Here is a 113,163-nt window from a genome sequence, read left to right on the forward strand (position 1 = left end):
ACCCACACGATTGTTGTCGCCGACAACAGCAACATTGGTGCACACCCACCAGACCGCAATACAGAGTCAGAAACATTGCGTGCCTGACTATGCCACTGCATAGTTGGCGTACACCCATTAGTCCGCAATGCGGAGCACGGAGTCGATGCCAGCGGCGGCGCTCTTGTCAGCGCTCTTGGAAAAGTAGCCCAGCCGATACAAGGAAATAGTTGGTGTCTACCCACTTGTCCGCAATGCAGAGCGAAGCGACTTCACGCCACCGAAGACTCGACTAAAGCCACCAGCACACAGTCGTAAATGCAAAATGAAGCTTCACGGCCGCGGCGTTTTACACTCTGCCCAAGTCAGCGAAAGATATGACGTCGGGTTTTGCATACAGCACAGCTAGGAGAGGGACGTAACCGCAATGCGGAGAATGAATCCTTGATAGCCCATTACGGAGTCGAATGCTCGCCAAGTCCGCTCGGCTGAGGGGGATCAGCATAACTGTGTTGAGCATCCCTATAATGGCTTGGATACGAATTGGAGGGATTCCATGGCAGAGGCCGGCAACGGAGATAACCAGGGACGTCAACGTTCTTATGGTGGTGGCGGAGACCGTCGCGGTAGGAATAACCGCGGGCAGTCTCGTGGTCGTCGTGAATTTGGCGACGGAGAGCGCGGACGTCGCGAGGATCGCTACGGTGGAGCACGCGGCGACAATAAACGCGGCGGTCACGGTGGTGGCCGCGGCCGTGGCAAGCCCCACGGTAAGGGCGGCCACCCGGGCCACGGCGGGCAGGACAACCGTGTCCGCCACGATCGCTCGAACCCATATCGTGAGGGATACCGCGAGGAACGGATGGCGCAGAAGGAGCGCGAACCTGACTTGCCGTCGGGCCTGGATATTAACGACCTTGACCCGTCTGTGCTGCAGGACCTCAAGGTGCTTTCCAAGGACAATGCGGAACGCGTTGCACAGCACATGCTGATGGCTACTGATCTCCTGGAAGACGATCCGAAGCTCGCACTTGAGCACGCCCGCGCCGCGAAGAACCGTGCTGGTCGTGTCGGCGTTGTCCGTGAGACTGCTGGCGTAGTTGCATATCGCGCTGGTGAGTGGAAGGAAGCGCTTTCAGAACTTCGTGCGGCGCGGCGGATGTCTGGTGGCCCGGGGCTGCTAGCTGTGATGGCTGATGCGGAGCGTGGCTTGGGCCGACCTCAGAAGGCGCTTGAACTTGGTCGTAGCCCTGAAGCTAATGAATTGGACGAAGCGGGGAAGATCGAATTGGCGATTGTGCTTGCCGGCGCACGCCATGATCTCGGTCAGCACGATTCTGCACTTGCGACGCTGCAGCGCATGAATCCTTCTTTGGATTCGCAGGGATTTGAGCAAGTGCGTCTTTCCTACGCATATGCTGATGCCCTTCTTGCGACTGGCCAGCGTGGTGAGGCCAAGACGTGGTTTGAACACGCTGCGAAGATTGATACGGATGGTTTCACGGATGCGGCGGAGCGCGCCGCAGAATTGGACTAGACAATGGCGCTGAAGGATAACTACGACGCTCTCCTGCTTGACCTCGACGGCACTGTGTGGAATGGCGGAGTGGCGATTCCAAACGCTGTAGAGGCCATTACGGCGTCGGGGATTCCGGCTATGTATGTGACGAACAATGCGTCGCGTAGCGCAGCGGATGTGGCTGCGATGCTGGGCAAGATTGGCCTCGATACGAAGACCGAAGACGTGATCACTTCAGCACAGGCTGCGTTGTCGATGGCTGAGGCGCACCTCGTCCCCGGAGATCCTGTTCTTGTGGTTGGCGCGCCGTCGTTTAAGCAGCTTGTCGACGATGCGGGTTACGTCGTCGTCGATAGTGCAGATGCGAATCCGAAGGCGGTGCTGCACGGCCACAACCCGGGGACCGGTTGGGTGCAGTTGTCGGAAGCTGCGTTGGCAATTCAGCGGGGCGCAATCTATCTTGCGTCAAACCTGGATACGTCTTTGCCAATGGAACGTGGGTTGATGATCGGCAATGGTTCGATGGTTGCTGCGGTGACATCGGCGACAGGTGTGACTCCGGAAAGCGCGGGCAAGCCGGGGCCGGCGATGTTCATTCAGGCCGCTGAACGCATGAATGCGAAGCGTCCGCTTGCCGTGGGAGACAGGCTAGATACTGATATTGCAGGTGGCGTTGCGGCGGGGATTCCGTCGCTGCACGTGCTTACCGGTGTTTCTGGCCCGTTGGCGCTTATGGAGGCGCCCAAGGAGCAGCGACCGACGTTTATTGCGGAGGATATGCGCGGACTCAACGAGAACCCAGAGGTTTTGCTCCCGGGACCGCAGGGCGGTTTCGCTGCGCGAATCGACGGTAACGACATCATTTTGAGCTACGGCAAGGATGGTGCGACACCGATTCAGGCCTTGCGCACGGTTTTGGAGGTCGCGTGGCATATGGAGACTCCACCGGAGTTTGTGCGGCCCAACTCAGAGGCTGCTGAAGCTGCTACAGCTCAGTGGTGGTGACATGAAGCCACCCATGCCCAGGGATCCGCGGGCGCCGCATACGACGCCTGAGGAGGTCACGTCACAGTTTGAAGCGATTCTCGCGGAAGATACTGAATCGCTTGCCGATGAGGTTGACGCACTGACGCGCGCGCATGCGGTACTGGGGCATGCGTTGCAAGAAAGGAACAGCTAATGCCGCCCAAACGGAGGCGTTTGGATGCAGAGCTTGTGCGCCGCAAGATTGCACGTTCGCGCGAGCAGGCTCAAACGTGGATCAAGGAGGGCCGTGTCGAGGTCGGTGGGTTTGTGGCGTCGAAGCCGGCGACGGTGGTAGAGCCAGAGGCGTCGATACGCGTCAATGTCGAGGACATTGATGACTGGGCGTCGCGTGGCGCGCACAAGTTACTTGGCGCACTGGAGGCTTTCGGTGCGCGGGGCCTAAGCGTTGAGGGACGTAGGGCGCTGGATGCTGGCGCGTCGACAGGTGGGTTTACAGACGTGTTGCTCAGAAACGGCGCACGTGAGGTTGTTGCCGTGGACGTTGGCTACGGTCAGCTCGTGTGGCGCTTGCAGAACGATCCGCGGGTGCGGGTGCTCGATCGGACGAATATCCGAAACCTGACGCCGGACATGATGGGTGGACTCGCGGACCTGATGGTCGGCGACCTGTCTTTCATCTCGTTGAAGCTGGTGTTGCCGGCACTGATGGAATGTCTTGAGGATGGCGCTGACTTGTTGCCGATGGTCAAGCCTCAATTTGAGGTTGGCAAGGACCGTTTAGGCTCTGGTGGCGTTGTCCGTTCACAGGAGTTGCGCGAAGAAGTCACTGTGGATGTCGCCCAGTTCGCACAGGGGCTGGGGCTCAGCGTGCGTGGGGTGGCTGCGTCGCCTCTGCCAGGGCCGAGCGGTAACGTGGAGTACTTCCTGTGGCTTGTAAAGGATGGAGGCGAGGCAATGCTTGACGACGATTCCCTCGCCGCCGCAGTCCAAAAGGCCGTGAAGGAGGGGCCGCAATGACGGCTGAGCGTGAGATCTTGTTGGTTCCGCACTTGTTCCGCGAGTCGAATATCGCGTCCGCGGCGAGGGCTGCGGAGATGCTCCAGGAAGCCGGCATTACGGTGCGGTTGCTTGAACAGGAACAGATGGATGCGATTGAGACGCATCCGGTGCTCAGTGGGCTGACACGTGCCGCTGCTGACGACAATGCGGCGCTTGGCTGCGAGCTGGTGCTGGTGCTCGGCGGAGATGGAACATTTCTGCGCGCAGCAGAGCATGCCCGGGCGCAGGATATTCCGGTGTTGGGAGTCAACCTCGGACATGTCGGGTTCCTCGCAGAAGGTGACGCGGAGAGTCTTGAGGAGTCGGTGAGGCAGGTCGTCGATAAGACGTACCGCGTTGTCGACAGAATGACCATCGACGTGGCAGTCATCGACCAAGAAGGACAGGTCGTCGGGACGGATTGGGCGCTGAATGAATGCAGCGTGGAGAATCTGGACCGTACCCGGGTGCTTGATGCCACGTTGGAGGTTGATTTTCGGCCTGTGTCGTCGTTTGGCTGCGATGGCGTACTGGTGGCCACGCCGACCGGATCCACAGCCTATGCGTTTTCTGCTGGCGGTCCGGTGATGTGGCCAGAACTCGATGCGTTGCTGGTGGTGCCGAATAACGCACATGCGTTATTTGCAAAGCCACTTGTTGTCTCGCCGCGCTCGACGGTTGCTGTGGAGTCAGAACACACGACGTCGAGTGCCATGGCGGTAATGGATGGGTTCCGTCGCATCCCGGTGCCTCCTGGTTCGAGGGTTGAAGTAAGTAGGGGGTCGCGTCCGGTGCGGTGGGTACGCTTGGACGACAAACCGTTCACCGACAGGCTGGTGGATAAGTTCCGGCTGCCGGTGTCCGGCTGGCGCGGCCCGCGGACGGGTCGTGGTGTACGCGGCGTTGATGCGTAGGGAGGCAGAGTGCTCGCAGAGATCGCGATTTCGAACCTGGGCGTGATCCGTCATGCCTCAGCGGAGCTTGCTCCTGGGTTGACGGTGCTCACCGGTGAAACCGGTGCAGGTAAGACCATGGTTGTCACCGGCTTGCGGCTGCTGACAGGAGGCCGCGCTGATGCCTCCCGAGTGCGAACCGGGGCGCAGGAAGCTGTGGTGGAAGGCGCGCTCAGCATCGCAGATCTGCCGGAATCGACATTGTCCGCCGTGCATGCGATTGCAGAGGGCGCTGGTGCAGGGCCTGATGAAAACGGCGAATACGTCGTCTCACGTGCTGTGAAAGCGACGGGGCGATCGAGCGCTCACTTGGGCGGACGGAAGGTTCCGGCTGCCACATTGGGCGATCTTGCTGGTCATTTGCTCACGATCCATGGTCAGAACGACCAGTTGAGGCTTCTTGCGCCGGAGCAGCAGTTGGCGGCGCTGGACCGTTACGATCCGGCGATCGCGCCGAAGCTGTCGGCCTATCGCGATGTTTATGTCCAGTGGCGCGAGGCATCGAAAGATCTGAAGGACCGCACAGAGAAACGCCTTGAGTTGGCACAGGAGATGGACCGGCTGCGGTTTGCAATTGAGGAAATCGACGCAGTTGCACCCGTAGACGGCGAAGATGCCGATCTCGTTGCAACCATTAACCGTCTTCAGGATGTTGATGCGCTGCGTGAGGCCGCCCAGACCGCGCTGGTGGCAATTGATGGTGCTGAAGCCGTCGGCGGCTACAGCGCAGAGGCGGAAGAAGCTGCATCAGACCTTGTTGGCAGGGCGCAGGCGGCGTTGGTAGGAGCTAGTGACGAGGAGTTACGGGAGCTTGGTGTGCGCCTCGGGGAGGTCGCCGGTGTGCTTGCGGATGTGTCTGCGGAACTCGGTAGTTTCACCGCAGATCTTCCGACCGACCCGGATGAGCTAGAGCGCCTTCTGCAGCGCCAACAGGAACTCAAGGGGCTCACACGAAAATATGCTCCGGACATCGCGGGTGTGTTGGCGTGGCGAGAGAAGGCCGGGAAACGGCTGAGCAAGATTGATACGTCAGAAGAAGCTATCGACGAGCTGAAGCGCCGCGTTGCTGATCTTGAAGCCGAACTAAAAAAGCGAGCGGCAGCGTTGACCAAGGCACGCAACAAGGCTGCCAAAAACCTCGGGGAGGCGGTGACGGAAGAGCTTCACGGGCTTGCCATGCCGAAGGCGCAGCTGCGCGTCGAGCTGGCGGAGGCCAAGTTTGGCCGCGATGGTGCGGACGCTGTGGAGATCACGCTCGCACCGAACAGCGCGTTGGAGCCAAAGCCGTTGGCCACGAGCGCATCTGGTGGTGAGCTCTCACGCGTCATGCTGGCACTTGAGGTGATCCTTTCGGAGTCGTCGGCGGGCGGCACGCTGGTCTTTGATGAGGTGGACGCTGGTGTCGGTGGACGTGCTGCGGTGGAGATTGGGCGCCGTTTGGCGAGGTTGGCGTTGAGGCATCAGGTCATCGTCGTTACGCACTTGCCCCAGGTTGCGGCGTATGCGAACACGCACCTGCATGTGTCAAAGGACGTGGGCGACGAGGCGGTGACGTCGGGTGTGGGCAATCTGACTGACGAGCAGCGGATTGAGGAGCTCGCGCGCATGATGGCGGGCCTTGATGATTCGGATACAGGGCGTGCCCACGCGGCAGAATTGTTCAAGCGTGCGCAGCGCGAAGTGGAGGAAATGCGGACGTAGCCCGCGCGCCTCCACAGTTCTGGCAGGTCAACGTTGCACAATGGTCGCTATGACTGTTGGAACTGGGGAAGCGCCCGCGCAGGAATTGCGCGGTACGCTGCGCGACTGCACACCGCAGGGCAAAGGCCTTGCTCGCCTGCATGAGGGCGATATTGCGATTGTGGATGCGCCGGACATGCAGCGTCGTTTAGCAGAGCAGCTCATTGCCCGCCGTCCTGCTGCGGTGATCAATCTTGCGCCGTACAGCACTGGATCCTTACCGACGTTCGGTCCGCATTTGCTTCTCGACGCCAACGTTCCGATCTTCGAAGTGGCCGACGCAGCAGTTCGCGAGAAGATCCGCGACGGCAAGAAGGCCACGGTCACGCCAGAGGGGACGATCACCGTCGGAAGGAAAGACGTCGGTGTTGCACAGCGTGTCACACGTGAGCAGGTGGACAACTCCTTCGCTGAGGCACAGCAAGGTCTCGTGGAGAACATGGAAGCCTATTTCGGCAACACCATCGAGTTCATCCACTCGGAAGCGCCGTTGCTTATCGACGGTGTCGGCGCACCCGAACTTGGCGACGCGATGGCGGACCGCAAGGTCGTTGTTGTCTCTCCAGGAGATGACACGCGGCGCCGTCTGACAGGCATCCGCAACTTTATGCGGGAGTACACCCCGGTCATCATTGGTGTGGGAAGCGCCGCGAACACGCTGGCAGAGATGGGTTATGCCGCTGATTTCATTGTCGGTGACCCCGCGGATGTCGCGTCGGAGAACTTGCGTTCTGAAGCACGGGTGATTCTGCCGGCTGACCCAGACGGTTATGCGCCTGGCTTGGAGCGTATCCAAGACTTGGGTGTGGGTGCGATGACGTTCCCAACAGCGACTGATTCGCCGACAGACCTCGCGATCTTGCTTGCTGCGTTCCATGATGCGGAGACGATTGTCACCGTAGGCGAGCCGGTGGAGTTGGACGGGATGCTCACGGACCCGGCGAATGCCGATCCGGCTGCGTTGCTTGCTCGCTTGAAGGCCGGCCGCAAGGTTGTTGATTCTACGGTTATTGAGAATCTTTACGCAGTCGAATCCACCAGCGGTGTCGCATGGGCCTGGGCGTTACTCGGCCTGCTGGTCGCTGCTGCCGCCGTCATTCTCGTCGTTGGGCTTGGCGGAAATGGGACGTTCGCCGACAACCTGGTCAATACCTGGGACACAGTTGCCAACACGGTGCGCGGCTGGATTCCGGCAGGGGAAGGGGAGTAAACCGTGGGAAAGCAAAAAGGGACGGGTGGGCTTGTCACTGCTGGTCTGTGTTGGGGGTTAGCTCTCGGCGTGGTGTTGGGGGCCTCGGTACTCGCGCCGGCTATTCCTGGCGGCCCGGATCTGTTCAATGGTGCGTTTCTCAGCGACATCGACCGGAACGCGAATGGTGATGGAGCCGAGGAGCCGACAAAGGAAAGCAGCGAAGCGCAGCAGCGGCTTGATGCTGCCGATGCTCTTCTGGGCAGTGAGTCGGTGTCCATCGTCTCTGGAGCGCTCAAAGAGGTGCCGGTCGCTATCGTGCGTACGCATACGGCCGCCGATATCGATGTTGATTCCGTGCGGTGGCTGCTCAACGCGGCGGGCGCTTCCGATGCTGGTGAGTTGAAACTGACAGAGAAGTTTACGTCGCAAAACTCTGCCGACGAGTTGTCCACGGTGATTGCGTCGACGTTGCCGTCCGGTGCGCAGTTGAGCGTGGAGAACCGTTCACCGGGCACCCATGCGGGTGAGTCGTTGGCGTCGATTATGTTGATCGACCCTGAGACGAAGGAAGCGCCAGCACAGGCTTCGGATCGCAAAATCGTAATTGACACGCTGCAACAATCCGGTTTCGTCGAGACGAAAGGTGAGATCGTGCCCGCGGAGGCTGTCGTGATTGTGGATGGCGCCTCCGGTGACGCCGGCGGAGACTTTGGTGCGAAGCTGGTGCAGGACCTTGCGGAAGCACTTGGCCATGCAGGCAAAACCGTGCTGACTAGTCAAGACATCGCGCCAAAGGAACTGCGCGGCGTGACAACGGTAGGCAACGTGAGCTACGAGTCCGGCAGGATTTCTTCAGTGCTGGCGGTGGCAGAGTGAGCCACGAATTTACCGTCGAGTCCTCCGAGGTACTGATCGACGCCCCAATCATCGCTGTGCGCCGCGACAGTGTGGTCATGCCGGGTGGCAAGCCAGCTAACCGTGAGATCGTCGAGCATTTCGGCGCAGTGGCAGTAGTTGCACTTGACGACGACGGGCGCGTCGCGCTCGTCGAGCAGTACCGGCACAGCGTAGGCAAGCGGCTGCTTGAACTGCCTGCGGGGCTTCTGGACATGTACGAAGAAGACGAGTTGGTATGTGCGAAGCGCGAACTGGTTGAGGAAGCCGGTCTCGAGGCTGAGCAGTGGGGCGTGCTGGTGGATTTGGTGACGTCTCCGGGATTTGCGGAAGAGGCGGTGCGGGTATTCGTCGCAAAGCAACTGCGCGAGGTGGAACGCCCGGACGCCGAGGACGAAGAAGCCGACATGGACTTTCGGTGGGTGCCACTGAGCGAGGCCACACAAATGGTGCTTCGAGGCGAGATTGTGAACTCAATCGCCGTGGGCGGCATTTTGGCTGCTTGCCGCGTCGCAGAGGGTAAAGCGCAGTCACGTGATGTGTCGGAGCCATTCGAGTTGCGCCCGCAATCGCTGCCGAAGCGGCGAGCCGAGCGTGGCATCGTGCCGGATATGAAGCGCATCTAGATGGCGGTAAAAGCCGACGAACTAGCTGCGCGCTGGTTGCAGCATCTCGCTGTTGAGCGGGGAGTCTCCCCTCACACGTTGAGTAACTACACCCGCGACGTCAACCGGTACACACGATGGTTGGCAGCCGCTGGGAAAAGCGACTTGGCAACAGTCAGTGCCACCGATGTAGAGGCGTACGTTGCTGACTTGCGCCGCGGGGTGGACGGCGCACGCCCCCTCGCGGCATCTTCGGCTGCGCGTGCGCTGACTGTCGCCCGAGGCTTGCACCGCTTTGGCGTAGAAGAAGGCGTATTGCCGGCAGATACCGCTGCCGAAGTTTCCCCACCGTCAGCTGGCGAGAAGCTACCCGACACTTTGAGCATTGGGGAGGTGGCGACGCTTCTCGATGCCTGCCCGACCGAACAGCCCCTCGGCCTACGCGACAAGGCGCTGTTGGAAACGCTATACGCCACAGGTGCGCGAGTTTCTGAGGTGCTTGATCTGAGCGTCGATGATGCGACAGCCGCAATAGATACTGAAGGCATTCTGACCGTGACTGGCAAGGGAAGTAAGCAGCGCCTCGTCCCGCTCGGCCGGCATGCACAAGATGCGATCGAGGCGTACCTCGTGCGAGGCAGACCCGTATTCGCCACCGGGAAGTCACACGCGTTGTTCTTGAATAGGCGCGGTGGAGCCTTAACTCGCCAGAGCGCCTGGACTGTAATCAAGCAGGCTGCGGAGCGTGCGGGGATAGACAAAGAGATCTCCCCGCACACGCTCCGGCACTCGTTTGCCACGCATCTGCTGGAAGGTGGCGCAGATGTGCGCTCCGTGCAGGAATTGTTGGGGCACGCTTCAGTGACGACTACGCAGATTTACACACATGTCACAGCAGATAGCCTGCGCGAGGTTTGGCGTAGTTCGCATCCACGTGCGTAAGCTTTTGCGCTTATGAGTGAGTACACATTTGCACGAGCACGTCGCGCAACACTTGCGGTGCCGGCAGCCCTGCTGCTTGCCGTGGGGCTTGGCGGAGGTGTGGGAGCACACCCTGCCTCGGCGCAGATCCCGGGCGGGCTAAGCCCGGATGCAATGGCGAACATGATTCCCTCGGAGATCACCGTGCCTGCGGGGCAGACGACGACGGTTGATGTGGGCGTGCCGGTGGATGTGAATTACTCCGCAGGCGGCTGGGTGGTCACATCCAATGGCACGTCGGTGTCGGTGACCGCTCCAGCGGAAGAGGGCGCGACCGCAGCAGTACCTGCGAGCGCCGGCGGTTACACGGCGACAGTTAACCTCGTCGCTGTGGGCGGCGGACAGGCAACTGATGCAGACGAAATTGCGGGCGGTGGCGCTGGAGAAAACACCGAGCACCACGGTGGTGGAGGCCACGCCGAAGACAACGGTGGCGGTGGCGCAAACGGCGGTGGCGACGCAAACGGTGAAGCCTCGAACGGCGGATCCGGTGCGGGTGCAGGCAGTGGCAGCGGCGCCGTCAATCGCCCTGAGCGTAAGCCAGCGGAAAAGGCGGACACCGCGGATGCGAAGCGGCTCGATTTCGAGGGAGAGATCCACGGCAACGAGATCGTGGTCAAGGTGCCGTTGAGTAAGGCGCGCGATTTGATGAAGTATGCCAACTACGACTCGTCGAATGCGAAGCTGCGTTACCTCGATGTCAACGGCAACATCATCGAAGGGGTCAAGCGTGACGTGAACGTCGCAGGGCGCACGTTGACGCTGACGTACCCGGAAGGCGAGACGCCTGACAACCCGTTCATTATGGAGGTCGTGGAGAACGGCGCGGCGACGTTTGTCGCGGTGGTTACGTCGACGAATGCTCCGGTTGAGCAGGCTGCCGAAACGGATGAAGAAAACCCGTATGCGGGAGCAGACAACAAAGGTCAAGGCGATAGCGTTGACTCGGGTTCGTCGGTAGGTGATCTTGTCCCGCTCATCATTGGTGGTGGTGCGCTTATCGCGGCACTTGCGCTGCTGATTATCTTCCTTCGGAAGCGAAGCCGTGGGCAGGTCTAATCACAGCGTTGTAAGATGACTGCAGTCAAGGGTTTAGACGTGATCGAGGGAAGGATCGGCCATGGCGGACGAGGCGCTGTTTGACGCGGCTGACCAGAAGACGTTTTTGACGGGTCGGCCGTGGCGTGAGTTTGCCAAGCCGAAGGAGCTTGAGCGGCACGGTCCCGCAACCATCATCTCGATGGTGAACCAAAAGGGCGGCGTGGGTAAGACCACGTCCACTATCAATCTCGGTGCATGCTTGGCAGAGCAAGGGCGCAAGGTGCTACTGGTAGACCTCGACCCGCAGGGTGCACTCTCCGCTGGCCTTGGTGTGTCCTATGAGGAGGATCAGGTCACGGTCTACGACTTGCTGTTTGACAACACTGCCAGCATTCACGCGGCGATCAAGCGCTCAAACGTGTCCGGGCTTGATCTGGTACCCGCGAATATTGACCTGTCTGCGGCTGAAATCCAACTGGTCAACGAAGTCGGCCGCGAGCACACGCTAGCTCGTGCGCTGCGCCCGGTGCGCGGGGAGTACGACTTCATCATCCTGGACTGTGGCCCGTCGCTCGGTTTGCTCACTGTGAATGCGTTGGCGTGCTCGCAGGGCGTGATCATCCCCATGGAGTGTGAGTACTTCTCGCTCCGAGGTCTCGCGCTGCTCACCGATACCGTGGAAAAGGTGCGCGACCGCATCAACTTCGACCTGGACATCGTGGGCATCCTTGTCACTATGTTTGATCGTCGCACGACCCACGCCCGTGAGGTCATGGATCGTGTAGTTGAGGTGTTCGGCGACCGCGTCTTCGACACCGTGATTACCCGTACCGTGCGTTTCCCGGAGACATCGGTCGCGGGTGAGCCGATTATTACGTGGGCTCCCAACTCGCAAGGTGCGGAACAGTACCGCAATCTGGCCCTTGAGGTGTTGGAGCGCACTAGCTAGTGGCCCAGGCACCTGAGCAGTACCCCCAGCCGGAGATCACGGGCTTTACCCTCGCGCTGAATAACTTCGAGGGGCCGTTTGATCTGCTGCTCAGCTTGATTCAGGCGAAGAAACTCGACGTGACCGAGGTTGCGCTCGCCGAGGTGACCGACGAGTTCATTGCGTATACCCGTGCGTTGGGGCAGACGGAGTCGCTTGACGAGGTCACTGAGTTCCTCGTGGTCGCGGCCACCTTGTTGGACATGAAGACTGCGCGGCTGTTGCCACGTGGTGATCATGACCTGGAGGAAGACTACGACCTTCTGGAGGCCCGGGACCTCCTGTTCGCACGTCTTCTGCAGTACCGCGCATATCAGCAGGTTGCTGACCAGTTTGCTACGTGGCAAGCATCTGCTAATCGACGACACCCGCGTGCCGTATCCATGGAGCCCCGGTTCGTGGACCTTTTGCCTCCGGTGGAACTCGGCCATACAGCGGCGAGTTTCGCGGAACTTGCGGCCAGTGTTTTCCGGCCTAAGCCGCCGGAGGAAGTACGCACTGACCACCTGCACGCCGTTGCTGTGTCCGTGCCTGAGCAGGCGGGCAAGATCCTGGATACGCTCAAGCTCGCCGGCTCAGGTACCTGGATGACGTTCGCCGCACTGACACGCGATTGCACGAGGTCCATGGAGGTGGTCGGCCGGTTCCTCGCCCTGCTGGAGTTGTACAAGGCCCGCGCGGTGGAAACAGAGCAGCCCGAAGCGCTTGGCCAACTTGATGTGTCATGGACCGGCCTTGAGGTCGATCCGGCGGTCGTTGCGGCATCGAACTGGAACTAGTCACTGAACAAGTACGGGCAGCTAGACTCCTGCGGTATGGAAGACATGCCGATGGTTGCGCAGTTGCGTTCGCGGATTGAGTCGGTGCTGTTGGTCGTCGATACGCCGGTGTCCGTGGAGGACCTCGCGGGTGCGCTCGGAGCAACGACTGCGGAAGTGTCGGATCACCTTCGCGCGTGGTCGCGAGAACTCGACACCCGTGGCAGTGGCATTGATTTGCGTGAGACCGCAGAGGGCTGGCGGCTGTATACCCGGCCCGAAAATGCCGATGCGGTCGAGGCGTTCTTGCTCGACGGCACGCAGAAGAAACTCTCGCGCGCGGCAATGGAGACGCTCGCAGTGGTTGCTTACCGCCAGCCGGTGACGCGCTCGCAGGTTGCCGGAGTGCGCGGGGTCAATGTTGATGGCGTCATGCGCACCCTTGCGCTGCGCGGCTTGATTGCGGAGGTTGATCCTGAGCAAGAATCTGGCGCACACCGCTATGTGACGACGGAGCTGTTCCTCGAACTTCTGGGCATTGACTCGCTTGAGCGCCTTCCTGACCTTGCGCCACTGCTTCCGGACATCGATGCAATCGAAGATGCCTGGTAGGATCGGCCCAAAAACCGCATACGACTGAAAAGGAATTGAGGAAACATGACTCCTCCCGCTCGCCGAGACGGCACACCGGACAAGCCCGAGAAGGACGAAACGTTCTACATCTCGTACGCGAAGCCGGCAAAGAAGCAGAATGTCCGTTTGGACAAGCGACGCGCAAATGCCGCGAAGAATGAGCCCCACCCGCTGGATGACAACTGGTGGGACGACAACCCGCAGGATAAGACCCGCAAAACTGAGGGGATCCGCCTGCAGAAGGTGTTGGCGCAGGCAGGTGTGGCGTCTCGTCGTCACGCAGAGGCCATGATCGACCAGGGCCGCATTGAGGTCAACGGCAAGATCGTCAACGTGCAAGGCATGCGTGTTAACCCGAACGTGGACATCATCCGCGTGGACGGGGAGCGCATCAACGTCAACGAGGAGCACGAATACTTCGTGTTTAACAAGCCGCGTGGCGTGCACTCGACGATGAAGGATGAGCTTGACCGCACCTCGGTCGGCTCCTACCTTTCGGAGCGCACCGCCGCGGGTCAGCGTCTGTTCCACGTGGGACGCCTCGACGCCAACACGGAGGGCCTGTTGCTGTTGACCAACGACGGTGAACTGGCGAATCGTCTGATGCACCCGAAGTACGAGGTGTCGAAGACCTACATGGCCACTGTCCTGGGTGAGGCGAACAATGCGCTGGTCAAGCAGCTCAAGGAGGGCATTGAGCTTGACGACGGCCCCGCGAAGGCCGACTACGCTCAGATCGTGGATGTCCACAATGGGCAGTCGATCATCCGAGTGGAGCTCCACGAAGGCCGTAAGCACATTGTGCGCCGCATGCTGAAGGAAGCTGGCTTCCCGGTGCAACGACTGGTTCGCACCAAGTTCCACACGGTCCAGCTCGGCGAGATGAAGCCAGGCATGATGCGTGCGCTCAATTCCTCCGAGCTTGCGTCGCTGTACAAGGCGGTGGGGATGTAATGGCAGACCAGAAGATTTCCAACTTGGCTGACGGCGGGCTGATTCTCGCAGTGGACGGCCCGTCCGGCACCGGTAAATCTACGATGTGTCGCGCGTTAGCGAAGAAGCTCGACGCGAAGTATGTGGATACGGGTGCGATGTACCGCGTTGCCACCCTGGCCGTCTTGCGCGCTGGTGTCGACCCGGTTGATACGGATGCGGTGATCGAAGCGACCGCTGATCTGCCGCTTGAGGTATCCGACGATCCGGATTCCACCGCAGTGTTGTTTGCAGGTGAGGATGTTGCCCGCGAGATCCGAGGACCGGAAGTCACCCAGCACGTTTCTGCGGTCTCTGCGATCCCGCAGGTCCGCGTGAACCTTGTGGAACTGCAGCGCAAGTTGGCCCGCGAGGCCGGCCGCGCGATCGTGGAGGGCCGCGATATCGGCACTGTCGTGTTGCCGGATGCTCCGGCAAAGGTCTACATGACGGCAAGCGCTGAAGTACGTGCGAAGCGTCGCTTCGATCAGGATGTAGCCGCTGGCCGTGACGTGGACTTTGATGCAGTGTTGGCGGATGTGAAGCGGCGCGACGAGGCGGACTCGTCACGCAAGACCAGCCCGCTGCGTCCCGCTGACGACGCCGAGATCGTGGATACGTCTGAAATGACCCCGGATGAGGTGCTCGCTGCGCTGACTGCCGTGGTGGAAAGGAGCGCACGATGAGCGACAAGAAGAACATTGAAGACGGTCTCGAGCCGGAGACTCAATTCATCCAACCCGGCATCGATGCCTCTGGCTACGACGACCTTGAAGCCTATGAGGTCGATGCGGACGACGCTGAGTACTACGACGACCTCGAGGACTTCGATGAGTCGGAGTTCAGCGAGGCCGACTTCGGCGACGATACCGATGCTGGCGACGAGACCGACGACTACACCGACGAAGAATGGGCCGAAATCGAAGCCGAATACGGCATCATCCGCCCGGACGTGGTCAAGGAAGCGTTGCCGACGGTGTCTATCGTGGGCCGCCCGAATGTGGGTAAGTCTTCGCTGGTAAACCGGTTCTTGGGTCGTCGTGAAGCAGTTGTGGAGGACCATCCCGGCGTGACCCGCGACCGTGTGAGCTACATGGCGGAGTGGAACGGACGTCGTTTCTGGGTGCAGGACACCGGTGGCTGGGACCCGGACGCAAAGGGCATCCACGCCTCGATCGCGCGCCAGTCCGAGGCAGCCATGGAGACCTCGGACGTCATCGTCATGGTTGTCGACGCAAAGACCACCGTGACCGAGACAGACATGGTGATGGCCCGCAACCTGCAGCGCGCTGAGGTGCCTGTCATCCTCGTTGCAAACAAGTTTGAGTCCGACAGTCAGTGGGGCGAGGTCGCCGAGTTCTATTCGCTGGGTCTTGGCGATCCGTGGCCGGTCTCTGCGCTGCACGGCCGCGGCGGTGCCGACGTGCTCGATGAGATCCTGCGCAACTTCCCCGAGGTTCCGCGTGCTGCCGCGTCGGTCACTCAGGGCCCGCGACGTGTTGCACTTGTGGGCCGCCCGAACGTGGGCAAGTCCAGCCTGCTGAACAAGCTGACCAAGTCCAATCGCTCTGTCGTGGACAACGTCGCCGGCACCACCGTCGACCCGGTCGACGAGTTGGTGCAGTTGGACGAGGACCTTTGGACGTTCATCGATACCGCCGGCCTGCGGAAGAAAGTTAAGAACGCCCAGGGCCACGAGTACTACGCATCACTGCGCACTCGCGGCACGATCGAGGCCGCTGAAGTGTGTGTGGTGCTCATCGACGCCTCCCAGGAGATCTCCGAGCAGGACCAGCGCGTGATCTCGATGGTGCTCGAAGCCGGTAAGGCCATGGTGATCTGCTTTAACAAGTGGGATCTGATGGACGAGGATCGTCGTTACGAGTTCGACCGCGAATTCGACCTGACCATGGGCCAGTTGAAGTGGGTAACCAAGCTCAACATTTCCGCGGACACCGGTCGTGGTCTGCACCGCCTGGAGCCAGCGATGAAGGAAGCGCTGGAGAACTGGGACAAGCGCATCTCTACCGGCCAGCTCAACAACTGGCTGCGTGAGGCGATTGCCGCGAACCCGCCTCCGATGAAGAACAACCGTCTGCCCAAGCTGCTCTTTGCCACCATGGCGACGACGCGCCCGCCGACAATCATTCTGTTCACCACGGGCTTCCTCGATGGCGGTTACCGCCGCTACCTTGAGCGCAAGTTCCGCGAGCAGTTCGGCTACCACGGCACTCCGGTGCGCATCGCGGTGCGTGTGCGTGAGCGTCGCGGAAAGAAGTAGGCAGGACTATGGACTCGACGGTCTATTCCGCGCCCTCAGATCCGAAGGGGCCGTTGCCCCTGATTGTTGCGCTGCACGGTCGTGGCGATAATGGGCGGAACTTCCTCGGCGGTACCGGCCTCGTGCAGGCCAACGCAGTGGTCGTTGCGCCGACGGGTGCCGGTCTGGCGTGGGCTCCTGCGCCGTATGCGCTGAACACGATTGAGCAGGACAAGGCGCGTATCGACGACATCATCGCCCAAACCAGCGAACACTTCGACATCGACCCCGAACGCATTTATGCTGTCGGTTTCTCCAATGGTGGCGGTCTCGCGGTCTACTTGTCGACGCTCAGCGATACCTTCGCGGGTGTTGCCTCTGTGTCTGCGGCTGTGCGCTGCACCGAGGCGCAGATCGAGGCAGCCGAGCCGGTGGACTACCTCAACATCCACGGCACCCACGACGACGTAGTGCCATATAACGGCGAGGTCCGGCCGGGATACGGCAGCCCCGCTGAGGACGGCATTCTCGGCGCTCCCGAAGTGGTTGCCGCGTTTGAGCGTCGCAATGGCGACAAGGCTCGTACCCTGCACCACCGAGTGGAGGGCATGGGCCACGAGTGGCCTACCGGACCGTGGGCTGCGCATCGTGGCATCGACGTGACCGAGGAGATCTTCCACTTCTTCGGGATTGAGAAGCGGACCGACTTGTTTTAGCAGCCCGCCCTATCGCCGGTACACAAACGCGTCCGTGCGGTAGGGCAGCGGGATGATTTGTCCCTCATCGAACCCGAGGCGCTCGTAGAGGTACCACGTCAGATTCGCCTCCATCTTTGCCCGGGTGCGCTCGGAGGCTTTCAGCCAGTACGAGCGTGTGGCCATGAGCTCGAAGCAGTGTTCGACTGGGATCTGATCGACCCACTCCGTGCGGACCTCCCGTTCGAGTTTCCACGGGGCGTGCACGGTGGGGTAGAAGCCTTCGCGCTGCACATCACCCGAGTGCATGATGCGGCTGAGCCGCAGCACCCAAGGGTGATGTACCGCGAGCGTATTCCAACACAAAACGAGAGATCCGCCATCGCGAATGACGCGGTCTGCCTCAGCACTGGCCTCTGCCGGGTCCACCCAGTGCCAGGTCTGTGCGCACGCGATCGCATCGACGGCATTGTCCGCGAGCCCCGTCGCTTCCGCCGTCGCCCGCCACACAGGCACCTCCGGCAACTGGTGATGGAGTACCCGCGTCATGTCGGGGGAGGGGTCGCATGCATAGACGGTGCGGTGGTCGTCGATAAGCAACTGCGTTAATTTCCCAGTGCCGGCGCCGACGTCGCACACGACATCGGCGCCGTCGAACAACTCGGCAACCTCACGAGGATACGACGGACGCGCATCGTGGTAGCGATCCGCATCGCGCACAAACGCACTCGCCGCGGTGTGTTGGTGAGCGCGGTCACGAAAGGTCGGCTGCGACTTCTTGCTCGGACCTGGCTGTGTTCCGCTTATTGGCATGATGCACTAATCTACCTGTCGTGTTTTATCCGGAGCAGCAGACGTAATGGGCAAAGTTTCAACCGTCACCGCGGCGGCGTTGTCCACAGTCCTGCTCGTACTCACCGGCTGCTCCGGAGGGGACGGAAGCGTCAAGGAACCCGGGGTAACAACCAAAGCACTGCCCGCTGCGGACGACGTGCGCGAGGTCGAACCATGGGGGCCACCAGGCAGCGAACATCGCAGCATCACCGCAGGCGGGCTAAAGCGCGACTACATTGTTTCCATGCCCGCGGGTGCCCGTCAGCGCGACCGACTGCCCGTCATCTTCGTGTTCCACGGCTATAAGGAAGACGCCGAAAAGATCCGAAAAAACTCCGGGCTCGATGCCGCAGACGCCATTGTGGCGTACCTCGACGGCAAAGACTCCGCCTGGGCGCCCGCACCATACGCCTCAACCTCCGGGCAGCAAGACCTGGCGTTCGTCGACGCCGTCCTGGCTGAGATTGAAGGCGAGTTTTCGGTCGACCACTCCCGTATTTTTGCGGCGGGGTTCTCAAACGGTGGGGGCTTCGCCGCGTTTGTGGGTTGCCAACGACCACAGGCATTCACAGGCATTGCCACGGTTGCAGGCGCCTATTATCAACGCGTTTCTGCAGGCTGTTCCCAGATACCGATGATGCACGTCGATTTCCACAGCACGGGCGACAATGTCATTGCCTACAACGGCGGGCAACGCCACGCCACGGCATACAACTCGGTGGAGGAAATGCTCAACGAGTCCGCGTCGCGCAACCACTGCGACGCCCGCCACGAAGACATTGAGGTAGCCCCTGGCGTTATCCGCGAGGCGTGGACAGGTTGCGACGCCGAACTTGCCCACTACCGCATCGAAAATGGCCCTCACGTGTGGCCAGGCGGCGCCGGCGACTCATCTGGGACGGTGCCGAAAGGCTTCGCCACCGACGCCATGCTGAAGTTCTTCCGGCTCGGCCGGGCGACGCAGCAGTAGCGCACTGCTTGACGACGACCACCCGAACAGGCGCGGTTACGCACGTTTCAGCGCCACGCGTTGGGCAATTCCGGCACACTGTAACGCATGATTTATAGCTTCGAAGGCAAAACCCCCAAGATTCATCCATCGGCGTACATCTCTGATGAGGCGACGATTATCGGCGATGTTGAGATAGGCGAGGACGCCAACATCTGGCCCGGCGTGGTCATCCGTGGCGATGTGGGCGCAATCCGTATCGGTGCACGTGTGAACGTGCAAGACGGCTCAGTCCTGCACGTGGATACGGATGGGGAGACAGTGCTCGAAGAGGACGTGACGATTGGCCACCTTGCGATGATCCACGGTTGCCATATCGAGCCAGGTTGCCTGATCGGGATGAATGCGACGGTGCTGTCGCGGTCGCGCATCGGCAAGGGCAGCATCATCGCCGGCGGGGCAGTGGTACTGGAGGGGCAGCAGTTGCCGGAGTTCTCTCTTGCAGCAGGTGTGCCGGCAAAGGTCAAGCGCACACTCGAGCCGGACACCTTTGAGGCGCGGTTGAGGCACGCGGCGTACTACGCGGGGCTGGGCCGGCGGGCAGCGACAGGTCTCATGGCGGTGGACCGGGCGTCGCTTGCGTAGAACTTCACACTAGAAATGCTGTGAAAGTCACATAAAAAGGAGTAACGTGACTGGCATGACATTCAATAACGTAACAGTACTTGGTGCAGGTGTCCTGGGCGCGCAGATCGCTTTTTGCTCTGCGTTCGCGGGCAAGAAGGTAGTGTCCTACGACATTAACGAGGAGGCCCTCGCGGCCGGCAAACAGCGTTTCGACGCCATCGGTGAGCAAATGAAGGCGGAGCTCGAGTCCGCTAACGACGAAACCATCGCGGCGGCGCACGAAAACCTCACCCAGACCTCGGATCTTAAGGAAGCGCTAGCGAACGCGGACCTGGTCATCGAGGCGATCCCGGAGAACCTCGAGCTCAAGCGCAAGGTGTGGGCCGAAGTGGGGCAGTACGCCCCGGCGACCACCGTCTTTGCCACCAACACGTCGACGCTCATGCCGAGCAAGTTCGCGGACGCGACGGGTGCGCCGGAGCGCTTCTTGGCACTGCACTTTGCCAACCACATCTGGATTCAGAACACCGCTGAGATCATGCCTCACGAGGGCACTGACCCGAAGTATGTGGACCAACTCGTGGAGTTTGCGGAGCAGATCAACATGGTACCGGTCCCGCTCAAGCGCGAGCAGCCCGGCTACGTGCTGAACACCCTGCTGGTGCCGCTGCTCAGTGCCGGCATGTACCTGCTGCACCACGACATCGCTGACCCCGTCGACATCGACCGTGACTGGCGCAACTCCACCGGCTCCCCGCGCGGGCCGATTGAGATCATGGACCTCGTCGGCGTGCGCACCTTGGTCGCCGTGATCGAGTCCAACGAGAACGCCCCGCAGTGGCAGAAGGACTTCGTTGAGACGACGCTGAAGCCGATGGTCGCAGAGGGTAGGACCGGCCTGGAAGCTGGGCAGGGCTTCTACACTTACGACGCGAACGGCAAGATCGTGTCTTAACCTAAAGTCGCAAATACCCCTGGGGCCTAGCGTTTATCGCCGCAGCCCCAGGGGTGTTTTGTCGGACTGACAGGATTTGAACCTGCGACCCCCACACCCCCAGTGTGGTGCGCTACCAAACTGCGCCACAGCCCGATCCGTTACCGTTTGCATTGCTGCAATTGTGGCAACTTGTCGCATATTACAGCACTGTCATGCTGCCCCAAAACTGCCAGGTCAGTTGACGGTGCCGTCGACGTAAACCCAGGCGCCGTCGCGCCGTTCGAAAGTGGAGCGCTCCCGAAGGGAACCGCCGGGGTAGTGGGCTTCAAAGACCACGACACCATCGGTGTCGAAGGGGCCGCCGCCTTTGGTTTCCAGGACGATCAGGCGGGTAAACGGCTCGCCTTCAGGATTCACGTCGAGGCCGGCGGGCAACTTTTCCGGCGCCCAGGTGCGGGCGATGTAGTCACCGTCGCCGATGACGAAGGCGGTGTAGCGCGACCGCATGAGGGTCTCAGCGGTGGGAGCTTTCGCAGTACCGGAGATGTAGCGGCCGCAGCAGGCTTCATATGGCATGCCAAGCCCACATCGGCAAAGCCCGCGTACTTCGCTCCACAAGTCACCGGAGCCAGCAGCGCCCCCAGAGCCCTTAACGTCAGCCATTACTTGCCCAACCGTTCTGCGCGGTGCAGTTGGTTCTGGCGACGACGGCGCTCAAGCGAGGCAGTCTCCGCAGTTGTTTCGATCTCGCCCTTGGCCACGTAGCCGTCCACGGTGGATGAGGCACCGGCTGCGCGCAGGGTTTCCACCTGGTCGTCGGTCAGGTCGCCGTAGAGGGTAATCAGGCGGGTGAAGGTGCCGTCGCCGTTGTGGTTAACTTCCACGCGGACGTCGTCAAGCGACATGCCCTTGGCTGCCTCGCGCACTGCCTGGGAACAGGACACGGCGAGTGCGGACATGTACAGGCCAGTGGAGGTGACACCCTGGCCCTTGCCTCCGGTGTTCTTCGAGCGGTCCGTGGTGATGGCGCGGTTAGAGGTGCGCACCACGTCGCCGTACTTCGTGCCGCGGGCAGAGTAGGACACCGCGTTGTCGTCGGTGGTCTTTGCCGGTACGAATAGTGGCTGGAGGTACTGCACGGCCCAGGACCCGATGATGTCTGCAGCGCGTTGTGCAGTGCCTTCGCGGGTGAGTAGGTGGTCTGCCTTGTCCAGCGTCATAAGTGACTTGGGGTAGCGTGCCTTGGTGAAAATATTCTGCGCGTTGTCGATACCGACGGTGACGTCGATAGGCGAGTGCACGATGAGCAACGGCTTGCGCAACTTCGGCAGATATTCCTCTGGGTTGGTCTCTGCGAGGTCCTCGAGGAATTCGCGCGAGATGATCAGTTCGCGCCCGCCAAGGGTGACAGGGACGGAGCCGTGCATGTCGGCGTCGCCGATGGAATGTGCGTAGTGCAGCACCGAGTGGGCGGGGTCGAACGGCGCGCCCACAGTGGCCACCGCCTTGAGCATCTTCTTCAGCTCAGGGCGGGTTGCTGCCTTCAATGCAGCCGCGCCGCCGAGGGAGTGGCCCATGAGCAGTTGCGGGGCCTTGTAGTTTTCCTCCAGCCATTGCGCTGCGGCGACGATGTCGTCGACATTCTCCGAAAACGAGGTGTCTTTGAACTCGCCTTCAGATTGGCCGAGGCCTGGAAAGTCGAACCGAAGCGTGGCAATGCCGTGCTCAGTCAGGCGTTTGGAAATGCGCGACGCACCTGGCGTGTGGCGGGAACCAGCGAAGCAGTGGGCGAAGATCGCGTATGCCTGCGCCGGTCCGTCTGGTCGGTCGATGGTGCCGGCCATCATGTGCCCCTTCGATGAGGGGACTTTCACGTTCATAGACAGCATGGTTTGGCTTCCCTCCTTAATTTTGACCATCAGCGTAATCGTGTCACCATCAATTTCGCACGTTGGCGCACCCCTTCAGCGGAACGTTGCGTCAAACCGCATTATCCTTAAGCCTTATGGGCAAATTCGACTGGTTCTGGAAAGCCATGGGCTCCACGGCGGAGCGCAACAACAAGAAGTCCAAGGCTGTCGTCGCTGACGCACATGGGCTCATTGAGGAGCTTTCGCTTCTCGACGACACCGCGCTCGCCGAAACCGTCCGCGCCGCCGTCACAGATGGGGAGGTCAAGGACAAGTCTCGTTTCCTCGCCGGGTTGTCCGTTGCGTCGCAACGCACGCTCGGCATGACCCCGTTTAACGTGCAGAACCAGGCGGTGCTTCGCCTGCTGGAGGGCGACGTGATCCAGATGGCTACCGGCGAGGGCAAGACCCTGGTCGGTGCGATGGCTGCCACGGGTTTCGCACTGCAGGGCAAGCGCGTCCACCTGATTACCGTGAACAACTACCTTGCGGCCCGTGACGCGGAGTGGATGCGTCCGTTGGTGGAGTTTTTCGGGTTGTCGGTGGCTGCGGTGACGGAGTCGTCGACACGCGAGGAGCGCATCGCTGCCTACCGCTGCGACGTCATTTACGCCCCAGTGACCGAGATCGGCTTCGACCACCTGCGCGACAACCAGATCACTTCCCGCGACCAGACGGTGCAGGCGCCGGCGGATGTTGCACTCGTCGACGAGGCGGACAGTGTGCTTGTCGACGAAGCCCTGGTTCCACTCGTCCTCGCCGGCTCCGAAGGAGCCCAGCAGGCCACCGGGCAGATCACCGAAGCTGTCTCGCACCTGGTGGAGGACAAGGACTACACCATCGATTCGGATGGGCGCAACGCGTTTCTTACCGACGAAGGTGCACAGAAGATCGAGCAGTTGCTGGGCATCGACTCGCTGTATTCCGACGAGAACATCGGCACCACACTGGTCCGCGTGAACTTGGCACTCCACGCTAAGGCGCTGCTGATCCGCGACGTCCACTACATCGTCGAGGATGGCAAGGTCGCACTTGTCGACGCCTCACGTGGCCGAGTCGCAGAACTCCAGCGCTGGCCAGATGGGCTGCAGGCTGCGGTTGAGGCAAAGGAAGGCCTCGACGTGTCCGAGGGCGGGCGCATCCTGGACTCGATCACCCTGCAGGCGCTCATGCGCCGCTACCCGCTCGTGTGCGGCATGACCGGCACCGCCGTCGAGGCGACCGACCAGCTGCGAAGTTTCTACGGCCTGCACGTCTCCGTTATCGACCGAGCCAACGAGCTCAAGCGTTTCGACGAGGCAGACCGCATCTACGCCACCATGGCGGATAAAAACGCGGCCATCGTCGACGAGATTGAGCACATCCACCACACTGGCCAGCCGGTGCTCGTGGGTACGCATGATGTGGCCGAATCTGAAGCGCTCGCGGAAGCACTCGAGGCGCGTGGCATTGACGTCAACGTGCTCAACGCGAAAAACGACGCAGAAGAGGCACGCATTATCGCAGAAGCTGGCGACATCGGGCGTGTCACCGTCTCGACCCAGATGGCCGGTCGCGGTACCGACATCCGTCTCGGCGGCGCGAACGAGAACGATCATGCCGAAGTCGCCGCCCTCGGCGGTCTTGCGGTCATTGGCACCGCGCGGCACCGCACCGCGCGTTTGGACAACCAGCTTCGCGGCCGTGCAGGGCGCCAGGGCGATCCAGGCTTGAGCTTGTTCTTCGTCTCCCTTGACGACGACATCATCACCACCGGAGGGGCCGACGAATCCTTCTCCGCGCAGCCTGAACCGGATGGGCGCCTCACCGGCAATCGAGCCCAGCAGTTCGTTGAGCACTGCCAGCGCGTCACCGAAGGCCAACTGTTGGAGATCCACTCCCAGACGTGGAAGTACAACAAGCTTCTCGCAGACCACCGCGACATTCTCGACGAGCGTCGCGCCACCATTTTGGATACTGACACAGCGTGGCGAGAACTCTCTGAGCGCTCCCCGCAGCGCGCCGCCGAATTGTCGCACCTACCGCAGCCGGTTCTCGACCAAGCAGCGCGCGAAATCATGCTGTTCCATCTCGACGCAGAGTGGTCCGAACACCTCGCGCTGATGGACGATGTCCGTGAATCTATTCACCTTCGAGCTATCGCACGCGAGACCCCGATCGATGAGTACCACCGCATTGCTGTGCGCGAGTTCAAAGACCTCGCCAACCGTGCGGTTGACCAAGCGGTAGAAACCTTTAACACCGTGGATATCGATGAATCCGGGGCGCATCTTGCTGATGCAGGATGGAAGCGACCAAGCGCCACATGGACCTACATGGTTTCGGATAATCCGCTTGCCGGGTCAGGCAATTCGGTCATTAGTGGCATCGGCAATATTTTCCGTTAAGTCACTAAACACCACCCAATCCCGACTTGGGCGGTACTATTGCAGAAGTTCTCAATCTCGACTCGATAGTCAAGGAGTTAGTCATGAGCGACAACACGCCGCAGAACCAGGTCGAAACCACCTCGGTATTCCGAGCAGACCTGCTCAAGGAGATGGAATCTGGTGCCGCGGCATCTGTGGATTCCGCAGCAGGAACCGAAAACCTCCCCGAAGGTGCGGCGCTGCTCGTCGTCAAGCGTGGCCCGAACGCTGGTGCACGCTTCCTGCTCGACCAGGAGTCGACCACGGCAGGCCGCCACCCAGAGGCGGATATCTTCCTCGATGACGTGACCGTGTCTCGTCGTCACGCCGAGTTCCGCGCCAACGAGGATGGCTACGAGGTTGTCGACGTCGGATCGCTCAACGGCACCTACGTCAACCGCGAGCCGCGAAACACGCAGCAGCTGACCAATGGCGATGAAATCCAGATCGGCAAGTTCCGACTCGTATTCATCACCGCGGAAGCCTAAACTTCCGTTCATCCTTAGACCGACGTCCCACGAGAAGAAGAGCACGATCACGTGAGCGCAATCCGCAAAACCGCACCGCAGCAGACGGCCGCGAAGCAAGCCAAGCCCAACAAACCGGCAAAGACCATGTCGATTGGTGTTGTGCTTGAGCGTTTGCGGACTGAGTTTCCGGACGTGACCGTCTCCAAGATCCGTTTCCTCGAATCCGAGGGACTGATCACACCGCAGCGCACGGCGTCGGGCTACCGCCGTTTTACTGATCAGGACGTGGAGCGCCTGCGCTACATTCTGGTCACCCAACGTGACAACTACCTCCCGCTGAAGGTGATCCGCGAACAGCTCGAGGCCATGGATTCCGGCCAGGTCACCGCGATCCTGACTGCAAACGATGCTGAGCCGATGATCTCTCCAGAGAACTTCCGGGCCCCAGCACCGACGCGCCTGACCGACGTGGATGTTGCGGAACAGGCTCAGGCTTCGCAGTCCACGGTTGAGGAATACATCAAGGTAGGCCTCATCACCCCAGACGCGGCAGGGCTGTTCAATGTCGACGATGTCCGCACTGTCACTACCGCAATGTCCCTGGCTGAGTTCGGCTTGGACTCGCGTCATCTGAAGACGCTGCGTACCGCTGCTGCTCGTCAGGCTGACATGATCGGTCAGGTCACCGAACCGGTTGCAAAGTCCGGCAAGGTCAATGCGCAGCAGCAAGCAGAAGAGATTGGCCAGCAGATGTCCGCGCTGGTGGTCTCGCTGCACGCTTCGCTGGTGAAGAACGAACTGCGCAAGCAGTCCGGCAACTAGTCGTTATGGAAGCAGTCGAGCTGGTCGGGGTGTACCCCGTCGGTCCCGAGCAATACCTTTGCGCATTGCTGCAGCGATCCTCTAACGGCCGGTGCATTCCTGTCTGGGTACCAACGCATGAGGGTGGGGAATTGGCTGCCCGGCTTTCAGGTTGGTCGCCAATCCGCCCCCGCACCATAGATGCCGTTGTGGATCTGATTCGCAACACCGGAAAAACAGTAGAAACCATTGAGCTGTCTTCGTACTTAGAGGGCATGTTTATGGCAACCGTGTCGTTTGCGGACGGCTCTGAACTGGACCTGCGGGCGAGTGACGCGCTTCTGCTTGCGCTTGAATTAGACCACGAACTCAGCGTTGATGACCTCGTAGCAAGCCAGGCATCGATCTACCTTTCGCCGGAAGACGCGCAGCGTTTTCTTGGTGCTGAACTCAAGGTCATTGATCCTCAGGAATCTGTTTCAGCAAGCGGCGACGCCCAGGCTGACGCTGATTTTGAAGAGCTCATGCGCAATCTTGGTGTGGATGACCTCGACACCGGTGATACTCCTGATACTGATGGGGACGATGGGGCAGACGAGGCGAAATAAAGTCTCAGTGTAAAGTTGAGGTTGAGAGTTCGGCGTGTTGCGCGTGAAACTCTTGACCCAGGTCCTATGCTTGGCATTTAATAGTCAGCAGGCCCTCATATAACTTTCATGGGAGTAATTACGTGAGTATCAACGATCTCAACCAGGTAGGCGAGCAGGAGACCACCTCGGCTGCGGTGCAGGAATCGCTTTTCGACGTCGGCCCGTCCGACGAAGTGGGCTACCGCGTACCGATCGCATGCCAGGTCGCAGGCATCACCTACCGTCAGCTGGATTACTGGGCACGCACTGGGCTCGTTCGCCCGTCGATCCGTGGCGCAAAGGGTTCTGGTTCCCAGCGTCTGTACTCCTTCAAGGACATCTTGGTGCTCAAGATCGTCAAGGGTCTTTTGGACACCGGCATTTCCCTGCAGAACATTCGCCTCGCGGTGGATAAGCTGCGTGACCGCGGTGTCTCCGACATTGCGGAAATCACCCTGGTCTCCGACGGTGTAACCGTCTACGAGTGCCGCTCCAACGAAGAGATCATCGACCTCCTTGGCGGCGGCCAGGGCGTGTTCGGCATCGCGGTGCCGCAGATTATGAAGGAACTCACCGGCACCATCTCTGCGTTCCCGTCCGAGCGTGTCGAAGAAGAGATCGACGCTCCAAACGTCATTGGTTTCGACGAGCTGGCTGATCGCCGTCGTCGCAAGACTTCCTAAACAGGCCACACAACAACGGCCCGGGCTGGGTACTCCCTCCAGTCCGGGCCTTTGTTGCTTGCCGATGTTAGCCGTCAGAACCCTGCGGCCTGCTTCACCGCATCCGCGATGTTCTCTGCAGTCTTGGCATCGACCTGTTTTTTGGCGATCTGCTCGAGTGCCGCATCCGGATCGCCTTCTCCGACACGTACCACAGTCAGGTCCAGGTTGGTGCCCGCTGCCTGCCGGAAGCCGTCAATAAATGCTGCGTCATCTCCGGCATCAGCGGTGCCGGTGGTAACGAGCACAATTCGCATTGGCGCATTTGCGTTGCCGTATGCAGCAGCCGCAGCCTGGAGTGCTTCGCGGGTCTGGGGGACTCCGCCGACAAGGAAGCGACGCACCGCCACGTTGACCGACTCCGCATCAGGGGAGACGGAGATGTTTTGGCGGAAACCATTCACCACACCAGGGGTCAGCGGTGAGGAGTAGTTCCACAGACCTACTTCCTTCCCTGCACCGGCAAGTTCAAGCGCGGTGTTGCCAATCGCATCCTTGGCTGGCTCGATAAACGGCGCCATTGCCTCAGAGGTGTCAAGTAGGAACAACGTGTTGACCGGCTCGATCACCTTTGCAGCCTCAGCTTGATCGCCGAGCTTCTCTCCACCAGAAGGCAGGGCAGCAGCCCAGACCAGATCCGAAATCACCGGCTGATCTTTCTCGGAGCCATCGAACTTCTCGGCTGCGGCACGTGCGAAGTCCTGGCCAGCGCGCGCTTGATCCTCGTTTACTGCGTCGTTCTGGTTCAACGGGATCGCCGCGTAAACAATGTCTGCGCCGACTGAGGTAAATGAAAGACCTTCCGGAACACTGTCCTCCGCAGTCGCCACAAGCTTGCCGTCTGCTCCTGCGAAGTCCGCCAGCCTACCCAGACGCTGATCGGTGAGGGCCTTCACAGCATCATTGTCGTTGCCGGCGACCTTTGCCGCCACCAACGCGGAAGCCTCAGGCTCTTCCTCAACAGGGAACAGCACAGACTCGGTCTTCACGTCCTCCAACTTCACCTGTTCGGTGCCAGCGACACCTACAGGTTCACTATGGACAGCTTGGGGGTCAGCAACCGCTGCAGTGCGCTCAGCCGACTTCAACGCAGTATGCGTAATCGAGGTATTCGGAGCGATATAGACTGCTGCTTCCTTGATCGAGTCAACATACTGCGGCTTGATGCAGTAGTCCCGGACAACGGGGTTGGCGGCTGCGTAGTCGTCGATAAGTGCACGGCCCACTTTCTCATCGGAAGCGGCGACCGGCAGAACCAGCTCACCGGATACGCAATCAGGAGCTGCAGCGCTCGAGTCGGCGCCGTCGCGCTGCCACAAAACCACTGCAAGCACTGCAGCCACAGCGAGAGCGACAAGCAGGGCGATAAGCCAACCCGCTAGCCTGAAATTGTTTTTACCGCTTGCGTGCCTAGCCATTGTGGTCGTAGCCCCTTCAACGTCGAACGATTGAGAAAACCTGCTCCGAGCTTAGCTGTCCAACGCAGCTTCTACGGTCGCGACAAGCCTGGCGCGCAGCGGAGCGGCGGCTTGAGACAATGCCCGTTGACGCGCAACGTATTCCGCTTTACCTTCAGCGGTTTCTACCGCGACAACATCAAAGCCCAACTCTCGGCAGTCGTATGGCGACGCTTCCATATCCAAGCGCCGAGCCCGTGCCGCAAGTTCAAAGCAATCCAGGAAAAGTTCGCCTGGTACCAGCGGTCCTAACTTCAACGCCCACTTGTACAGATCCATGCTGACATGTACACAGCCAGCCTGGTCGTGATCAGGCTGAGACTCGCGAGTAAGAACAGTCAGATTCAGCGGGCGCGCTGCAGGGGTGAAGAAACGAAACGCGTCATAATGTGAGCACTTGATGTGGTGAGACTCAACCACGTCGTTGGTGCCCTCTGCTCCAAGGCGAAGTGGTAAATCGTGACGTGGGTGGTCGGTCTTATACACCATCGCCCACTCGTGCATGCCGAAGCAATCAAAGTGAGCAGGACGCGTATCGACGGCACGCAGCAGCCGGCCAACCATCTCCACATCATTGCGTCGATGCTGGAGGAAAAGGCCTAGATTCAAGGACACGGTTCCGTCAGGTGTGGCGACGTAGTCGCGCCAAGACGCTTGCGGTGTATCCGCAGCCTGAGCGAGAGTAACCCCAACCCCGGGATGCCAGCGCTTCAAATGCGATGGGCGAACGGGGTAGTACTCAAAGAGGAAGTCCCATACTGGGTGGTACTCGCCATGCGCACGCCGAGCCGCGCGGGCGTCCGCCCAAGGAGCCGCACGCTGCTCGTGCTCGCGTATACGTACGAGATATTCCTCAGGTTGCAGGGTTGTGGTCATACGCACGCGAACTATTCGTTTTCGTGCGTCCAGTCTGAGACAGTACCCACGTATTCCTCAATGAGGTCTTCGAGGGCGACGATCCCGACGAGGCGGCCGTTCTCATGCACTGCCGCCATGTGCGCTGAACGTCGGTGCAGCAAAGTAAGAGCGTCGTCCATTGACTCGTGGCCGTCGACTGTGATGAGCGGTCGAATGCGTGAAAGCGGCACGCGTGGATCCTTCTCATCTGTCTCCATCAAGTCCAGAATGTCCTTCACATGGAGGTAGCCCGCCAGGGATCCAGTGCTGATCAGTACCGGGAAGCGTGAAAAACCGGTGTCTTGCACTGCCTGCTCGATGATCGAAAGACGGATGCCGCGCGGGTCGTAGGGGATCGTCTTTACCTCTACAAGCGGGATGAGCACCTCGTTGAGGCTGCGGGAATCCTGACGCAACGCCTTTGCCAAACGGACAGTTTCCTCGGCATCCAGGAGCCCCTCTTTGCGAGACTCCTGAATCATTGTGGCTAACTGCTCCTGGTCGACAGTGGAATCCAACTCGTCGCGCTGTTGGATACCGAACGCAGCTAATGTCTGACGAGCCACCCAGTTAAGTGCTTCCAGCACGGGGCGGGTTAGCTTCATCCAAACCGTCATCGGTCTGGTGAGCCACATTGCCGATTGCTCAGGCCCCGCGATGGCAATATTCTTCGGCACCATCTCGCCGAACAAAATGTGCAGGAAAGAAATGAATGCAAGCGCAATAACGAACGAAATTGGATGCAGAATATCTGCCGGTACACCCAGCGCGAGGAACGGCTCCTCCAGATATTTTGCAATCGCCGGCTCGGCAACCTTGCCCAATATCAGCGAGGCCACAGTAATGCCGAACTGCGCACCAGCCAAGTAGATGGAAAGGTGCTCGGTTGCGTACATCACGTCCTGGGCTTTGGTTTTGCCTTGGGCCTGGAGTGACTCGAGACGGTCGCGGCGCGAGGATACGAGAGCGAACTCGGCTCCAACAAAGAATGCGTTAGCAGCGAGGAGGGCGACAATCAGGACAACAGCGAGCCAGATACTCATCGGTCGGCCTCCTCAGGGGTAATCGGGCGCAGCATCGCTTTATCCACACGGCGGCCGTCCATTGCGGTGACCTGGGCAAGCCATGATCCGGCGCCTGCCGATTGGAACTCCTCCTGCAGCGAACCGAACGTTTCGCGCAGGACGACCTCGTCGCCAACCTTCGGGATGCGACCGAGTGTTGCCATGATCAGACCGCCCAACGTCTCGTAGGGGCCGTCGGGTGCTGTGTAGGCGAGGCGCTCTTCGAGCTCGTCGAGACGCACGAGCCCGGAAACCTCCCATGAGGTGCCGTAACGGACAAAGTCCTTTTCGCTTTCGCGGTCATCGTATTCGTCGTACACCTCGCCAAGAATCTCCTCAACGAGGTCTTCGATGGTAACCAGGCCCATGGTGCCGCCGTATTCATCGGCAACAAGTACGACCTGCGAACCAGCAGAGCGCACCCGGTTCAGCACGGAATCGCCGTCCAGCGTGCCCGGGACGATTGGGACACGCCGGGCAAGCGTGGCAAGTTGTGTGGTCGCACGCTCGTCGGGTGGCACGGAGAATGCGTCCTTGATGTGGACGACTCCGAGGGTGTCGTCGAGATCGCCACGCCGCACTGGGAAACGCGAACGCCCAGTTTCGCGAGCAAGTGCGATCAGGTCGACAACAGTATCCTCCGCGTCGAGGGAGTCGATGGTGGAACGCGGCGTCATCACCTCTTCAGCTGTGGTCTCGCCGAAGCGCAGTGATCGGTCGATCACTGCAGCGGTCTCAGCATCCAAACCACCAGCCTCTGCCGACGAACGCACCATGGCGCCAAGCTCCTGAGAAGAGCGGGCCGAGGCAAGCTCGTCGGCAGGCTCGATACCCATCTTGCGCACAATCCAGTTAGCGGAGGTATTGAGAAGGTTGATAAACGGCTTCATCGCCGTGTTAAACCAGTGCACAGGTGGCACGACCACGCGAGCTGTCGCCAGCGGGTCCGTAATAGCCATGTTTTTCGGTACAAGCTCGCCGAAAACCATCGACAAAAACGTTGCGATGACAAGGGCCAAAATAAGTGCGACAGTGGTTGAGGCCGACGCACTAAGTCCGACGGCCTCCAACGCAGGGGTGAAGAACTTACCGAGTACAGGCTCGGCAAGGAAACCTGCCGCCAGCGTCGTCACCGTAATGCCGAGCTGGGCGCCTGAGAGGACGAACGAAAGATTCGCGTGATCACGCGCGATAGCGCGGGCTGTAGCATCCCCGCGTTGTTTAACGTGGGCATCGATTGTGGAGCGCTCGAGCCCCGTCATGGCGAACTCGATTGCAACGAACAACCCGGTAGAGGCTGTCAGCAATACGAACGCCAGAAGAGAAAGTATGGATATGAATATGTCCATGTGTGTTGATCTGCGCCTTAGCGGCCGTTACTCCTTCGTTTGTTCTCTCCACGACGACCCTGCGAGTTGCCGCGTTGCCCACGTGTAGAACGGGAACGTCCAGCGCGGCTCGATCGTTGCGACGACCGACGCCCAGCGCGGGAACCTTGCCCGCCACCACCACGGGGAGCCTGCTTCGGAGCCCCCGGCGGAGGCAATGGCTTTCCATCTGCGACACGTGCTCCTGTAATCGTAACCAACGACTCCGACATTGGAGCCACTCTGACCTCCGGAGCCTTCACGCCTGCCTTGCGCATCAGTTGCGCGACTTCCTTAGCTTGCTCGTCCATGACGAGCGTGACCACTGTGCCGGACGTGCCAGCACGGGCGGTGCGCCCTGCGCGGTGCAAATACGCCTTGTGCTCGGCTGGCGGATCGACGTGGACGACAAGCGAGACGTCGTCGACATCGATACCGCGTGCGGCAATATCAGTAGCGACGAGCACCGGGGTGGTGCCGTCGCTGAAGCCGTCTAAGGCACGCGTACGCGCCCCTTGGGTTTTATCGCCGTGCAACCCCTGGGCATTGATGCCGACACGTCGCAGCTTCTTCACCTGACGGTCAACACCGTGTTTCGTGCGCATAAACATGATGGTCTTGCCGTCACGTGCGGCGATCTGCATCGCGATCTCATTGCGTTGCTCACGGCCACCGACCAAAAGTCGGAAATGCTCCATGGTGTCCACAGCGGCCTCCACCGGCGCAGTGGAGTGCGTCACTGGGTTGTGCATGTAGCGGTCGATGAGCTTTTGCACGTCGCCATCCAGTGTGGCGGAAAACAGCAAACGCTGGCCGTTTTTGGGAGTGCGGTCGAGCAGCTTGCGAACTTGTGGCAAAAAACCCATGTCGGCCATCTGATCGGCCTCGTCCAGAGCAGTGACCTCCACCTTATCCAGGAAGAGTTTCTTCTGGTTGATGAGATCCTCGGCGCGGCCTGGGGTAGCCACAAGGAGATCGACTGGGGAGGCCAACACACGAATGTGGTTATTGATGTTCACGCCACCGACAACATCGAGGACGCGTAGGCCGAGGGCGGCAGCGGAGTCGTCGATACGCTCGCGAATCTGTGTTGCAAGTTCACGCGTCGGCGCAAGCACGAGCGCTCGCGGGTGACCCGGGCGTGATGGGGCTCCAACGAGACGGGCAAGCATAGGCAAACCGAACGTAAACGTTTTGCCCGAGCCTGTTGGACCCCGCCCGAGAACATCACGGCCCGCAAGGGCATCGGGGATAGCCGCCTCTTGGATAGGGAAGGGCTCCGTGATGCCCTGCTTTTTCAGCGTGGCGACGATTTCACGGGGTAGGCCGAGGTCGGCGAATGTAGTCATTCAGATCAGTGTACGCGCGTCGTTGTTTTAGTAGCTCAACTCTTCCCGCTCGCCGGACCAGGTGGTGTGGAACGTGCCTTCCATGTCCACGCGGCGGTAGGTGTGTGCACCAAAGAAGTCGCGCTGTCCCTGGATCAGTGCTGCTGGCAGCCGCTTGGCACGCAGCGAGTCGTAGTAGGACAACGAGGAAGCGAACACCGGCACTGGGAGTCCAAGCTGCGTAGCGACGACAACCACACGGCGCCATGCGTCTACCAGGCCCTTTTGCAGTTCTCCAGTGAAGTACGGATCGAGCAACAACGACGGGAGATTCGGATCGTTTTCGTAGGCCTCGGTAATGCGGTCGAGGAACTTCGCACGAATGATGCAGCCACCGCGCCAAATACGTGCGAGATCGCCCGGTTTGATATCCCAGTTGTGCTCGGCGGACCCAGCGTTAATCTCGTCGAAGCCTTGCGCGTAGGCGACCAACTTGGAGGCGTACAGGGCTCGGCGGACATCGTCGATAAACGCAGGCTTATCCACGCCAAGTGCTTCGAGGGTACTCAACTCGCCCGCCGGAAGTTCGGCTTCCGACGCGGCCTCACGCTGTGCAAGTGCCGACGACAGCGCGCGGGCAAACACTGCCTCGCCGATAGCTGTGGTCGGTACACCGAGATCCAGTGCCTCCTTGACGGTCCACCGTCCGGTGCCTTTTTGGCCGGCAGCGTCCACGATGATGTCGATAAACGGTTTTCCGGTGCGGGCGTCGACCTGGCGAAGCACCTCCGCGGTGATTTCGATGAGGTAGGAATCCAGATCGCCCTTGTTCCATTCAGTGAAAATGTCGGCGATCTCCGCAGGGGCCAGGCCTGCTGCGTAACGTAGCAGGTGGTACGCCTCGCCGATCACTTGCATGTCGGCGTACTCGATGCCGTTGTGCACCATCTTGACAAAGTGGCCAGCGCCGTCCGGGCCAATGTGGGTCACGCACGGGGTGCCATCGACCTTTGCAGCAATGTCTTCGAGGAGTGGTCCAAGTGTCTCCCAGGATTCGACTGGGCCACCCGGCATAATCGACGGGCCACGCAATGCACCTTCTTCACCGCCGGAAATACCCGCGCCGACAAAATGGCGATTGCGCTTGGCCATCTCACGTTCACGGCGAATCGTGTCGGTGAACAGGGCATTGCCACCGTCGATGATGATGTCACCGTCTTCCATCGCATCAGCGAGCTGTTCGATGACCGCATCAGTTGCTGCACCGGCCTGCACCATGATCACTGCCTTGCGGGGGCGCTGCAGAGATGCGACAAAGTCCTCGATGGTCTCGGCGGCGATGAAGGTTCCCTCATGGCCATACTCGTTGATAACCGCCCGCGTCTTCTCTGGTGAGCGGTTGTAAATAGCGACGGTATGGCCCTTCGACGCAAAATTACGGGCAAGGTTTGAGCCCATTACTGCCATACCGACGACACCGATTTGAGCAAGAGGTTCTGAAGCATCTGCAGTCATAGTGCGAATTCTACGTGGCAGAAGACAGATCATCCGTATCATCGACGAGCATGAACCTAGAATTCGATTTTCGCCTGTACAACGAAGTGCTCGACACGCCGTTGAGCGAAGAAGAACTCGCTGTGATCAACAATCTCAACGTTGATTTCGCCCAACGACTCGGGCTAGTGCTGGATTACTGCTCAAAAGACCGGATGGATGCACACCTCGTCGCAACTGAGGAGCATCTGCAGCCAACCGGCATTGTCAACGGCGGTGTCTACTGCGCAATCGGTGAAACCATGGGGTCAATTGCGGCGGTGGCAGCTAGCGCCAAGCCAGCAGTGGGGATGAGCAACTCCACCGACCTTCTGGGCAGCGTGCGCGCGGGGCAACGTATCGACGCCACCGCGGAGCCGGTCCACATCGGTGCGCGCACCCACCTGTGGCGCGTGAACATGTACTGCGAGGAGAAGTTGGTCGCTGTGACCAACCTCAAACTGATGATCCTGAGCAAATAGTGGCTGATTAAAGCCAGTGGTTCTTGCGGAACCACCACCACATCACCGAGATAGCAATGAACATTGCGAGAAGTGCAGCGGGGTAGCCGTAACGCCAGCCAAGCTCTGGCATGACTTCGAAGTTCATGCCGTAGATTCCGGCAACCAACGTCGGCACCGCCGCCATGCCCACAACGGCCGAAATCGTACGCATGTCAGAGTTCTGCTGCATCGTAATCTTCGCTACCGACGCGTCCAGCAGGGACGTGAGACGTTCGTCGAAGCCTGAAAGACGGTCGCTGACGATCGTGGAGTTATCTTGGACGTCGCGGAAGTAGGTACGCAGAGCCTTACGCATAAAGTCCTTGTTGTTCGTCAACCCGTTGCGAAGCGCTGGCGACAGTGGGTCGATCGCGTGACGCATCTCCAAAATCTCACGCTTGTAGGTGTAGATCTTGTCAATGTTGATCGTGCGACGTGGCGTAAACACTTCGTTTTCCAGCTCGTCGACGTCGCTTTCGAGGAAATCCGCGACCTTCAGGTAGTTGTCTACCAGATAGTCAGATACCGCCCACGCCACAGCGGAAGGCCCGAGCAGCGCTAGCTCTTCTTCGTCCTCGAGCTTGTTGGTGAGGTCAGGGAGACGGACATTATGGCGAATCGTGATGGCAAACTTCTCGCCGATAATCATCTGTACTTCGCCGGTGGAAATGATTTCACGGGCGTCCGACACCTCTTCGTCGTCACGATACGACACTGAACGCACAACCAGGAACAACTGCTCGTCGTGGCGTTCAACCTTCGGTCGCTGATGGGCTGCGACAACATCGTCCACAACCAGGTCCTCAATATCGAAGACCTCGGCGATGCGTTCCATTTGCTCCGTTGTGGGCTCTTTCAGAGACAGCCATACGAAAGCGTTGTCGTAGCGTTCTGCCACCTCAAGTGCGTGAGTCATGCGCACATTTCCCGGCTGGCGTTTGCCGTCGACAAAAACGCGGCAAAAGTCGATCTGACGCTCGACAGGCACCGGGATTTGGTTCACAGACGGGGGCTGCACCTTCTTAGGACGCTGTCCTGGAATTGAAATACGTGGCGGCATAGCTTTAGCCCCCTTTCACGTCGTAGGGCAGGCCGAACACGGCAAAGCCCAGGATGAATGAGCACACAAAAATGGGTGCGCACGGATATCAAAGGTGATATTACGCGTGCGCACCCCAATGTCTAACGGGGGTGATCCTAGGGTTAAAACACCGTCAACCCCCGCGAGCGGAAGACCTCTCGCACATGCTCGACAGATTCGGCAGATGGGGGAGTGACGTCCTGCAACTCGTAGTCGAGGCCAATCTTGTCCCACTTGTCGGCACCCATGTTGTGGAAAGGAAGCACTTCCACACGCTCTACGGTGCCCTTCCAACGCGCGACGATATCGGCGACTCGCTGCACGTTTTCCTCAGCGTCGGTCAGACCTGGGACTACAACGAACCGGATCCAGACCGGTTTGCCCTTCTCGTGCAGTCGATCACCAAAATCGATGGTTGGCTGCAATTGGCGCGCGGTGACATTTTCGTATGTGTCAGGATCACCGGACTTGACGTCGAGGAGGAACAAATCAATATTGTCCAGGTCCTCGTCGGTCAAGCGTGCACCAAGGTAACCAGAAGTGTCGATTGTGGTGTGCACACCAGCGTCATGCACTGCCTTGAGCAGTCGTCGTGTAAACGCGATCTGAAACAGCGGTTCGCCGCCTGAAAGGGTCAGCCCGCCACCGGAAGCGTTAAAGACAGGCTTGTATCGCAGTACGCGGCGCACGACGTCGTCGATACGCTCGAGTGTGCCTTCCTTCATTTCCATCGTGTCCGGATTGTGGCAGTACTTGCACCGCAGTGGGCAGCCCGACAAGAAAATCGTCATACGGGTGCCCGGTCCGTCGACGGCAGTGACCAGTTCCCAAGAGTGGATGAGGCCGATCTCGCCAGTACGGCGAGCCTCAAACAACTCTGGGCGAGTGATCTCAAGGTCGTCGGTGGAAAGTCCGCCTAAACCGGCAGCGACGCCGCGCACGCGCTCGCCTGCTTCAGGCGATAGCGTGACGACGCCGCTCGTTCCGTCTTGGGCCATAAACTACGCGCCCTGGTGGAAGGTACGAGAGATGACGTCGCGCTGCTGCTCCTTGGTCAGCTTCACGAAGTTCACGGCGTAGCCAGAGACACGAACAGTGAGGTTCGGGTAGTTCTCTGGGTGCTCCATTGCATCCTCAAGCGTGGACTCGTCAAGCACGTTGATGTTGGCGTGGTACAGGCCAGAGTCCATGTTGTTTGCGGAACGGGAAGCCTTCATGGAAGCGAGGCGCTCGTCGAAAGTAGGGGTGGTCATGTTGTCGTCTCCTTCGGAGTGAATAGGTGAGTGGGAAAGTCTGATTAGGCGGGGTTAATGACCGCGTCGGCGTTGTCCATGATGAAGCCGGCGTCGAGAACACCAACCAGGTTGGTGATCTGCTCTTCCTTGTTACGGCCCAGACCCGACGGGGTGATCGTGTTGGTCAGCGAAATGCCGTCCAATGCGTCGTTGTAGTCGAGCTTGCCCACGGACAGCATCGAAGCGACCATGCCGTGATTGTCTGCGCCGTTCTCCGGGTTCGCACCTGGGGCGAACGGAGTGCCGGCCTTGTGCCCGGACGGGAACGAACCAGTTGCCTTGCCGTAGACCACGTTAGAGGTAATGGTCAGTACCGACTGGGTCGGAATAGCGTCGCGGTACATCGGGATCGCTTTGATCTTCTGCATCACGGTGTGGACCACGGTTGCGGCAATGTCGTCCGCGCGGTCATCGTCGTTGCCGTAGAACGGGAAGTCGCCCTCGGTGATGTAGTCGACGATCAAGCCTGTCTCGTCGCGCACCGGTGTGACCTTCGCGTACTTAATCGCGGACAGAGAGTCAGCAACGATTGAAAGGCCAGCGATGCCACAGCCCATGGTGCGGACGATGTCGGAGTCGTGCAGTGCCATCTCGATGGATTCGTAGGCGTAGCGGTCGTGGCAGTAGTGGATGATGTTCAGCGCCTCGACGTAGGTACCGATAACCCAGTCGAGCATCTCCTCGTACTTCTGCCAGACCTCGTCGAAGTCGAGTGGGCCATCGCCCTCGATCGGCTTGTGGTCACCGTCAGTTATCTGCTTGCCGGTAACTTCGTCACGACCACCGTTCATGGCGTAGAGCAGTGCCTTCGCAGCGTTAACGCGTGCGCCGAAGAACTGCATCTGCTTGCCAACCTTCATCGGAGAGACACAGCACGCAATAGCGGCGTCGTCGCCCCACTGGTCACGGATCTGCTTGTCAGACTCGTATTGCAACGAAGAGGTCTCGATGGAGATCGCGGCGCAGAACTCCTTGTAGCCCTCCGGCAGCGCCGGATCCCAGAAGATGGTGATGTTCGGCTCCGGAGCAGGACCCAGGTTGCGCAGCGTCTGCAGCAGACGGAACGCGGTCTTGGTGACCTGGTGGCGGCCGTCCTCAGAGAAACCAGCGTCGGTCCAGGTTGCCCAGTACGGGTCACCAGAGAAGATCTGGTCGTAGTCCTCTGTACGGAGGAAGCGCACGATGCGCAGCTTGATGACGAGCGCGTCGATGATCTCCTGCGCCTCAACCTCGGTCAAGGTGCCGTTGGCTAGGTCACGCTCGAAGTATGCGTCCAAGAACGGGGAGAGGCGACCAATGGACATTGCGGCGCCGTCCTGGCTCTTTACGGAGGCAAGGTAGCCGAAGTAGGTCCACTGCACAGCTTCCTTGGCGTTGGTTGCCGGGCCGGAGATGTCGAAGCCGTAGTCTTCAGCCATCTTCTTTAGCTTCTTGAGTGCCTTGATCTGCTCCGCGTGCTCCTCGCGGTAACGTGCCCAGTGCTCGGAGAAGCCCTTCTCCAAAGACGCATCCTTGGCCAGCTGCTTTTGCTCGATGAGGTAGTCAACGCCGTATAGCGCCACACGACGGTAATCACCGATGATGCGTCCACGGCCGTAGGCGTCCGGCAGGCCCGTGACGATGTGGGACGAGCGTGCTGCGCGGATTCGAGGGGTGTAGATGTCGAAGACGGCATCGTTGTGGGTCTTGCGGTAGTGGGTGAAGATCTTCTTCACCTCCGGGTTGACCTCTTTGCCGGCCTCCTTGATGGCCTGCTCAACCATGCGCCAGCCACCGTTAGGCATCATGGCACGCTTGGTCGGGGTATCAGTCTGCAGACCGACGATCACGTCATCATCCTCGGAGATGTATCCGGGCTTGAAGGCGTCGATATCGGCCGGAGTGTCAGTGTCAACGTCATAGACGCGACGCTCGCGCTCAACGGCGAGGTAATTCTTATCCAGGTAGTCCCAGAGGCGCAGTGTCTTGTCGGTTGCGCCTTCGAGGAAGGATGCGTCCCCGTCGTACGGGGTGTAATTGCGCTGAACAAAGTCGCGGACATCGATGTGCTCGGTCCACGGTCCTGGCGTGAAACCTTCCCACGCCTTGTTCTGGATTTGCGGCTCTGTAGAAACAGTCACAGTTGCACGATCTTTCACATAGATAACTAGTGGTCTTCATGCGGCTGCGCTTACCCATTCCCAAACACAGTCTCTTTAAAGCGCTTGCCGCTTACCTAAGAGTATAAAGAAGTTTTCCGACTATAGGTAATACGTTTGGGGTGGTGTTGGTCACACAAAGTCTTCGGGGGTGGAGAGTAGCAAAAACCCCGGTCCTGCGCTCGTTGAGGGCGAAGGGCCGGGGAAGTTGGGGGCGCTACGAACGCTTACTTCTCACCGTTTTCCAGGTGGATGTTCTCCAGCTGGCCTTCGGTGACAGCCAGGTTGTGGCGGGTGCGGGAGAACGCGTTAATCGTCCACTCGTTGGCAGCCACAATGCGGTTACGGCGGCCGGTGAGGAAGGACATGTGGACGCCAAGCCACATCAGCCAGCCGATGAAGCCGGTGATCTCGACCTTGCCCATCTTCACCACAGCATTGAAGCGGTTGATGATCGCCATGGAGCCCTTGTCGAAGTACTCGAACGGAGCGCGATCCTCCGGAGCGATATCGTGCTCGACCTGGTTCTTGATGACCTTGCCCACATAAGCGCCGGACTGGATTGCAACCTGGGCCACACCTGGCAGACGGTCGCGATTCATCATGTCGCCAACGATGAAGACGTTGGACTCGTCGCCGACGGAAAGGTCCGCGTTAACAGCGACCTTGCCAGCACGGTCCGCTTCAACACCGATCTGGTCTGCGACCTGCTTGCCCAGCGGGGAAGCCGCAACACCAGCGGACCAGATCTTGGTCGGAGTCTGGATCGTGGTTTCCTGCTCGGTCTTCATGTCCTTGTAGGTGACAGAGTCCGCATCAACGTTGGTCACCATGGCGTTGAGGATCACGGTGACGCCGGCCTTTTCAAGCTCACGCTGTGCCTTTTTGCCCAGGCGCTTGCCAAATGGAGGCAGCACCTGCGGTGCGCCATCAAGCAGGTAAATCTTCGACTGCTCGGTGCTGAAGGAGTATCGGCCCGAGGTGAAGGCACGGTGCGCCATCTCCGCAACCTGGCCAGCAAGCTCGACGCCGGTCGGGCCAGCACCAACGATGACGAAGGTCAGAGCGCGATCGCGCTCTTCTGCGGTTTCCGCAAGTTCTGCACGCTCGAATGCTGCAATGAGGCGTGCGCGGATCTCAAACGCGTGATCCAAGGTCTTCAGGCCCGGCGCGAACTCGGCGAAGTGGTCGTTGCCAAAGTAGGACTGGCCAGCACCAGCGGCGACGATGAGGGAGTCGTAGCCGAAGGTGTATTCCTTGCCACTTTCAACAGAGGTGACGGTCTTGCCCTTGACGTCGATGGTCTCAACAGTGCCACGAACGATGCGGACGTTCTGCTGGTTAGCAAACATCTGACGGATGTCACCGGTGATCTCGCCCGAGGACATCAGGCCGGTTGCCACCTGGTAGAGCAGTGGCGGGAAAAGGTGGTGGTTGGTGCTGTTGATCAGGGTCACATCGACATCAGCATCCGCAAGTTCCTTGGCTGCGTTGACGCCACCGAAGCCAGCGCCGATGATGACAACATGATGGCGGTTTCCGTCTGGGCGAATGACCGTAGAGGCCATAAATATCTCTCCTCGGTTGAATTTTTATATGTGCAACGCCTATATAGTACGCGCCGCATTTTATCTGAGCCGTGGCGTACCGCAGAAGCAGGTTCTTGGCCACTAGCATTTGTGAAATGGCCGATATCTCCCGCGCACGCAAAAGTTCCATCGACGCCGCGGCCTGGCCGGCTGTCGCTGCGGTTCCCAGGGCGCGTGGAGGAGCGCTGCGCACGAAGATCGTTGAGGCGACATTTGCTCGTGCCTGTGCGAAAGCAGAACTTGCTCTAGAAGGAGACGATGCAGCGCTCACCGTGGAATCCGCGGACATGTTTGAGCGTATCGCTGCGCGCGGGTGGACTGGCCTTGCTGAAAGTTATATGGCAGGCGAGTGGGTGACCTCGACGTCCGAAGGGCTTGTAGATGCACTCCAGGCGCTGATCGGTGCGGGGTACAGGCCGTCACCAGCACGCGTGTCTGCTCCGAAGCACGGTCGCACACCCCTTGGGGTGATCGGGGAGCTACCTCCGGATCTGGTGCAGCATTTTGATGGTGGCACCGCAACGCATGCACAGGGACACTTTGGCACGGGTGTGCCGACGACTCAGCGCACGCGGATGAAGTCCCACACTCCGGGGGCAGGGCGAGGAAACGAGCCAGGGCACCACTTCGTCGACGTCACCGAAATCGGCGCTCCACTTGACGCTCATCGCGATGACCTAGCTGATGCGCAACGCAGGAGCATTTCGATGCTTCTCGACGCCGCCGCTGCCGGGCCCAGCACACATTTGCTTGAGATGCCGTGCAGTGGAGGAGCGGTGGCTGCGGAAGCACTTGATCGACGCTGCACCCTGGATGTGGTTACCTTTGACGCCCGCGTGAGAAAAAGTCTTGAAGAACAGTTGATCCTCAGTGGCGCTGAAGGTGCTGCACGCATTGACGTGTTGGATTCCCCAGCCGAAATCGAAGCGTTGGCACGGCAGCGTCGCGGGGTGTACGACGCAGTAGTGAGCATGCAGGCGTTTGAGAACATGCCGCACCCGGAGCAGGTCGCGTATCTCGCATCTGCGGAACAGATGCTCGCACAGGGCGGCAAGGTAGTGCTGCAAACAATTGTCCGCACGAACAACTATTCCCGGAGTGCAGCGACAGCGTTGGCCTCAACCGCCGGTTATGCGTGGCCACGGATGAACGTTGTGAGTTGCGATGACGTTGCCCGGATCGTCGATAAGCACACTGCATTGCGCGTGACTGCGGTGACAACCGCACCTGAACACCTCGCAGCATCGCTGAGGCTGCAGCGAATGGCCTTCGACGCCCACTTACGCGACGCCGCAGCGGATGGCTACGACGTTGTATTCCGCAGAATGTGGACTTGGCAGCTAGCCCTGCGCGAAGCCCTTGCACGATTGGAAATGCTGGACCTCGCGCAGGTCACGATGGTGCAGCGCCACCGCGGAGGCCGTCGCTAGGCTAACGTGACCTCCGGTCGGGATGCACGCTCGACCAGTACTGCAATCGACTCAAATGGCTTTCCGGCCACCATCTGTAGGCCCATCTCGCAGGTGCGGTTTGCTGACACGAAGCGTGCATAATTGCCACGATTGAGCCCCTCGCGTTCCTCGCGAGTCGCCGACTCAACCAGCTCAGGGTGCAACATCACACGATCGCCAGCTGTGCCACAGCAGGCCGCCCCAGCGGGCACTTCCGCATCGCCACACGCAGCTGCGACACGCATGAGCGCTTCCGTGGTACCAAGGTGCTGACCGGAGCATGGCGGGTGGACAGCAATACGCCCCTGGTCCTGAGTGATGGGCAGGTGCTCCATGATCTCTTCGTCGAGCCACTGCACCAGGTCGAGAACGCGAATCGCCTCGAAACGTTCAAGATCAGCAGGGGAGAGTATCTCCGGCATGGAATCCACCACGGTATGGGTGCACGAGGCTGCATCGATGATCACAGGCAGTGCGCCTTGCTCTGACCACTGCCACATGCGCTCCAGCAGGTCGAGTGCCTTCGCACGGTATGCATCGTCGAATCCCTTCGAAGAAAACGGCATGCCACAGCAACCGCCGTCAACGTTTTCCGGGATCCACACAGGTGCTCCGCTTCGTCGGCCGAGTTCAACAACCGCCTGTGGCACAGCAATCTGATCAGCAGAACCAGCAGGTTGGCCGAAGATACGGTTTACACAGGCAGGGAAGTAGACAGCTGCGGCACCGCTGCGCGAGGTTTCCGGCATCTGTGGTGCCTTGTGCGGCATGGGCCCTGGCACAGAGGGGAGGCGCTCGGGCGAGATGAGTGCACGTCCAACCTGGGTGACAGCATCGGCTAGCGCAGGCCCGAGAATATTGACGCCAGATACCGCAGTACGGCCCAACGCCTCGACCGCGCCGTATCCCTTCGCGATCCCAGTTGCGACACGCTTCTCTGCAGGTGTTGCCTGAGCTGCGCGCAGTTGCTTCATTACCTTGCCGGTATCAATGCCAACAGGGCAGGGGATAGCGCAGGTTCCGTCGGCAGCGCACATGTCGATCGCGTCGTACTGGTATTGCTCGCGCAGCGCCCCCAAGACCTCCGAGCCTTCCGGCTGACGCGCCATCTCACGGCGCAGCACAATACGTTGACGTGGAGTCACAGTGACGTGGCGTGACGGGCATACCGGCTCGCAGAAGCCGCACTCGACGCACATATTGATCTCCTGCTCGACCTTGGGAAAGGACTTGAAGCGCTGCAGGTGGATGTCCGACTGGCGAGTCAACTTCACGTCCGGCGCGAGGATGGTGTCCGGGTCAAGCATCTCCTTGACCTCCCAGAACAGGTTCCAGATTTCGTCGCCCCATTCATGGCGCACGAACGGCGCCATGTTGATACCGGTACCGTGCTCAGCCTTCATCGAGCCGTCGTGCTTGTCGACGACCAACTCAACCAGCTCGTCAAGGAAGCGCGAGTACTTCTCGAGCTCCTCAGGGTTGGAGAAGTCCGGGGTGATAAAGAAGTGCAGGTTCCCGTAGGGTGCGTGTCCCATCACACCTTCGGGGTAGCCGTAGCGCCGGAGCAACTCCATAAGTTCAGCAGCGCCTTCGCCGACCTGCGCAGGTGGGAAGCACACGTCCTCAGTAATCAGCGCGGCGCCTTGCGGGCGGTTTTGCCCGATCAGGCCAAACAGGCCGTTACGCAGCTGCCACATGGCGTTTTGCTTTTTTGGATCGGTCTCAAAGTGCAGCGGTGCCAGCAGCTCCGCGCCCTCGAGCACGGCCTCGGCGGCGGCAATGGCCTGCTGAAGCTCGTCTTCGGTGGTGCCACCGACCTCGAGGAGCAGGGCAGCGGTGGACTGGTCAATATCTGCCCATTCAGCAGGAGCAGCACTAAATTGGCCAACTGAACCGCGCATGACATCGGAGACGAGCAGCTCGCAGGCTTCAGCGCCGGCGTCGACAAGCTGTGCAACATAGTTGGCAGCATCAGTGATGTCGGGCACAACCACCCAGGTCACAGCCTTTTTCTTTGGCAACTCGATGGTGCGAATTTCAGCCTCGGTAAACACGCCGAGGATGCCTTCGGAGCCGACGAGCAAGCGCATGAGGATACGGACCGGCTCGTCCTCGTCCAAGAATGCATCGATGCGCAAGCCGTTGGTGTTGCGGATGGAGAACTTTGAGCGCAGGCGAGCGACCAGCGTCTCGTTGGCACGCAAACGATCGCGGAACTCAGAGAGTTGTTTGTGCAGTTCAGGGCACTGTTTGCGGAAGGCGTCGTCGCCGTTGCGCGTATCGACGATCTCGCCAGACGTTAATACAAACTCAGCCTGATCGATGGTGTGGAAGGAATCACGCTCAATCTTGCAGCGCATGCCGCCGGCATTGTCAGCGAGGACGCCACCGATACAAGCAGATGCGGTCGAGCCGGGATCGGGTCCAAGCATGTAGCCGTGGCGTCGCAGGACTGCTTGAGCGTCGCCAAGCACAACGCCCGGCAACGTACGAAGGCGTTTGCCGCCGTCGAGGACCTCCATGCCGGCGAAGTGGGTCTTCACATCGACGAGGATGTCGTTCGTCATCGCCTGGCCGTTAAGCGACGTCCCGGCGGCGCGGAACGTCAGCGTCCGGCCTGCGCGACGGGCATAGCGCATCAGAGCGGAAAGGTCTTGCGCGTTACGTGGCTGAACGACCACGGACGGGATGTCGCGGTACGGAGAGGCGTCAGAGGCGTAACGCACGAGATCTGAGACGCGTGAGTGAACATTGTCCGAGCCGACGATTGCTGCGAGCGCCGCGACGAGTTCCGGGTCGGAGCCGCCAGTGAATTGCTCACTGACAGCGTCCGGGTAGGAATCGTCGTAAACCGGCTTGGGGATCCTGCGGGGATCGGGAGAGAGGAGCTTTGCCATGGGGACAGATTACGCCGTGGTGTCACCAAATGTTACTTGACATAATGTACATTATCGGACAAATATCCTTTATATAACGTCAGGTGACGTTATATAGGGTTACTTCCGCATATCCAGTCGGACGTTAATTTCGCCGTCCTCGGCGATCTTTGCGGCCACCAGCTCCGGAGTCTTCACTCCGTAGTCCTCTCGGTTGATCGGAATGTCTGCTGCGACGAGCAGCTGATCGCCCGAGCGCGCGACATTGAATGTCTGCGTGATCGTGTTCGTCTCGCCGTGGATGGTCATGTCGCCCGTCAGGTCTACGGTGCCCATCGTCCCGTCCTCTGGCACGCTGCTGAGGTCCACTGGCTCGGCGACAACGAACTTTGCCTCCGGAAAATCGTCCGTATGGAAAATCTTGCGGCGGACGCTTTCATCGCGGACATCAGAGTCGGTACGAATGTTTGTCATATCGACGACAATCTCGCCAGCCTTCAGCGTGCCCGCCTCGATGGTCACGCTACCGCGAACGCCTTGTGTCGAGCCTGACGTAGTCCGGCGATCACCTGGCAGCACCTCGGCGAATGTGAAGCCTGCAGACGTTTGGTTGGGTCCAGGCTTGTTTGTTACCTCCCAGACGCCGTCAATTTCCGTTGTGGCGGATTTCAGGCTGGACTCGTCGATACCCTCAGTTTTGACACCGTGACTAAAAAACAGCGTCCTTCCCAACGGGATGAACGCCACTGCAAGCGCCAGAATGGCAAAGGCTAAAACTGCGATCATAAGCAGCTTCGTATTACGGGAGCTGGTCTTCACGTACCTCACCTCAGTTTTTCGAGTTTCTGGACCAAGCCTACTAATTCGTCACACAACGAATGCAACTCGTCCGCCGTCGCGCCTTCGGCCGCTGCAGTTTGGATATCCTCAGCGGCACAGCGCAACTCGTAAAGTCGATCGCGGATCTCTGCGACGCGCTGACGGCTCAGAATCACAGCGTCAGGGTCCACGGTCGTACCTGCAAGGAGTGTGCGCTGCTCATACGCACGCTGCTTGCACGAAGAACTGCAATATTTCCGCTTGCGGCCACGCCCCTGGTTGATTTCAATCTCTTTACCGCACCACGCGCAAACGTTTGTAGTCTCGTTTATTCTCCGCTTCCTGATCTTCACGGCGGCAAGTCTATTACAGGTGTCAAGCCTGGGTGAGGTCAGGGAACAAAACGAATTAGTGGACCGTTATACTTGAGCGATTGCTGGGCAACCGGGCAATAACGACGACAAGGATGGAGACAACATGGCTGATCGAGTGCTACGCGGTAGCCGCATGGGTGCCGTGAGCTACGAAACTGACCGCGACCATGATCTCGCGCCGCGTCGCATGGCGAAGTACCAAACACCCAATGGTGAGGTGTTTGAGGTTCCGTTCGCCGATGAGGCTGAGATCCCCGAAGAGTGGATGTGCAAGAACGGCCAGACCGGCACGCTCATGGAGGGCGAAGGCGTCGAGTCGAAGCCGACGAAGCCGCCGCGTACCCACTGGGACATGCTGCTGGAACGTCGCAGCATTGAGGAGCTCGACGTGCTGCTTGAGGAGCGCTTAGAGCAGCTCCGGAAGCGCCGTCGCACCGCGGCCCGCCTCGCTAAGGAGCAGGCCGCGCAGAAGGAAGGCTAATTCCTTACTTCGAACCGGAATTGAATACGTGAAGGACCTGACGCACGGTTTCCGTCGTCAGGTCTTTTGCCGTCTGTGCACCTTCTGCAACGCGACGGCCGACCTTATCCAGGTTCTCGCCGGAAAGCTCGTACTTGGTCAAGGAAGCAACCTCGTTAGCCAAGTCAGCTACCTGCGACGGAGCCTTGGCCGCACGATTTGGAAGATCTGCAAGCTTTGAGTTGGCGGCAGCGTACTCAATCTGTCGCCAGGTTTCGCTCGCCAGGTTGTCCACGAAGGAAGCCTTTTCCTTCGCTCCCCACTTGGTTACCTCCGCAAACGATGCGGCAGCGAAGCTTGCGTCCAGCTTCGACTCGCCAAGCTTGCGGTCTTCAAAAGTGATGGGGACTTCAACAACCCCGAATCCAGCGTCTGCGACCTTGTGGGCAATCTCCACCTGGAAGATGTAGCCCTTGTTGGACAGCGCATCCAGGTCGAGATCTTCCAAGACTTCGCGGCGGAACGCGCGGTAGCCAGCGGTCATGTCCTTGACATCGTCGCCAAGCGCGATCGAGATGTACTCATTGCCCAGCTTGGACAGCAGGTAGCGGCTGCGCGGCCAGTTCTTTACTTCCCCACCGTCGACGTAGCGCGAACCGATTGCCAGATCTGCGCCGTTGGCTACTGCGTCGAGCAAACGCACGAGTTCCTCAGGGGCATGCGAGCCGTCTGCATCCATTTGAACGATGACCTCGTACTCGCGCTCAAGGGCCCATTCGAAGCCGGCACGGTACGCAGCCAGCAGGCCGTCTTTTCCGGTGCGGTGGAGCACGTGAACTTCATCATGAGTAGCTGCGAGCTCGTCAGCCTTTGCTCCGGTGCCGTCAGGCGAGTTGTCATCGACCACAAGGACGTCCACATCCTTGTTGGCATCCAGCACGCGTCCAACGATAAGCGGGATGTTTTCCACTTCGTTGTAGGTCGGGATAATCACCAGGGTTGTATTCGCCACGGTGCTACGTCTCCTCGTTGTCACACTTATTTATTCCTTGGTGCAGCATACCCGTGCGCCCGGGTACGTGCGGAAACGCCTGCCACAGCCATCAGCATGATCCCTGCCGCGACAAGCAACCACTCCAGAATCTTTCCAAATCGCACAGCCGGGGTGACAGAATCGCGCAGCGGCAGCTTTTCGACGAGATGATCTGCCGTGAAGATTTCCGTCTGCTGCGATACTGAGCCGTCGGGATGGACGATGGCGGAGACACCCGAGGTGGCTACAACAACCACTGCGCGATCGGTCTCCAGTGCACGCATGCGGCTCATCGCCAATTGTTGATACGTCATGCCGGTGAACCCAAACGTGGCGTTGTTCGTCGGTGTGCTGAGCAACTGGGCGCCGTTGCGAATCGCCATCCGGTAGGCCTCGTCCTCCGCCACCTCGTAGCAGGTCGCCACACCGACCGCGATGTTGCCGAGGTGCACCACACCGTTGCCGTCACCAGGTTTGAAGTTGCCAGCCAGGTCGACCATATCGGAGAACTTCCGGAAGAAGTCACGCATGGGCATGTACTCGCCGAACGGCTGGAGGAACCGCTTGTGGTGGTACTCCCCTGGCCCATCCTCTGGATCGAAGACGACCATGGTGTTGCGGGACCCAACGTCGTCACGTGTGAGTGTGCCAACGAGCAACGGTGCGTCGATGCCGCGCACGGCGACGTCGATAAGCGCTCGTGCTTCCGAGTCGGTGAACGGATTGACGTCAGAGGAATTCTCTGGCCAGAAAACGGCGTCGACATCCATGTTTTGCGCGCGGAGGTCGTCGCGAAGCGCAAGCGTTTCGTTGACGTGGTTGGCCAGCACCGCGCGGCGCTGTGCGTTGAAATCAAGCCCCATGCGAGGGACGTTGCCCTGTACCGCGGCAACGGTTGCTTCGCCCACTGTCGAGGCAGGGTTATTGACCCCGATCTGCGCCACGGTGCCGAGACCGAGGGGCAGTACTGCGGCTACAAGGCCGGCCCAGCGTTGCGTCCCACGCTGCAGGATGGCCACGGTGAGACCTGCCCCTGCCAGCGCCACCGCAATTGAGATCAGCGCCGGACCACCCCAAGGTGCGAGAGCAGCTAGTGGACCATTGATTTGCCCCCACGCCAGGCGTACCCAGCTAAACCCGCCGAAAGGAAACGACGAGCGGCAAAACTCAACCGCAAGGTAGATCAGCGCAAACGCGAGGAAGCCAAAGCGCCAACGCGCGACGATCACACCAAACACACCTATAGCGATGCCGTAGAGCGCGAGGAAGATCGACAAAGCGACATACGGCATTGCGCCGACAAACTCCCCGATCCACGGCAGCAGGTAGAGGTAGCAAAACGCAGCCTGCGTAAAGCCCAGTAGGCCGCCGAAGGCTGCGGAAGGACGATCAGTACCCGGCCAGCGTTGCCATGGCATGAGCGCAAGATAAAACACGGATATGCCGACGATGGCGGAGAACCAGTGTCCGTGCGGTTCGTACGAGAAGAACACCAGCCAGCCAGAGCAGGCCGCGAGTACGAACCGGAGGAAGCGGGTAAGGGCCGTCACCTACTTCTCCCCCGGCTCATTGCCGCTGTTGCGGAACCATTCCTCCAACTCGTCGGCATCAATAACGACGTCGTCAGCATCCGCTCCTTTCTGCGGATAGGGCTGATTGGGATTGGTAAACGAACCGTAGGAGGTGGTGAACTGCGACATCGGGGTGGCCTCGTAGAGGCGCGCGCCGAGGTCTTCCATGCCGCGACGGGCGCGTTTGGTCATCGAACGACGCGCGATTGCTCGTGTCGGACCGAACACTAATAGCAGGCCGATGACAGAGCTCACGAAACCAGGGACGAGACTTAGCGCCCAACCCGCCATCAACAGCGCGGAGTCGCCAGCCAACTTGCCAAGGCTGGTTCGCCCACGAGCCATCTGCGTAAGTTCACTGCGAAGCGACATGCTGGCGGCAAAGCCGCCGAAGATCATCAGTGCGAAAATTGCCAACAGCGCCCATCCGACACCAATCCACTTGGCGACGAGAAAGAACGCGATCGCTTCAACAACGAAGTAGGACAACAGGAGCACAGGCATGGGCCAGAGACTACCCGTTGAGCCGATCGAGCAACCAACCCACGTCAGTTGCAGCGTAGAGAAAATACGGGCCGAAGTGGTTCGTGCCAGTCCTGCCACGGATACGCTTGGCCGTACGTGAGAGGAATTCCACTCCCCAACTCTCTGCCAAGGCTGCGACATCTGAGTGCGGGACAAGGTCGTCGTATGGCGAACTCCACAGACGAATCGGAATGCCTAGCGGGCGTTTGGTGCCTAGGCGTGTTGCGTCGAGGTGGCTGCTGGTCAACGGGAGGTCGTCGAGAAGCGATGCCATGCTCACTCCGGTCCTCGTCCAAGAGCGAGTATGCGACCACGGGCGATGCAGCACCGCCCCTAAAGCACACGTGCGCGCCCCGTTCGCAATGGCCGCAACACCTCTTGGGCTCAAGTGCGGAGCAATCTCGGCAGCAATTGCGTCGTCGCTGGCCATGAGACCCGCGACCGCGTAGAGGATCACTACGGAGGCAAGCGCGCCATCGACGTGATGGAGCATGCTGACCATGTCCACTGGCGGAGCTGCGACCACAGCTGCCAGCAGTTGGAGATCGGGTGCGTACTCAGGTTCCTCGAGCCACGCTGCGGCGGCTCCCCCGCCCTGGGAGAAACCCCACAGACCGAGTTTGGCTGTTCCTACGCCGAGGTTGGTGCTGGCGCGCACGGCATCGGCGAGGGAGCGTGCTGCCGCAACGTGGTCGCAATAGAGCTCCACATCGTCCCCGGGGTCGCGTGGGTAGTCGGTGATGACTACGTCGGCGCCGGCTGCAAGGAACAAGTTGATTACGGGTTGTTCATACGCGGCGATCAAGTCTATGGGCTTGATACGTGGTCCGATGCCCACGGTGCAGGAATATGACGGGTCGCAACGCCGTGCAACGCCCTGCGTCGATGGCGCAAACGCGATCGTGGGCCGTTCACCTTTCCCCATCCACGGCGTACGAGAGCGAAACACTGCGCCTGTCGCGGACAAGATCCGGCCTTGAGTATCGCTCGTGGCGTATTCGATTCGCCAGGAGTCTGAGGGGTTCAACAGCCCGCTTGCCCCTACTGGTCGGATCTGTACGGCCTCGAGAAGGGACCCCGGCGTCACGCCCATAAGCCAGGTAGCTCGGCCGAAGTCTGGCCCGGTTCGTTGAGCAGGACGAACTAAGTCAAGGCCGAGCCCGACAAGTGAGCGCACACGAGGAAGGAGCAACGACGCCATGGCTACCTCGGCATGTGACGCCAGATTGGACGTGGAACCAAGCGCATAATCGTGGCCAAAACGGTAAGGCGACGCGGAATCCACACTGTCGTGCTCCGTCCCTTGACTGCGGCCTCAACGACAGCATCTGCAACGACATCCGGGGTCACAGACATGATCGCTGGTTTCATGCCCTCAGTCATTGCACCGATGACAAAGCCCGGGCGCGCCAGTATCAGGTTCAGGCCTGTCCCATGGAGTTTGTCGGAGAGTCCTTGGCAAAACGCGTCGAGGCCTGCCTTCGTCGATCCGTAGACGTAGTTGGCGCGACGTGCCCGCCAGCCAGCGATGGAAGAAAAGGCGAAGATCTCGCCGCGTGCCATTTCGTCGGCAAGGACGGTGAGCATGTTGACCTGTGCCACGTAGTCCACCGTGGCAATGCAAGCGGCCTCGCGTTCTTCGCGCTCTGCCAGTTCCTGATCGCCCAAAATGCCGAAGGCCACGATGGCGGACGTGACCTCCCCTGCCTCGCGGACGATGCGGCGATGTGAGTCGAGGTCGGTAGCGTCAAAATTAACGGCTCGGACAACAGTCGCGCCCGCTGCAAGCAAACGACGTTTCACGTCGTCGAGGCCATCGCTGCCACGCGCTGCGAGTACAACTTCACGACCACTGCAGATGCGCACAGCGATCTCGCCGCCGATGTCGCTGCGAGCACCGAGCAGGAGCACTGTTCCGGGGTTATCCACGCGCTGCATCCAGGTCGCGGCGAGTGGTGTTAAAGGTCTTCATGCCGGTAGCAGTCAGCGTCACGATGTCTTCGATGCGCATGCCCCACTCACCTGGCTTATAGATGCCCGGCTCGATGGAAAAGGCCATTCCCTCGCGCAAGATGACGTCGCTACCTGCGATGATGAACGGCTGCTCATGGCCCGACAATCCGATACCGTGTCCAAGACGGTGGGTAAACCACTCGCCGTAGCCGGCCTCCTCCAGTACGCCTCGTGCGACGGCGTCGAGTTCACCTGCGGTAATGCCGGGTCGGGCTGCGTCGCAGGCCGCCTGGAACGCGCGCTCCAGCGCGTCGTACGCCTCCAGGAAGTCTGGCTTCGCCTTGTTCCTGCCACCCACGACGTGAGTACGGGTGCAGTCCGATTGGTAGCCAGATGGCAGCGCACCGCCCAGGTCGACGACCACCGGGTCGCCCTTTTCGAGCACGCGGTCCGAAAAGTCGTGGTGGGGATTCGAGCCGTTTGGTCCCGAACCGACGATGACGAAGGCTACCGTCTCGTGCTCTTCGAGGATCAGCGCGTTGAGTTCTGCGGCGATCTCGCGCTCCGTACGGCCCGGCTGAAGCAGCTCCGCAGCACGTTCGTGCACACGGTCGATTGCCCTGCCTGCGGCCTCGAGTTGTTCAAGCTCTGCAGGGTCTTTCACCATGAACAATTCCGCGACCTCAGTCTCAGCCAGATTTGTACGTGGCAGCAGGTCTTGGAGTGCGAACACGTGGTCGGCGGTTAAAGAGGAGCCGAGACCGACCGGGCCATCCGGAAGCGAGTCAGCAACGAGGCGGTACGGGTTCTCACCATCGCGCCAGCCGATCACCTCGACGTCGTCCGCGCCGTCGAGCCCCAACGAAAGCAGGTCTGTCATCGGTGCGACGACACGCGCGCCATCGGCCGAGATGACGAGGGCGGTGAGGCGTTCGTGGGAGGACGCCCAGGAGCCGGTGAGGTAGGCAAACTCTGCACCAGTCCCGATCACCAATCCGCTCAAGCCACGTTGCTTTACCAAGTCGGCAGCCATTTGTCGGCGCTTCGCGTACACACTTGCATCAAACGTCATGCTGGCCATGGTAGATCGATACCATCGCTGCTGTGTCTGAATCCCTCGCACGATCAATCGCCCGCATCAGTATGCCTGGACGTAGTTACTGTTCAGGCGCGCTGATCACGCCCGATACGGTGCTCACGTGTGCGCATTTCTTTCGCGGTGTGGATGAATCGAAGGTGCGTGTGCGTATCGACGACACCACGTACCGCCTCAGATCCGCCGCACCGATTCCCGGTACTGATATTGCATTGGCAAGGCTCATCGAACGCTCATCGGCTCCGCTGCTTGAGATTGGGGCTCCTCCGAAGATCGGCGCATCGACGCTGACGGTTGGCTTCGGTGGACGTGCGAAAACTCCTCAGGGAAAGCCAGGCCTCTACCTGGGCAAGCTGCCGTTTTCCGCGTCACGGTCGTTTGCCACGCGTATCCGCCCCGCGGGCTTAGTCTACGCCTCTCCCCCGGCGATCAAAGGAGACTCTGGCGGGCCGGTCTTTGCACACGGCAAGGTGTTCGCAGTGCAGTCGCTCATCATGGATCCGATGAACCGAAACCTGCGAATCGCCACCGTGTCGCTATTGCCCGCTAGTTACCGATAGCCACCACACCGCGGCGGATCGCGTCGACCGCACGGTTGGCGTTATCACGAATCTGGTCCGAGTAGCCGGTCTTCTTAATCTGCTCGAGCAGGTCGATGACTTGGCGGCACCAGCGCACGAAGTCGCCAGGTGTCAGTTCCGCGCCGGATTCTGCCGCAGCTGCGAGTGCGTAGCCCAAGGGAGCACCCGCGGTCCACTGATGCATGGACAGGCTAAACCCGGCATCCGGAAGGCGTGTTGCGGGAAGATTATGGCGCTGCTCATCAGACACCAGTTCGCCGTAGATGCGCATGGTGTCGTTCATCGCATCAGCCATCGCGTCGGTTGCCGCCTCCGGTGAACCCTGGGTCGCACGACGGTTTTCGAACACCACCATGGATGCGACACCGGCGAGTTCCGCTGGATCTAGCTCGTCCCAGATGCCGCGCTTGAGACACTGTGCGACCAGAAGGTCTGAGACGTTGTGAATACGCGATAGACGCTCGCCCTCGTCGGTGACGTTTGGTTCGCCGTCGACTAGTTCGACGTAGTCCATCTCCGTGAGCAGCCCGATGATGCGCTCAAAGGTTCGGCCGAGGGAATCAGTCGACGAGTCGACCCGGCGTTCAAGTGAGGCAAGTTTGCGTTCGTCGCGCACGATGTCTTCAGCGGTCCGGGCAAGAAGCTCGCGGTCGTGGGTTGGCCAGTGATGAACCGGGTGGTTGCGAAGCGCCTCTTGAATCGCCAGCACCTGCTTGTTCGGACGGGTCCTTGCCTTCTCACGCAGTCGCTTCGGCGCGTTGAAGTGGCCACGGTGCAGCATGTCTGCCACCTTGCGCGCGTGTTTTCGTGGCTGTTGCTGCATGTGACGTGGCACCTTGATGCGGCCGACGACCATGGGTGGGTTGCGGAACGAGGCGGCGTCGATACGCGCCGACCAGCCGCGCTCTGTGGTCACCCAGGGACGCGGGTCGTGCTGCTTCGCCGCGGGTTGCACCACAGCGGCCAGTTCCGGCTTCCGCTTGCCTGGCAGCGCGATCACCTCGCCGACTTGAAGGCGGGCAAGGATTTTCACCGTCTCCGTGTGACGGTTCTCAATCGCTTCGCGGCGCGCTTTCTTCTCCGCATCGTTGAGGTCTCGACGCAGCCGCGAGTACTCCACAAGCTCCGCTGCGGGATCTTCGGACGGCGGCGCGAACGCGGAGATGTCGCGCTCCAACTTCTCGCGCAACGTCCGCACCTTAGCCTGCAGGCGCTCAATGTCACGGACCTCGCCCACCACGGAGCGGTCCGTTTGGAACTGGGCGAAGGACTGCTCGATAAGCCGAATCGAATCGTCGAACCCATTCATGGCCAGCATGTTGATCGCCATGTTGTAGCCAGGCTGAAACTGCGAGATAAGCGGGTATGTGCGAGTGGAGGCCAACCCGGCAACCGCATGGGGGTCCAGCGCCGGTGCCCACTGCACGACGGCGTTGCCGATGTGGTCGATGCCGCGGCGCCCCGCACGCCCGGTCAGCTGCGTGTACTGGCCAGGAGTCAAATCGACATGGGCCTCGCCATTGAACTTGACCATCTTCTCCAGCACCACAGTTCGCGCCGGCATGTTGATACCCAGCGCGAGGGTTTCGGTGGCGAAGACCACCTTGACCAAACCGCGTACAAAGAGCTGCTCAACGATGTGCTTGAACGCTGGCAGCAGACCTGCGTGGTGGGAGGCAAAGCCACGCATCCAAGCGGTGCGCAGCTGTTTAAAGTTGAGCACTTCGAGGTCTTCGTCGGGAATGCCTTCCACGCCGTCGTCGATAATCTGGTCGATTTCGGAGCGCTCCTCGGGAGTCGTCAGTTCCTTGCGGGAACGCAGGCACTGGAACAGTGCGCCGTCGCAGCCGGCGCGGGAGAAGATGAACACGATAGCGGGCAGCATGTCCTGGCCCTGCAGGACGGAGACGACCTCCGGGCGCCCTACTGGACGCACTTTGTCCTGGCCGCGGGTACGGCCGCTGCGGGAGCGCGAACGGAAGCCACGGCCTTCTTCGAAGTCGCGGCGACCCTCATTGGAATGGCCGGACTCGATGCGCTCAATGGCGTGCTCGAGGGAGCGGTTGACTCGCCCGTCGGTGCCGGGTTCGAACAGCGGGAACATCTTGCGCCCCACCATCATGTACTGGCTCAGCGGGATCGGGCGGTGCTCAGAGACGATCACCTCTGTATCGCCACGGACGGTAGACAGCCATTCGCCGAACTCCTCGGAGTTTGACACCGTAGCTGAAAGACCAATGAGGCTGACCGAGTCGCTCAAGTTGAGGATGATCTCCTCCCACACGGCACCACGGTCCCGATCTGCCAGAAAGTGGATCTCATCCATCACCACATGGGTCAGGCGATCCAACTGTGGTGACTCGGCGTAGAGCATGTTACGAAGCACCTCAGTGGTCATGACGACGATCTCAGCCGAGCCGTTGATGCTGGTGTCCCCGGTGAGCAGACCGACAGCCTCTTCGCCATGCTCGGCGACGAGGTCGTTGTACTTCTGGTTGCTCAGCGCCTTGATCGGCGTGGTGTAGAAACACTTCGTCCCACGGTGCAGGGCGAGGGACACGGCGAACTCGCCAACAATGGTTTTGCCCGAGCCGGTTGGCGCGCAAACCAGCACGCCACGATCTTCCTCGACGGCTTTGCAGGCCTCAATCTGGAAGTCGTCGAGATCGAAAGGCTTCGCTGCGGCGAATTCCTGCAGAAACGGCGTGGAGTTCTCGGGGGAAAGCATGCCCCCTACAGTACGTCCCCAAAGTCAATGTCGTTTTCGAAGCCTCGCTTCTGCGAGGTGCTCGACTTTGCCGCCGGGGCACGGTGTACCGGTTGTGGGCGCTCGATCGGTGCAGCCTTAATGCTTGTCGACGAGCCAATCGGGCTCGCAGACCCAACCGGAGTCGGAGCGTCGATCGGGCCGGAACCCTGCTCGTCGTCAAGATCCATCCAGTCTGGACGCTCACGCTTGCGCTTGCGGTCGTTGAAACGGCAGAACTGGAACGCGAGCTCGACCAAAAACGTTATAGAAAGACCCAGGATCGTCATGGAAAATGGATCCTGTGTTGGAGTCATGACGGCCGCGAAGATGAAGATCAACACGATGATGAAGCGACGCTTGTCCTTCACATGTTCGTAGCGCAACACTCCGACGAGGTTGAGCATGATGATGATCAGTGGCACCTCGAAGCTCACGCCGAAGATCACGATGAGAGACAGCAGGAAGTTGTAGTAGTCTCCACCAGACAGTGCAGCGATCTGAAACTCAGATCCAATTGACATCAAGATCAGAAATCCCTGGTCAAGGATGAAATAGGCTAGAGTTGCGCCGCTTACAAAAAGAATCACTGCAATAGTTACGAAGACAAACGTATAGCGGCGTTCGTTCTTTAGCAGTCCTGGCGTAATAAATTTCCAAATTTGGGATAGCCACACCGGAGATGCCAGTACCAGACCGGCGAGAGCGCCAATCTTCAGTCGCAGCATGAACATCTCTAGTGGTCTTGTTGCCAAAAGCCGGCACTCGCCGTCTCCGGTAAAATCCGCTCGAAGTTCATCTGGCAAACTGCAATATGGGCCACGAATGATTTCACCCAACGGCATCAAGCGCCAAGGCGCATATTGGTACCAAATAAAGCCCACGATAGTCCCGACGAGAATCGCAGCTAGAGAGACAAGTACCCGACGACGAAGTTCCTGGAGGTGCTCGACCAGCGACATCTCGCCGGTAGGATTCTTCCTCCGATTTGTCACTTTTGCCTTCATTGCCACCTAGGAGCGCGGCTGGTTCTCCGGGCGCTCCCAGAAATCGGCGTCCTGCGCGGCGCTACGGGTCTCCTGGGCAGCCGCGGATTCAATCTCGTGCTGTTGCTTCGGTTGTTCGTCAGCTTCGTCTTTGTGCATCTCCTTGACTTCGGATTTAAAGATGCGGGCGGAGCGACCCATGGAGCGTGCGAGATCCGGCAGCTTGTTTGCGCCAAACAAAAGCAGGATTACGAAAAGGATAAGGAGTAGTTCTGCTCCACTCGGCAAAGTCATTGCGTTCCTTTCAACAACAGACGTGTAAGGGCTCTTAGTCTAACGCCTCGAGCGCAGAATTCACGCGCGCCTCGAGTTCGTCGGCGAGATCCACAGGCTCTTGGATGCGTACGCGGTCGGCCTGACCTAGGCAGAACCTGATCAGCCAGTCGCCACTGCCGTAGTGCATAGCGGCCGGAATCCACCCCGTTTCGGAGTCAATTGCGTCACTTTCGATATCGATGTCCCAGTAGTCCGCGAGCCACGTCGCGTCCGGATGGATTAACAGCCGAGCCTTCGCTTGCTGGGCCATCCCGAAGGGATCGGCGCTGTCGAAGTCGGTGTCCGTGGCGGTGGACGGCTCGTCGAGAAGCACTGCTTCCCGGATTCGGTCAAGCCTGAACGTCTTCATCTCGCCGGCATCTGCGGCGCGGAGGTACGTGTTGCCGTCCTCGTGGAAGAGGCTCGCAGGCTCAATTGTGCGCTTACTCGTCGTGTCTGAGGTTGCCGAGTAATACGTCACCTCAAGTTGCTTCTTGGCAGAGAGTGCGTCGGCGACAGTGGACGCAACACTCGACGTCGTGGGGTGCTCCGCATCGCCGATGCCACTCGAGGTTGTCGCTGCGCGAATCTTGTCGGCTGCGGAGCGGACCGCGCGTGCGTCGACAAGCCCAGGCATCGTCTCTAACGAATCGAGCAGCACCAGCAGCGCGCTTGCCTCGACTGGGGTGAGGCGGAGCGGCTTGGTCAAACCTTGGTCGTCGATGATCCGCACGCCCTTCCAAGAGTGCTCAAGCTCGATCATCTCCCCCGGCCCGGTGCCAACTCCCGACATGTACAGCAAGTCGAGATCATCGCGCACCTGCTGTGGATCTGCGCCGAGGTCTCGCGCGATTTCCATCACCGTCAGATCCGCGTGGTTGGATGCGTAAGCAACGAGGTTGAGCAAACGCACCACGCGCTCTTGACGCTGCAGATCAGTGCTCATGAGGCTCCTTTCCCGTCACAGAGCGCAGAAGCTTGACGACGTCCTCCCGTACCCCAGCTGGCTCCAACGCAATAACGCTGCCCGCAATGCTGGCAATCGCGCGAACGACCCAATCGCGGTCGACGGAGGTGAGCGTGATGGTGTCGTCGATACGCTCGCCCCGCATCGCGAGTTCTTCACCGGCGCCATTGGTAACGGTGACGGTGGCATCGACCAGGTCACCTCGCAGCGATGCCTCCACAATGTTTTGGAGCTCGCGTTCTTGCTCGTGGAACTGCTCCGATGTGTTGACACGTTTGACCTGGGAGATCTTCTTCACACGGAAAACGCGCTCGGCGCCGCGGTCGATGTCGTAGCCGACGAAGTAGGCGCGGTTGTTCAGCGACACCACGCCCCACGGGTCCACCACGCGACGCTCAGGATCCTTGCCTGGTGCGCGGACAAAGTCGAAGGACATGCGCTGTTTGTTGCGCACACACGCGACGATGGCGCGCAACGTCTCTGGGCGGAGTTGGAAAATATCGTTGGACACCGACACCAACGTCGGAGCGTCCAGGTTCCGCGTCGCACCGGATGCGGCGAGCTTTGTCCATCCCGAGCGCGCGAAACTGCCGAGCGAGCCCGGCTGGGAGAGGTCTACGGCCAAACCGACGACGGATGCTTCCTCGGCGGTGAGATCCACCGGGGGAAGCTCGTAGAGGTCTTTATCTACCCAAACTTCCCCGTCCACAAAGTGGGCGGGCACCCAGAGTCGGCGCAGTTCTGCGACGTCACGCCGGATGAGATGACCTGCAGCGTCACGGCTGCGACCCCCGTAACCGTCGACGTGGCGCTGCACCCACGCGACGTCCCGCTTTTCAGGTGAGTTGAGCAGTGCAAAGGTGAGGCCGACCTGGCGGATGATCATGTCGGAATCGTCGGCCATGCGCTACTCCCCTTCCCCCGCGTGAGCGTTGACGTAGTCGATGAGGTCATCAGCTTCGGCGCTGGTGTTAGCAAACGGGTCGAGCAACTCAATCGTGCGCGGCTCCGGACGGTTGACCTTCAGGTGCACCCAATCGACGTTGTGTGGCGTCTCTGCCTCACGTACTGCCGCGAGGAACCTCCCGCGGATGGCGGCACGTGTGGTCTCAGGCGGGTTCGCCACAGCCTGTGCGATCGCGTCGTCGGTAATCCAGCGCTTGGCAAGACCTTTGCGCTCCAGCAGGTAGAACAGTCCGCGCTTGCGGTTGATGTCGTGATACGTCAAGTCGATCTGGGCGAGTTTTGGGTGGTCCCAGCCACAACCGAGCTTGGCGCGGAACTGCTCAAGCAGTTTGCGTTTAATCACCCAGTCGATCTCTGTATCTACCTGGGAGAAATCCTGTGTCGCAATCGCATCGAGGGTGCGCTCCCACAGGTCCACGACTCGGGCCATCTCCTCGTTCGGCGTGCCCTCGTCTGGGCGTTGCGCCAACCAGCGCTTTGCAGACTCAAGCGTTGTGCGCTGCACCTCCAGGGCGGACACGGTGCCACCCGCAGCTAGGTCGAGTGGCGTCGACCCGGTCGGGTCCGCTGCGATGTCTCGGATATGCGCAATCGGGTCTGTGAGCTCCATGTCGGGCAGGTCAAAGCCTGCCTCGAGCATCTCAATGACCAGCAGCATCGAGCCAACCTTCAGTGCAAAGGTGGGCTCGGACATGTTGGAATCGCCGACGATGACGTGCATGCGACGGAAACGGTGCGAATCCCCATGCGGTTCGTCGCGGGTGTTGATGATCGGGCGGGTGCGCGTCGTCGCAGAGGACACACCCTCCCATACCTGGTCGGCGCGCTGCGAGATGACGAATGTGTCGCCTGCGATCTTGCCGGCGCCGCAGATGAGCTGGCGTGTGATTAGAAACGGCAGCAGTTGCTGACCGAAGGACTTCAGCGCGAGTTCGCGGCTGACCAGGTAGTTCTCGTGTGCGCCATAGGAGTTGCCACGGGAGTCCACGTTGTTCTTAAACAAATAGGTCGACCCGCCGAGGCCGTCTGCCGCAAGGGCCTTGTCAGCCGTCTCTGCAAGATCCGCATAGATCCACTCGCCCGCCTTATCGTGCGCGAGGAGCTGGGACAGCGAGTCGCACTCCGCCGTCGCGTATTCCGGGTGCGATCCGACATCCAGGTAGAGACGCGCAGCGTTGTCCACATACACGTTGGAACTGCGATGCTGCGCCACTACCGGGCGGAAGAGGTACCTGGCAATCTCTTCCGGGGTGAGCACTTGGCGGGCACCGTCGTAGGCAGCCACGCCGAATTCTGTTTCGACGCCCATGATGCGCCGCGGGTACCCAGCCACCATTGCGTTTACTGACCGCCCTTTTGCACGAAGGACTTCACAAACTCCTCCGCGTTGGTGTCCAGCAGCGCGTCGATTTCGTCCAGCAGATCATCCGTACCGGTTGTGTTGATCTGGGCTTGCCCGGCGCCTTGCGATGCGTCGAAGTTGTCACCGTTATCTTCACCGCCGCCACCTGCGGCGTGCATCTGTTGCGTAGCCATGGCTATCAGCCTACCTTTACCTATTCGTTTTCAAGCCCAGTCCGGCCAGCAATTCGGACACCGTGTTGGATTGGGCGATGAGTTCTTCGGTGTCGGCCGCGGTGTGCTCCCCAAGCAGATCCAAGGGCACCCGGTAGAGCTGCTCGTCGACAGAAAACAGCATGGACTGCCAGCTAGAGGCGACCAGGTTTTCGCCGAACTTTTGGCCGGCAGTGCCGCGGAAGTACGCTCGCGTGTCGCGTGGCGGTTCTGCGGCGGCGCGTTTGATCGTTTCCGCATCAACCATCGTGTGCATCGCACCCTTGCGGACAAGCGCGTGATACAGCGAATGCGACGGGTCAATGTCCGAGTACTGCAGGTCAATCGCCTGCAGCTTCGCCATCGTCGCGCCGCGCTGCTCGAAACGCTGGATCAGCGACCACTTTGCGGTCCAGTCCAGCCGATCCGCCGTTGAGAGCGGATCGCGCTCCAAGTCGTCGAGAATCTCGCCCCACATTTCGAGCACTTGCTTATCGACGACCCCAAGTCCCTCAAGGCCTGCACACCGCTCACGGATGGTCCGCAGGATGGAGATTGCGGTGCGCGTGGTGTCGTCGACAAGCGAAAGCTCGTGCGTCAGTGCCGGATCGTGGCTGACCGCATGAATCTCCGCAACGGGGTCCTTCAGTCGCAGATCCGAAAAGTCCACGTCCTGCTCAATGGCGTCGAGCACCAACTTCGTCATACCGAGTTTGAGGAAGTTCGAGTACTGACTCATATTCGCATCGCCCACGATGACGTGGAGGCGACGGAAGTCCTCCTCCGGTGCATGTGGCTCGTCGCGGGTATTCACAATGCCGCGGTTAAGCGTCGTCTCGAGCGAGATCTCCTGCTCGAAGTAGTCTGCGCGCTGCGAGATCTGGAAACCAGGCTTCTCCGATGCCTGGCCGATTCCGACGCGTCCCGCGCCGATGATCACCTGGCGAGTGACGAAGAACGGAATCAACGCCTGCGTGAGCCGCTCAAAATTGGTGTGGCGGGAGTACAGGTAGTTTTCGTGGCTGCCGTAGGAGCGACCCTTGCCGTCGACGTTGTTCTTGTAGAACTTCAGCGGCGGGCACGGATCGTGATTGGCGAGGACGGAGACCTGCTCCTCCCACAGGTGGCGGATGTCAGCGGCGGCGTCATTAAGAATGTGATCGCCGACTGCGTCATAAATCATGGTGTCCAAAGCGTTCGAGCATTCCGGGCTTGAGTACTCCGGGTGGCCGTGGTCAACGTAATAACGCGCACCATTAGCGACGACAACGTTCGCCACCCCGATCGCATTCGCATCCACCACCGGCACACTGCGATAGCGCTGCAGATCGAACCCACGGGCGTCCTTCAGCGGGGCTTCTTCCGCATAGTCCCATCGCGTACGCGCTTTTGTGCGCAACGCCGCGTACGCCACCACCGCGTGAGTGGAGGTAACTAGCGGGCTGATCAGCGGATTATCGGGGCAAGTGATGCCGTATTCGGTCTCGGTACCCATGTAGCGCAATTGGTTATTACTCATCACCTCAACAGACTACAGGCCGGGGGCAAATTGTGAGTATTCTCACTATTGTCGCAGAATAGTAACCCATGCTATATTTTTTACACCAGTAATTTTCTGATGGAGGTGCTTCACCTCCGAACTTTTTAGGAGCTACTACGGCCAGGTGGTCAGCAACACAGGGAACTCGTTGCGTGGAGATAACTCCGGGGCCTGCCAATAAATAGGAAGGAAACTTCTTGATCTGCACGAATTCCTTGAGCAAGACTTTCAGGTCGCGGACTGGCACTACGGAAGCAATCAAAGACGTATCTGTGACGTTCCCGCCTGGCCTCTCGGTCCTGATAGGCGGCAACGGCAGTGGAAAGTCTACGTTGATACGTCTCCTGTGCACCATAGAAAAGCCGACACGAGGTGGATTTTCGGTCGATGGAACGGAGATCGCAGGAAGAGCGTTAGTTAACTATCGGCGTCGTATTGGCTATGTACCCCAAAATGTACATTTCGCCTCGACTATGACATGCCGTGACGCCCTTGCATACGCAGGCTGGGTTGCAGGGCTTGATAGACGCGCCTATTTGCGACGAATCCCGGAAGTATTGGAGATGATCGAGCTCCCAGAGATTGAGAATTCCCGAGTCAGCAACCTGTCTGGAGGACAAACTCGGCGCGTTGGAATTGCAGCTTCCCTGATCCATTCGCCCGATATTCTATTTTTGGATGAACCTACCGCAGGTCTTGACCCGCAGGCGAGGATTGAGGTGCGACATCTCCTAAATCGTCTCAAAGATAGCGCAACAATCATTCTCTCCACGCATCTGCAGGATGATCTCGAGCATGTGGCTGACAACGTGGTTGCGCTCCACAACGGTCGCATCGCGTACGAGGGAGAATGGAATCGGTTAAAAGCTGTTTCGGCAGACAATTTTTCCTCGGTGTCAACCGATCCCCTAGAACGCGCCCTCGCTTACGTGGCATCGAAACATTAATTCAGGACTTCAGCTTATGATCACTAGAAAATTTGGCTCACCAGTGCTCATGGTGCTCGGTGTCCTTCAGGTGGTATTCGGTGTTGGGGTTTCCTTTTGGGTGACCTCTAAACAAATGCAATTTGCGTATCCGCGAACTGCGGATATCGCTGAGGCATTTCGAGATGCAACTGCTTTATCCTGCTTTGGACTAGCAGTCATCGTCTCCTACAACGTGGCAGCGTTAGCTTCTCCTCGCGTGGGAACTGCCAACTCACTTGGCCGATACCCGCTAAAACTGCAGGTTCTATTCTTGACCCTCGCCCCAGCATTAATTACAGCCGCGTCAATATCACTTGGGGCTATTCCTGCTTTTACCGATGCTATCGCTAAAAGTGCAGATGGATCCGTCTGGATTCTGCTGGTAGTCGCTGTCAGCACTGTTTTTCTCTCCACGGTTGCTGCGCTGTCCGCTTTCGTTGCGCTTGCCTTTCGCAAGTTTCATCCCGCTGTCTCGCCATTGATTGCAGTTATTGTCACCTACTTTGTTGTCGCGTTCGGTGCTAACAGTGCCAAAACTTGGGCAGTCGCTCCAATTGTTTTGCAGGCGGTTGATCCGACTGATCTCACTGAGCCTCGAAACCTGGTAGTTGCCTTGGGTGTAAGCGTTTGCCTCGCACTGGTAGCTGGTGGACTTCTTTTGTTGGCTGCTGGTGCTTCGAAAAACATTAGTCTTAGCGGAGTAATTGCTATTACGGCGATTGTCGGTGTTGCAGGTCTGTTGCAGGCAGCTGCAGGTCCCGTCGCGATCGTCGATCGAGACTCTTGCGCATTCTCGTCGGGCGGGTCAGAGATATGTGTGGATTCGGCCGATGAGCCCGGGCTTGAGCAAATGACTCGTGATATCTCCGCCCTCGAAGAATATTTACCGGACGGCGTAAGACCGAGGAAACTCGCCAGCAATTCGGCTTACCGGATCAAGTCCGGGGACCACGGTTACCAAAACTTTACGACCGCCGGCGAGGATCGGCGCCTAGACATCAGTGGGCTTCTTCTCGATGAGCTAGGAATCGGGTCATGTACAGATCCGACGTCCGAAGGAGCCTTTGTGATCGACCGAGTTGGGGTCTATATCACTAAGCGCACTGGTGTTTATTCCAAGAGCGTTGAGAAAAATGGTGCTTTCTACCAAAGCATTTCCGAGAGCGGTGAGACGGATCCAGCAACGGAGGACGTGCTATCTTCCCTTGACCACAGCGTGGTTGACAAAAACATAGCGAAGAACTGGAGAGCAATTGTGTCTTGTCAAGCTACATGGGAAATGTTGACGGAGGAGTCCTAGGTCAACCATTGACCATCGTTTAGTTACTCAGAGGTAGCCCGATGCCGATCCGTAGTATTCTCTTGTCCACCCCGTGGCACATCATTTGCCTTTTGGGGGCATTTTGCGGAGTAATGATTCGTTTAGTTCGTGGGATAACGTTTGAGGTCGGAGGTAGTCCCTCTGAGACCTTTGGCATTGAAGCTGCTGAGCTAGTTTCGCTTCTTTTCGCTTTGACCACGGTTGTGCTTGTAACACCTTCGATGCCTCACATTGATCTGCGGAGACGACGGGCTCAGTGGTTATCAGTATTTAGACAAACCTTTGGTGCGATGGTCGTCGTGATTGTCGCCTATTTCGCCTCGATCCAGAGCAATGTTGCTTATCATCTTGAGCCGGGGACCGATCCCGCCGTCAGCCCGGAGAGCGAACTGATTATCAACAACAGTGTGTTGATATTCGCTGTAGGTGGAATAATGATCACACAATGGGGAAAATCACTGGGGGTGGCTGCCACAATTGTGCTGTGGGCTACATGTAATGCACCGTTGGTATTCTTCACCAACTTCACCCCATGGCCTTTTGCGGTACTTCTAGATGCTGGACCGTGGTTCTCTCCGGAGCACCTATGCACTACAGGGCTAGTACTGATTGCGAGCTTTCTGGTGCAGTTCCGCACTGCCGGTGCTAGTGCTTTCGCAATTCGAAGAGACACATAGATTCGACCGCCCAATTCGAGTGGTTATGAGGAAATAGTCTTCGCCCCCAAGTATCACGCATGACCTGGGGGCGATGTGTTTGACAGGTTCGAGTCGCAGAGAACTTAGGGTCGTACAACTATGGCCATTCTCAACCGGTTGGTCGATGCACGAATAAATGCGTTACCAGCCGCGCTCGGCAAGGCGGTGCGGTGCCGGCAGGTCGGCGACGTTGATGCCGACCATCGCTTCGCCCAGGCCACGGGACACCTCGGTGACTACCGCGATGTCGTTCCAGTTCTGCGTCGCCTTGACCACAGCCTTTGCGCGGGCCTCAGGGTTGCCGGACTTGAAGATGCCGGAGCCGACGAACACGCCGTCCGCGCCGAGCTCCATCATGAAGGCCGCATCAGCCGGAGTGGACACGCCACCGGCGACAAGCAACGGCACTGGCAGCTTGCCATTCTCGGCAACCCACGTTACAAGGTCGTACGGAGCCTGCAGCTCCTTGGCGGCCACGTAGAGCTCGTCGCGGTTGTTCTCCCAGATCGCCTGCAGGCCAGCGATCTCGCTGGTGATCTTGCGGATGTGCTTGGTGGCCTCCGAGACGTCACCCGTGCCAGCCTCGCCCTTGGACCGGATCATGGAAGCACCTTCGTTGATGCGACGCAGTGCTTCGCCGAGGTTGGTCGCGCCACAGACGAACGGCGTCTTGAAACCGCGCTTGTCAATGTGGTTGACGTAGTCCGCCGGGCTGAGCACCTCGGACTCGTCGATATAGTCCACGCCCAGGTGCTCGAGGATCTTCGCCTCCACCGTGTGGCCGATGCGGGCCTTGGCCATGACCGGGATATCGACGGTGTTGATGATGCCTTCGATCAGATCCGGATCCGACATGCGAGCCACACCACCCTGGGCGCGAATATCCGCAGGCACGCGCTCGAGGGCCATCACAGCGACCGCGCCGGCGTCTTCGGCGATCTTTGCCTGCTCTGGGGTGACGACGTCCATAATCACGCCGCCGAGGAACTTCTGGTTCAACTGTTCTACATCAGACATACCGCTCAGTCTGCACGGCTAACTGGTAGATTCCAAGAGCCAGTTATATTTAGATTCTTTGGACCAGTTGATGCTTCTCGACGTCTCACGCGACCACCCCACACCCATTCCCGCACAAATTGCGGCAGGGATCCGCGACGCTGTTGCTACAGGCGCGCTTGCGCCTAACGACGCAATCCCGTCTACCCGTGCCCTAGCCGAGCAACTCGGGGTATCGCGCGGCAGCGTCGTCACTGCATATGACCAGCTCGAGGGCGAGGGCTACCTGCTGACCAGTCAGGGAGCGCCGACCCGGATCCACCCGGACCTCACCGTCGCTGCACGGTTGTCTGAACGCGTCACCAGCACGCCACCCCGTATGATGCCGAAGGCCCAGATCTCCCTGAAGCCCTCTCCTGGCAATGCGGGTACCATCCGCCCCACTACTTGGCGCAAAGCGTGGCGCGAAGCTGCCGCGGAACCCACCAACTCCATGGATAAGTCCGGGGAGCCGGAGCTACGCCATGCGGTGGCTGAACACCTCCGCCTTGCACGCAGCATGCGCGTTTTACCGGATCAGATCGTGGTCACCGGCGGCTCACGCGAGGGGCTGATGTGCATCCTCTACGCGTTAGGTCCCGCACTTCGCGTCGGTGTGGAGGACCCCGGACATCCAGGACTAAGGCGAGTGATCCCGCTCAGCGGCCACGAGGTCGTGGAATGCGCAACCGATCACGAGGGCATTGTGGTCAGCGAACTCCCCGACACTCTGGACGCTCTGCTGGTAACCCCCTCCCACCTCTACCCGTTCGGTGGCGCCATGCCCGCCACCCGCCGTGTGGAGCTCCTGGAATGGGCGGCTCGCACCGAAACCGTGATAATCGAAGACGACTTCAACACCGAATTGCGCTACCGCATCTCCCCGCAGCCTGCGCTGTCCTCGCTGGCCACACGCGCGGACGTGCTCACCCTTGGCACGTTTTCCACGCTGCTTTCGCGGGAACTCGCGGCCGGCTACGTCGTCGCCTCGCCAGCAACTGCAGAAGTGCTGCGCGAGGTTCGCAGCGTCCTCGGCATGCCAGTTTCTTCGGTCACACAGCGTGCCATCGCGTACTTGCTTAACGACGGCGTCGCTCGCCGCTCATCTCGCGCTGTGCACCGTGGTCTCGCGAAGCGGCGCGAAGTACTCAACGAGCGGCTGGTTCCGTTGGTCAACGGTGCAGAACTTGCACCCGGCGACGGCGCAGACCTTGCAGTGCATTTTGACACGCGAAAGGAACGGGATGCGTTTGAACAACGCCTGCTTGAGGCAGGCGTCGAGTCTGGCCATGAATCTGCATTGTGGACAAATGGTGGCGACGGGCTGTTGCTGAGCTTTGCTCACTTGAGCGCGTCTGACTTCGACCATGCCGTTGAGATCGTCGTCCAAACTGTCGGACGCATATGATGAAAGTCATGACTTACTCAGAGTCTCGCAAGGGGGCCGACTTTGTCTCGAGCACGGAATACGAGTCAATGAACGAGACCTCTTTTCTACTTCAATCACCCGCGAATGCCCGCGTACTCAAAGAGCGAATCGACCGATTAGAAAAAGGGTTATCGGTGCAGAATGCACTCATCGAGGAAAATGAATAACTACTACCCGATAACTTCTGCAGCGACGACACGCTTGCCGTGGCGGCCGGTAATACGCGCCCACTCGTCTGGGTTCGCGGTGTTCGGCATGTCTTCACTCTCGTCTTGCTCGTCGCGTACTGCTTCGCGCAGGTGATCAGCGGTGACACCCGCGGTAGATACACCTGAGAGGTGGTCCTTGATCGCAAGCTTCTTCGCGCGATCCACCACGTTGGCAATCAAAGCGCCAGAGACGAAGTCGGAGTAGTGCAGTACCTCGGCGGTGCCGTCGACAAGTTCGAGTCGCACGAAGGGGCGCGGGGCGAACAGAGCGGCAGCGGCTGCGTCGATAAGTTCTTTGCGAGGAGCCGCGAGTGGGATCTCGTCAGTGAGGTAGCGCGCGAGGATGTCCTTCGACTCCTCCTTGTTCGGCCGCGACACCCGGACCTTGATGTCGAGGCGACCCGGGCGCAGGATTGCCGGGTCGATGAGTTCCTCGCGGTTCGTCGCGCCGATGACGATAACGTTCGCGATGTCCTCTACGCCATCGATCTCAGTCAGCAACTGCGGCACCACGGTGGTTTCCATGTCGGAAGAAACACCGGAACCGCGGGTGCGGAAGATCGATTCCATCTCGTCGAAGAAGACGATGACCGGGTTGCCCTCAGAAGCGAGCTCGCGAGCGCGCTCGAAGATGAGGCGAATGCGACGCTCGGTCTCGCCGACGAACTTGTTCAGCAGCTCGGGGCCCTTGACGTTGATGAAGTGCGCCTGTCCCCCGTCGCCAATACGCTGCGACAACGAGTTCGCCACAGCCTTTGCAATCAGCGTCTTGCCGCAACCCGGAGGGCCGTAGAGCAGCAGGCCCTTCGGCGGGGTGAGGTCGTACGCGGCGTAAAGCTCGGGGTGGGAAAACGGCAGCTCGACGGAGTCCTGGATCGTCTCAATCTGGGAGGACAGCCCGCCGATATCTTCGTAGGTCACATCCGGGACCTCTTCGAGCGAGAGTTGGTTGACCTCGGTTTTCTGGATGCGCTCAAACGCGTAACCAGCGGATGAGTTCACCAGCACCGTATCGCCTGCACGCGTGGTTTTGAGTAGCGGTTCGGCGAGCATGACCAGCGACTCCGCGCCCTGCTGATCGGCGACCACGGCGCGATCTGTGCCGATGCGTTCCACCATTGTGGCAATCTGGCCAGTTGGGGTAAACCCGCAGGCTTCCACTACAACGGTCCCCTCGCCGAGGCGCACAAGCGTGCCCGGTACAAGGGCTTGTGGCTCGACCAGCGGCGAGATTTTCAGACGCATCCGCCGACCGGACGTGTGTACCTCCGCTTCCCCATCGCGAGTACCCGGGGCGAGGTAGATGCCGTAGGTGGACGCGGGCTCGCCGAGCTCCTCGACCTTGACGTAGAGGTCATTGAGCTTGTCGCGGCTGGACTTCAGCAACTCCGCAAGCCGCTTGTTGCGCGCCCCCAAATCTTGATTCTCGCGCTTGAGGTTGCGCAATTCCGGCCCGAAAGCATCGTCTTCAATGTGTCCAACCATGGATCCGAGCCTACCTATCGTCGATAGGACGCAAGTGCTTATCGACGAGCCTTACGCTGCGGGCGCGGCGGCGTCACACCATCAGCGAGCCTGCGGGTCCAGACAAGAAACGCCGTGTGTGCGTTCATGCGGTGTTCAGGGCGCGTGGCCAGGCCGTCGACCTTCCACTCGCGCAGCAGGGTCTCCCAGGCGCGCGGCTCAGTGAAGCACTTCGCCTCGCGGATAGCCTCCATAATGTTCATCAGCTGTGGCACGGTGGCCACGTACGTCATGAACACACCACCTGGGATGAGCACGTTCTTCACGGTGTCGATGAAGTGCCACGGCTCGACCATGTCCAAGATGACGCGGTCCACCTGGCCGTCGAGGTCTTCCGGGGTGACCTCGCCGAAGTCGCCGAGGCGAGGCGTCCACCATTCTGGTTCGCCGCCGAAGTATTCAGCGACGTTGTCTTTGGCGAACGCCAGGTGGTCGTCGCGAATCTCGTAGGAGTACACGTGCCCCTCGGGTCCGACCGCGCGCAGCAGCGACATGGTCAACGCGCCGGAGCCGGCACCCGCCTCCAGCACGCGTGCGCCCATGAAGATGTCACCCTCAACGAGGATCTGGGCCGCATCCTTCGGGTAGATCACCGCGGCGCCGCGCGGCATGGACAGGACGTGATCCACCAGCAGGTGGCGGAAGCAGAGGTAGTCCGAGCCCAGCGTGGACTTGACCACCGTGCCCTCGTCGGCACCGATGATGTCATCGTGACTGACGATGCCCTTGTGGGAGTGGAACTGGCCACCCTCCTTGAGCTCGATGGTGAAGTGGCGGCGCTTCGCGTCAGTGAGCTGCACCTTGTCGCCTGGCTGGAACGGTCCCGAATACATGCCGGTAAGTATGCCCTACTGTGCGCCGGTGTAAAAAGCCGACAGTGCGCGCACGAAGTAATCCATGTCGTCCACTCCGCACAGCTCGCGTGCGGAGTGCATGGACAACAGTGGCACACCCACATCGACCGTCGGAAGGCCTAGACGTGTCGAGGAAATCGGGCCAATCGTTGACCCGCACGGCACCGCGTTATTGCCCACGAAGGTCTGGTGCGGAACCCCGGCTGCGCGGCACGCCAGGATCCACTCGGCCTCCGTGGCGGCATTGGATGCGTAGCGCTGGTTGGCGTTGATCTTCAGCACCGGACCCTTGTTGATCAGCGGATGGTGCGTCGGATCGTGCTTGCCCGGGTAGTTCGGGTGCACCGCGTGCGCCGCGTCGGCGGAAACCTGGATGGAGTTCGCGAGAATTTCAGACGGTTCGCCGAATGCCGCCGCCACCTTGGTCAGGACGCGCTCCAGCATCGGGCCACCGGCTCCGGCGGTGGATGCAGAGCCCACCTCCTCGTGGTTAAACGCCGCAAGCACCAGAATGTCCTGGGCATTTTCCTTGGCTGCGAGCATTGCCTCGAGCGACGCCCACACACTGGTCAGGTTATCCAGGCGGCCAGCGGCCAGAAGATCACCGATGACCTCGCCCCGCTGTGCGTCCGCGGTGATAAGTTCGTGCGCCACGATGTCGTCTGCAGCAAGGCCCGCCGACTCCGCTGCTAGCTCGAGCAGCGGACGGTCCACACCCAGGATCGGCTGGGTGTGCACCTGGCGGTCGATCTCTGGCATGTCACCCCGGTAGAGGTGGATAGCCAAGTTGGGAACGCGCGCAACCGCACCCGTGTTCACCAGGTGCTCCTTGCGGTCGGTGGTCACTACTCGCCCCGCAAAGGTGAGGTCACGATCAAACCAGCTCGCCAGAATCGGCCCGCCGTAGATCTCGACGGCAACCTGGCGGAACCCTTCACGCACCACATCCGGGTCCGGCTTGGCCATCAAGCCAGGCGAGTCCGTGTGCGAACCGACAACACGGAACTGCGGGTTGGGGTTCTCCGGGACCCACCAGGCAATGACGGCGCCATCGCTGATGATGAGGTGGCCGCCGGGGCCGGTGGCGTCGTCGTCAAGCAATGCCCGGCGAGTAAACCCTGCTGCCTCGAGGCTTGTGGCGACGTTTTCCGCCGCGTGATAGGCGGATGGACTCTGGCTGATGAAATCGATGAACGGCTGTGTCATACCCCCACTCTAAGATGTTGGGCACCATGACTCCCAGCAAAACACCACGACCACTCGCCCTGTCCCCCTCCCGCGCGTCCGATTACAAGCGATGCCCGCTGCAATACAGGTTCCGCGCGATCGACCGCCTGCCGGAACCATCCACGGAAGCGCAGGTGAAAGGCACCCTGGTTCACGCTGTCCTGGAGGAGATGTTCACGTGGCCCAGGGAGGAGCGCACCTACCCCGCCGCCGTGAAGCGGCTCAAGCCGACGTGGGAGCAAATGCGCATCGACGACCCCACCTGCGCCGAACCCGTCGAAGACGACTACCAGCTGCTCGTGGATGCCCGCACGCTCCTGCGTGGCTACTTCACCATGGAAAACCCGCTCGGCTTCGACGCGCACGCACAAGAAATGCCGGTCGATTTCACACTGCCCAACGGGGTTCCTGTGCGCGGCTTCATCGACCGAGTGGACATTGCGCAGACCGGCGAGGTACGTGTTGTCGACTATAAGACCGGCAAGAAGCCACTACCCCGCTACTCCCAGGACGCACAGTTTCAGATGCGGTTTTATGCGCTGGTCTATTGGCGCCTGTTCGGCGTCGTTCCGACCCAGCTGAAACTGATGTACCTCAAGGTGATGGACTCGATGATCCTCACCCCCTCGCGCGAGGAGCTGGAGTACTTCGAGCGCGACCTGGCGGAGTTGTGGTGGAAGATCGAAGCCGACGGCAAATCCGGCTCGTTCCGTCCGCAGCAGTCGAAGCTTTGCGGGTGGTGCGCCTTCCAGTCGCTGTGTCCAGCGTTTGGTGGCACACCACCCGAGTATCCCGGTTGGCCCGGCTCCCGCGCTGAAGAAGAGCCGGCCCCGGAAACGGACTAGAACAGTCCGCTGACCACGCCGTTCTCGTCGACGTCGATGTTGTTGGCTGCCGGCTTCTTCGGCAGGCCCGGCATAGTCATCACATCGCCAGTCAGTGCGAGGACGAAACCTGCGCCGGTGCGCGGGATGAGGTTACGCACGTGCAGGGTGTGGCCCTCAGGTGCGCCAAGTTCCGTCGGGTCGTCGGAGAAGGAGTACTGCGTCTTGGACACGCAGACCGGCAGAGTGTCAAAGCCGTTGTCCTTCAACGTCTTTAGGTCCTTCAGAGCTGCAGCGGAGTACTGCACCTCGCCTGCGCGGTAGATCTCCTTGGCGATGGTTTCGATGGACTTCTCCACGCCCTCAGCCGGGTCGTACAGCGGGTGCGATTCGCCCTCGGTGAGGTTCGCCAGCAGGGTTTCAGCGAGCTCGGTAGCGCCGGCGCCGCCTTCGGCCCACACGTTGGCGTCGGCAAGCGCGATGCCCTTGGACTCTGCCCAGTTACGCAAGAAGTCGAGCTCGGCTTCGGTGTCGGTGACAAAACGGTTGAGCGCAACCACCGGGGTGACACCGAACTTGCGCACGTTTTCCACGTGGCGCTCCAGGTTCACGATGCCCTCTGCAAGCGCATCGACGTTTTCGGCCTTGAGGTCGTCCTTAGCAATGCCGGCGTGGTGCTTGATCGAGCGGATCGTAGCGACGATCACCGCACCTGCGACATCCAAATCGCCGTAGCGAGCCTTGATATCGAAGAATTTCTCCGCACCCAGGTCAGAACCGAAGCCGGCCTCCGTGAGCACAATATCGGCGTAGTCGAGTGCCGTGCGGGTTGCGATGAGCGTGTTGCAGCCGTGTGCGATGTTGGCAAACGGACCACCGTGGATAAAGGCGGGGGTGCCGCCGAGCGTCTGCACCAGGTTCGGGTTCACGGCGTCCTTGAGCAGAGCGGCCATCGCGCCCTGTGCCCCGATCTCACCGGCAGTGACCGGCTTGCCGTCGTACGTCAGACCGATGGTGATCGCCGCGAGGCGACGCTTCAGATCCTCCAGGTCCGTGGCCAGGCCAAGGATCGCCATAATCTCGGACGCAGCCGTGATGGTGAAGCCGGTCTCTGCCGGAACACCCGAGGTCGGGCCTCCGAGGCCGGTAATGACGTTGCGCAGCACGCGGTCATTCACGTCCACGCAGCGCTGCCAGGTCACGCGACGCGGGTCGATGTTGAGCTCGTTGCCCTGATGGATGTGGTTGTCGATCAGCGCAGCCAGGGTGTTGTTGGCGCTGGTGATGGCGTGGAAGTCACCGGTGAAGTGCAGGTTGATCTGCTCCATCGGAACGACCTGGGAGTAGCCGCCACCTGCTGCACCGCCCTTGATGCCCATGACCGGGCCGAGCGAAGGCTCGCGAAGCGCCACCATCGCCTTGTGTCCAAGCTTCGCCAGTGCATCGGTCAGACCGATCAGCATGGTGGACTTGCCCTCGCCAGCCGGGGTTGGGGACACACCGGTTACCAGAACGAGCTTGCCCGGCTTGCCCTTCGGGGTCTTGTTGATGTCCACCTTGGCCATGTACTTGCCGTACGGGATGAGCGCGTCCTCATCCACGCCGGCGCGAGCGGCAATGTCGGTGATGGGTTCGAGTTCGTGTGCTTGAGCGATTTCGACGTCAGTCAACGGTTGTGCAGTCATGCATCTCACACTACCGCTGCACCGATGAGGTATCCCAGGATTACGCTGACTAAAATGCAGACCACTCCGGGGATGAGGAATGGGTGGTCAAACACGTACTTGCCAATGCGTGTCGAGCCCGTGTCGTCCATCTCTACTGCCGCGAGCAGCGTTGGGTATGTGGGCAGGACGAATAGTGCGGAGACCGCCGGGAATGCTGCAAGTGCGGTGAGTGGGCTGACCCCTATCGCCAATGCGGCGGGGATGAGCGCTTTCGCCGTAGCGGCTTGTGAATACAACAGTGACGCGGCGACGAAGAGCACAACCGCGAGCAGCCAGGGTTTTGACGTCAGCACGTTACCGGCGATGTTTTGGATGTCGTCGATGTAGTAGTTGATATACGTCGTACCCAGCCACGCCACGCCGAGCACGCAGACACATGCGGACATGCCGGATCGAAAGACTTGGGTGTTCAGAATCTCTGCGGCAGCAGTGCGGGTGCTCATAATGATGACGACCGCGGCACTGAGCATGATGGCCATGATTGCCTCGTTGCGTGGCACTGTTGGCTCTGCAATCAGGCCAATCTGATCCGAAATCAGCGTTGCGTAGACCATCACTATGACGATCGCTGCCAGAAAGATAGCGACCGAGCGCTTCGCTCCTGGTGCGGGAACGTAATTGTCATGAGCTTGGTGCGTTGCGACGAGCCCAGCGGCCTTGCGTTTGAGGTACACGGGGTCGTCGTCAAGCTCACTGCCCATATGATTGGCAACCCACGCCGTCGGGAAAATCGCCAGGAACGTCGCAGGGAGCATCACCGCAAGAATTTGGAGATACCCCACCCCAAGCGGTTCGAGCGCTGACGCCATGAACACAACTGCTGCTGAGATTGGTGAAGCGACGATCGCCATCTGCGAAGCGATCACGGCCGCTGACAACGGGCGTGAAGGACGAACGTTTCCTTCCTTAGCTACCTCTGTGATGACCGGCATCGTGGAAAATGCCGTATGTCCAGTTCCCGCGAAGACTGTCATCAACCACGTCACCATCGGGGCGTAAACCGTAATGCGCTTCGGGTTTCTGCGTAAGAGTCGCTCCGCAAGATCCACGAGGTATTGCATGCCGCCCGCGAGCTGCATTGCAGAAATTGCTGCGATAACGCACATGATGATGCCGATGACATCGAACGGAATTGCATCTGCGGTGACCGGCATGCCTGTCGCACCGAGCAGCAACACCCCCAATCCCCCGGCGAAACCGATCGCGATCGAGCCAATGCGTGCACCCAACACGATTGCCCCGAAAAGAATGAGGGTGTGCAAGGCAACCAACATGGTGTGCGCTCCTTCATTACGGGCTAGTAAGAACTTCCGCCATTATCCCGTATTGATCACACCAAAAGGAAACGGGGCAGGTGTGAGATTGGCTACCACCCTGCCCCGGTTCACCGCTGACGCGGAAGGAAATGCGGTTTTAAAACCTAATTAGCGTCGTCCTCATCAACGTAGAGCTTGCCGCGGAATTCCGGGTGCATGAGGTTTTCCTTGCTCAGCAACCGCTTCAAATCCTCTTCCTCAATAAGGCCCTTCTCCAGCACTAGGTCATAGACACTCTTACCGGTGGAAGCAGCCTCACGGCCAATGATGTCACCGTTGTGGTGACCAATCACCGGGTTGAGATAGGTGACGATGCCGATCGAGTTAGTCACGTAAGCCTCGCACACGTCCTTGTTCGCAGTGATGCCCACAACGCACTTCTCGCGCAGCGTACGTGCCGCATTGGCCAGCAGACGGATCGACTCAAACAAGGACTGAGCAATGACCGGCTCCATGACGTTGAGCTGGAGCTGACCTGCCTCAGCAGCCATGGAGACCGTCACGTCGTTGCCGAAGACCTTGAAGCACACCTGGTTGACAACCTCCGGGATAACCGGGTTGACCTTGGCCGGCATGATCGAGGAACCAGCCTGGCGCTCCGGAAGGTTGATCTCGTTCAGACCAGCGCGAGGACCGGACGACAGCAGGCGCAGGTCGTTACACATCTTGGAGAGCTTCATTGCCGCACGCTTGATAGCGCCGTGCATCATGACGTAGTCGCCGGTATCCGAAGTGGCTTCGATCAGATCCGGAGAGGCCTGGATGTCCAGGCCGGTGACCTCGCGAAGTGCCGTGACAACCTGATCTTTGTAGCCGTTCGGAGTGTTAATTCCCGTACCGATTGCGGTTGCGCCAAGGTTGACTTCCAGCAACGAGGTTGCAGCGTTGCTGATGGTGCGCTGCTCTTCATTGAGGTTTGCGCCAAACGCAGTGAATTCCTGACCCAGCGTCATCGGAACCGCGTCCTGCAACTGAGTACGACCCATTTTGATGATGTCGGAAAACTCGTCGCCTTTCGCGCGCAGTGCCTTCTGCAGCTCGTCGAGCTCCTCAAGCAAGCCCTGCACCGCGTAGTACACACCGAGACGCAGACCAGTCGGGTACGCATCGTTGGTGGACTGGGACATATTCACATCATCGTTCGGATTGATGATGTCGTAGGAGCCCTTCTCAGCACCAACGTATTCCAGTGCGAGGTTAGCCACCACCTCGTTCGTGTTCATGTTTGCCGAGGTACCCGCGCCACCCTGGAATAGGTCGATCGGGAACTGATCCATGCAGCGTCCCTCATCCAGAATCTGGTCGCAGGCCCACGCAATTGCTTCGGCTTTCTCGCGCGGCAACACATGCAGGCGACGGTTCGCAATAGCGGTAGCTTTCTTGACTTGGGCCATGCCACGGATGAACTCCGGCAAATCGTTCAGGGTGCTGGCCGACAACTTGAAGTTGTCTACTGCTCGCTGCGTATGCACTCCGTAGTACACATCAGCGGGGACTTCAGCCTTGCCAAGCAGGTCTTCTTCAATACGAGTGCTCATGGCACACCACTATACGTAGCAAAGCGAAGCCTCTCGACGATTGTGCGCGTGACACCTACGCGCTGCAGGCTGCAGCAAACCAGCGGTAAACGTCGTCGGCACTGGCCCCCACAAACAGGTGGGGATCAAACCGATACACACCGGCAGGTACATGATCCGCGAGCCCCAACACTGCACATCCCGCTGCAGCCGCAGCTGACATGCCACTGAACGAGTCCTCGACCACGAGACAGTCTTGCGGAGCGGCGCCGACGCGCCGGGCTGCTTCGAGGTACATGTCGGGGGCAGGTTTCGGGTGGATCACTTCGTCGCCAGTAATGGTGCCGGTGAAGAACGCACGCCCAATCGCATCAATGCACGGATCTGCCAGGACGCGTTCAGTATTCGTCGTCACGAACATAGGCCTGTGGTCTTCCTTCAGCGACTGCAGCACTTCAAGAATCCCTGGGTTGCATTCGATACCTGCAGAAAACAGTTCAGCCATTCGACCGAACATCCAATCTTTATATCGCTGTTCGTCGCCGTCAGTCAGTGTGTGCCCCGCCCACTGCGCCACAATGCGAAGCGTGTTCGGGAAACTCCCGCCAATGGTGCGCTCGCGAACCTCTGGGGTCAGTGGCCGACCAAGCAACTCCCCTAACTCGTAGGTCGCCTGTCCCCAGAGCGGCTCTGTGTCTATCAGCGTGCCGTCCATATCCCAGAAGACGGCCGCCGGACGCTGCCTACTCAAATTCCGGCAGCGCTTCTAGCGCCTCATCGGTCGCGCCCGCCGCGGTGCACACCCGAATCACGAGCGTCTCAATATCTGCCTTTTCTTCTGGCTCAAGCACCGCGTCCGCATGACGGACATTGAATGCCTCCAAGCGCTCGTAGAACGGTCCAACTAGCCCCACCAGTTGCTGGTCCTCTGGCTGGGAACCGAGTGCGTCGACCTCGTCGAGGTACTGCTCAAGCATTTTCCGCAACTCGGGCAACACGGACGGGTCGAATGGCTCGTCCCACAACTCCTTGTCTTCCTCAGAAAGGTAGGAGCCTGAGGCGAACATCGTCAGGTCATCGATAAACTCGTCGACTTCAGGCTGGAACTGGGCACGAATCGTGTGTGCTGCTGCGCTCATGACCACCATTGTGCTGGATGAGGCCTAGAGATGCACACCGAGTAGCCCCTCAAGTGCTGTCGCAATCACACCGTCGTAGTCGCCTCGTGCTCCATCGACCACACGAAGAGCTGTGGGCGTGTCAAGGTCGTCTGCCAGCGCAGCGCGCAACTTATCGACGACACCGAGCGCCTCGTCTTCAGACACCTCGTTCGCCAGGGCCTCACGCCACCGGTCGAGTCGCTCCTCAGCGGTGTGAAGAATCGCGTCGGAGAAATCACGGTCTTCCCGGTAGTGCTGGGAAAACACCGCCAGCCGGATCGCGGAAGCCTCGTGGCCTTGCTCGGTGAGCTTGTGAACAAAGACGAGGTTACCTAGTGACTTCGACATCTTCACACCATCAAGTGCGATCATGCCCGCGTGCACATAGTGGCCGGCCATCCGGTCCACGTGCAGCGCGGCCTCTGCGTGCGCGGCCGAGAACTCGTGGTGTGGAAACGCAAGGTCCGAACCACCACCTTGGATCGCGAAACTTGCTCCTAAGCGGTTCGTCGCAATCGCGGAGCACTCCACGTGCCATCCCGGACGACCTGGGCCGAACGGCGAGTCCCAGGCTGGCTCGCCCTCACGGTGACCACGCCAGATCAGCGCATCAAGCTTGTCGCGCTTGCCTTCACGCTCCGGGTCGCCACCGCGTTCAGCGAAGTACTCCTCCATCGTTGCTCGGTCGAGGTTCGACTCGTAGCCAAACTGCTCGGTTGCATCGATCGAGGCATACACATCGCCCTGGTCGAGTGTGTAGGCCACGCCTTCGTCGAGAAGCTTCTGCACCATCTCGATGACCTCATCGACAGACTCCATCGCGCCGATGTAATCGCGCGGCGGGATGACGGAGAGAATCTCCATGTCGCTGCGGAACAGATCGATCTGGTTTGAGCCGAGTTCGCGCCAATCCACACCGTCACGCTCGGCTCGCTCGAACAGAGGGTCATCAACATCGGTGATGTTCTGTACATAGTGCACCTTGTGACCGTTAGCGATCAGCTGACGCTGCACAAGGTCGAATGTGAGATAGGTGGCAGCGTGTCCCAGGTGGGTCGAGTCGTATGGAGTGATACCGCAGACATACAACCCCACTTCGCCCTTCGCATCCGGCGTGGTATCCACAGGTTTCACCTGCTGATCAGCGGTGTCGTAGAGCTTCAGCGGCACCGAAGTGCCGGCAACGTGAGGAACAATTGGGTTCGGCCAAGCTTGCATGCGCCCAACCCTACACAGGCTGCATGACACCAGTGCCAAGCAGAATCATCACAATGACACCGAGTGGGATGCGGTAGGCAGCGAACCAGGCAAACGAGTGGTTAGAAACGAACTTCAGCAACCACGCAATGGAGATGTAACCGACGATAAAGCCAATTCCGGAGCCGACAAGCAGCTGCATTCCGGAGGCAGCCTGTCCCGCTTGCGGGTCAAACGCATCGGGCAAGGAGAACAGACCAGACGCGAGTACCGCGGGGATAGCCAGAAGGAAGCTAAACCGGGTAGCAACCTCGCGGTCGAGGTTGAGGAACAAACCACCCGAGATCGTTCCGCCGGAGCGCGACACACCAGGAATCAGCGCTAGGCACTGCCACAGGCCCATGAGAACGGCGTCCTTCATAGTCAGCTCCTCAAACCCACGAGACTTCTTGCCGCGGCGTTCCGCAAGAATGAACACCAGAGAGAACAAAATGAGCACGGTCGCGGTGATCCACAAGTTGCGGAAGTTTTCGCGAATCAGGTCCTTCAGCAACACACCTGCCAACCCGACTGGGATCGTGCCGGCGATGACCATCCAGCCCATGCGGTAATCAAACCCTCGCTTGGCCTTGTCGAACAGTCCAGCGAACCACGCGGTGAGAATCCGCCAAATGTCCTTGGCAAAGTACACAAGTACGGCAAGCTCGGTACCGAGCTGGATCACAGCGGTAAAACTTGCGCCAGCGTCCTCCCCCCAAAACAACTCTGAGACGATACGGAGGTGACCCGACGAGGACACCGGGAGAAACTCCGTCAAGCCCTGCACGATGGAGAGGACGATCACCTGTAGCCACGACATCATGGCTGCACACCCTACTCCGCACCGCGCTTGATCACTGAACGCAGCAGGCTGATTGCTAGGCTTACGTGCGTGATTGTTCGACGTACTGCTTCCCGTTTTACTGCCGCACTCTGCCTTAGCGCGGTGTTACCGCTCGCGCTGGCAGCATGCAGCGCCACCCCGAACGCAAAAATCGAGGAGGCGGGTGGCGACGCCGCAGCCAACATGGGCAGCGCCGAACCTGCCCAGTCCCCTGCGAGCGAGAACCCGGCTGGGCGTGTAGTGCAGTTTGAGGCTGTGCGCGACCTCGACACGACAAACGGTGTTGTCGGGGTGCGCACAGAAAACGCTCTACTGATTGGGTCGATCGACGACATTGCCAACGGCAAGGCTGAAGAGCATCCACTCGACGCGTCGTGCGGGGATGTATCTGCCAGCGATGGGTCGTTCGCAGTGGCGTGTGATGGGGCTGTCAACGTCTTCGGCCAAGTCGCGCAAACTATTAGCACCGACCTTCCGGTGACTTCGGCGACTGTTGTTTCCAGCGGTGAAGTGCTCGCTGCAAGCGATACGGAGCGCAAAGTGTGGGTGTTTAAGGACGGGGAACTGTCGGACACGATCGATGTTGCCCGCGAGACCGACCAGCTGCAGGCGGTTGCCCTCGACGGCCAAGATGACGCGGTAGTTCGCATCAGCAGCTTCGACACCACCATCCAGGACATCGACTGGCAGGGCTCCCGCCAGGGTGGCACGCTGCGTGTTGGCCTCGGCGTGGGCAAGGTTGCCGCAGGCGAGCACGGGCTTGTGCTCGCCGCCGACTCCACCGGCAACCAGATCCACGTCTACACCACCGACGACATCATTCGTCTCCAGCAGAGCGCACCTGTGCCGGAAGGCCCGTGGGACGTCGCGTGGGATTCGTCGCAACGCCTTGCATGGGTAAGTTCCTTGGCTGAAAACACCGCAACCGGATACGACATCTCCCAGGGTGTGCCGATCGAAAAGAAGAGTTTCGCCACTGTCGCGAACGCTCAGAGCATCATTTCGCTTGATGACGGCACCGTCGTCCTCGCATCCGCCACCGGCGATGGCATCCAAATCGTCGCACCCGACGAGCAGATTAACTAGGAGACCAACATGAGTCTTTACGACCGCGCCCTGCAACTGATGTTCCGCATCCCGCCGGAGCGCATCCACGGCATCATCAGCGGTGGCCTGCGTGTGCTGGATGCCGCGAGTCCCATCAACCGCGCACTCGAGAAGGTTGTACGCGTCCACGACCCCGTGCTGCGCCAGACAGTGTTCGGCGTTGACTTCCCTGCCCCGCTCGGACTTGCGGCTGGGTTTGATAAAAACGCTGAAGCTATCGACGCCTGGGGCGCCGTTGGCTTCGGCTACGCAGAGATGGGCACGGTGACCCCGAAGCCGCAGCCGGGTAATCCCGCCCCACGCCTGTTCCGCCTTCCCGCGGACAAGGCAATTTTGAACCGTATGGGGTTCAACAACAAGGGTGCACTCGTTGTCGCAGATAACCTGCGCAGCAGGAAGTCCGACGACATCGTCGGGATTAACATCGGCAAGAACAAGACCGCCGAAGACGCTGTCGCCGACTACCGCGCAACCGCTACCGCCCTTGGCCCGCTGGCCGACTATCTCGTGGTCAACGTGTCCTCCCCGAACACGCCGGGTCTTCGCGACCTGCAGGCGGTGGAGGAGCTTCGCCCCATCCTTTCCGTGGTGAAAGAGTCGACCACCACCCCGGTGCTGGTCAAGATCGCGCCAGATCTTTCGGACGAGGACATCGACGCTGTTGCAGACCTCGCTGTCGAACTTGGACTCGACGGCATCGTGGCGACCAACACCACGATCTCCCGCGACGGGCTGCACACCAATGCAGACGATGTTGCAGCCATGGGTGCGGGTGGCATCTCTGGTGCACCCGTTGCGGCACGCTCACTCGAGGTGCTCAAGCGCCTCTACGACCGCATCGGCGGCCAATTGGCGATCATCAGTGTTGGCGGTATCTCCACACCCCAACAGGCGTGGGAACGCATCACTTCAGGTGCCAATCTGTTGCAGGGCTACACGCCATTCATCTACGGCGGCCCGGGTTGGATCCGGGATATCCACCGGGGCATTGCTGCACAGATTAAGGCCCACGGTCTGAATTCGATTGAGCAGGCCGTGGGCAGTGGGCTTGAGTGGAAAGCGCTCTAGGCCTTCGGTTGCACGCTGCGCCGTAGAATTACGGCGCAGAAGCCCGCGGCGATAGCCCAAGCGACAAGCCACACCGGCGTCGTCGTGAATAATGCGGTGTTCGGCAAAATTACCCCAAGGCCGATCAAGACGATCGCGATGAAAAGCGCGACAACCTGCGTGCGCGAGCCTTGCTGCTCTTTGTTCGTGGTCGCAAACGCACCGACGAGAGCGACAGCCACAAGCACCGTGAGCACCTGAGGGGTGATCACAAACCCCTCATCACCACGGGTAAATCCGACGACTGCATAGAGGACGAGTGCGGCGGCAAGACCTAAAAAGGCGCCGCCGACGCGAAGCTGCACAGGTACCATTCGCCGAATACTACTGGTTCTCGTACCAACCCCAGATGATTGCCCGGCCCAACGAGTGGAAGTTCAGGTTGAACCCGAGCTGCGTTGGGTTCGCGATCTGATCTGCCGGAAATTCCGTGTCCACCGCGTGGACTACGAACAGGTAGCGGTGCGGCCCGTGGCCTGCCGGCGGGTTTGCACCGTAGAACCCTTTAACTCCGGAATCACCGGTGAGCACAACCGCGCCGACGCCCAGGTCCTCCTTGGCGCCTGCGCCAGCAGGCAGCTCGGTAATATCTGCCGGGATGTTGAACGCGGACCAGTGCCAAAAACCTGACGCGGTTGGTGCGTCCGGGTCGAAGCACGTCACTGCGTAGGTCTTCGTCCCCTCAGGCGCACCTTCCCACGCAAGCTGCGGGCTGGTGGCGTTATCGCCGGCAAGTGTGTCGTTGAGACGCTCGCCGTCAACAATGTCATCCGAGGTCACCGTGAACGAAGGCACGTCCGCCAGGGGCTCATATGGGTCGGGGCCGGGGAAACGGTCTGAAACATAGGAAGCAGTCATAGACCCATTCCTACCCGAAAATCAGTGACCCTCGCCACTCCACGCCTCAAAGAGTTGTGCGTATCTCCCGCCGGCAGCAAGAAGCTCGGCATGGGTGCCGTCTTCGATAATGCGTCCTGCTTCCATCACCAGGATGCGATCAGCGGTTGCAGCTTGATCGAGGCGATGCGCGACAACCAACGCCGTCGTGCCTTCAGTAATCCTTGCAGCAGCATCTTCGAGCATGTTTGTGGCATCACTGCCCGCCTCCGCCGTCGCTTCGTCCAGGATGAGGATCTTCGGACCTGCCAACGCCACACGCGCGAGCGCGACCTGTTGCTCCACCTCGGGTGGGAGGTCATCTGCGCCTGCTCCCACAGCGGTGTCGAGCCCATTGGGGAAGAGTCGGGCAAACTGCGTGCTGTTCGGATCCAACCCGACACTGGCGAGCGCCTTGAGCAAAACAGTGTCGTCACTTCCCGGAGCAGCCATAGACAGGTCTTCGCGCAGCGTGCCAGCGAAGATATGCACGTCCTGGGTGAGCAGGGTGACGTTCTTCGCAGTCCAGACGTCGCTGACTTGGGAGGTATCTACCCCACCAACTCGGATGCTCCCCGAAGTCGGCTCCACCAAGCCTGCGATAAGCGCTGCCAGCGTGGATTTGCCCGCGCCAGAAGTGCCGACGAGCGCCGTCGTCGTGCCCGCTGCGAGCGTCACCGAGAGGTCCTCAAGAACGTTAGCTCCGCCGGGGTAGGCAAAGGACACGTGGTTGATCTCAACGTCTTCAGGCACATCGAGGTCATCAGGTACCACGGTGGCCGCTCGGCCGTCCGCCAGTTTGGCCAAACTCACCGCGCGCCCAACAGACGTGGCGGCGCTTTGGAGCTCTCCGATGAAAAACAGCGCATTAAACACGACGACCTCAGCACGGATCACCATGAACACAGCAGCGCTGGCCTCCCCAGGTGTCACAGCGCCTGTAGACACCAACCAGGCACCCACACCAAGAGTGAGCAGCACCCATGCTGCGAAGGCGAACTGTCCGATGCCCATGAGACGAATGAACCAGGGCACACGATCCATCGTCGCCTCCACCGCACCCCAGGAGGTGCGACGCATGCGCCCAAGCGCCCAACGTTCTAGTCCGAACGCGCGAAGCGTCGGCAGGCCACGCACCGTATCAAGCAGCACTGCGTTTCTACGAGCCTCCGCCACACTCACTGCGTTCGACGCAGCAGGGATTGCACGCACAACGGCTCGCGCGAACGGGTACGTGCAGATACCGACTATGACGAGGATGAGGGCAAAGCGGACGTCGATAAGCAAAAGCCCGAGAAAGGTAATCGGAAACACGAAGGCTGTGGTGAGGACCCTGGATCCGATCGCGGTGATCGTTTGCACCACATCATCGATGTCCTTCGTCATGCGCGTAATCACGTTGCCGGTTCCCAACTCCATCACCCGCGGCACAGGCGCGCGCAAGATAGCGTCGAGGCAACGACGGCGCAGATCGATGGACGCACGGGCGACCTTCTGGCCCACCACATAGTTGCCCAGACCACGGAGGGACAGCTCGATCAGCATGCAAAACATTGCCAATGCGATGGCCCAAATAAAAGCACTGCTGCCAGAGCCGAGCCCGGGTATCGAGCCACCGATCAACGGGTCAACGCTGCGCCCAAACAGGTTCGACTGTGTCGTGTTCACAGCAACGATCACAGCCTGGATACTCAACAGCATTACCCACCACCGACGATCCAGTGCGTTCGGCAGTTCCGCAAGGTACGCGAAGGTCTCCTTCACCCCAGCGGGGGCAACGGCATCGACACGCTCGTATTCACGCTTCATTTACTGCACCTCCAATGCGTTACCTGCAGAGCGCCACGCGGCATTTCCAGTGATCACTATGGTTGTTTTGTCCGCGCGTAGCGTCTTAACCGCCGCAACGACGTCAGCTTGGGTGACAGAGTCCAGCCCTGTTGTTGGGTCGTCCAAAATGAGCACGTCCGGATCCGCTGCGAGTGCGCGTGCAAGTGCCACACGTTGCCGCTGCCCGCCCGACAAATTCAGCCCCGCCTCCCCCAGCGGCGCATCAGGCAATTCACCGTTCTCTCGGACACCTCCGAGGCGACGCAGAATGTCCTGGCAATGCGCCGCAGCGAGCGCCTGCTTGACGACGACTGCCGGCAAATCACCGCGCGGATTCACGTTATCCGCGATCGTGCCCTCAAACACGTTGACGGTGTGCGGTGGGAACAGCACCCCTTCACGCTCCGCCCATGCCTCAACGACCGCAAACGATCGCTCATTCGGAGCGAGGATCCACAGCCCTGGAGCGGGGATCGCGTTGGCGGTTGGCTGCGGCTCAGACGCCTGTTCGGCTGCATGGTGTAACTCCACGATGCGCTTGCCACTGGCAACCGCCCTTCCCCACCCACTAGCTAGGTCACCAAAGGCAAATCCCGCCATATTCAGCGCAGGTGGCACCAGCAGCGCAACCGATGTCATCTGCCCAGGCGTGATCTCTCCGCGAAGCGTCAACCAGGCGGCAAGACCCACGATAGCCAGGTTGCACAGCCAAGCCACCACAAGCCGAACAAAGCCCAGCCCGACTTCAACCTTCAGGTGCTTCAAGATCAAGGTCCTGGCGTTCGCCGTCTCAACTTCAAAACGTTGTGCAACAGATGCACCCGCGCCAAGGCCCTTCACAGCACGAATGCCTTGAGAGACATCCGTGGCCAAGCCCGCGACATCCGCTTCCGCAGCGCGACGCTTCAACGAGATCCGTGTCACTGGTCCTGCAGTCCACGCCGCAAAAAGCCCAATGACCATCGCACTAACCGGAATGGCAAGTGCCACCCACGGGGACACAGACCACATCGCCACCACTGCACCCGCGGCATAACCGATCGCCATAAGCGGAAACGACAGCAGTTCGCGGTACCGTCCGACCGTGCTTGCGTCTGCATCGATCGTGTTGAGCACCGTACCCGGGCTCATCGCGCCTGCACCATCGCGCAGCACTCCGGAGGATAAGTGTAACCGGGCGTTGTGGGTAACCCGGCCAACCGACGCTGCCGCAAGGCCGTCGCCGGTTGCCTCACCGATGAACTGCAAAACAAAAATGCCCACCAGTACCGCAAACAGCCACCACGCGTTAAACGGTTCTTCGCCAAGGAGACCGTCCACGATCATGCCGACCACCACCGGCACGAACGCTGCGATACCGGAGCCAAAGAGGTAGCTCAGAATATGCAGCGCGAGCACACCCGGATACGCGGAAACCATGTCCCGAACGACCCGGTTACCTTCCTCCCATCGCGCCGGGTGGAGCCGGGCGGGGTCATGAGCAGGCGGAACTTGTGGGACGAACCAGCGGTACGTCAGCATTCTGCGCGGTGGAGCTATCACCCCGCAAAATTTAGCAGAATCTGCGCGTTATGCTGGCGATTTGGTACCTGCAAGAACCGACCCTATAGTAGTGCAGGTGCCCAGCCGAGAGGCTGAACAAACACCCTAGCCCGGGTGGCGGAATGGCAGACGCGCTAGCTTGAGGTGCTAGTGTCCTATTAACGGACGTGGGGGTTCAAGTCCCCCTCCGGGCACAGATAAGTCCCGCTCAGCAGTCAATAGAACTGCGGAGCGGGACATTTATATTTACAGACATGCTCGAGGAGTGCGTATGCCCAAGATATCGGGTTCCGCCCGCAACAAGCTCGTACTCGCAGCGCTTATCGTCGTGTTCATAGCGGGCTGGGTGTTTCTCGACGTCCCACCACTCTCCACACTTCGCACCTGGGCTGACACACTCGGCCCCTGGTTCCCAGTAGCGTTCTGGCTGCTCTATATCTTGATTACCCAATTCCCTATCCCGCGCACCGTGATGACCGTCTCTGCCGGCATTCTTTTCGGTTCGGTACAAGGGATCTTGATCGCGATTACCGCGACGACAGTCAGCGCAGTTATCTCACTGTTGATCGTGCGCACTCTGCTGCGGGATTGGGTAGAACCGCGGCTGACACATCCTGCTGTTGAGCAGATCAACCGGCGCCTCGAAGAACGCGGCTGGCTCGCGATTTTCAGCCTGCGCCTCATTGCAGCCGTTCCATTTTCCGTCCTCAACTACGCAGCAGCGCTCACGCGCGTTCCGGTGTTGCCGTTTGCCATCGCAACGTTTGCGGGTTCACTTCCAGGAACCGTGTTGGTCACTATCTTTGGCGACACCCTCACGGGTGAGGCAAACCCTGTGGTCATCGCAGTGATGGCTGTATTGGCAGTGATTGGCCTTAGCGGGTTGATTCTCGACGCACGACTTCCGGCGCGTAAGTAAAGGCTCACGGGTAGACCCGCGTAGTATTGGCAGCCATGATTGCCGTGCATGCGAAATACAGGGGCCGCGAAAAAGGGCGTGCTGCCGTCGTCGAGCGTTCCGCGGAGGCGCTTGGCACTCTCCCAGGCATCAGCCCGTTTGAAGTGCTCGGTGTTGAAGATATCCGCACCCTGGTGGATGACGCTGAGGCTTCGTTAAACCTGATCATGGCGCTGCTCTCCGACGGCAACTGGGCCATCGGCCTAGGGGTCGCTGCAAGCAACAGCGATGCCTTGAAAGCTGCCTCAAAGGCGGTTGGGGTGAAAGCGGGCCAGGTGCGTGTGGTCGTCGACAAGCAAGGCGCAACTACTGAGGCTGCGGATATCGCTGCCGCATTCGCCCTGCTAGCCCACGTGCTGCACAAGCGGACATTCGAGGGACGAGAAGCGACCTCGCTCGTGCGCCGCGGGCTGAATCAGAATGAAGCAGCAGCCGAGCTCGGCATATCCAAGCAGGCAATCAGCCAGAGGCTCCAGGCAGCGGGATGGCCAGCCGAACAAGCCGGCTGGCAACTGGCCCTCAACCTGATTACTCGGGCTGCTGATCTGGCTGATTAAGCGGGTTCGACACCTGGTCATTGAACCCGAAATCGGTCGGCTCGTTCGCAGGGGCACTGATCTCTCGCAACCCCGAGTCGCTGGAAGCGGTGTCAGCGGTAGGTTGGGTCGGATCTGGATCGTCTACGTGTTTGTTCGCCACCGCGCGGGCCTCTGCAAGCGCCTTGGCTAGCTCCGGGTCGGTCGAGGTGTCGAACCAACGCTCCGGATTGCCCTCATCGGCCATCTCAAGATCGCGCTCGTCAACCTGTGCCGCCTCGTAGCGGAACACTCCGTCGTCGTCCTTGTTGGCAAACGCCTTGGCAAACTGCTGCAACGAATCGCCGAACTGGGACGGAATCATCCACATCGTGGCCGCCTCGTTGTTGGCAATCTTCGGCAACTGGTCCAGGTACTGGTATGCCAGGAGTTCCGGCGTCACTCCAGAGGACTTAATCGCGGCGTTCACCTTTTGGATCGCACGCGCCTCACCCTGCGCAGCGAGGTACTTCGCGGCACGCTCACCTTCGGCGCGCAGCATCATTGCTTGACGCTCAGCCTCAGCGGCGAGAATCGCTGCGTGCTTCTCACCCTCGGCAGAAAGAATGCGAGCCTGCTTTTCACCCTCAGCGGTTTTGATGTCGGACTCGCGCTTACCTTCAGCGGTGAGGATCATCGCGCGCTTTTCGCGGTCCGCCTTCATCTGCATCTCCATGGACTGCTGAATCGACGGTGGCGGATCAATCGCCTTGAGCTCCACGCGGCTAATGCGCAGGCCCCACTTTGCGGTCGCAGCATCTAGCTCACCGCGCAGGCGGCGGTTAATGGTTTCGCGAGAGGTCAGCGTCTCCTCAAGCGTCATGCCACCAACGACGTCACGCAGCGTTGCCGTCGAAATCTGCTCCACACCGACGAGGTAGTTGTCCACGCCGTAGATGGCCTTCGCAGGCTCGTTGATCTGGAACGTCACCACCGTGTCAATCGCCACGGTCAGGTTGTCCTGGGTAATTACTGCCTGGGGCGGGAACGACACCACGCGCTCACGCGTGTCTACGCGCGCACGGATGCGGTCGATATACGGCACCAGGAACGTCAACCCACCGGACGCCGTGCGCGTGTAGCGTCCCAGACGCTCAATAACCGCAGCTTCTCCCTGCGGAATCAGTTTGATCGACGCTGTAAGCAGCGCGATAAACAGAATAAGTATGACGGCGAAGGTAACTAACCCACCCATTTAGGACTCCTTCCAAACGACGGCTACGGGTCCGTCGATATCGTAAACGGTCACGTGGGAACCTGCAGGAATAGTTTTTGCCGGATCCAGGGCGCGTGCCGACCACAGGCTGCCGTCGAAACGCACTTGCCCACCCCCGGGGCCGATGTCCTCGACAACCTCTGCACGACTTCCGACGAGCGCGCGTGGCGTCTCATCGAGCACCAGCGGCTTATCCATCCGCTTGCGCAGACGTGGCCTTAGGAAGAACCAGAACAGCAACGAGGAAGCGATAAACACCGCGACTTCAGCTGCAAGTGGAACGTCGAATAAGGCGACCCCCGATGTTGTCAACGCACCCGCAGCGAGCATGAGCAGCGTCAATTCGCCCACGCCAAGCTCGAGTAGCGCGAAACCTGCCGCGACAATAAACCAAATCAATGCTCCCACGGCGCAAATCTTACATGTGTGTGAGATCTTCCTTCGTGAGCTCGGGATTAGTGACGAAGTCCACCAGTCTCTCAACTGCACCGATAAGTGTTGAATCCAAGTCGCGGAAAGTGCGCACGGACGATGAAACGCGGCGCCAGCCTTCCTTTGGATCAGACCAACCCAAGCGACGGCACACGCCCGTCTTCCAGTCTTCGCCGTACGGAACCTCCGGCCAGGCGGCGATGCCGACGCTCTTCGGTTTCACCGCAGCCCAGATATCGATGTAGGGGTGCCCCGTCACCAACACATGAGGTCCTACATTTTCGACGAGCCGAGCCTCCTTAGTCCCCCTAATGAGGTGATCGGCGAGCACACCGACGCGACGGTCCGGTCCAGGCTGGAACTCGTCGAGACGCATCTGCAGGTTGTCTAGCCCTTCCAGATACTCGACGACAACCCCCTCAACACGCAGGTCGTGCCCCCACACCTGCTCAACGATCGCAGCATCGTGGATGCCCTCCACCCAGATGCGTGACGGCATTGCAACCTTCGCCTGCACGTTAGCAACCTTGCGTGAGCCCGAGTTGGAGCGCTTTGGTTCGTCGTTACGCGGTGCAACATATCGGGTGAGGGTGACACGCTGCCCTTCGACCATGAATGCCCCCGGCAGCATTTTGAACAGCCGCTGGGTTCCATAGCGGTCCTCCAGGCGGACGAAGTCGCCGTCGTAGGTTCGCTCGAATCCAACCACTGCGCCGACAAAGTCGTTGCCGACGATCTCCACGATGATGCCTGGCTCTGCAGGCATCTCTGGATACGTTGGCCTCCTCTTGCGCGCGTGGCCCTGAAAAATATCTCCGCTATACCGGCTATCTCCCATAGTGGCTCCGTATTCTATCCCCCTAGCTAGACTCAACTGGATGCACACGCGCGCTCAGGTCTACTCGCCTCTCCAAAACACTGCAGTCTGGCTTGCCGCCTGGCTGTACAACGTCGAATCCACGGACGACACCCTCGACGCGTTAACAGACCTCGGCGGCACCCACACCTATTGCGACGCGCCCATGGTGCAATTGCTTAGCGACGTCCGCGCCGCCGCCGACCTTGAGTCTCCGGATCCAGTTGTCCGCTTGATTCTGTGGGGACCAGGACAGGCACCGCGCCTCCGAGCTGGATCCCCCGCAATGGACGCCCTCTCCCAGGCCGGTGCGTTGGTTGTCCGGGGAGATGGGATCAGCCACATCCTTGTCCCCGACTACTCGGGGGCGGAAGTGCGCTGGCGTTGGTTTGAAGAAACTGAGCGGCTGCCGGAACCGGATTGGCTAACTCCAGGTGAGGCAGATCAACTGCTGTCGCGCGCAACCGATGAAGCCGCCGTTTTGATTGAGGCGGCTGGTGGCACCACGAAGGAATTGCCAAATCCCCGGCTTACCGTCGGCACGCTCGCTGATTTCTACGACACCCCTGGGCTGCCGGCTGGGGTGACTGCGCGAGCGGCAAAGCTTTTTGCCAGGGCTGACCGTGTTGCCGCGACGATCGAGACGGTAACGGAGCGCCTCGACGACCACTCCTTCGACCCCCACCTGTTTGCACTGTGGCGGCACGTCCGCACCGCCCGCATGGCGGGGGTCGCAGACGCAGTGATCGATTACCGGCGCGAATATCTAGCGAATTAGTTTGCGCTACCCGGTCGGCCCGGGTGCTTCAACGGCTCGCAGCAATGCGGCTTGCACGGCGCGCCGTTGACGGTACAACCCTGAACAGTAACGTTAGACAAGGTTTCAGGCTTGTCACCATCGGCGATAGCTTGCGCGATATCGACGACCATGCCAGCGAAATCGGGCTCGAGCCCCACCGTCGCAACGCGATCTAGCGTGATGTTGCGTGCCTCGCAGGCCTGTCGCAGCTCGGTGTCGAGGTCCCAGATCACCTCCATGTGGTCGGTGATGAAGCCGAGTGGCACACAGATCAAGTGCGTAAAGGTGCTGTCTTGATCATGGAGCTCCTCGGTGCGATCTACGATGTCCGGCTCCAACCACGGCGTTGCCGGATTGCCGGAGCGAGACTGCCAGACAACCTCGTACTCTTCGACGCCAGCTTCCGCGGCGACCAGCCGGGCCGCCTCATGCACCTGCCGTGAGTACAGGTTGGCATCCTCCGGGCCACCTGAGACATTATCCGCAGCATTCGGAACACTGTGAGCAGTGAACAGTACTTTTGCACCAGCCGGCGCTGCATCGACGGCGCTACGCAACACGTTCGCCATAAGCCGCACGAACGTCGGGTGGGCGTAGAACTGCCAAAGCTTGGTGTACTCAAGCTGCGGTGTCACTTCGCGGATCCTCTGGATGTCTTCGTCGTACTGTCGGCAGGCCGAGTACCCACCCCATGCCGAGGTCGCGAACACCAGCACGCGCTTATGCCCGTCAGCCTCCAGCTGCTTCGCAGTATCTTCCGCAAAGGGGTGCCAGTTCCGGTTGCCGAAGTACACCGGAAGTTCAATCCCCCGAGCCTCCAACTGCTTTTCGATGTTGCTAATCAGCACTCGGTTCTGTTCATTGATCGGGCTAACACCACCGAAGTGGAAGTAGTGTTCCCCTACCTTGGCGAGCCGCTCACGCGGAATCCCGCGGCCACGGGTGACATTCTCTAGAAAAGGAATAACCTCGTCCTTTCCTTCGGGTCCACCGAAGGAAAGGACGAGGAGTGCGTCGTAGTCGTTGAGAGCCATAGCCTTGAGCCTAGACTGTGGCCCCGAAAAATTAGAGCAGGCGGACCGCGTTCGGCGCCATGCCGGACCAACGGACCGGAGAAATCTGCACGTTCATGCCAGACTGCGGTGCCTCGATCATGGTGCCGTCGCCGAGGTAGATGGCAACGTGCTGGTTGCCGCCCGGACCCCAGAACAGCAAGTCGCCGCGCTGCGCTTCGCTCGCCGGCACATGCGTGCCGCGCTGGTACTGGTAGCCCGTGTAGTGGGGCAATGCAATGCCAGCGCCGGCGAATGCGTAAAGCACGAGGCCAGAGCAGTCGAAGCCAGCTTGACCGCCGCCTTCCAAGCCCGTGGTTGGACCGTTTGCATCGCCACCGCCCCAGACATACGGCGTGCCGATCATCGACTGAGCCCGTGCGATAACCGTCTCAACCTGAGAGGCGTCGGATACGGCCGCAGAGGCAGCACGAGCCTTCTCAGTAAGATCTGCCGCAGTCTGCACCTGCGGCAATACGTCAGCCACGGTGCCTGAGGTGTTATCGACATTGCCCAAGGCACCAGTGAGGCCCTCTGCGAACGCAGTCACAAGTTGACCTGCGTCACCGCTATTCACTGCATCAGAGAAGGAGCCGTGGTTCGCAGCAACACCCCCAACCAGGGCCACGCCGACGGCGATGGCACCAGCCTTCGCGATGGCGTCGTCGTCAAGCTGTGGCAAGCCTGCTGCCGAAGAAAGCGCAGCAACCTGGGACACGTCGTCGGACGTCGTATCTGAAGAAGAAGTCTGGGCTACAACACGCACGGCATCCACGATGGCCTCACGGCTCGGCTCGCCGGCTTCAGGGGAGGTACCAGAGATGCGCTCCCGAACACGGTCCACGACCTCTTCTGGGACCTCATAGGTGGCATCGCCGCGCGAAATGGTCAGGGTTGAAGCGTACGGGCTGGCCACAGGGCCCTCCGTTGTCTCATCGGATGCTTCCTGCTGCTCAGGCGCGCGCTGCTCCTGGAGATCAGATTGCGCTGCTTCAAGCTCGCGTTGCGCGGCGTCGCGCTCAGCCGTGCTTGCCTCGAGCGCTGCGCGGTTGTCGTCGAGAAGCTGACGCGCTTGCGCCTCCGCAGCCTCGGCTTCTTGAGCAGCCGAGTCGGCAAGCTCACGCGTCTGACGCAGCGTCGACTCTTCGTTCGCCGCCTCTGCACGGGCCTGCTCCGCTTCCTGCAGCTTCGCACGCTTTTCTTCAGAACGCTGGCGCAGGAACAGCGAGCGATCCAGCACGTCGCGCTGCGTGTCCTTACCGCTAATCGACGTGAGCACATCGCTTGTCGACGCCCCGCGATACTGGGAACGGCTTAACTCATCAAGCTCGGTGCGCAGCTTTTCGACGCGAGCCTGAGCCTCGTCCAGGCGACGCTTAGCTTCCTCTTCGCCGAGGCGGGCCTGCTGGGCCTTTGCATGAGCGTCGTGCAAATCGACGAGCGACTGGTTAACCGCCTCTTGCAGTTCGCCGAGGTTCAAGTTTCGGGCGTCCACGTCCGCTTGAGCGCGGGTGACTGCGGAAACGAGTTCGCTGACGGTAGACGTCGAGCTCTGACCAGAGGCAGCCGGGCTGACGAGGCCCACCGCCAACGACACGGTAACGACACACGCGGCAGTACCGAACACATTACGTGCACGTCCAAACCGGGTGCCCCTAAGTGGATTTGCCACGAAGGTGCTCCTTCATGCCGCACGCGCATACCGTGGCAGGCCCGCAGGTGATCAAGAAACCTGCAGGCGCGCCAAGGCACACATAAACCCTGACTAGGGGTAAGAACGTGCGGCCTCGATGTTGACTACTAACGCGGCAGCGCGAAGAAGTAGCCACCACAAGAATCCGTGGCGCTTCAACAATGTTTCAGGATCTCGGCGTGCTTCCCCACAAGCCCGATCCATCAGTCGAACGCTTGACTAGAGCGCTCAATGAAGCTTCACGCGAAACATGTGACAACTATCGACCCGCGAGCCGATAGGAGCACCATACGTCAAGCCAACCGACTTGTATCCCTTTCGTTACATAAAGTTGATCAAGTCAAGTCTTGTCACATGATTCACACACGCCTCACCTGCATGTATTGACACGCTCATTTGACGTGTGAGTTTGCTCACACTAATGGTTACCGAACCGTTACTTACCTGTTTTGACGTGGGAAAATGGCGAAATAAGAGCCGCGGAGCAGGTACCCTTTAGCAACCTGAGACACTCCTGGCATTAACTCCGTCAAGTCTTGCAACTTGTCTAGCGTGACAGCTTTGGGCGCCGCGCAGCGATCGCGAGGAGGGCAAACGCGACTAGCGCCACCCCAACAACTACCGGCCACATTGGAGAGAAGGAACTCGCCTCCTCTGTAAACGCTTTCAGCCCTTCGACATAATCCGCATGCGACATCATCGCGAGCTCCCCTGTCTCTATCTGCGCACGACTCAACTCTTCGCTTACCCCCACTGCGGTGTGGGGTGTGCGGATCAGCACTGTTGAATAATCCGTAGCGTTTGCAATGTCCTGGGCAAGATCTCGGAGCTGGGCAACCTTTTCTGGAGTGCGCTCTAAAACGACTACTGCGGCAGGGTCAATCGAATCCGAATGCGGCGAGCTCAGCACGCCTTCAATGCCATTTCGCAGGTCATCGTTTACCGGATTCTCCGTACCAAAAGCCACGGCAGAGGTTTCAAGCTGGCCGATTAGCTCGTCCAATGTCGTCTCCGGCTCCACGATTACTCCTTCATGCCAAACTGCTGGGCCGATTCTAATCTGAGTGATTTTGCTGTAGTCGATAAGCAAAATATGAAAACATAACGAACGTACTGTTATCATCAGTACGGATCTATGGCGGGTCGCTTAGTATGGGACTTGACCATAGGGTCATCATCCCTGTTTTTGATTACGACGAGGAATGGAGCTCACCGTGGCAGAAAGCAAGAATTCCTTCGGTGCCAAGAAGACGCTCGAGGTTGGCGGTAAGTCTTACGACTACTTCGCTCTCGATGCTGTTGAAGGCATGGAGAAACTCCCCTACTCCCTTAAGGTGTTGGGCGAGAACCTCCTGCGCACCGAGGACGGCAAGAACGTCACCGAAGACCACATCAAGGCCATTGCAAACTGGGACCCGTCGGCAGAGCCGAGCGTTGAGATCCAGTTCACCCCAGCACGTGTGCTGATGCAGGACTTCACGGGCGTGCCGTGTGTCGTCGACCTTGCCACCATGCGTGAGGCCGTATCGTCGCTCGGCGGCAACCCGGATCAGGTCAACCCCCTGAACCCGGCAGAGATGGTTATTGACCACTCTGTGATCATCGAGGCCTTTGGTTCCACCGATGCCATCGAGAAGAACGTAGAGATTGAGTACCAGCGCAACGAGGAGCGCTACCAGTTCCTGCGCTGGGGTGCAGAGAACTTCTCTAACTTCCGTGTTGTCCCGCCGGGAACCGGCATCGTCCACCAGGTCAACATCGAGTACCTCTCCCGCGTTGTCTTTGACAACGACGGCGTTGCATACCCGGACACCTGCATTGGTACCGACTCCCACACCACCATGGAAAACGGCCTGGGCATCCTTGGCTGGGGCGTCGGCGGTATCGAGGCTGAGGCAGCGATGCTTGGCCAGCCGGTCTCCATGCTCATCCCGCGCGTTGTCGGCTTCAAGCTCACCGGCGAGATTCCGACCGGCGTGACCGCAACCGACGTGGTGCTGACCATCACCGAGATGCTGCGTGAGCACGGCGTGGTCCAGAAGTTCGTCGAGTTCTACGGCAACGGTGTCAAGCAGATCCCGCTGGCAAACCGCGCCACCATCGGCAACATGTCCCCAGAGTTCGGCTCCACCTGCGCGATCTTCCCGATCGACGAGGAGACCATCAACTACCTGCACCTGACCGGTCGTAACCAGGAGGACATCGACCGCGTCGAGGCATACGCCAAGGCACAGGGCATGTGGCTTGAGCAGGACGCTGCGGAAGCTGAGTACTCCGAGTACCTCGAGCTCGACCTCTCCACCGTCAAGCCGTCTATCGCTGGCCCGAAGCGCCCGCAGGACCGGATCCTGCTCGCGGAGTCCAAGGAGACCTTCCGCAAGCAGCTGCCGGACTACAACACCGCTGGCGAGGGCACGTCCGAGCCGGTTCGTGCAGCAAAGGTCGACAGCGTCTCCTACAACGAGTCTTGGCCGGCAAACGGCGAGTCCGCCGCTGTGGGTGCTGAGGGCCGCGCTTCCAAGCCGGTCATCGTCGAGTCCCCGCAGGGTGGCGAGTACACCCTCGACCACGGCTTCGTCGCAATTGCTGCAGTCACCTCCTGCACCAACACCTCCAACCCGTCCGTCATGGTTGGCGCTGCCCTGCTCGCACGCAAGGCTGCTGAGAAAGGCCTGAAGGCTAAGCCGTGGGTCAAGACCATCATGGCTCCGGGCTCCCAGGTTGTCGACGGCTACTACGAGCGCGCAGACCTCTGGAAGGACCTCGAGGCTGTTGGCTTCTACCTGTCCGGCTTCGGCTGCGCATCCTGCATCGGCAACTCTGGCCCGCTGCCGGCTGAGGTCTCCGAGGCTGTCAACGAGTTTGACCTCACCGCAACCGCAGTGCTTTCCGGCAACCGCAACTTCGAGGGTCGTATCTCCCCGGACGTGAAGATGAACTACCTCGCGTCCCCGCTCTTGGTCATTGCATACGCAATCGCCGGCACCATGGACTTCGACTTCGAAACCCAGCCGCTCGGCCAGGACGCAGACGGCAACGACGTCTTCCTCAAGGACGTCTGGCCGTCCACCGAGGAGATCGAAGAGACCATCGCTGGCACCATCTCCCGTGAGATGTACGAGGCTGACTACGCCGACGTCTTCAAGGGCGACGCACAGTGGCAGGGTCTCGACATCCCGACCGGCAAGACCTTCGAGTGGAACGAAGACTCCACCTACATCCGCAAGGCACCGTACTTTGACGGCATGCCGGAGGAGCCGGAGGATGTCAAGGACATCGAGGGTGCTCGCGTTCTGGCGAAGCTGGGCGACTCGGTCACCACGGACCACATCTCCCCTGCTTCCTCCATTAAGCCGGGCACCCCGGCTGCGAACTACCTCGATTCCCACGGTGTTGAGCGCCAGGACTACAACTCCTTCGGCTCCCGTCGTGGCAACCACGAGGTCATGGTTCGCGGTACCTTCGCAAACATCCGTCTGCGCAACCAGCTGGTTGATGAGCAGGGTGGATTCACCCGCGACTTCACCCAGGAGGGTGCACCGCAGGCATACATCTACGATGCTGCGATGAACTACGCAGAGAAGAACATTCCGCTCGTCGTCCTTGCTGGTAAGGAATACGGCACCGGTTCTTCCCGTGACTGGGCTGCTAAGGGCACCAACCTGCTTGGTGTGAAGGCAGTTATCGCCGAGTCCTTTGAGCGCATCCACCGTTCCAACCTGATCGGTATGGGTGTTCTGCCGCTGCAGTTCCCGGAGGGCCAGTCCCACGAGTCCCTCGGCCTCGACGGCACCGAGACCTTCACCCTGTCCGGTATCACCGACTTCAACAAGGGTGACATCCCGGCAACGGTTCACGTCAAGGCTGAGAAGGACGGCGCTGACGCTGTCGAGTTCGACGCTGTTGTCCGCGTGGACACCCCAGGTGAGGCTGAGTACTACCGCCACGGCGGCATTCTGCAGTACGTGCTTCGCCAGATGGTCAAGAGCTAGTCAGCTCTCCTGACGCCATCGCCGCGAAGGGGCCACCGCACTACGCGGGGCCCCTTCCGCATTTTTACCCCCTAATCCTTTGTTTCCGCACTCCGCTAGTCTTCGACCACGTTTGACCTAGAACTACGCCAAGGAGCACTGACATGCCTATCGTGAGCGAGGCCGAGCTCGCACGCCGCCGTAGCGAGATTATCGATACCGCACGCAAATGCTTCGCCCATTACGGCTACGAGGGCGCCACTGTTGCACGGCTCGAGGAAGCCACCGGTAAAACCCGAGGCGCGATCTTCCATCACTTCGGAGACAAGGAATCACTGTTCCTTGCTATTGCGAAAGCGGACGCGGAGCGCCAGGCACAAGTGGTCAGTGAGCAGGGTTTGGTTGAGGTCATGCGTGGGATGCTCCACGACACTGAAGCAAACGATTGGTTCACCACTCGTGCGGAAATCCTGCGGAGACTGCGAACTGACCCGAAGTTCGAAGCACGCTGGCGGGAACATCAAGAGGTGCTCGACCAGGCGGTGCGCACGCGCTTGGAATCGAACAAGCATATGCGCGACGACGTCCCCGTGGAGGTAGTGCAGACCTACCTGGAGACTGTTCTCGAAGGGTTTATCACCAAACTCGCTGCCGGTGAGCCTGTGGAACGCCTCGAATCGATGCTTGACATCGTGGAGCAAGCCGTTCGGCACCCAATGAATCAGGAATAGACCGAGCGGTATAGAGTAGCCGGCATGGCTAAGCTCCTTTTCCTTTCACTTCGCAACGGCGAGATCGGCCCAGATGTCGCGCACGCCGAGTATCACGACACGCTGCGCGCAACTGGCCTGAGCGAATTGGATATGGAGCTTCGCATCATCAATTCGCCTGACGCTGAATTAGGCCCGCTCGACACGGTCAGCGGGATTATCGTCGGCGGATGCTCGCTGAACGTCACCAATGAAGAACGTGGTGCCTGGCACCTGCATATCGACGACGTGCTATCCACCGTGGTTACGTCTGGCAAGCCCGTCTTTTTCGTCTGCTTCGGCATCTCCTGGCTCGTCGACCACCTCGGCGGCACCGTTGGGTGCACCTCGCCTGAGCCTTCTGGACCTACCATCGTTGACGTGACAGCCGAAGGGGAGCTTGACCCCGTAGTCAGTGGCTCCGGCACGTTTACCGCGCTGACGGGACATACAGAGAACCCCGTAGAGTTGCCCAATTCGTTGACCGTGCTCGCTACAGGTCCCTCCTGCCCAGTGCAGATGGTGCGTTACGACGACCACGTGTGGGCCACACAGTTTCACGCCGAAATGGACGCCGACGCCATGCGTACACGCATGGATTTCTTCCACGACTACGGCTACTTCCCTGCCGAGGAGTACGCCCGCATCGTCGCAGATCTGCCCAATCACGACGTCAGCCGGGCGAACATGCTTCTACGCAACTTCGCCCGGCTGTGCCGCGAGGACTACTTTTGCCTCGACATTTAAAGTCCTGCGACTGACCCGCTGCCACCCTCAAAGTCCAGCGGGTTACGTGCAAACGGCTCGCCACGGCCAACCGATTCGACGATCACATCTGCTACGAGCTCTCGAGGGGTTTCGGATTCGGTGCCACGTGGTTCGTCGAGAAGCGCGATGCCCTCTGCTGGATCATCGGTCAGCAGCGTTGGGCCAAGGATCTGGTGTGGCAGGCTCGAATCAAGCAGTCGCCGGTCAACGGCTTTCTTTGACTCAACGTAGGCGTACCACGAACCGCCATCATCCTCAGTGGAGGCCTCGGTAGCACCTGCATAGGACACCATGACGAGAAAAGGGGCGAACTCGTCTAGCTCTTCGAGCGCGTCGATCATCGTCATCGCAGCGTCGCGATCCACCGCCCAGGTCCGCTCCGCAGAACCCCCGCCTGCGCCCGCAGACCAGACAACCACATCGAATGGTGTAAGGAGGCGTGCCCATCCCTCCTGGTCGAGAGTGGTGAGATCGCGAACGATGACGGTGGCGCCATCGTCGATAAGCTGCTTGGCGTGGTCAGGATTCCGGACAAGAGCACTAACGTTATGGCCATTGCCCACTAGTTTGGGCACAGTGAAGCGCGAGACGTTACCGCCTGCACCAAGAACGAGGACATGCTGAGTTTTCATAAACCCGACTCTAACGACGATTCTCGATCTATACTTTTCGCATGCATGCAATTATTACAACCACAGGTAAGGATCGCCCGGGCGTGATTGCAGCGGTATCGAAAACCGCAGCCGACCAGGGCCTTAACATCGTAGATGTATCGCAAACCATCATGGATGACTTCTTCACCATGATCATGCGCGTCGAGCTCCCCGAAGGAAATGTTGACATGGGTGTCCTCCAGGACGCCTTCGACGCCTGCGGCAAGCCGCTCGGCATGGTAGTCCGGATCCAATCTGAAGCACTCTTCAGCGCTATCAACGACATCTAAGGGAAGTTCCGTGAAACTCGAGTTTTCTGACGCACGATTCCTCGACGTCATCCGGATGATCGAGGACTACCGCCTGGACATCCGCACCGTAACCATGGGCATCTCCCTCATCGGTTGCACCCGCGCCACGATGGAGGCCACCGCACAGGCGGTTTACGACCGCGTCACCGAACGCGCCCGCGACCTCGTTCCCGTCTGTGAAGGCATCGAGCGCGAGCTCGGCATCCCGATTGTGAATAAACGCATCTCGGTCTCCCCCGTCGCACTTGTTGCAGCAGGTGTAGAGGGTAGCCCGGTCGAGATTGCGCGAGCTCTCGATCGCGCTGCAGCCGAACTCGGTGTGAACTTCGTCGGCGGCTACTCCGCACTCGTCGAGAAGGGCGGCACCCGCGCCGACAAGAACCTGATCTACTCCATCCCGGAAGCTCTGGCGGAGACCAACAACGTCTGCAGCTCCGTCAACATCGCATCCTCGCGCGCTGGCATCAACATGAACGCCGTGGCCAAGATGGGCGAGATTGTGAAGGAAGCGGCGGAACTGACCAAGGACCGCTCCTCCATCGCCTGTGCGAAGCTCGTCGTCTTCGCCAACGCGGTCGGCGACAACCCGTTCATGGCCGGCGCATTCCACGGCATCGAAGAGCCAGACACCGTCATCTCTGTCGGCGTGTCGGGCCCAGGTGTCGTTGACAATGCGATCGCTCCGCTCAAGGGCGCGACGCTCAACGAAGTCGCCGAGGAGATCAAGAAGGCCGCGTTCAAGATCACCCGTGCGGGCCAGCTCGTCGGCACTCTTGCTGCTGAGCGCCTCGGCGTCCCGTTTGGCATCGTCGACCTCTCGCTTGCACCGACCGCCGAAATGGGCGACTCCGTCGCACACGTCCTCGAACGCATGGGGCTCGACCAGGTCGGCACCCACGGCACAACCGCAGCGCTAGCCTTGCTTAACGACGCCGTGAAGAAGGGCGGCATGATGGCATGCTCCCGCGTCGGTGGCCTGTCAGGCTCGTTCATCCCGGTCTCCGAGGACAAAGGCATGATCGACGCCGTAAACTCCGGTGCGATCTCCATGGACAAACTCGAGGCAATGACCTCCATCTGCTCCGTCGGCTTCGACATGATCGCAATCCCAGGCGACACTTCTGCCGAACTCATCGCCGGCATGATTGCCGACGAAGCGGCAATCGGTGTCATGAACCATAAGACCACCGCAGCACGCCTGATCCCCGTGCCGGGCACCAAGCCTGGCGACGAAGTCAACTTCGGCGGCCTCCTCGGCTACGCACCGGTCATTCCGGTAAACAAGGTGGGCAACGACGAATTCATCCACCGTGGCGGATTCATCCCCGCACCGGTGCACGGGTTTAGGAACTAATTAGTTCCTCCGACTTCTTGACCCTGACACAGTGTCAGGGTTGAGAATGGTCGTGTGAAGATTTCAGAAGTCGCTGCAGTCGCAGGCTGCTCCGTGCGGGCCGTGCGTCACCTGCATACGAGTGGCGCAGTTCCCGAACCTGCTCGGACCAGTGGTAACTACCGCAACTATTCCGTATCCGATCTCGCGGCGGTCCTTCGCGCCAGAGCACTTATCGACGCCGGAGTTCCCGTTTCCGAAGTCCGAAGCCCGAAGGCTGTTGAGAAATCGCTCGTCCTTCTCGACGAACGCATTGCACAGCTCCAGCGCCAGAAACGGCGCCTTCTCGCTCTGTCTACATCGCCACATGGGACCCCGGACGACATCCGTTTTTCGCTCGGCTCCTTAATCGATGATTCGTCACTTTTGCGGATCGAACTGGATTCATGGGACCTCATGGCCCTTACCGGCGTTGCTACGCCGGACACTTGGGAGCAGCTCCGGAAGAATCTTCAAGATCCCAGCTGTCTCGCCGCAGCTCGAAAGGCTGCGGACCTCTGGCTAAAACTCGGTGAATTGCGGCCTGGAGACCCTTCCGTCGAAGTAATCGTCGATAGGCTGCGCCCGCTGGCGCAAGCCGGACTGATGCGAGACATTTTCCCCACCCTCAGCCCCGGAGACGTGCCACTTGCGTCGTCGGATGTACCTACGAAGGGCGCACAGGGATTAGTGCTTCAAGTGCTGGCAGGTGATCCCCTTGCGTAGCTTCCTCCGCTTGTTCCGAAAACACCCCGGCTTCCGCCTGGCCAAGTATGAACTCGGTCTATACCGAGATCTCTTGCGTTGGATCCGCCGGGAGACACTCATCCCCGAAGAGGCTACGGCGCTGCCCCATCAACCTGGTCGATTGCAATTGCTTGGGATGGTCACAGCGGTGCTTGCCGTCGAGGCAGTCGTTGTCCACCTTGTACTGCCTGCAGGTACCATTCGCGTCGTTGCGTTGCTGCTGTCGCTGTGGGCCGTGGTGTACGTGTGGGGCTTGATCGCCGCGGAGCGAATTCGTCCTAGCTATTACGACGAGAACGTCTTCGTTTTCAGGCGCGGCCGGACACTCTTCGCGGAATTCCCAACGGCTTCAGTGCAAAGCATGTCGGACGAACCTTCTTACTCATCGGCGGTCGAGATCGTCGACGGAGTGCTTACTCTGGGCGGTCCTGCTGGAACAGACACACTCATGCGCCTGAGCGAAGAGGTACGGGCCTACCCCGACCGCTATCCCTGGCAGCGGCCCGACCCCCAAAACATCAGCAAGATCCGCTTTTACCGCGGATCCTCTGTCGTGGGACCTAGCGCTTCTTCCCAATGATGAAGTAGCCGACCCAGCCCAACGTGTTCACCGCTCCGATGATCGGTGTCCATAGCCACTTTGGACCACGGATCTTGTTGGAGTTGGTGCGGGCAAGGTCACGCAACGCGAAGGCCTTGCCTGCCGTATCGATCGTGGCCAAGACGCCAGCGATGGTCTTCTGGTCAGAGGACAAGCTGTTCCATGCGTCCTTGATGGTGTCGATGAACTCATTGTTTTTAGCCATGGCTTGAAGTTTAGCCGGTTGGGTTGATCGTCGATAAGCGTGTTGCTATTCTCGCAAAATTTCGCATATTTCTTTTATCTAGGGTCCAATGCACAATATAGTGATCAAACACTTGTGCGATCAATGTTTAGCTCATTACGGTCACTGGTAACACAATTTTTACGATCTAAGGAGCGCAGAAATGTTCCCAGAACCGCTACTACATGTCATAACCGAACGCAATGAATGCGAGCCGGTCGGCGCAACTTTCTATCTTCACGGGGACGGATTCACATCCATTCTCGAATCTATTTACGCATATAGGATCGACACAAGAAATCCCACTCGGGGACTCGGAGACATCGCAAATCTTCTCGCCCAATTTCCAGCGCCACTATCCACGCAATATGTGGACACCCCGTACCTCGACGAGCTGTGCGAAGACTACCTCATCCTCGACTACGCCCGACGCGAAGTGACGCTCAGGATCGACAACTATAAGCCGGACCGCTGCACGTTTGATCATGAAAACGTTAAGCCCCTTTACGAATTGGCTCGCGCTAGCAACACGGACATGTACTTGCAGCTACCGCCACTTCTTGAACGCAAAGTCATACGGGTTATCTCAAAGCGCAACGGCGAGTACTGCTCAGGCATGGATATCCTGCTCCCCGCCGGCGGAGACAGGATCCTGACCAATCTGCTTTCACTCCGGGATGAAGGATCCGTTACTGCGGAGATTTTGGCGCAATACCTATTCCATTGGAAGCCACCACACGTCCAGATTCGCCCCTTCCAGGACGCATTGCTTGGCGACGAATACGAGACGGTAGTGAAGCCACACTTCCCGAGCGACTATCCATTCCTCACCATTGATTCGCTGGAAAATTCATTGCGCCTGAGCGATAGTTCCGGCAGGTTGATCATGGTAGTCGACGTCAACGAAGACTCGATGAAGCGCGTACATGAACGGCTGACACAACCACGCCGAGAATCCATCACAGTTGACTTTCTTGCCGACACATCCTGGGCTGACTCCAGCCCTACAACTGTTAAAGGTCCGTTCTAGCACTAATTCCGATTGCGTTAAGGGAGAGAAACCATGTCAACGGAGCTTTCGCGCCACGTCGACACCATCTCCCATGCCCTTTTCGCAATCAAGGACCTCTTTCACGACCCAGCAACGCTGCACTTCGACGACATCCACAAAGAGATGGAGCGCTTCGAAGCAGCCTTCAACGTCAAGGCAAGCCTCGACGCCTTCTTCGCATTCCTCTGCGAGCGCGATGAAGCTGGCCGCACCGTCGGCGCGAAACATCCGACCCAGTACTTACAGAAGAAGCTTGGCCTTGAGCCCAAGGAGGCCTACGACCGTCTCGCCCGTGGCCGCGACTACTACGGGGAGCCGGCCGTCGAGGGGACCGCAGAGGACGCTGCTGATGGTGACCTCTTCGACTCCAACGCAGATTCCACGGCGGACGATGCCGCACAGGCGGCCGCGAAAGCAGCTGCGCAGCAAGCAGCGCGCGAGCAGGCGCGCCGCGAACAGGAAACGGCACGCCGAAACGCCGAGCGCGTCAATGCCGAAAAACAACGCGTGATTCGTCTCGAGCTGGATCGCCTCGTTGAGGCCGCCAAAGGTGCCCGCGCTCGTCTCCAGGCTAAGGCGCTCGCAGAGGCTCCGCGACGTACAGTCAAAGACCTCCGTGCAACAGTACGACGCTGGGTAGAAGACGCTAACCGCGAACACCTCGACCCCACGAACCCAAACGCCGGCATGGAGAAACGTGGGCTCCACATCGGGCCACAGCGCGCCGACGGCACCCACAAGATCACCATCGACGCCACTGCCAGCGACACCGCATTGTTCAAGGCACTCGCCGACAAGGGGCTAGCGCCGAACTCAAACATGCCAAAGGATGTCGACGACTACCGAACTCCGGCCCAACGGGCCTACGACCAATTTGCCAAGATGCTGAAGCACTACGACACGTGTCAAAAGCCAACAGGTGGCGGCTGTGCGTCCGTTGTCGTCTCCGTAACGCTCGACGAGCTCGCCGATGCCTCCCCAACCACAAGGTTTCAAACCAATACCGGCATCGACCTCACAGCATTCGATCTCGTCCGTCTCGGGATGGACGGCACCGCTGACTTTATCCTGACCGTTGATGGCGCCACCGCACTGCCGCTAAACCTCTACCGCACAAACCGCCTTGCATCATTGGCACAGAAGATCACGTTGCTCGCGGTGCAAGGCGTGTGTGCCTGGACGGGGTGCACCGCCCCACTGACCCAAACCGAGATCCACCACATCACCTCGTGGCTTCAGGGCGGCGACACCAACATCGACAACCTCGCGGCCCTCTGTAGAACCCATCACCGGTGCAACAACGACTTCAAAGACCACAGAGGCAACACGAGTCACATCGAACGGGACCACGCAGCTGGTCGTGCCGGCGTGAAGCAACCCGGGTCCACCGAAATCAGGTTCAATCATGCCGATGCTGCGGAAAACTCAGCCGTCAATCGGATCCGTAAACGAAACCACCGACCGAAGACTGCTACAGCGAAACCACCACCGCGCGAGCCTACCGAGCCACCACCCTGGGCAAACCGCCAATCCCCTCACCCGCCGTTTTAGGCCGCCTCCGGGAACACGCCTGCCTCGAACAAACGTAGGTGTGCGCTAGCCTGGCCACGTCTGCCATGATGGCGCGTTGCTATGCCAGCTCGACGATCTCCATGTACTCGTCGCTCCACATATCTTCATCGCCCTCCGGCATGATGATGACCCGCTCTGGCTCGAGCGCCCGCACCGCACCCGGATCGTGGGTGACCAGCACCACCGCTCCCGTGTACGTCTTCAGCGCATCGAGGACCTGTTCGCGGGATTGTGGGTCGAGGTTGTTGGTGGGCTCGTCGAGAAGCAACACGTTCGCACGCGAGGAAACCAGCGTCGCCAGCGCTAGGCGAGTCTTCTCGCCGCCAGAAAGGGTGCCCGCCGGCTGATCGAGCTTGTCGCCGGAGAACATGAAGGCACCAAGCAGCCCACGCAGGTCCTGTTGGCCAGCGTCGGGGCAAGCCTCGATCGTGTTTTCCCACACCGACTTGGAGCCGTCGATCGTGTCGTGCTCCTGGGCAAAGTAGCCAATCTTGAGGCCATGGCCGGAGACGACGCCACCCTCCCCGTCGGTGCGCTCCACCCCGGCGAGCAGCTTGAGCAAAGTAGTCTTGCCCACACCATTCGTGCCGAGAACGACCACCCGGGATCCCTTGTCCACCGCAAGATCGACGCCCGCGAAGACTTCGAGCGAGCCGTACATCTTTGTCAACCCCTTGCCGAAGAGCGGGGTCTTGCCGCACGGCGCCGGCTCAGGGAACGAGATGGAGGCGACCTTGTCGGCGACGCGGACCTCGTCGAGCTCCCCCATCATGCGCTCGGCACGCGCCAGCATCTGCTTCGCCGCGGCCGCCTTAGTGGCTTTCGCGCCGAGCTTGGCGGCCTGCTTCTGCAGGGCCGAGGCCTTCTTCTCCGCGTTGGCGCGCTCGCGGCGCCGCCGGGCCTCGTCGAGGGCGCGTGCGTCCTTGTACTTGGAAAAGCCCATGTTGTACACGTCGGCCTCCGCGCGGACGGCGTCGAGGAACCAGACCTTGTTGCAGACGGCGTCGAGAAGCTCAACGTCGTGCGAGATCATGATCAACCCGCCCTCGTGCTTGGACAGGAAGTTACGCAGCCAGGTGATGGAGTCGGCGTCGAGGTGGTTGGTGGGCTCGTCGAGAAGAAGCGTCGTCTTCGACTTACCCGAACCCTGGCGAGAAGCAAAGAGAATTTGGGCCAGTTCGACGCGGCGACGCTGACCACCCGAAAGCGTCTTAAGTTTCTGATCAAGCACCCTGGCCGGAAGCCCCAAATTGTCACAGATCTGCGCCGCTTCAGCGTTGGCCTCGTAGCCGCCGAGCGCCTGGTAGCGCTCCTCCAGGCGGGAGAACTTCGCAATCGCCTTGTCACGCTCCGCCCCGTCGGTCTCCTCCATGATCTTCTGCTGCTTCGCCATGGAGCGTTGAATCTGATCAAGCCCACGGGCGGAGAGCACACGGTCGCGGGCGGTCTGCTCGATGTCGCCTTCCTTGGAATCCTGCGGGAGGTAGCCGATCTCGCCCGCCCGGGTCACCGAGCCGCCGTAGGGTTCGGTCTCCCCCGCCAGGATGCGCATCGTCGTCGTCTTACCGGCACCATTGCGGCCGACGAGCCCGATGCGGTCGCCGGGTTGGACGCGGAGGTGCTGGCCTGGGGCGTCGAGAAGCGTGCGTGCCCCGACGCGGACCTCGAGATCATTGGTGACAATCACGGGGCAACACTCTATCAACCATCCCTAAACGAAAATTCCCCGCCACAGTCATTCCGTGACGGGGAAAGATCAAGATAGATGTCTAGACAGCGAAGCCAAGCGCACGCAGCTGCTCGCGTCCCTCTTCCGTGATGAACTGCGGGCCCCACGGCGGCATCCAGACCCAGTTGAGCTCAAGCTCGTCGACCGCGGTATTCGACACCACCGCATTGGTGGCCTGCTCCTCGATCACGTCGGTGAGCGGGCACGCCGGCGAGGTGAGCGTCATGTTGAGCACCGCGACAGTCTTGCCCTCGCGCTCCTCGATCCACAGGTCGTAGACCAGGCCGAGGTCAACAACGTTGATACCCAGCTCCGGGTCGATGACGTCGTGGAGGTACTCCTCTACTTCACCGACCAACTTGAGTTGCTCTTCGGTTTGCTGTGGTCGCTCGGACTGCTTGTTCGATTCGGTCACAGTTACTCCTTTTCTTCCAATGCATCCGACGTTGCCGCCTGGAATGCCTTCCAGCCGAGCAGCGCGCACTTGACGCGGGCCGGAAACTTCGACACACCCGAGAAAGCGACGCCATCGCCGATCATCTCCGCGTCGCCCTCGACGGTGCCGCGGGAGGTGATCATCTCGTCGAAAGCTTCGAGCTTCTTCATCGCCTCGGCGACCGGCAGGCCGATAACCTCCTCAGCCATCACCGAGGTCGAAGCCTGGGAGATGGAGCACCCTTCGGCGTCGTAGGAGACGTCCTCGACGGTGGAGCCATCTTCGGACAGGTGAACACGGAGCGTCAGCTCGTCGCCACAGGACGGGTTGACGTGGTGCACCTCCGCCTCGTATGGCTCGCGAAGCCCGGCGTGCTGCGGGTTTTTGTAATGGTCCAGGATGACTTCCTGGTACATGGATTCGAGGTTCATCGTGCGAAAAACTCCTTCGCCTTGGCAATAGAGGCCACCAGCGTGTCTACCTCGTCAAGCGTGTTGTACAGGTAGAAGCTTGCCCGCGAGGTCGACTGCAGATTGAGGCCGCGGTGCGCTGGCCACGCACAGTGGTGGCCGGTGCGAATCGCAACGCCTTCAGAGTCGAGCACCTGCCCCAAGTCATGCGGGTGGACACCGTCGACAGTGAACGAGATCGCGCCACCGCGATTCTCAGCCGTCAGCGGGCCAGCGATGCGCAGCCCATCAATTGCCTGCATCTGCTCCAGCGCATAGGCCGTGAGCTTGTGTTCGTGAGCCTGGATCTCCTCCATACCCACCTCGGTGAGGAAACGCACTGCCTCGCCGAGCCCGACGACCTGCGAGGTCATCTGGGTGCCCGCTTCGAAGCGCTGCGGTGCGGGAGCGAAGGTGGATTCCTCCATGCGCACGACCTCGATCATGGAGCCACCGGTCAAGAACGGCGGCAGCTCGTTGAGGTGCTTGGAGTACACCGCGCCCACGCCACTGGGGCCGCACATCTTGTGCCCGGAGAAGGCAGCGAAGTCGACGTCCAAGGCGTGGAAATCGACCGGCATGTGCGGCACGGATTGGCAAGCGTCGAGCACGGTGAGAGCCCCGACAGCCTTTGCGCGGCGCACCATCTCCTCGACATCTGCAACCGCACCGGTGACGTTCGACTGGTGGGTAAAGGCGACCACCTTGACGGAGTTGTCGAGCTCGAGCGAGTCAAGGTCGATGCGTCCGTCCGGGGTCATCTTGTACCACTTCAACGTCGCGCCTGTGCGACGGGCGAGCTCCTGCCATGGCACCAGGTTTGCGTGGTGCTCAAGCTCGGTGATCACGATCGTGTCCTCAGGCCCGACCGCGAGCGAGCCCGCCCGCGAGTCACCCAGGACGTGCGCAACCAAGTTCAGGGCTTCGGTGGCGTTTTTGGTGAACGCGATCTCGTCGTTACGCGCGCCTACGAACGCCGCGATCGCCTCGCGGGCCGATTCGTATGCATCGGTCGCCTCTTCAGCGAGAAGGTATGAACCGCGGTGCACGGGAGCGTTGTAGCCGAGCACGAAGTCGCGCTCAGCGTCCCACACCCGCTGCGGGCGTTGCGACGTCGCCCCCGAATCCAGGTACACCAACGGCTTTCCGCCGCGCACGGTGCGCCCCAGGATCGGGAACTCTTGCCGGATTGCAGTTACGTCGAGCGTCATTAGATGAACTTCTCGTAGCCTTCAGCCTCGAGCTGGTCAGCGAGGGAAGCGTCGCCGGTCTTGACGATCTTGCCGTCCGCGAAGACGTGGATGAAGTCCGGCTTGACGTAGTTCAGGATGCGCTTGTAGTGCGTAATCATGAGCACTCCGCCACCGGTTTCGTCCTGGTAGCGGTTGATGCCCTCGGAGACGATGCGCAGCGCGTCGACGTCGAGGCCGGAGTCGGTCTCATCCATGACGGCGAACTTCGGCTTCATCAGGGAGAGCTGCATGACTTCGTGGCGCTTCTTCTCGCCACCGGAGAAGCCTTCGTTGACGGAGCGCTCGGAGAAGGATGCATCCATCTGGAGTGCCTCGCGCGCTGCGTTGAGTTCGCCGACCCACTCGCGCAGCTTCGGTGCCTCACCGCGCACTGCGGTGACTGCGGAGCGCATGAAGTTCGAGGAGGACACACCTGGGACCTCGACCGGGTACTGCATGGCCAGGAAGAGTCCGGCGCGTGCGCGCTCGTCGATTTCCATCTCGAGGATGTTTTCGCCGTCGAGCAGCACTTCGCCTTCGGTCACCTCGTACTTCGGGTGGCCGGCCAAGGTGTAGGCAAGGGTGGACTTGCCAGAGCCGTTGGGGCCCATGATGGCGTGGGTTTCGCCGCCCTTGATGGTCAGGTTGACGCCCTTGAGGATGGGCTTCGGCTCCTGGCCTTCCTCGGACGGAAGGACGTTGGCGTGCAGGTTCTTAATTTCGAGGGTGGACATAGAAGCTCCTTTTAGTTTTCGTTGCGCTCGAGTTCGCCGGCGACGCGGGCGATGAGGTCTTCACGGACCGACTCGATTGGGATCTGGTTGAGGACCTCGTTAAAGAAGCCACGGATGATCAGACGGGTGGCGTCTTCCTCGCGGATACCGCGGGAGCGCAGGTAGAACAGCTGGTCGTCGTCGAAGCGGCCGACGGTTGCTGCGTGGCCAGCACCAGCGATTTCGCCGGTTTCGATTTCCAGGTTCGGGATCGCGTCGGCGCGTGCACCGTCGGTAAGCACCAGGTTGCGGTTGGTTTCGTAAGTGTCGGTGCCTTGCGCTTCGGCGCGGATGAGTACGTCGCCGACCCAGCAGGTGCGGGCCTCGGGCAAGCCGGAGGCCTTGTCGCCTTGGAGGGCACCCTTGTAGAGCACGTTGGAGCGGCAGTTCGGTACGCCGTGATCGACGAGCAGGCGGTTTTCGATGTACTGGCCAGCGTCGGCGAAGTACACGCCGGTCAGTTCGGCGTCGCCGCCCGGTGCCTCGAAGGACACGCGTGGGGAGATTCGCACGACCTCGCCGCCAAAGGTTGCGACATGGTGACGCAGGGTTGCATCGCGCTTGACGACGATCGCCTGCTGGCCAACATGTACTGCATCAAGATCCCATTCGGCGTCGATGACGGCATTGACGCGGGAGCCCTCACCGATGACCCAGTTGACGTTGTCGGCGTGAGTGCCGGAGCCCTCGTAGCGCACCAGCACGGTTGCGCCGGAGTTCGCGCCGGTCTCGACAACGATGGTGCCAAACGTCGTGACGTCTGTGCCTGCACCGGTCACAGTAATGGTGATTGTGTCGTTGAGCTCGACGTTTGCTGGCACCGATACCAGTGTGGCGTTTTCGGAGGAGGTCCACGCCTGGGCGGCGATGCGGTCGACGGGAGCGCCGGCGGCGGTCACGCGGTCGTCGTCAAGCGCAACTTGCTCAACGGTGACCTCGGACGGAGCGTCAACTGTGATCTGGGCGGGAGCCTGCGGTGCGAACTGGCCGTTGTGCAGGCCGCGCAG

At 60.1% G+C, this 113,163-nt stretch carries 109 protein-coding genes and 2 tRNA genes (1 of these 111 cut by a window edge); 50 read left to right on the forward strand and 61 right to left on the reverse strand.

The genetic code is table 11. The annotated features are described in order from the left end of the window. The first annotated feature begins 535 nt into the window (after window positions 1-535). The 17 genes from HMPREF2734_RS07490 to HMPREF2734_RS07570 all read left to right on the forward strand — a co-directional run bounded on the left by HMPREF2734_RS07490 (window position 536) and on the right by HMPREF2734_RS07570 (window position 17,256). Window positions 536-1,516 carry a hypothetical protein gene (locus tag HMPREF2734_RS07490; protein WP_083292055.1) on the forward strand — a complete coding sequence of 327 codons (981 nt, stop codon included), beginning with the start codon at window positions 536-538 and terminating at the stop codon, window positions 1,514-1,516. 3 nt (window positions 1,517-1,519) lie between these two features. Continuing rightward, on the forward strand, window positions 1,520-2,503 hold the full coding sequence (locus tag HMPREF2734_RS07495) for an HAD-IIA family hydrolase (RefSeq protein ID WP_070570251.1): 984 nt from the start codon (window positions 1,520-1,522) through the stop codon (window positions 2,501-2,503). Between the two features lie 174 nt (window positions 2,504-2,677). Then, complete coding sequence (locus HMPREF2734_RS07500) at window positions 2,678-3,502, forward strand: TlyA family RNA methyltransferase (protein WP_070570253.1); 825 nt, start codon at window positions 2,678-2,680, stop codon at window positions 3,500-3,502. Continuing rightward, complete coding sequence (locus HMPREF2734_RS07505) at window positions 3,499-4,437, forward strand: NAD kinase (protein WP_070451574.1); 939 nt, start codon at window positions 3,499-3,501, stop codon at window positions 4,435-4,437. The genes HMPREF2734_RS07500 and HMPREF2734_RS07505 overlap by 4 nt, the downstream gene beginning before the upstream one ends. Window positions 4,438-4,446: 9 nt before the next feature. Further along, window positions 4,447-6,177 carry a DNA repair protein RecN gene (recN, locus tag HMPREF2734_RS07510; RefSeq protein ID WP_070570254.1) on the forward strand — a complete coding sequence of 577 codons (1,731 nt, stop codon included), beginning with the start codon at window positions 4,447-4,449 and terminating at the stop codon, window positions 6,175-6,177. 40 nt (window positions 6,178-6,217) lie between these two features. Next, window positions 6,218-7,426 carry a putative cytokinetic ring protein SteA gene (steA, locus tag HMPREF2734_RS07515; RefSeq protein ID WP_141739387.1) on the forward strand — a complete coding sequence of 403 codons (1,209 nt, stop codon included), beginning with the start codon at window positions 6,218-6,220 and terminating at the stop codon, window positions 7,424-7,426. Between the two features lie 3 nt (window positions 7,427-7,429). After that, a complete protein-coding gene (locus HMPREF2734_RS07520) occupies window positions 7,430-8,284 on the forward strand; it encodes a copper transporter (RefSeq protein ID WP_083279531.1) in 855 nt (284 codons plus the stop codon). Further along, a complete protein-coding gene (locus HMPREF2734_RS07525) occupies window positions 8,281-8,928 on the forward strand; it encodes an NUDIX domain-containing protein (RefSeq protein ID WP_070570256.1) in 648 nt (215 codons plus the stop codon). Before HMPREF2734_RS07520 ends, HMPREF2734_RS07525 begins: the two co-directional genes overlap by 4 nt. Then, window positions 8,929-9,849: a site-specific tyrosine recombinase XerD gene (gene xerD / locus HMPREF2734_RS07530; protein ID WP_070423223.1), complete on the forward strand. Its 921-nt coding sequence runs from the start codon at window positions 8,929-8,931 to the stop codon at window positions 9,847-9,849. Window positions 9,850-9,861: 12 nt separating this feature from the next. Then, window positions 9,862-10,947, forward strand: a complete 1,086-nt coding sequence (locus HMPREF2734_RS12080) for a hypothetical protein (protein WP_168163609.1) — start codon at window positions 9,862-9,864, stop codon at window positions 10,945-10,947. 61 nt (window positions 10,948-11,008) lie between these two features. Further along, window positions 11,009-11,878 carry a ParA family protein gene (locus tag HMPREF2734_RS07540; RefSeq protein WP_070423222.1) on the forward strand — a complete coding sequence of 290 codons (870 nt, stop codon included), beginning with the start codon at window positions 11,009-11,011 and terminating at the stop codon, window positions 11,876-11,878. Continuing rightward, window positions 11,878-12,696, forward strand: a complete 819-nt coding sequence (locus HMPREF2734_RS07545) for a segregation and condensation protein A (RefSeq protein WP_070423221.1) — start codon at window positions 11,878-11,880, stop codon at window positions 12,694-12,696. The genes HMPREF2734_RS07540 and HMPREF2734_RS07545 overlap by 1 nt, the downstream gene beginning before the upstream one ends. A gap of 36 nt (window positions 12,697-12,732) precedes the next feature. After that, entirely contained in the window at window positions 12,733-13,287 is a 555-nt protein-coding gene (scpB, locus tag HMPREF2734_RS07550; protein ID WP_070423220.1) for an SMC-Scp complex subunit ScpB, read from the forward strand. A gap of 45 nt (window positions 13,288-13,332) precedes the next feature. Next, complete coding sequence (locus tag HMPREF2734_RS07555) at window positions 13,333-14,262, forward strand: pseudouridine synthase (RefSeq protein ID WP_070423219.1); 930 nt, start codon at window positions 13,333-13,335, stop codon at window positions 14,260-14,262. Further along, on the forward strand, window positions 14,262-14,966 hold the full coding sequence (cmk, locus tag HMPREF2734_RS07560; RefSeq protein ID WP_070484761.1) for a (d)CMP kinase: 705 nt from the start codon (window positions 14,262-14,264) through the stop codon (window positions 14,964-14,966). Before HMPREF2734_RS07555 ends, cmk begins: the two co-directional genes overlap by 1 nt. Further along, the gene (gene der, locus HMPREF2734_RS07565; protein ID WP_070484762.1) at window positions 14,963-16,561 is read left to right on the forward strand and encodes a ribosome biogenesis GTPase Der; all 1,599 of its coding nucleotides are present in this window, start codon (window positions 14,963-14,965) and stop codon (window positions 16,559-16,561) included. The genes cmk and der overlap by 4 nt, the downstream gene beginning before the upstream one ends. A gap of 8 nt (window positions 16,562-16,569) precedes the next feature. Next, complete coding sequence (locus HMPREF2734_RS07570; protein ID WP_070570258.1) at window positions 16,570-17,256, forward strand: CE1 family esterase; 687 nt, start codon at window positions 16,570-16,572, stop codon at window positions 17,254-17,256. A 9-nt stretch (window positions 17,257-17,265) separates the two neighbouring features. Here HMPREF2734_RS07570 and HMPREF2734_RS07575 read toward each other — a convergent pair whose 3' ends face one another. After that, window positions 17,266-18,048 (reverse strand): class I SAM-dependent methyltransferase, encoded by a 783-nt coding sequence (locus HMPREF2734_RS07575; protein WP_070570261.1) that lies wholly within the window; start codon window positions 18,046-18,048, stop codon window positions 17,266-17,268. Window positions 18,049-18,094: 46 nt separating this feature from the next. On the opposite strand from HMPREF2734_RS07575, the gene HMPREF2734_RS07580 reads away from it, so the two are divergent. The 3 genes from HMPREF2734_RS07580 (at window position 18,095) to HMPREF2734_RS07590 (ending at window position 20,600) form a co-directional block, all read left to right on the forward strand. Continuing rightward, entirely contained in the window at window positions 18,095-19,039 is a 945-nt protein-coding gene (locus HMPREF2734_RS07580) for a CE1 family esterase (protein ID WP_083308117.1), read from the forward strand. A gap of 87 nt (window positions 19,040-19,126) precedes the next feature. Beyond that, window positions 19,127-19,663: a gamma carbonic anhydrase family protein gene (locus HMPREF2734_RS07585; protein WP_070570263.1), complete on the forward strand. Its 537-nt coding sequence runs from the start codon at window positions 19,127-19,129 to the stop codon at window positions 19,661-19,663. Window positions 19,664-19,709: 46 nt separating this feature from the next. Next, complete coding sequence (locus tag HMPREF2734_RS07590) at window positions 19,710-20,600, forward strand: 3-hydroxyacyl-CoA dehydrogenase (protein WP_336621404.1); 891 nt, start codon at window positions 19,710-19,712, stop codon at window positions 20,598-20,600. A 61-nt stretch (window positions 20,601-20,661) separates the two neighbouring features. On the opposite strand, the gene HMPREF2734_RS07595 is transcribed toward HMPREF2734_RS07590, so the two are convergent. From HMPREF2734_RS07595 to HMPREF2734_RS07605, 3 genes are all read right to left on the reverse strand, one after another. Next, window positions 20,662-20,735: transfer RNA gene (locus HMPREF2734_RS07595), tRNA-Pro, on the reverse strand. 81 nt (window positions 20,736-20,816) lie between these two features. After that, a complete protein-coding gene (locus HMPREF2734_RS07600) occupies window positions 20,817-21,158 on the reverse strand; it encodes a YchJ family protein (RefSeq protein ID WP_070570267.1) in 342 nt (113 codons plus the stop codon). A gap of 86 nt (window positions 21,159-21,244) precedes the next feature. Further along, the gene (locus HMPREF2734_RS07605; protein ID WP_083308130.1) at window positions 21,245-22,471 is read right to left on the reverse strand and encodes a bifunctional alpha/beta hydrolase/OsmC family protein; all 1,227 of its coding nucleotides are present in this window, start codon (window positions 22,469-22,471) and stop codon (window positions 21,245-21,247) included. Window positions 22,472-22,587: 116 nt separating this feature from the next. On the opposite strand from HMPREF2734_RS07605, the gene secA2 reads away from it, so the two are divergent. From secA2 to HMPREF2734_RS07630, 5 genes are all read left to right on the forward strand, one after another. Further along, window positions 22,588-24,879, forward strand: coding sequence for an accessory Sec system translocase SecA2 (secA2, locus tag HMPREF2734_RS07610; RefSeq protein ID WP_070570269.1), 2,292 nt, complete (start codon window positions 22,588-22,590; stop codon window positions 24,877-24,879). A gap of 83 nt (window positions 24,880-24,962) precedes the next feature. Further along, window positions 24,963-25,388 (forward strand): oxoglutarate dehydrogenase inhibitor Odhl, encoded by a 426-nt coding sequence (gene odhI, locus HMPREF2734_RS07615; protein ID WP_070423210.1) that lies wholly within the window; start codon window positions 24,963-24,965, stop codon window positions 25,386-25,388. Between the two features lie 51 nt (window positions 25,389-25,439). Then, complete coding sequence (locus HMPREF2734_RS07620; protein ID WP_070423209.1) at window positions 25,440-26,192, forward strand: transcriptional regulator FtsR; 753 nt, start codon at window positions 25,440-25,442, stop codon at window positions 26,190-26,192. A gap of 5 nt (window positions 26,193-26,197) precedes the next feature. Further along, on the forward strand, window positions 26,198-26,779 hold the full coding sequence (locus HMPREF2734_RS07625) for a bifunctional nuclease domain-containing protein (RefSeq protein ID WP_070423208.1): 582 nt from the start codon (window positions 26,198-26,200) through the stop codon (window positions 26,777-26,779). A gap of 128 nt (window positions 26,780-26,907) precedes the next feature. Next, window positions 26,908-27,483, forward strand: a complete 576-nt coding sequence (locus HMPREF2734_RS07630; protein WP_070423253.1) for a MerR family transcriptional regulator — start codon at window positions 26,908-26,910, stop codon at window positions 27,481-27,483. A 74-nt stretch (window positions 27,484-27,557) separates the two neighbouring features. Here HMPREF2734_RS07630 and HMPREF2734_RS07635 read toward each other — a convergent pair whose 3' ends face one another. Genes HMPREF2734_RS07635 through gndA form a run of 6 tightly spaced genes read right to left on the reverse strand, consistent with a single transcriptional unit; the run spans window position 27,558 to window position 35,150 of the window. Then, the gene (locus HMPREF2734_RS07635) at window positions 27,558-28,940 is read right to left on the reverse strand and encodes a vWA domain-containing protein (RefSeq protein WP_070570271.1); all 1,383 of its coding nucleotides are present in this window, start codon (window positions 28,938-28,940) and stop codon (window positions 27,558-27,560) included. A gap of 51 nt (window positions 28,941-28,991) precedes the next feature. Beyond that, window positions 28,992-29,855: a 3-methyladenine DNA glycosylase gene (locus HMPREF2734_RS07640; protein WP_070570273.1), complete on the reverse strand. Its 864-nt coding sequence runs from the start codon at window positions 29,853-29,855 to the stop codon at window positions 28,992-28,994. Between the two features lie 11 nt (window positions 29,856-29,866). Further along, window positions 29,867-30,919: a hemolysin family protein gene (locus tag HMPREF2734_RS07645; protein ID WP_070451544.1), complete on the reverse strand. Its 1,053-nt coding sequence runs from the start codon at window positions 30,917-30,919 to the stop codon at window positions 29,867-29,869. Then, on the reverse strand, window positions 30,916-32,289 hold the full coding sequence (locus HMPREF2734_RS07650) for a hemolysin family protein (protein WP_070423204.1): 1,374 nt from the start codon (window positions 32,287-32,289) through the stop codon (window positions 30,916-30,918). The genes HMPREF2734_RS07645 and HMPREF2734_RS07650 overlap by 4 nt, the downstream gene beginning before the upstream one ends. Window positions 32,290-32,306: 17 nt before the next feature. Continuing rightward, window positions 32,307-33,656 carry a DEAD/DEAH box helicase gene (locus HMPREF2734_RS07655; RefSeq protein WP_070570275.1) on the reverse strand — a complete coding sequence of 450 codons (1,350 nt, stop codon included), beginning with the start codon at window positions 33,654-33,656 and terminating at the stop codon, window positions 32,307-32,309. Window positions 33,657-33,683: 27 nt separating this feature from the next. Continuing rightward, window positions 33,684-35,150, reverse strand: coding sequence for an NADP-dependent phosphogluconate dehydrogenase (gndA, locus tag HMPREF2734_RS07660; RefSeq protein WP_070570277.1), 1,467 nt, complete (start codon window positions 35,148-35,150; stop codon window positions 33,684-33,686). Between the two features lie 50 nt (window positions 35,151-35,200). Between gndA and HMPREF2734_RS07665 the strand changes: the two genes are divergently transcribed. Beyond that, window positions 35,201-35,650, forward strand: coding sequence for a PaaI family thioesterase (locus HMPREF2734_RS07665; protein WP_070570279.1), 450 nt, complete (start codon window positions 35,201-35,203; stop codon window positions 35,648-35,650). A 7-nt stretch (window positions 35,651-35,657) separates the two neighbouring features. On the opposite strand, the gene HMPREF2734_RS07670 is transcribed toward HMPREF2734_RS07665, so the two are convergent. The 5 genes from HMPREF2734_RS07670 to HMPREF2734_RS07690 form a co-directional block, all read right to left on the reverse strand. Further along, complete coding sequence (locus HMPREF2734_RS07670; protein WP_070423200.1) at window positions 35,658-36,731, reverse strand: magnesium and cobalt transport protein CorA; 1,074 nt, start codon at window positions 36,729-36,731, stop codon at window positions 35,658-35,660. 143 nt (window positions 36,732-36,874) lie between these two features. Continuing rightward, window positions 36,875-37,750, reverse strand: coding sequence for a pyruvate formate-lyase-activating protein (gene pflA, locus HMPREF2734_RS07675; RefSeq protein WP_070570280.1), 876 nt, complete (start codon window positions 37,748-37,750; stop codon window positions 36,875-36,877). Window positions 37,751-37,753: 3 nt separating this feature from the next. Further along, complete coding sequence (gene grcA2, locus HMPREF2734_RS12320; RefSeq protein ID WP_034999039.1) at window positions 37,754-38,005, reverse strand: autonomous glycyl radical cofactor GrcA2; 252 nt, start codon at window positions 38,003-38,005, stop codon at window positions 37,754-37,756. A 44-nt stretch (window positions 38,006-38,049) separates the two neighbouring features. Further along, the gene (locus HMPREF2734_RS07685) at window positions 38,050-40,167 is read right to left on the reverse strand and encodes a pyruvate formate lyase family protein (protein ID WP_070570282.1); all 2,118 of its coding nucleotides are present in this window, start codon (window positions 40,165-40,167) and stop codon (window positions 38,050-38,052) included. A gap of 245 nt (window positions 40,168-40,412) precedes the next feature. After that, on the reverse strand, window positions 40,413-41,753 hold the full coding sequence (locus HMPREF2734_RS07690) for an NAD(P)/FAD-dependent oxidoreductase (protein WP_070484773.1): 1,341 nt from the start codon (window positions 41,751-41,753) through the stop codon (window positions 40,413-40,415). Between the two features lie 116 nt (window positions 41,754-41,869). Here HMPREF2734_RS07690 and HMPREF2734_RS07695 point away from each other — a divergent pair, with 116 nt between their 5' ends. Further along, on the forward strand, window positions 41,870-43,204 hold the full coding sequence (locus HMPREF2734_RS07695) for a class I SAM-dependent methyltransferase (RefSeq protein WP_070570283.1): 1,335 nt from the start codon (window positions 41,870-41,872) through the stop codon (window positions 43,202-43,204). Here HMPREF2734_RS07695 and HMPREF2734_RS07700 read toward each other — a convergent pair. From HMPREF2734_RS07700 to HMPREF2734_RS07710, 3 genes are all read right to left on the reverse strand, one after another. Then, window positions 43,201-46,122 carry an FAD-binding and (Fe-S)-binding domain-containing protein gene (locus HMPREF2734_RS07700; RefSeq protein WP_070570285.1) on the reverse strand — a complete coding sequence of 974 codons (2,922 nt, stop codon included), beginning with the start codon at window positions 46,120-46,122 and terminating at the stop codon, window positions 43,201-43,203. The genes HMPREF2734_RS07695 and HMPREF2734_RS07700 overlap by 4 nt on opposite strands. A gap of 99 nt (window positions 46,123-46,221) precedes the next feature. After that, the gene (locus HMPREF2734_RS07705; RefSeq protein ID WP_083308118.1) at window positions 46,222-46,887 is read right to left on the reverse strand and encodes a YceI family protein; all 666 of its coding nucleotides are present in this window, start codon (window positions 46,885-46,887) and stop codon (window positions 46,222-46,224) included. Window positions 46,888-46,925: 38 nt separating this feature from the next. Continuing rightward, window positions 46,926-47,273 (reverse strand): hypothetical protein, encoded by a 348-nt coding sequence (locus HMPREF2734_RS07710; RefSeq protein WP_224212718.1) that lies wholly within the window; start codon window positions 47,271-47,273, stop codon window positions 46,926-46,928. Window positions 47,274-47,397: 124 nt separating this feature from the next. Between HMPREF2734_RS07710 and HMPREF2734_RS07715 the strand changes: the two genes are divergently transcribed. Continuing rightward, entirely contained in the window at window positions 47,398-47,775 is a 378-nt protein-coding gene (locus HMPREF2734_RS07715) for an RNA polymerase-binding protein RbpA (protein ID WP_070423193.1), read from the forward strand. A 4-nt stretch (window positions 47,776-47,779) separates the two neighbouring features. On the opposite strand, the gene HMPREF2734_RS07720 is transcribed toward HMPREF2734_RS07715, so the two are convergent. The 6 genes from HMPREF2734_RS07720 to HMPREF2734_RS07745 all read right to left on the reverse strand — a co-directional run bounded on the left by HMPREF2734_RS07720 (window position 47,780) and on the right by HMPREF2734_RS07745 (window position 53,917). After that, window positions 47,780-48,766 carry a polyprenol monophosphomannose synthase gene (locus HMPREF2734_RS07720; protein ID WP_070570287.1) on the reverse strand — a complete coding sequence of 329 codons (987 nt, stop codon included), beginning with the start codon at window positions 48,764-48,766 and terminating at the stop codon, window positions 47,780-47,782. A gap of 26 nt (window positions 48,767-48,792) precedes the next feature. Continuing rightward, entirely contained in the window at window positions 48,793-50,337 is a 1,545-nt protein-coding gene (gene lnt / locus HMPREF2734_RS07725; protein WP_070570289.1) for an apolipoprotein N-acyltransferase, read from the reverse strand. Beyond that, window positions 50,338-50,862, reverse strand: a complete 525-nt coding sequence (locus tag HMPREF2734_RS07730) for an FxsA family protein (protein WP_070451519.1) — start codon at window positions 50,860-50,862, stop codon at window positions 50,338-50,340. Window positions 50,863-50,872: 10 nt separating this feature from the next. Further along, a complete protein-coding gene (locus tag HMPREF2734_RS07735) occupies window positions 50,873-51,721 on the reverse strand; it encodes a lipase family protein (RefSeq protein ID WP_246816798.1) in 849 nt (282 codons plus the stop codon). A gap of 365 nt (window positions 51,722-52,086) precedes the next feature. After that, window positions 52,087-52,812, reverse strand: coding sequence for an SDR family oxidoreductase (locus HMPREF2734_RS07740; RefSeq protein WP_246816799.1), 726 nt, complete (start codon window positions 52,810-52,812; stop codon window positions 52,087-52,089). Then, window positions 52,805-53,917 carry a M24 family metallopeptidase gene (locus tag HMPREF2734_RS07745; RefSeq protein ID WP_070570295.1) on the reverse strand — a complete coding sequence of 371 codons (1,113 nt, stop codon included), beginning with the start codon at window positions 53,915-53,917 and terminating at the stop codon, window positions 52,805-52,807. The genes HMPREF2734_RS07740 and HMPREF2734_RS07745 overlap by 8 nt, the downstream gene beginning before the upstream one ends. A 23-nt stretch (window positions 53,918-53,940) precedes the next feature. Between HMPREF2734_RS07745 and HMPREF2734_RS07750 the strand changes: the two genes are divergently transcribed. Continuing rightward, on the forward strand, window positions 53,941-54,492 hold the full coding sequence (locus HMPREF2734_RS07750; protein ID WP_246816801.1) for a S1 family peptidase: 552 nt from the start codon (window positions 53,941-53,943) through the stop codon (window positions 54,490-54,492). On the opposite strand, the gene HMPREF2734_RS07755 is transcribed toward HMPREF2734_RS07750, so the two are convergent. The 8 genes from HMPREF2734_RS07755 to dop are packed head-to-tail and all read right to left on the reverse strand — an operon-like array spanning window position 54,479 to window position 63,566. Next, window positions 54,479-57,241 carry a DEAD/DEAH box helicase gene (locus tag HMPREF2734_RS07755; RefSeq protein WP_070570297.1) on the reverse strand — a complete coding sequence of 921 codons (2,763 nt, stop codon included), beginning with the start codon at window positions 57,239-57,241 and terminating at the stop codon, window positions 54,479-54,481. The genes HMPREF2734_RS07750 and HMPREF2734_RS07755 overlap by 14 nt on opposite strands. Window positions 57,242-57,246: 5 nt before the next feature. Beyond that, window positions 57,247-58,266 (reverse strand): twin-arginine translocase subunit TatC, encoded by a 1,020-nt coding sequence (tatC, locus tag HMPREF2734_RS07760; protein ID WP_246816802.1) that lies wholly within the window; start codon window positions 58,264-58,266, stop codon window positions 57,247-57,249. Between the two features lie 6 nt (window positions 58,267-58,272). Further along, window positions 58,273-58,539 carry a Sec-independent protein translocase subunit TatA gene (gene tatA, locus HMPREF2734_RS07765; RefSeq protein WP_070570299.1) on the reverse strand — a complete coding sequence of 89 codons (267 nt, stop codon included), beginning with the start codon at window positions 58,537-58,539 and terminating at the stop codon, window positions 58,273-58,275. A 34-nt stretch (window positions 58,540-58,573) separates the two neighbouring features. After that, entirely contained in the window at window positions 58,574-59,506 is a 933-nt protein-coding gene (locus HMPREF2734_RS07770) for a helix-turn-helix transcriptional regulator (RefSeq protein ID WP_070570301.1), read from the reverse strand. After that, window positions 59,496-60,431: a helix-turn-helix transcriptional regulator gene (locus HMPREF2734_RS07775; protein ID WP_070570302.1), complete on the reverse strand. Its 936-nt coding sequence runs from the start codon at window positions 60,429-60,431 to the stop codon at window positions 59,496-59,498. Before HMPREF2734_RS07775 ends, HMPREF2734_RS07770 begins: the two co-directional genes overlap by 11 nt. Window positions 60,432-60,434: 3 nt before the next feature. Next, a complete protein-coding gene (gene pafA, locus HMPREF2734_RS07780; protein WP_070570304.1) occupies window positions 60,435-61,829 on the reverse strand; it encodes a Pup--protein ligase in 1,395 nt (464 codons plus the stop codon). Between the two features lie 5 nt (window positions 61,830-61,834). Then, complete coding sequence (locus tag HMPREF2734_RS07785) at window positions 61,835-62,029, reverse strand: ubiquitin-like protein Pup (RefSeq protein WP_070423179.1); 195 nt, start codon at window positions 62,027-62,029, stop codon at window positions 61,835-61,837. Between the two features lie 16 nt (window positions 62,030-62,045). Further along, window positions 62,046-63,566, reverse strand: a complete 1,521-nt coding sequence (gene dop / locus HMPREF2734_RS07790) for a depupylase/deamidase Dop (protein ID WP_070570306.1) — start codon at window positions 63,564-63,566, stop codon at window positions 62,046-62,048. Window positions 63,567-63,859: 293 nt separating this feature from the next. On the opposite strand from dop, the gene HMPREF2734_RS11590 reads away from it, so the two are divergent. The 3 genes from HMPREF2734_RS11590 (at window position 63,860) to HMPREF2734_RS07805 (ending at window position 66,553) form a co-directional block, all read left to right on the forward strand. Then, window positions 63,860-64,534, forward strand: coding sequence for an ABC transporter ATP-binding protein (locus tag HMPREF2734_RS11590; protein ID WP_168163610.1), 675 nt, complete (start codon window positions 63,860-63,862; stop codon window positions 64,532-64,534). A 16-nt stretch (window positions 64,535-64,550) separates the two neighbouring features. Continuing rightward, window positions 64,551-65,855 (forward strand): hypothetical protein, encoded by a 1,305-nt coding sequence (locus HMPREF2734_RS07800; protein WP_070570307.1) that lies wholly within the window; start codon window positions 64,551-64,553, stop codon window positions 65,853-65,855. Window positions 65,856-65,968: 113 nt separating this feature from the next. Beyond that, a complete protein-coding gene (locus HMPREF2734_RS07805; RefSeq protein WP_141750456.1) occupies window positions 65,969-66,553 on the forward strand; it encodes a hypothetical protein in 585 nt (194 codons plus the stop codon). Window positions 66,554-66,715: 162 nt separating this feature from the next. Here HMPREF2734_RS07805 and pdxS read toward each other — a convergent pair whose 3' ends face one another. Beyond that, on the reverse strand, window positions 66,716-67,591 hold the full coding sequence (gene pdxS, locus HMPREF2734_RS07810) for a pyridoxal 5'-phosphate synthase lyase subunit PdxS (protein ID WP_070570312.1): 876 nt from the start codon (window positions 67,589-67,591) through the stop codon (window positions 66,716-66,718). Between the two features lie 58 nt (window positions 67,592-67,649). On the opposite strand from pdxS, the gene HMPREF2734_RS07815 reads away from it, so the two are divergent. Then, the gene (locus tag HMPREF2734_RS07815) at window positions 67,650-69,017 is read left to right on the forward strand and encodes a MocR-like pyridoxine biosynthesis transcription factor PdxR (protein ID WP_246816803.1); all 1,368 of its coding nucleotides are present in this window, start codon (window positions 67,650-67,652) and stop codon (window positions 69,015-69,017) included. An 8-nt stretch (window positions 69,018-69,025) separates the two neighbouring features. Continuing rightward, window positions 69,026-69,205, forward strand: a complete 180-nt coding sequence (locus HMPREF2734_RS07820) for a type II toxin-antitoxin system Phd/YefM family antitoxin (RefSeq protein WP_210384752.1) — start codon at window positions 69,026-69,028, stop codon at window positions 69,203-69,205. 3 nt (window positions 69,206-69,208) lie between these two features. Here the strand turns inward: HMPREF2734_RS07820 and arc are convergent, their stop codons facing one another. From arc to HMPREF2734_RS07835, 3 genes are read right to left on the reverse strand one after another with little or no spacing between them, the layout of a single operon-like run. Next, a complete protein-coding gene (gene arc, locus HMPREF2734_RS07825; RefSeq protein WP_070570316.1) occupies window positions 69,209-70,732 on the reverse strand; it encodes a proteasome ATPase in 1,524 nt (507 codons plus the stop codon). Window positions 70,733-70,770: 38 nt separating this feature from the next. Next, window positions 70,771-71,604 carry a tRNA (adenine-N1)-methyltransferase gene (locus HMPREF2734_RS07830; RefSeq protein ID WP_070423170.1) on the reverse strand — a complete coding sequence of 278 codons (834 nt, stop codon included), beginning with the start codon at window positions 71,602-71,604 and terminating at the stop codon, window positions 70,771-70,773. Window positions 71,605-71,619: 15 nt separating this feature from the next. Further along, window positions 71,620-72,831: a M18 family aminopeptidase gene (locus tag HMPREF2734_RS07835; RefSeq protein WP_070570318.1), complete on the reverse strand. Its 1,212-nt coding sequence runs from the start codon at window positions 72,829-72,831 to the stop codon at window positions 71,620-71,622. A gap of 26 nt (window positions 72,832-72,857) precedes the next feature. Here HMPREF2734_RS07835 and HMPREF2734_RS07840 point away from each other — a divergent pair, with 26 nt between their 5' ends. Beyond that, window positions 72,858-73,697, forward strand: coding sequence for a RecB family exonuclease (locus HMPREF2734_RS07840; RefSeq protein ID WP_070570454.1), 840 nt, complete (start codon window positions 72,858-72,860; stop codon window positions 73,695-73,697). Here HMPREF2734_RS07840 and HMPREF2734_RS07845 read toward each other — a convergent pair. The 7 genes from HMPREF2734_RS07845 to HMPREF2734_RS07875 all read right to left on the reverse strand — a co-directional run bounded on the left by HMPREF2734_RS07845 (window position 73,694) and on the right by HMPREF2734_RS07875 (window position 81,452). Continuing rightward, on the reverse strand, window positions 73,694-75,361 hold the full coding sequence (locus HMPREF2734_RS07845) for a formate--tetrahydrofolate ligase (protein WP_070570320.1): 1,668 nt from the start codon (window positions 75,359-75,361) through the stop codon (window positions 73,694-73,696). The two genes, HMPREF2734_RS07840 and HMPREF2734_RS07845, sit on opposite strands and share 4 nt — an antisense overlap. Window positions 75,362-75,366: 5 nt before the next feature. After that, window positions 75,367-76,677: an anaerobic C4-dicarboxylate transporter gene (locus tag HMPREF2734_RS07850; protein ID WP_070570322.1), complete on the reverse strand. Its 1,311-nt coding sequence runs from the start codon at window positions 76,675-76,677 to the stop codon at window positions 75,367-75,369. Window positions 76,678-76,823: 146 nt separating this feature from the next. After that, window positions 76,824-78,257, reverse strand: a complete 1,434-nt coding sequence (aspA, locus tag HMPREF2734_RS07855) for an aspartate ammonia-lyase (RefSeq protein WP_070451482.1) — start codon at window positions 78,255-78,257, stop codon at window positions 76,824-76,826. Between the two features lie 55 nt (window positions 78,258-78,312). Continuing rightward, the gene (locus HMPREF2734_RS07860; RefSeq protein WP_256366001.1) at window positions 78,313-78,987 is read right to left on the reverse strand and encodes an HAD family hydrolase; all 675 of its coding nucleotides are present in this window, start codon (window positions 78,985-78,987) and stop codon (window positions 78,313-78,315) included. After that, window positions 78,980-79,375, reverse strand: coding sequence for a hypothetical protein (locus tag HMPREF2734_RS07865; protein ID WP_070451478.1), 396 nt, complete (start codon window positions 79,373-79,375; stop codon window positions 78,980-78,982). The genes HMPREF2734_RS07860 and HMPREF2734_RS07865 overlap by 8 nt, the downstream gene beginning before the upstream one ends. A 24-nt stretch (window positions 79,376-79,399) precedes the next feature. Next, a complete protein-coding gene (gene mshC, locus HMPREF2734_RS07870; protein WP_070570324.1) occupies window positions 79,400-80,614 on the reverse strand; it encodes a cysteine--1-D-myo-inosityl 2-amino-2-deoxy-alpha-D-glucopyranoside ligase in 1,215 nt (404 codons plus the stop codon). A gap of 10 nt (window positions 80,615-80,624) precedes the next feature. Beyond that, complete coding sequence (locus tag HMPREF2734_RS07875; protein ID WP_070423249.1) at window positions 80,625-81,452, reverse strand: undecaprenyl-diphosphate phosphatase; 828 nt, start codon at window positions 81,450-81,452, stop codon at window positions 80,625-80,627. 72 nt (window positions 81,453-81,524) lie between these two features. Here HMPREF2734_RS07875 and HMPREF2734_RS07880 point away from each other — a divergent pair, with 72 nt between their 5' ends. Next, the gene (locus HMPREF2734_RS07880; RefSeq protein WP_246816804.1) at window positions 81,525-82,562 is read left to right on the forward strand and encodes a YncE family protein; all 1,038 of its coding nucleotides are present in this window, start codon (window positions 81,525-81,527) and stop codon (window positions 82,560-82,562) included. A 9-nt stretch (window positions 82,563-82,571) separates the two neighbouring features. Next, complete coding sequence (locus HMPREF2734_RS07885; protein WP_070570326.1) at window positions 82,572-83,651, forward strand: quinone-dependent dihydroorotate dehydrogenase; 1,080 nt, start codon at window positions 82,572-82,574, stop codon at window positions 83,649-83,651. Here HMPREF2734_RS07885 and HMPREF2734_RS07890 read toward each other — a convergent pair. The 4 genes from HMPREF2734_RS07890 to HMPREF2734_RS07905 are packed head-to-tail and all read right to left on the reverse strand — an operon-like array spanning window position 83,648 to window position 87,815. Continuing rightward, on the reverse strand, window positions 83,648-84,004 hold the full coding sequence (locus HMPREF2734_RS07890) for a hypothetical protein (protein WP_070570328.1): 357 nt from the start codon (window positions 84,002-84,004) through the stop codon (window positions 83,648-83,650). The genes HMPREF2734_RS07885 and HMPREF2734_RS07890 overlap by 4 nt on opposite strands. Window positions 84,005-84,014: 10 nt before the next feature. Continuing rightward, window positions 84,015-84,548, reverse strand: coding sequence for a YbhB/YbcL family Raf kinase inhibitor-like protein (locus tag HMPREF2734_RS07895; RefSeq protein ID WP_070570330.1), 534 nt, complete (start codon window positions 84,546-84,548; stop codon window positions 84,015-84,017). 21 nt (window positions 84,549-84,569) lie between these two features. Then, complete coding sequence (locus HMPREF2734_RS07900) at window positions 84,570-86,375, reverse strand: ABC transporter ATP-binding protein (RefSeq protein ID WP_070570332.1); 1,806 nt, start codon at window positions 86,373-86,375, stop codon at window positions 84,570-84,572. Then, the gene (locus tag HMPREF2734_RS07905) at window positions 86,376-87,815 is read right to left on the reverse strand and encodes an ABC transporter transmembrane domain-containing protein (protein ID WP_371440428.1); all 1,440 of its coding nucleotides are present in this window, start codon (window positions 87,813-87,815) and stop codon (window positions 86,376-86,378) included. A gap of 231 nt (window positions 87,816-88,046) precedes the next feature. Between HMPREF2734_RS07905 and HMPREF2734_RS07910 the strand changes: the two genes are divergently transcribed. The 3 genes from HMPREF2734_RS07910 to HMPREF2734_RS07920 all read left to right on the forward strand — a co-directional run bounded on the left by HMPREF2734_RS07910 (window position 88,047) and on the right by HMPREF2734_RS07920 (window position 89,453). Further along, window positions 88,047-88,132: transfer RNA gene (locus HMPREF2734_RS07910), tRNA-Leu, on the forward strand. A 77-nt stretch (window positions 88,133-88,209) separates the two neighbouring features. Then, entirely contained in the window at window positions 88,210-88,857 is a 648-nt protein-coding gene (locus HMPREF2734_RS07915; protein ID WP_070423157.1) for a TVP38/TMEM64 family protein, read from the forward strand. A gap of 35 nt (window positions 88,858-88,892) precedes the next feature. Next, window positions 88,893-89,453: a MarR family transcriptional regulator gene (locus HMPREF2734_RS07920; protein WP_070423156.1), complete on the forward strand. Its 561-nt coding sequence runs from the start codon at window positions 88,893-88,895 to the stop codon at window positions 89,451-89,453. Here HMPREF2734_RS07920 and HMPREF2734_RS07925 read toward each other — a convergent pair. Genes HMPREF2734_RS07925 through HMPREF2734_RS07935 form a run of 3 tightly spaced genes read right to left on the reverse strand, consistent with a single transcriptional unit; the run spans window position 89,425 to window position 91,957 of the window. Further along, window positions 89,425-90,666, reverse strand: a complete 1,242-nt coding sequence (locus HMPREF2734_RS07925) for an SPFH domain-containing protein (protein WP_083308122.1) — start codon at window positions 90,664-90,666, stop codon at window positions 89,425-89,427. The genes HMPREF2734_RS07920 and HMPREF2734_RS07925 overlap by 29 nt on opposite strands. Then, the gene (locus HMPREF2734_RS07930; RefSeq protein WP_070423155.1) at window positions 90,667-91,095 is read right to left on the reverse strand and encodes an NfeD family protein; all 429 of its coding nucleotides are present in this window, start codon (window positions 91,093-91,095) and stop codon (window positions 90,667-90,669) included. A gap of 10 nt (window positions 91,096-91,105) precedes the next feature. Then, window positions 91,106-91,957 carry a DUF3097 domain-containing protein gene (locus HMPREF2734_RS07935; RefSeq protein ID WP_070423154.1) on the reverse strand — a complete coding sequence of 284 codons (852 nt, stop codon included), beginning with the start codon at window positions 91,955-91,957 and terminating at the stop codon, window positions 91,106-91,108. A gap of 40 nt (window positions 91,958-91,997) precedes the next feature. Here HMPREF2734_RS07935 and HMPREF2734_RS07940 point away from each other — a divergent pair, with 40 nt between their 5' ends. Beyond that, window positions 91,998-92,753, forward strand: a complete 756-nt coding sequence (locus HMPREF2734_RS07940) for a hypothetical protein (RefSeq protein ID WP_070570336.1) — start codon at window positions 91,998-92,000, stop codon at window positions 92,751-92,753. On the opposite strand, the gene HMPREF2734_RS07945 is transcribed toward HMPREF2734_RS07940, so the two are convergent. The 3 genes from HMPREF2734_RS07945 to HMPREF2734_RS07955 all read right to left on the reverse strand — a co-directional run bounded on the left by HMPREF2734_RS07945 (window position 92,750) and on the right by HMPREF2734_RS07955 (window position 96,540). Further along, window positions 92,750-93,808 (reverse strand): ferrochelatase, encoded by a 1,059-nt coding sequence (locus HMPREF2734_RS07945; RefSeq protein ID WP_070484805.1) that lies wholly within the window; start codon window positions 93,806-93,808, stop codon window positions 92,750-92,752. The genes HMPREF2734_RS07940 and HMPREF2734_RS07945 overlap by 4 nt on opposite strands. 31 nt (window positions 93,809-93,839) lie before the next feature. Further along, entirely contained in the window at window positions 93,840-95,498 is a 1,659-nt protein-coding gene (locus tag HMPREF2734_RS07950; protein ID WP_070570338.1) for a DIP1281 family NlpC/P60 protein, read from the reverse strand. A 568-nt stretch (window positions 95,499-96,066) separates the two neighbouring features. Further along, window positions 96,067-96,540: an Rv1476 family membrane protein gene (locus HMPREF2734_RS07955; RefSeq protein ID WP_083308124.1), complete on the reverse strand. Its 474-nt coding sequence runs from the start codon at window positions 96,538-96,540 to the stop codon at window positions 96,067-96,069. A 193-nt stretch (window positions 96,541-96,733) separates the two neighbouring features. Between HMPREF2734_RS07955 and acnA the strand changes: the two genes are divergently transcribed. From acnA to HMPREF2734_RS07970, 3 genes are all read left to right on the forward strand, one after another. Then, window positions 96,734-99,511: an aconitate hydratase AcnA gene (acnA, locus tag HMPREF2734_RS07960; protein WP_208856595.1), complete on the forward strand. Its 2,778-nt coding sequence runs from the start codon at window positions 96,734-96,736 to the stop codon at window positions 99,509-99,511. 143 nt (window positions 99,512-99,654) lie between these two features. Next, window positions 99,655-100,221, forward strand: coding sequence for a TetR/AcrR family transcriptional regulator (locus tag HMPREF2734_RS07965; protein ID WP_070570340.1), 567 nt, complete (start codon window positions 99,655-99,657; stop codon window positions 100,219-100,221). A gap of 24 nt (window positions 100,222-100,245) precedes the next feature. Continuing rightward, window positions 100,246-100,986 (forward strand): glutamine amidotransferase-related protein, encoded by a 741-nt coding sequence (locus HMPREF2734_RS07970; protein ID WP_070570342.1) that lies wholly within the window; start codon window positions 100,246-100,248, stop codon window positions 100,984-100,986. On the opposite strand, the gene HMPREF2734_RS07975 is transcribed toward HMPREF2734_RS07970, so the two are convergent. Next, window positions 100,983-101,639 carry an NAD(P)H-binding protein gene (locus HMPREF2734_RS07975; protein ID WP_070570344.1) on the reverse strand — a complete coding sequence of 219 codons (657 nt, stop codon included), beginning with the start codon at window positions 101,637-101,639 and terminating at the stop codon, window positions 100,983-100,985. The genes HMPREF2734_RS07970 and HMPREF2734_RS07975 overlap by 4 nt on opposite strands. 41 nt (window positions 101,640-101,680) lie before the next feature. On the opposite strand from HMPREF2734_RS07975, the gene HMPREF2734_RS07980 reads away from it, so the two are divergent. From HMPREF2734_RS07980 to HMPREF2734_RS07995, 4 genes are read left to right on the forward strand one after another with little or no spacing between them, the layout of a single operon-like run. Then, window positions 101,681-101,950, forward strand: a complete 270-nt coding sequence (locus tag HMPREF2734_RS07980; protein WP_070423148.1) for an ACT domain-containing protein — start codon at window positions 101,681-101,683, stop codon at window positions 101,948-101,950. A 10-nt stretch (window positions 101,951-101,960) separates the two neighbouring features. After that, complete coding sequence (locus tag HMPREF2734_RS07985; protein ID WP_083279522.1) at window positions 101,961-103,325, forward strand: PFL family protein; 1,365 nt, start codon at window positions 101,961-101,963, stop codon at window positions 103,323-103,325. A 54-nt stretch (window positions 103,326-103,379) separates the two neighbouring features. Next, entirely contained in the window at window positions 103,380-104,069 is a 690-nt protein-coding gene (locus HMPREF2734_RS11595) for a MerR family transcriptional regulator (RefSeq protein ID WP_083308125.1), read from the forward strand. Then, window positions 104,062-104,670 carry a hypothetical protein gene (locus HMPREF2734_RS07995; RefSeq protein WP_070570460.1) on the forward strand — a complete coding sequence of 203 codons (609 nt, stop codon included), beginning with the start codon at window positions 104,062-104,064 and terminating at the stop codon, window positions 104,668-104,670. Before HMPREF2734_RS11595 ends, HMPREF2734_RS07995 begins: the two co-directional genes overlap by 8 nt. Here the strand turns inward: HMPREF2734_RS07995 and HMPREF2734_RS08000 are convergent. Then, a complete protein-coding gene (locus tag HMPREF2734_RS08000; RefSeq protein WP_083308126.1) occupies window positions 104,651-104,896 on the reverse strand; it encodes a PLDc N-terminal domain-containing protein in 246 nt (81 codons plus the stop codon). The genes HMPREF2734_RS07995 and HMPREF2734_RS08000 overlap by 20 nt on opposite strands. 181 nt (window positions 104,897-105,077) lie before the next feature. Here HMPREF2734_RS08000 and HMPREF2734_RS08005 point away from each other — a divergent pair, with 181 nt between their 5' ends. Together HMPREF2734_RS08005 and HMPREF2734_RS08010 are read left to right on the forward strand one after the other, a co-directional pair. Continuing rightward, window positions 105,078-105,944 (forward strand): hypothetical protein, encoded by an 867-nt coding sequence (locus HMPREF2734_RS08005; protein WP_070570348.1) that lies wholly within the window; start codon window positions 105,078-105,080, stop codon window positions 105,942-105,944. A 33-nt stretch (window positions 105,945-105,977) separates the two neighbouring features. Then, window positions 105,978-107,516: an HNH endonuclease signature motif containing protein gene (locus tag HMPREF2734_RS08010; RefSeq protein WP_070570350.1), complete on the forward strand. Its 1,539-nt coding sequence runs from the start codon at window positions 105,978-105,980 to the stop codon at window positions 107,514-107,516. A gap of 79 nt (window positions 107,517-107,595) precedes the next feature. Here HMPREF2734_RS08010 and HMPREF2734_RS08015 read toward each other — a convergent pair whose 3' ends face one another. From HMPREF2734_RS08015 to sufD, 6 genes are all read right to left on the reverse strand, one after another. Next, complete coding sequence (locus HMPREF2734_RS08015) at window positions 107,596-109,224, reverse strand: ABC-F family ATP-binding cassette domain-containing protein (protein ID WP_070570352.1); 1,629 nt, start codon at window positions 109,222-109,224, stop codon at window positions 107,596-107,598. Window positions 109,225-109,306: 82 nt separating this feature from the next. Beyond that, window positions 109,307-109,681 carry a metal-sulfur cluster assembly factor gene (locus tag HMPREF2734_RS08020; RefSeq protein ID WP_070423143.1) on the reverse strand — a complete coding sequence of 125 codons (375 nt, stop codon included), beginning with the start codon at window positions 109,679-109,681 and terminating at the stop codon, window positions 109,307-109,309. Between the two features lie 2 nt (window positions 109,682-109,683). After that, window positions 109,684-110,133, reverse strand: a complete 450-nt coding sequence (gene sufU, locus HMPREF2734_RS08025; protein WP_070570354.1) for a Fe-S cluster assembly sulfur transfer protein SufU — start codon at window positions 110,131-110,133, stop codon at window positions 109,684-109,686. Further along, window positions 110,130-111,362: a cysteine desulfurase gene (locus tag HMPREF2734_RS08030; RefSeq protein WP_070570356.1), complete on the reverse strand. Its 1,233-nt coding sequence runs from the start codon at window positions 111,360-111,362 to the stop codon at window positions 110,130-110,132. Before HMPREF2734_RS08030 ends, sufU begins: the two co-directional genes overlap by 4 nt. Further along, on the reverse strand, window positions 111,362-112,117 hold the full coding sequence (gene sufC / locus HMPREF2734_RS08035) for a Fe-S cluster assembly ATPase SufC (protein WP_070570358.1): 756 nt from the start codon (window positions 112,115-112,117) through the stop codon (window positions 111,362-111,364). The genes HMPREF2734_RS08030 and sufC overlap by 1 nt, the downstream gene beginning before the upstream one ends. A gap of 11 nt (window positions 112,118-112,128) precedes the next feature. Further along, a protein-coding gene (sufD, locus tag HMPREF2734_RS08040; protein ID WP_070570360.1) for a Fe-S cluster assembly protein SufD crosses the window boundary here: on the reverse strand, window positions 112,129-113,163 show its 3' portion. 129 nt of this gene lie beyond the right edge of the window; only the last 1,035 of its 1,164 coding nucleotides appear in the window; its start codon lies beyond the right edge, outside the window; the stop codon is at window positions 112,129-112,131.

Origin of the sequence: Corynebacterium sp. HMSC055D05, from assembly GCF_001810365.1 — a bacterium.
Taxonomy (GTDB): domain Bacteria; phylum Actinomycetota; class Actinomycetes; order Mycobacteriales; family Mycobacteriaceae; genus Corynebacterium; species Corynebacterium coyleae.

What these genes read in the sequence shown, in the direction of transcription:
- HMPREF2734_RS07490 (WP_083292055.1), top strand. Translation starts at nt 536, where the DNA reads ATGGCAGAGGCCGGCAACGGAGATAACCAGGGACGTCAACGTTCTTAT.
- HMPREF2734_RS07495 (WP_070570251.1), top strand. Translation starts at nt 1,520, where the DNA reads ATGGCGCTGAAGGATAACTACGACGCTCTCCTGCTTGACCTCGACGGC.
- HMPREF2734_RS07500 (WP_070570253.1), top strand. Translation starts at nt 2,678, where the DNA reads ATGCCGCCCAAACGGAGGCGTTTGGATGCAGAGCTTGTGCGCCGCAAG.
- HMPREF2734_RS07505 (WP_070451574.1), top strand. Translation starts at nt 3,499, where the DNA reads ATGACGGCTGAGCGTGAGATCTTGTTGGTTCCGCACTTGTTCCGCGAG.
- steA (WP_141739387.1), top strand. Translation starts at nt 6,218, where the DNA reads ATGGTCGCTATGACTGTTGGAACTGGGGAAGCGCCCGCGCAGGAATTG.
- xerD (WP_070423223.1), top strand. Translation starts at nt 8,929, where the DNA reads ATGGCGGTAAAAGCCGACGAACTAGCTGCGCGCTGGTTGCAGCATCTC.
- HMPREF2734_RS12080 (WP_168163609.1), top strand. Translation starts at nt 9,862, where the DNA reads ATGAGTGAGTACACATTTGCACGAGCACGTCGCGCAACACTTGCGGTG.
- HMPREF2734_RS07540 (WP_070423222.1), top strand. Translation starts at nt 11,009, where the DNA reads ATGGCGGACGAGGCGCTGTTTGACGCGGCTGACCAGAAGACGTTTTTG.
- scpB (WP_070423220.1), top strand. Translation starts at nt 12,733, where the DNA reads ATGGAAGACATGCCGATGGTTGCGCAGTTGCGTTCGCGGATTGAGTCG.
- HMPREF2734_RS07555 (WP_070423219.1), top strand. Translation starts at nt 13,333, where the DNA reads ATGACTCCTCCCGCTCGCCGAGACGGCACACCGGACAAGCCCGAGAAG.
- cmk (WP_070484761.1), top strand. Translation starts at nt 14,262, where the DNA reads ATGGCAGACCAGAAGATTTCCAACTTGGCTGACGGCGGGCTGATTCTC.
- der (WP_070484762.1), top strand. Translation starts at nt 14,963, where the DNA reads ATGAGCGACAAGAAGAACATTGAAGACGGTCTCGAGCCGGAGACTCAA.
- HMPREF2734_RS07570 (WP_070570258.1), top strand. Translation starts at nt 16,570, where the DNA reads ATGGACTCGACGGTCTATTCCGCGCCCTCAGATCCGAAGGGGCCGTTG.
- HMPREF2734_RS07575 (WP_070570261.1), bottom strand. Translation starts at nt 18,048, where the DNA reads ATGCCAATAAGCGGAACACAGCCAGGTCCGAGCAAGAAGTCGCAGCCG.
- HMPREF2734_RS07580 (WP_083308117.1), top strand. Translation starts at nt 18,095, where the DNA reads ATGGGCAAAGTTTCAACCGTCACCGCGGCGGCGTTGTCCACAGTCCTG.
- HMPREF2734_RS07585 (WP_070570263.1), top strand. Translation starts at nt 19,127, where the DNA reads ATGATTTATAGCTTCGAAGGCAAAACCCCCAAGATTCATCCATCGGCG.
- HMPREF2734_RS07600 (WP_070570267.1), bottom strand. Translation starts at nt 21,158, where the DNA reads ATGCCATATGAAGCCTGCTGCGGCCGCTACATCTCCGGTACTGCGAAA.
- HMPREF2734_RS07605 (WP_083308130.1), bottom strand. Translation starts at nt 22,471, where the DNA reads ATGCTGTCTATGAACGTGAAAGTCCCCTCATCGAAGGGGCACATGATG.
- secA2 (WP_070570269.1), top strand. Translation starts at nt 22,588, where the DNA reads ATGGGCAAATTCGACTGGTTCTGGAAAGCCATGGGCTCCACGGCGGAG.
- odhI (WP_070423210.1), top strand. Translation starts at nt 24,963, where the DNA reads ATGAGCGACAACACGCCGCAGAACCAGGTCGAAACCACCTCGGTATTC.
- HMPREF2734_RS07625 (WP_070423208.1), top strand. Translation starts at nt 26,198, where the DNA reads ATGGAAGCAGTCGAGCTGGTCGGGGTGTACCCCGTCGGTCCCGAGCAA.
- HMPREF2734_RS07635 (WP_070570271.1), bottom strand. Translation starts at nt 28,940, where the DNA reads ATGGCTAGGCACGCAAGCGGTAAAAACAATTTCAGGCTAGCGGGTTGG.
- HMPREF2734_RS07640 (WP_070570273.1), bottom strand. Translation starts at nt 29,855, where the DNA reads ATGACCACAACCCTGCAACCTGAGGAATATCTCGTACGTATACGCGAG.
- HMPREF2734_RS07645 (WP_070451544.1), bottom strand. Translation starts at nt 30,919, where the DNA reads ATGAGTATCTGGCTCGCTGTTGTCCTGATTGTCGCCCTCCTCGCTGCT.
- HMPREF2734_RS07650 (WP_070423204.1), bottom strand. Translation starts at nt 32,289, where the DNA reads ATGGACATATTCATATCCATACTTTCTCTTCTGGCGTTCGTATTGCTG.
- HMPREF2734_RS07655 (WP_070570275.1), bottom strand. Translation starts at nt 33,656, where the DNA reads ATGACTACATTCGCCGACCTCGGCCTACCCCGTGAAATCGTCGCCACG.
- gndA (WP_070570277.1), bottom strand. Translation starts at nt 35,150, where the DNA reads ATGACTGCAGATGCTTCAGAACCTCTTGCTCAAATCGGTGTCGTCGGT.
- HMPREF2734_RS07665 (WP_070570279.1), top strand. Translation starts at nt 35,201, where the DNA reads ATGAACCTAGAATTCGATTTTCGCCTGTACAACGAAGTGCTCGACACG.
- HMPREF2734_RS07670 (WP_070423200.1), bottom strand. Translation starts at nt 36,731, where the DNA reads ATGCCGCCACGTATTTCAATTCCAGGACAGCGTCCTAAGAAGGTGCAG.
- pflA (WP_070570280.1), bottom strand. Translation starts at nt 37,750, where the DNA reads ATGGCCCAAGACGGAACGAGCGGCGTCGTCACGCTATCGCCTGAAGCA.
- grcA2 (WP_034999039.1), bottom strand. Translation starts at nt 38,005, where the DNA reads ATGACCACCCCTACTTTCGACGAGCGCCTCGCTTCCATGAAGGCTTCC.
- HMPREF2734_RS07690 (WP_070484773.1), bottom strand. Translation starts at nt 41,753, where the DNA reads ATGGCCTCTACGGTCATTCGCCCAGACGGAAACCGCCATCATGTTGTC.
- HMPREF2734_RS07695 (WP_070570283.1), top strand. Translation starts at nt 41,870, where the DNA reads ATGGCCGATATCTCCCGCGCACGCAAAAGTTCCATCGACGCCGCGGCC.
- HMPREF2734_RS07700 (WP_070570285.1), bottom strand. Translation starts at nt 46,122, where the DNA reads ATGGCAAAGCTCCTCTCTCCCGATCCCCGCAGGATCCCCAAGCCGGTT.
- HMPREF2734_RS07705 (WP_083308118.1), bottom strand. Translation starts at nt 46,887, where the DNA reads ATGATCGCAGTTTTAGCCTTTGCCATTCTGGCGCTTGCAGTGGCGTTC.
- HMPREF2734_RS07715 (WP_070423193.1), top strand. Translation starts at nt 47,398, where the DNA reads ATGGCTGATCGAGTGCTACGCGGTAGCCGCATGGGTGCCGTGAGCTAC.
- HMPREF2734_RS07730 (WP_070451519.1), bottom strand. Translation starts at nt 50,862, where the DNA reads ATGCCTGTGCTCCTGTTGTCCTACTTCGTTGTTGAAGCGATCGCGTTC.
- HMPREF2734_RS07745 (WP_070570295.1), bottom strand. Translation starts at nt 53,917, where the DNA reads ATGGCCAGCATGACGTTTGATGCAAGTGTGTACGCGAAGCGCCGACAA.
- HMPREF2734_RS07755 (WP_070570297.1), bottom strand. Translation starts at nt 57,241, where the DNA reads ATGCTTTCCCCCGAGAACTCCACGCCGTTTCTGCAGGAATTCGCCGCA.
- tatC (WP_246816802.1), bottom strand. Translation starts at nt 58,266, where the DNA reads ATGAAGGCAAAAGTGACAAATCGGAGGAAGAATCCTACCGGCGAGATG.
- tatA (WP_070570299.1), bottom strand. Translation starts at nt 58,539, where the DNA reads ATGACTTTGCCGAGTGGAGCAGAACTACTCCTTATCCTTTTCGTAATC.
- HMPREF2734_RS07770 (WP_070570301.1), bottom strand. Translation starts at nt 59,506, where the DNA reads ATGAGCACTGATCTGCAGCGTCAAGAGCGCGTGGTGCGTTTGCTCAAC.
- HMPREF2734_RS07775 (WP_070570302.1), bottom strand. Translation starts at nt 60,431, where the DNA reads ATGGCCGACGATTCCGACATGATCATCCGCCAGGTCGGCCTCACCTTT.
- pafA (WP_070570304.1), bottom strand. Translation starts at nt 61,829, where the DNA reads ATGGTGGCTGGGTACCCGCGGCGCATCATGGGCGTCGAAACAGAATTC.
- HMPREF2734_RS07785 (WP_070423179.1), bottom strand. Translation starts at nt 62,029, where the DNA reads ATGGCTACGCAACAGATGCACGCCGCAGGTGGCGGCGGTGAAGATAAC.
- dop (WP_070570306.1), bottom strand. Translation starts at nt 63,566, where the DNA reads ATGAGTAATAACCAATTGCGCTACATGGGTACCGAGACCGAATACGGC.
- HMPREF2734_RS07800 (WP_070570307.1), top strand. Translation starts at nt 64,551, where the DNA reads ATGATCACTAGAAAATTTGGCTCACCAGTGCTCATGGTGCTCGGTGTC.
- HMPREF2734_RS07805 (WP_141750456.1), top strand. Translation starts at nt 65,969, where the DNA reads ATGATTCGTTTAGTTCGTGGGATAACGTTTGAGGTCGGAGGTAGTCCC.
- pdxS (WP_070570312.1), bottom strand. Translation starts at nt 67,591, where the DNA reads ATGTCTGATGTAGAACAGTTGAACCAGAAGTTCCTCGGCGGCGTGATT.
- HMPREF2734_RS07820 (WP_210384752.1), top strand. Translation starts at nt 69,026, where the DNA reads ATGACTTACTCAGAGTCTCGCAAGGGGGCCGACTTTGTCTCGAGCACG.
- arc (WP_070570316.1), bottom strand. Translation starts at nt 70,732, where the DNA reads ATGGTTGGACACATTGAAGACGATGCTTTCGGGCCGGAATTGCGCAAC.
- HMPREF2734_RS07830 (WP_070423170.1), bottom strand. Translation starts at nt 71,604, where the DNA reads ATGTATTCGGGACCGTTCCAGCCAGGCGACAAGGTGCAGCTCACTGAC.
- HMPREF2734_RS07835 (WP_070570318.1), bottom strand. Translation starts at nt 72,831, where the DNA reads ATGACACAGCCGTTCATCGATTTCATCAGCCAGAGTCCATCCGCCTAT.
- HMPREF2734_RS07840 (WP_070570454.1), top strand. Translation starts at nt 72,858, where the DNA reads ATGACTCCCAGCAAAACACCACGACCACTCGCCCTGTCCCCCTCCCGC.
- HMPREF2734_RS07845 (WP_070570320.1), bottom strand. Translation starts at nt 75,361, where the DNA reads ATGACTGCACAACCGTTGACTGACGTCGAAATCGCTCAAGCACACGAA.
- HMPREF2734_RS07850 (WP_070570322.1), bottom strand. Translation starts at nt 76,677, where the DNA reads ATGTTGGTTGCCTTGCACACCCTCATTCTTTTCGGGGCAATCGTGTTG.
- aspA (WP_070451482.1), bottom strand. Translation starts at nt 78,257, where the DNA reads ATGAGCACTCGTATTGAAGAAGACCTGCTTGGCAAGGCTGAAGTCCCC.
- HMPREF2734_RS07865 (WP_070451478.1), bottom strand. Translation starts at nt 79,375, where the DNA reads ATGAGCGCAGCAGCACACACGATTCGTGCCCAGTTCCAGCCTGAAGTC.
- mshC (WP_070570324.1), bottom strand. Translation starts at nt 80,614, where the DNA reads ATGCAAGCTTGGCCGAACCCAATTGTTCCTCACGTTGCCGGCACTTCG.
- HMPREF2734_RS07875 (WP_070423249.1), bottom strand. Translation starts at nt 81,452, where the DNA reads ATGTCGTGGCTACAGGTGATCGTCCTCTCCATCGTGCAGGGCTTGACG.
- HMPREF2734_RS07885 (WP_070570326.1), top strand. Translation starts at nt 82,572, where the DNA reads ATGAGTCTTTACGACCGCGCCCTGCAACTGATGTTCCGCATCCCGCCG.
- HMPREF2734_RS07890 (WP_070570328.1), bottom strand. Translation starts at nt 84,004, where the DNA reads ATGGTACCTGTGCAGCTTCGCGTCGGCGGCGCCTTTTTAGGTCTTGCC.
- HMPREF2734_RS07895 (WP_070570330.1), bottom strand. Translation starts at nt 84,548, where the DNA reads ATGACTGCTTCCTATGTTTCAGACCGTTTCCCCGGCCCCGACCCATAT.
- HMPREF2734_RS07900 (WP_070570332.1), bottom strand. Translation starts at nt 86,375, where the DNA reads ATGAAGCGTGAATACGAGCGTGTCGATGCCGTTGCCCCCGCTGGGGTG.
- HMPREF2734_RS07905 (WP_371440428.1), bottom strand. Translation starts at nt 87,815, where the DNA reads ATGGTTTCCGCGTATCCGGGTGTGCTCGCGCTGCATATTCTGAGCTAC.
- HMPREF2734_RS07915 (WP_070423157.1), top strand. Translation starts at nt 88,210, where the DNA reads ATGCCCAAGATATCGGGTTCCGCCCGCAACAAGCTCGTACTCGCAGCG.
- HMPREF2734_RS07920 (WP_070423156.1), top strand. Translation starts at nt 88,893, where the DNA reads ATGATTGCCGTGCATGCGAAATACAGGGGCCGCGAAAAAGGGCGTGCT.
- HMPREF2734_RS07925 (WP_083308122.1), bottom strand. Translation starts at nt 90,666, where the DNA reads ATGGGTGGGTTAGTTACCTTCGCCGTCATACTTATTCTGTTTATCGCG.
- HMPREF2734_RS07935 (WP_070423154.1), bottom strand. Translation starts at nt 91,957, where the DNA reads ATGGGAGATAGCCGGTATAGCGGAGATATTTTTCAGGGCCACGCGCGC.
- HMPREF2734_RS07940 (WP_070570336.1), top strand. Translation starts at nt 91,998, where the DNA reads ATGCACACGCGCGCTCAGGTCTACTCGCCTCTCCAAAACACTGCAGTC.
- HMPREF2734_RS07945 (WP_070484805.1), bottom strand. Translation starts at nt 93,808, where the DNA reads ATGGCTCTCAACGACTACGACGCACTCCTCGTCCTTTCCTTCGGTGGA.
- HMPREF2734_RS07965 (WP_070570340.1), top strand. Translation starts at nt 99,655, where the DNA reads ATGCCTATCGTGAGCGAGGCCGAGCTCGCACGCCGCCGTAGCGAGATT.
- HMPREF2734_RS07970 (WP_070570342.1), top strand. Translation starts at nt 100,246, where the DNA reads ATGGCTAAGCTCCTTTTCCTTTCACTTCGCAACGGCGAGATCGGCCCA.
- HMPREF2734_RS07975 (WP_070570344.1), bottom strand. Translation starts at nt 101,639, where the DNA reads ATGAAAACTCAGCATGTCCTCGTTCTTGGTGCAGGCGGTAACGTCTCG.
- HMPREF2734_RS07980 (WP_070423148.1), top strand. Translation starts at nt 101,681, where the DNA reads ATGCATGCAATTATTACAACCACAGGTAAGGATCGCCCGGGCGTGATT.
- HMPREF2734_RS08000 (WP_083308126.1), bottom strand. Translation starts at nt 104,896, where the DNA reads ATGGCTAAAAACAATGAGTTCATCGACACCATCAAGGACGCATGGAAC.
- HMPREF2734_RS08005 (WP_070570348.1), top strand. Translation starts at nt 105,078, where the DNA reads ATGTTCCCAGAACCGCTACTACATGTCATAACCGAACGCAATGAATGC.
- HMPREF2734_RS08010 (WP_070570350.1), top strand. Translation starts at nt 105,978, where the DNA reads ATGTCAACGGAGCTTTCGCGCCACGTCGACACCATCTCCCATGCCCTT.
- sufU (WP_070570354.1), bottom strand. Translation starts at nt 110,133, where the DNA reads ATGAACCTCGAATCCATGTACCAGGAAGTCATCCTGGACCATTACAAA.
- HMPREF2734_RS08030 (WP_070570356.1), bottom strand. Translation starts at nt 111,362, where the DNA reads ATGACGCTCGACGTAACTGCAATCCGGCAAGAGTTCCCGATCCTGGGG.
- sufC (WP_070570358.1), bottom strand. Translation starts at nt 112,117, where the DNA reads ATGTCCACCCTCGAAATTAAGAACCTGCACGCCAACGTCCTTCCGTCC.